This window comes from Streptomyces sp. NPDC047130 (genome assembly GCF_040643475.1).
Lineage (GTDB): Bacteria > Actinomycetota > Actinomycetes > Streptomycetales > Streptomycetaceae > Streptomyces.
The window spans coordinates 54,755-168,934 of the sequence record NZ_JBEYUK010000015.1; the positions used below are offsets into that span (position 1 = coordinate 54,755).

The window sequence follows — 114,180 nt, forward strand, 5'->3', positions numbered from 1 at the left end:
GAGGCGCTGCTCCCGCTGGAGGGCGCGATCCGCGGGTGCGCGGGGCCGGGGACGGTGGCGCTGAACGTGATCACCGGTCCGTACGGGCAGACCTTCGGCGACTGGCTGCGGGACTGCGGCGCGACCGTGCACGACCTGGCGGTCCCCTTCCACACCGCGGTGACGGCCGGGCAGGTCCGGGAGGCGCTGGCCGAGCACCCGGAGATCGACTTCGTCTCCCTGGTGCACGCCGAGGCCGCCACCGGCAACACCAACCCGGTCGCGGAGATCGGCGAGGTGGTCCGCGAGCACGGCGCCCTGCTGTACCTGGACGCGGTGGCCTCCATCGGGGCCGAGCCGGTGCTGACGGACGAGTGGGGCGTCGACCTGTGCGTGATCGGCGCGCAGAAGGCGCTGGGCGGCCCGGCGGGCGTCTCGGCGGTGTCGGTGAGCGAGCGGGCGTGGGCCCGGATGGCCGCCAACCCGAAGGCGCCCCGCCACTCCTACCTGTCGCTCCTGGACTGGAAGGAGCGCTGGATCGACCGCGGCCGCACCGCCCTGCTGCACGCCCCGGCGCAGCTCGAGATGCTGGCGCTGGAGGCCTGCGTGGAGCGGGTCGAGCAGGAGGGGCTGGAGGCCCTGATGGGCCGGCACGCGGCGGCCGCCGCGGCGACCCGGGCCGGGGTACTGGCGCTGGGCGGGGGGCTGACGCCGTATGTCCACGACGCGCGGGACGCGGCGCCGGTGGCGACCACGCTGCGCACCCCGGAGGGCGTGGTGGCCTCCGACCTGGTGGCGCGGGCGCTGGCCGCGGACCCGGCGCTGCCGCTGGCGGCCGGGGGTGGCGCGCTGGCGGCGGAGATGATCCGGGTCAACCACTACGGCCGGGACGCCACGCCGGGTGCGGTCCAGGGCAGTCTCGCGGCGCTGGGGGCGGCGCTGGCGGAGCGCGGCGTGGAGGCCGACCTGGCGGGCGCGCTGCGGGCCGCCGCGGCCTCCTGGAGGTAGTCCGCTCCCGTACGGACCACGGCGCCCGGCCCGCGGCCCCGGCCGGGCGCCGCCGCGCCGATCCGCCCCGCTGCGGGAATGCGGTGGCCGGGTGCGCGTGTTGCCGCACCGAGTATCGTCGCGAGTTTTCAGGAGTGCCCCCGTGCGTGTGGAGATCTGGTCCGACATCGCCTGTCCCTGGTGTTACGTCGGCAAGGCCCGTTTCGAGAAGGCGCTGGCCGGGTTCGCGCACCGGGACGAGGTGGAGGTCGTGCACCGGTCGTTCGAGCTGGACCCCGGGCGGGCCAAGGGCGACGTGGAGCCCGTCCTCGGGCTGCTGGCGAAGAAGTACGGCATGACCGAGGAGCAGGCGCGGGCCGGTGAGGCCAACCTGGCGGCGCAGGCGGCCGGCGAGGGCCTGCCGTACCGGGCCGAGGGCCGCGACCACGGCGGCACCTTCGACCTGCACCGGCTGCTGCAGCTCGCCAAGGAGCGGGGACGCCAGGACGAGCTGCTGGACCTGTTCTACCGGGCCAACTTCGCCGAGGAGCGGTCCGTCTTCGCCGACGCGGACGAGTACCTGGTGGAGCTGGCCGTGCGGGCCGGGCTCGACGAGGACGAGGTGCGCACGGTGCTGGGCGACCCGGCGGCGTTCGCGGACGAGGTGCGGGCGGACGAGCGGGACGCGGCGGCCCTGGGGGCTACCGGGGTGCCGTTCTTCGTGATCGACCGGAAGTACGGGGTCTCCGGGGCGCAGCCGGCGGAGCTCTTCTCCCAGGCGCTGACCCAGGCCTGGGGCGAGCGGACCCCGCTGACGGTCCTCTCCGGCGGCGACGCCTGCGGCCCCGACGGCTGTGAGGTCCCGCGGCACCAGGAGGCGTGAAGCACCCGGCGGACGCCCGGCAGGGACACCCGGCGCGGACGCCCTGCGGGCCCACCCGGCGGGGACACCCGGCGCGGGGACCCGCCGGGCGGACGCCCTGTGGACGCGGGGCGGACGGGACGGGCATCGTGAGGCCATGCCGATCCTCGACAGCGTCGTCCCGTCCGAGTTCCGCCCGGAGAGCGTGTACCTGAACACCGCGGCGGTCGGCCTGCTCCCCGCCCGCAGCGTGCGGGCGGTCCGCGCCGCGCTGGACGACGGCGTGGCCGGTCGGCCCACCGACTCGTTCGGCCAGGTGGAGGAGGCCCGCGCGGCGTACGCCCGGATCATGGGGGTGTCCGCCGACCGGGTGGCGGTCGGCTCGTCGGTGGTCTCCTACAGCGCCCTGGTCGCGGCCTCGCTGCCCGCGGGGGCCGAGGTGCTCACCGCGGAGGGCGACTTCAGCTCGCTGGTCAATCCGTTCCACGTGCGCGGCGACCTCAGGGTGCGTTCCGTGCCGCTGGAGCGGATCCCCGGCGCGGTGGGCGCGGGGACCGCGATGGTCGTGGTCAGCGCCGTCCAGTCCGCCGACGGGCGGCTGGTCGACCTGCCCGGACTGCGCGCCGCGGCGGCCGCGCACGGCGCCCGGATCTGCCTCGACGTCTCCCAGGCCGCCGGCTGGCTCCCGCTGGACGCCGGCGCGTACGACTTCACCGTGACCGTCACGCACAAGTGGCTGTGCGGCATGTTCGGCCTGGCGTTCCTGACCGTGCCGGAGGACTTCGGCGGGCTGCTCCCGCTGTCGGCCGGCTGGGTGGCGGGCCAGGAACCGTGGGCGAGCTGCTACGGGCCGGTCACCGAACTCGCCCGCACCGCGCGGCGGTTCGACGAGCCGCAGAGCGTCGCCTGCGCCGCCGCCCCGCGGTCGCTGGCGCTGGTCGAGGAGCTGGGGGTGGAGGCGATCCACGCCCACGACCTGGCGCTGGCGGAGCGGTTCCGCGACGGGCTGGCGCGGCTGGGGCACGAGCCGGTGCCCTCCCCCGGGTCCGCGATCGTGTCGGTGCCGGGGCTGGGCGGACGGCAGCCCGAGCTGTCCGCGGCCGGGATCGAGGTCTCCGACCGTGCGGGCAGTCTGCGGGCCGCCTTCCACCTGCACAACGGCCCCGCGGACGTCGACCGTCTGCTCGACGTCCTGGCGCGCTGAGCGAAGGGGATGCCCAGCGCGCCGTGACGGTCGTCGGCGCGCCGTGAAACGGTCGTCAGCGCACCGGCGTGAAGTCGCGGGCCCCGAGGAAGTCGGGGCGCCGCACCGGCGCGGCGAACGGCTCGACGGCCGCGTTCTCCACGCTGTTGAACACGACGAAGACGTTGCTGCGCGGGAACGGCGTGATGTTGTCGCCGGACCCGTGCATGCAGTTGCAGTCGAACCAGGTCGCGGAGCCGGCCTTGCCCGTGAAGAGCTTGATGCCGTGCTGCCCGGCGAGGGCGGTGAGCGCCTCGTCGGACGGGGTGCCCGCGTCCTGCATCTGCAGCGACTTCTTGTAGTTGTCCTTCGGGGTGGCTCCGGCGCAGCCGAGGAAGGTCTTGTGCGACCCCGGCATGATCATCAGGCCGCCGTTGGTGTCGAAGTTCTCGGTGAGGGCGATCGACACCGACACGGTCCGCATGTTCGGCAGCCCGTCCTCGGCGTGCCAGGTCTCGAAGTCCGAGTGCCAGTAGAACCCGGAGGCCCCGAAGCCGGGCTTGACGTTGATCCGGGACTGGTGGACGTAGACGTCCGAGCCCAGGATCTGCCGGGCGCGGCCCACCACCCGTTCGTCGGCGACCAGGTTGGCGAAGAGCTCGCTGATCCGGTGGACCTCGAAGACCGACCGGATCTCCTGGGTCCGCGGCTCGACGATGGAGCGCTCGTCGGCCCGGATGTCCGGGTCGGCGACCAGGCGGTCCAGCTCGCGCCGGTAGACCTGGACCTCCTCCGGGGTGATCAGCTGGTCGACGGCCAGGAAGCCGTCCCGCTCGAAGGACGCGAGGTCCTGGGGCACGATCGGGCCGGGCGCGTCGGGGCTGCCCCAGACGACGGGGTCCTGGCGGGGCACCATCACCTCCTGCGCCCCGCGGGTGGGGTACAGGTCGGTGACGCCGTTGCCTGCGGGTGTGGTCGTCGCGGTGGACACGTGTCTCAGACCTCCTCGGTGATCAGGGGGTAGACGCCGTTCTCGTCGTGGTCCTCCCGTCCGGTCACGGGCGGGTTGAAGACGCAGATGCAGCGGAAGTCCGTCCTCGGCCGCATGGTGTGCTTCTCGTGGCCGTCGAGGAGGTACATGGTGCCGGGCGTGATCAGGTACTTCTCGCCGGTGGTCTCGTCGGTGAGCTCGGCCTCGCCCTCGGTGCAGACCACGGCCTCGATGTGGTTGGCGTACCACATGGTGGTCTCGGTGCCCGCGTAGAGGACCGTCTCGTGCACGGAGAAGCCGACGCCCTCCTTGGCGAGGACGATGCGCTTGCTCTCCCAGGTACCGGTGGCGGCCTTCACGTGCCGGTCGGTGCCCTCGATCTCCTTGAAGGATCGGACTATCACGGTGTTGTGCTCGCCTCTCTGGTGATCGTTCGTCGGCCGGGCGGGACGGCGGCGGCAGCAGCGCGCCTGTGCCTCACGCCGTTTCCCGCACGGCCCGGTCGAGGACGCGGAGGCCCTCGTCCAGCTCGTCGGGGGTGATCGTCAGCGCGGGGAGCAGCTTGACGACCTCGCCCTCCGGGCCGGAGGTCTCGATGAGCAGGCCGTGGTCGAAGGCGCGGCGCGCCACCCGGCCGGCCCGCTCCTTGTCGTGGAACTCCAGGCCCCACACCAGGCCGCGGCCGCGGTACTCCTTGACGTGGGGGCGGTTCTCGGCTGTGATCTGCGCCAGCGCCTGGTCGATCTGGAGGCCCCGGGCCAGGGTCTGCTTCTCCAGCGCGTCGCCCTCGGACCAGTAGGTCTCCAGGGCGGCGGTGGCGGTGACGAAGGCCGGGTTGTTGCCGCGGAAGGTGCCGTTGTGCTCGCCCGGCTCCCACACGTCCAGCTCGCCCTTGAACAGGCAGAGCGACATGGGCAGGCCGTAGCCGCTGATGGACTTGGAGACGGTGACGATGTCCGGGGTGATGCCGGCCTCCTCGAAGGAGAAGAAGGCGCCGGTGCGGCCGCAGCCCATCTGGATGTCGTCGACGATCAGCAGCATGTCCTGCCGCTCGCACAGCTCGGCGAGGGCGCGCAGCCACTCCGGGCGGGCGACGTTGATGCCGCCCTCGCCCTGCACGGTCTCCACGATCACCGCGGCCGGCTTGTTGAGGCCGGAGCCCTGGTCCTCGAGGAGCCGCTCGAACCACAGGAAGTCGGGGACCGTGCCGTCGAAGTAGTTGTCGAACGGCATCGGCGTGCCGTGCACCAGCGGGATGCCCGCGCCGGCCCGCTTGAAGGCGTTGCCGGTGACCGCGAGCGAGCCGAGGGACATGCCGTGGAAGGCGTTGGTGAAGGAGACGACGGACTCGCGGCCCTTCACCTTGCGGGCCAGCTTGAGCGCCGACTCCACGGCGTTGGTGCCGGTCGGGCCGGGGAACATGACCTTGTACGGCAGGTGGCGCGGCTGGAGCACCAGGCGGTGGAAGGTCTCCAGGAAGGCGCGTTTGGCCGTCGTCGACATGTCGAGGCCGTGGGTGACGCCGTCCCGCTCCAGGTAGTCGAGCAGGGCGCGCTTGAGGACCGGGTTGTTGTGGCCGTAGTTCAGGGAGCCGGCGCCCGCGAAGAAGTCGAGGTAGGCGCGGCCGTCCTCGTCGTACATGTGACTGCCCTGGGCGCGGTCGAAGACGGTGGGCCAGCCGCGGCAGTAGCTGCGGACCTCGGACTCCAGGGACTCGAAGACGGTCAGGTCGGGCTGGATGACGGTCACGACGTACAACTCCTCGGGAGATGTCGGAAGAAGGGAGGGTTCTCGGGCCGCTGGGGCACGGACGTTCCGGGGCGCGGTGGCTGCCTCCGGCGTCGGCTCACAACGGTGCGATGCGGTGCAGCACCTCGGGGGCGTGGGCCTCGCCCTCGGCGGGGAACTGGTCGCCCGCGAAGAGCACCTCGCGGGTCAGGTCGGCGCCGTGGCGGGCCGCGAAGGAGGCGAAGAGGCGCTCGGACGCCTGGTTGCCGGGCGTGATGGTGGTCTCGACGGTGTCCACGCCGAGCTCGCTCTCACGGTCGATCCGGGCCACCAGTTCGTCGAGCATCCGGCCGGCCAGGCCGTGCCCGCGGTACCGCTCGTCGACGGCCACCTGCCACACGAGGAGGACCCGGGGGTCCTCGGGGCGCAGGAAGCCGGTCACGAAGCCGGCCACCCTGCCGTCCTCGGAGCGGGCCACCGCGGAGGTGGAGGAGAAGTCGCGGCACCACAGCAGATAGCTGTAGGAAGAGTTGAGGTCGAGCGTCCGGGAGTCGCGGGCGATGCGCCAGAGGGAGGCGCCGTCGGCCACGTTCGGGCGGTCGACGCGGAATCCGTCACGGAATCCGCCGGTGAATTCGGAAGAGGTCGTCTGCGTCGTCGTCGGGGCTGCTTGTAGGGCAGTCATGCGAATTGAACTTACCCAGCGAGAATGAGAAATGCATTCCCGCGCGGGGTTACGTGTCCGGGCGCGCTGTGATATCACGCGGGCGCGGAGCCCGCCCCCCAGACCCGACAACTCGCGCGCTTTGTCCGGTAATTACCTCGCAAAACGGACGCCCTGTGAGCCTGATTACATTGGCGTAACACTCGGGAACGCCCGCGATCCACCCCCGTGATCTTCGCGGAATCTTGACGTTTGGCGAGCCGCGCCCTGGGCATGAGAGAAAGCGACGGAGAAAAGGGAACGGGCGGACCTTCAGCTATTCAATTCCCTTCCGCTCGCCTCGGTGTATTCCGCCGGGCGAATGCCTGAATTCCTCACCGGTGCGTGCTTTCCGGCCATCGCGGGTCACGTCCGCTCAGCCCGGCGACCCGGTCGGCCAACGGCGCGTCCTGCGGGACGGGGACCAGCGGACCGAAGACGGCGTCGCGCTCCTCGGCCGGCCCCTCGGCCGTCTCGACGAGGAAGGCGTGCGCGCTGCGGAGCGCGGCCGGGTCGGGGTGGTACTCCTGGCGGGTGGCCCGCGCCAGGTCCCAGCCGTGCACCACCAGTTCGTCGGTCGCGACGGCCTGGGCGACGGCGCCCGGCAGTTCGACTCCCCCGGCCCGGGTGGTCCCCTCCCGGGCGGACGGGTCGCGCCACGCCTCGGCCAGCTCGCCGAGCACGCGCGGCAGGCGGTCCCGCCAGCCGGGCCGCAGCTCGGGCAGGGCGCTGTCCGGCGAGGTGTCCGTGGTGGCGCCGAGGTCCTTGCGCGCGGCGTCCCGGAAGGCCACGGCCAGACCCTCCAGGTGGGCCAGCAGATGGCGGACGGCGTAGTCGGGGCAGGGCGTGGGGAGGTCCAGGGCGGCGTCGTCCACGCCTCCGGCCAGCCGGATCAGTTCGCGCGTCTGGGCGCCGAGGTCGGGCGGTGCGTCGGTCATCGGGAGCCTCCGTGGTGTGGGTGCGCCGCGCGGTGCGGTGTGCCCCGCTTACCGGTGGGGACCCCACGGGGCACGGAAACTCACCGGTCCCCCGGCGATCCCACCCGTCCGGCCCCGGTAAGGGAACGGTAAAAGCGTCCCGCTCGTTCTCCCTCACATGACCGCTATGACCCCTGGCTCGAACATTCCACTCAGCCCCGCCCGTGTGACGGTCGAGGTCGCCGCGCCGGTGCGGCTGGACGTCTCGGGCCTGATGCTCACCGCCGACGGCAAGGTGCGCTCGGACGACGACTTCATCTTCTACAACCAGCCGGCCGGTCCGGGCGTGACCTACCGCTCCGGCGGCGGGACGGCCCCGGACTCCGTCACGGTGGACACCGCCGCCGTTCCCCCGGCCATCGAGAAGATCGTGGTGACGGCCAGCCCCGACGCCCCCGGCCAGACCTTCCAGGGCGTCGAGCCCACCGCCACCCTGCGGGACGCCGCCGACGGCTCCGTCCTCGCCACCTTCACCCCGCCCGGCCTCGGCTCCGAGACCGCGCTGGTGGTGATGGAGGTCTACCGCCGCAACGGCACCTGGAAGGCCCGCGCGGTGGGGCAGGGGTACGCCGACGGACTGGCCGGCATCGCCACCGACTTCGGCGTCTCCGTGGAGGAGCCCGCCCCCGCCCCGGCGGCCCCGCCGCAGGCCGCCCCGGCCGCGCCCCCGGCGCCTCCGGCTCCCGCCGCGCCGCCGGTGGCGCCCGCGCAGCCCACGATCGCGGACCCGCGTGCCTTCGCCTCCACTCCCCCGGCAGCCCCCGCCCCGGCCGCCCCCGCCGCCCCGGCCCCGGGCAGCGGCAAGATCAACCTGGACAAGGGCCGCGTCTCCCTGCAGAAGAACCAGACGGTCTCCCTGGTCAAGGGCGGGCAGCCGGTCCTCTCGCAGGTGCGGATGGGTCTCGGCTGGGAGCCCGCCTACCGGGGCCGGGACATCGACCTGGACGCCTCGGTCATCGCCTACGGCCCGCAGCGCAACGTCGTCGACGCCTGCTACTTCGGCAAGCTGGCCATCCTGGGCGGCGCGATCAAGCACTCCGGCGACAACCTCACCGGTGAGGGCGGCGGGGACGACGAGGTGATCGCGGTCGACCTGGGCCGGCTGCCGCAGGAGGTCACCGGCCTGGTGTTCACGGTGAACTCCTTCACCGGCCAGAAGTTCACCGAGGTCGCCAAGGCCTACTGCCGCCTGCTGGACTCAGCGGGCAACGAGCTGGTCCGCTTCGACCTGACCGGCGCGGAGCCCAGGACGGGCGTGATGATGGCCAAGTTCATCCGCCAGTACTCCGGCGAGTGGGAGATGACGGCCATCGGCGAGTTCGTGAAGGCCCGCACCGTCCGCGACATGCTCAAGCCGGGCGCCCAGGCACTGTGACGCCGCCCGTGGGCTGAGGCCGGTGACCGCGGGACCCTGCCCCGGGCCCCGCGGTCACCGGTCACTCCTCCCAGGGCCAGTCGGCCCGGCCCGCCGCCTCCAGCAGCGGCACCATCCGGAAGGCGGCGTCGGTCAGGCCGCCGAAGGTGTGCCGGGTGGAGTTGCCGGAGTCGCCCTGTCCGGCGCGGTAGCCGGCCAGGTTCCACGTGTAGACGGGCACCCGGGACGGCACCTGCCGCAACGGCGAGCCGTGGCGGCTGGGCGCGTACTGCTCGTCGGTGACGATCAGCACCCGGTCGTGCCCCCGGTAGTGCGTGCGCACCGCCTCGGTGGTGTCGGTCCCGCCCAGGTCGTGGAACCGGTCCAGCACCTTGAGCACCGACTCCCCGGCCGTGAACGGCACCGCGCGGCTGCTGGTGCCGAACTCCACCAGGTCGGCGTCGGCGGCCCGCAGGGCGACCGCCGTGCCGAAGACCGCCGCCGCGTCGGCCCGGGTGAGCTCGGAGCGGTCGGAGACCCGGCCGTGGAACATCGAGCCGGACCGGTCGACCAGCACCAGCGTCCGCCCCGGCAGCGCCGGCACGTTGGCCAGCGAGTGACCGAGCGCCCGCTCCAGCGCGTACGCCCAGCGCAGCGACGGCGCGTTGCGGTACGCGGCCAGGTACCGGAAGGGGAACTGCCGTGAGCGGGCCACCTCGGCCGGGTCGGCGATCCGTCGCGCGACCTCGGCGGCCACCTCGTCGGACACGCCCGCCCGGTCGAAGTTGCGCAGGTTGCGCACCAGCGCCATCGGCCCCATGGACGGGATGACGGCCTCCCAGGCCTCCTTGTCCATCGGCCCCTGCAGCCAGCCCGCCAGCGCCTCCCAGGTGACCCCGGCTTCCGCCAGCCGCTCGGCGCCGCCGGGTCCGGTGACCACGGCCCGGCGTTCCGCCACGGGCAGCGCCATCAGCGCGCGGTGCTTCCGCAGCACGGGCAGCGACGCGGGCGGCTCGGCGCTCTTCGGGTGGTGCCGGCGGTCCAGGGCGTGGCGGAACAGGTCGCCCTGCCACGGCCGCTCCGGGTCCGGGGTGGCGTGCACCAGGTTGAGGACGTCGCCGAACCGGTAGCCCTTGGTTCCGGTGTCGTACTTCAGCAGCGCCGTGCCGGTCCACAGCCGCCGGACGGCGTCGGCGATGCCGCGCTTGACCGGCTTGGGCACGGCGCGCCCGTACACGGACGTCCAGTAGCCGAGCAGTTCGCCGGGCTCGTCCGGCCGGAGCAGCACGGAGGCGATCACCGCACGGTTGGCGGGGCCGTCCGTGGCCCCCGCGTCCAGGCGTGCCTTCACATACTCGGCGGCGGCGACCAGCGAGGCGGTGCGCATCCCGCCCTCGCCGCGCAGCCAGCCCAGCAGACCGGCCGTCCAGGCGGGGTCGGTCACGGCGAGCCGGCGCACCAGCCGGGCGAAGCGCTCGTCGCGGGCGGCGCCGGGCTCGTAGAAGGTCCTCTGGGACACGAAGTTGTCGACGGCGAGCAGGAAGAGCTCGGACCGCTCGTCCCGTTCGGCGCCGCGGCCGCCCTGGTGGGTGGCGAGCGGACGCCCGGTGGTGGCCACGGGCGAGGCGGGACGGGCCGCCGCGGGCGGCCTGGTGTTGAAGCGGGCCATGGTGCATTCCCCCCTAATTCCTGGGCGTTGGTCCGAAGGAGTCGGGGGAGGCGTGGCAAAGGGAGCGTGCCCGAGATCGAGGTCGGCCGCGGGCTGTGGGTCAGCTGCTCTAACCGTCTGAGCTACACCGGTCGTGCGACCGGTGGCGGGACTCGAACCCGCGACCCGCTGAAGTAGCCGCTGCCTGCGCACCGGGCACGCACCGTCCGCCACGCCTCCCGAGATCAGGGTCGGCAGCGGCACGGGATCCAGGAAAGGGAAGTAGCCGCGGCCTGCGCACCGGGAGGTGCGGATGACGCTTGTGTCCAGAGATCACATCGGCGGAACCGTGTTGGTGCTCTGCCAACTGAGCTACACCGACCCGAAGTCGATGACGGGACTCGAACCCGCGACCGCCCCATTATGAGTGGAAGTAGGTCCTGCCTGTCGCACCTGGACGAGCATGACTCTAGGGGGGCGGCCTCGGGTCGCGCGAGCCGATTAACCGGGGCGGGCGGCCCTCGGGTCAGCTCTTCTGCCGCCGGCGCTTCCAGGGGCCGGTGATCGCCAGCAGGATGCCGGGCGACTGGATGCAGGCGTAGAGGGTGCGGCCGTCCGGGGAGAAGGTCACGCCGGTGAACTCGCTGTCGTTGAGCTCGTTCCGGGCGAGGGGGTAGGTGCGGCCGGAGTCGGTGGCGCCGAAGAGGTGGCTGAGGCCCTCGCCGTCCTCGGCGACGACCAGGCCGCCGTACGGGGACACGGTGATGTTGTCGGGGCCGTCGAAGTGGCCCTCGGCCTCCGGGTCGGGGTTCACGCCGATGAGCACCTTCAGGGTGAGGGTGCGCCGCTTCGGGTCGTAGAACCAGACGGCGCCGTCGTGGGCGGCGCCGGGGCTCTCCGAGCGGGCGTAGGAGGAGACCAGGTAGGCGCCGCCGTCGCCCCACCACATGCCCTCCAGCTTGCGGGCGCGCGTCACCTCGCCCTCGCCGAACTGCTTGCGGACCGGCAGCGTGCGGGCGTCGCGGTCGGGGACGTCCACCCAGTCGACGCCGTAGACGGTGCCGATGCGGGTGGCGCGGGAGAGGTCGTCGACGAACCGGCCGGCCGAGTCGAAGCAGCGGGGCGCCTGGAGCCTGCCGGCGTCGTCGGCGAGGGTGCCGAGCCGGCCGCGGCCGTGGCGGAAGCCCTCCGGCGGGGTCCAGCGGTGGAACAGCCCGTTGGGTCTGGCGGCGTCCTCGGTGAGGTAGAGGTGGCCGCGCCCGGGGTCGACCACCACGGCCTCGTGGGCGTAGCGGCCCAGCGCCTTGATCGGCTGCGGGTCCCGGTTGGCGCGCTCGTCGAGGGGGTCGACCTCGAAGACGTAGCCGTGGTCCTTGGTCATGCCGTTCTCGCCGGCCCTGTCCTCGGTCTCCTCGCAGGTCAGCCAGGTGCCCCACGGGGTGCTGCCGCCCGCGCAGTTGGTGGCGGTGCCGGCGATGCCCACCCACTCGGTGACGTGGCCGTCGCGGCGGACCTCGACGACCGTGCAGCCGCCGGCCGCCGCCGGGTCGTAGACCAGGCCCTCGGTGAGCGGCACGGGGTGCTCCCAGCGGGAGCGGGGGCCGCCGAGTTCGTGGTTGTTGACCAGCAGGACGGTGCCGCGCCCGCCGTCGAAGGTGGCCGTGCCGTCGTGGTGGGACGGCGTGAACTCCCCGGACTCCAGGCGGGTTTCGCCGGCACGGGTGAGGACCCGGTAGGAGAACCCGGCGGGCAGCGCCAGCAGTCCCCCGGGGTCGGGCAGCAGGGGGCCGTAGCCGGGGCCGACGGCCTCGCCGTCGGGGGTGGTGATCTCCTCGGCGGCCAGCGCGTTGGGGGCGCTGGCGAACACGCCGACGCTTCCGGCGAGCGCGATCCCGGCACCGCTGAGGGCCGACTGTCCGACGAAGTCCCTGCGGGAGAGTGACATGGGTTCTCCTGGACGGTGAGAACGGAGAGGACGGGGGTGGTGCCGTGCCGTGCCGCCGCCGTGACCGCTGCCACGACGCGGCCACACCGTCGCGCCCATGTCTGAACGCCCGTTGAACACCAGGGGGGCGCGGGGAGTTCCGTTGCGTGAAGCGCGGACTCCCCGCGCGCCCCGGTGTCCGGCCGTGGGTCAGTCGCCCTGCTGGGACCGGGCCTTGAAGGCGGCCTTCCGGGCCTCCTTGGCGATCTTCTTGTCCGGGTGGAGCCGGCCCATGGCCTCCAGCACCTCGGCGGTGGCCGGGTGGTCGACCCGCCAGGCGGTGTCGAAGAAGCCGCTGTGCTGGGCGGCCAGGCCCTCGACCAGCGCCACCAGCTCCGCGCTGTTGCCCTCGGCGGCGAGCTGGGCGGCGAGGGTGTCGACGGTGAGCCAGAAGACCAGGTCCTGGGAGGGCGCCGGGATGTCCGCCGCTCCGTGCTCGGCCAGCCAGACCCGGGCCAGACCGCCGAGCTCCGGGTCGTCCAGGACCTCGCGCAAGGCCGGTTCCGCCTCCGTGCCGACCAGCGACAGCGCCTGCTGGCAGTGCAGGCGGCGCAGCGGGGCGGCCGGGTCGCCGCCCCGCGCGGCGGCGAGCAACTCCCGTGCGGCGTCGAGCGGTTCGCGGCTCGCCAGCCACAGCTCGGTCTCCGAACGGGCGGCGGTGGGGCCGTAGTGGGCGGTGCCGTCGAGCAGCGCGTCGGCGCCCTTGTCGGCGAGTTCGCCCACCGTGGGCGCGGCGTGGCCGGCGTCGAGGAACCGGGCGCGGAGCCCGTAGAGACCGAGCGGGGTGAGGCGGACGACACCGTAGCGCTCCAGGTCCTCGAGCATCTCCTCGTCCCGCGCCTGGGGGGCCGCCTCGCCGTCCTCGACGAGCAGCGCCTCGTCGACCGGCCGGAAGTCGGCCAGGCCGGTCCCCTGGAGGATCCGGAACTGGTCGTCCAGCCGCATCATCGCGGTGGAGACCTCCTCCATCATCGCGTCGGTCGGCTCGGCGACGTCGGGCGGCACGATCACCGAGGCGGCCAGCGCGGGCAGCGGCACGGGCGCGCCCTCGGGGGCCCGCTCGTCGGCGGTGAGCAGGTAGAGGTTGGCGAGGACGCCCTCCAGGAACTCGGCCTCGGCCTCCGGGTCCCAGTCCAGCGTCGAGAAGTCGATCTCGCCGCCCTCGTCCAGCGCGTCGACCAGCTCGTCCAGGTCGGGGACGGTGGCGTCGGCGATCGCGGCGTCCAGCGCGTCCAGCCAGATCCGCAGCACGTCGGCGGGCGCGCCGGCGGTGAGCAGCGCCAGGTTCTCGCCTGCGCGGACGGTGCCCTCCTCCTCGTCCACGACCTCGACCAGGCCGGTGTCGACGGCGGCCCGCCACGCCTCGCTCGCCTCCGCCAGGGCGTCCTCGACGGTCTCCGGGTCGGCGTCGGCGACGGGCAGGCCCAGTGCCTCGGCCGCGGCGGGGAGCTGGTCCTCGGCCAGGCCGCCGCCGGAGTCCACCCGGGTGTCCGTGCCCGCCCAGCGGGCCAGCCGGGCCGCCCGGGACAGCAGAGGGGTGGCGAGCGCGTCCCGCGCCAGCTCCGCCTCGGAGGGCAGCCGTACCGGCGGCAGGGGGGTGCTGTCTGACATCGGGTGGGTTCTCCTCCGGACGGGCCGCGTGAGGCGGGGTCGCAGGGTCTGCGCGGATCTGGTGGCGCCGCGCGGGTCGCGCAGGGCGGACGACCAGCCTAGACGGGTGACCGCGGGGGCCGGGACGGCGTGTCCCTCTTGCAGGGGAACCCCCGCGAAGTGGTTGACGTGGCGTCCGGCCGTCGTCGAGGTGTCGAGGTGAATGGCCGGCCGCCGACCACCTTTCAGTTCTGCTGATGGGTACCGGGCAGAACTTTTAAGTGGACCTTCACCGTGCGGCGGCCGACACTCCAGACATGACGACACATCCCTTCGGCCGTGCCCTCTGCGCGATGGTCACCCCCTTCACCCCCGACGGCGCCCTGGACCTGGACGGCGCGGCCGTCCTCGCCGAGCGGCTGGTCGCGGGCGGGTGCGACGGGCTGGTGCTGGGCGGCACCACGGGCGAGTCCCCGACCACCTCCGACGCGGAGAAGTCCGCGGTGATCCGCGCGGTGCGCGCGGCGGTGGGCGACGGGCCCGCGCTGCTGGCCGGCGTGGGCACCGCGGACACCGCCCACTCCCGTGAGCTGGCCCGGCAGGCCGAGGAGGCGGGCGCGGACGGGCTGCTGGTGGTCTCCCCCTACTACAGCCGCCCGCCGCAGGACGCGCTGGAGGACCACTTCCGCGCGGTGGCCGACGCGTCGGGGCTGCCGGTGATGGTGTACGACATCCCCGGCCGCACCGGGGTGCGGATCGAGACGGCGACGATGCTGCGGCTCGCGGGGCACCCGCGGGTGGTGGCGGTGAAGGACTGCGCCTACGACCTGCTCGGCACGCAGAAGCTGCTGGCGGAGTCCGACCTCGCGGTCTACACCGGCTGCGACGAGTACGTGCTGGCCTCGTACGCGATCGGCTGCGCGGGCTACGTCGGCACGGTGGCGAACGTGGCGCCCGCGCACTTCCGGGCGATCGTGGACGCGTTCGACGCCGGGGACACGAGGCGGGCCGCGCGCCTGCAGCGGGCGGCGGTGCCGCTGATCGAGGCGATGATGTCCGCGGGCCTCCCCGGCACGGTCACCGCCAAGGCCCTCCTCGCCTCCCTCGGCCTTCCCTCCGGCCCGGTCCGCGCCCCGCTCCGCGCCGCCTCCGCGGAGGTCACGGCTGCCCTGCGAAAGCGGCACGAGACGCTGACCACCACCTCACCAGGCACCTGACCCGCCCCTGCGCGGCGCCCCGCCCGACCCCGCGCCTGATCAGAGCCCGCCCGAACCTGACGGACGCTCGCGCCACGCCCGAGAGGCGCCTTACCCGCGCGTCTGATCAGAGCCCGCTCGGAGCCTGACTGGGCCGGGAGCCGAGGCCGGGTCCCGGGGGTCCCAGGGCCCGAGGCCGGAATCCGAGGCCGGGACCCTGAGGCCGGGTCCGGGGCCCGACGCCGGGGCCTCGCGACGGGGGGACAGGCCCGGGCCCGCGGGCCCGGACCCGGTGTCGGGAGCCGGGGGCCGGGGCCGGGCCCGGGGCCCCCTCCGCCGACTGGGGTCAGCGGGGGACGAACAGCGGCTCCCACCGGCCCTTGTCGTCCCCCTTGCCGCTGCGCGGCCCGCTCAGCGGGACCGTCCTGTCGCTGCCGATGGTGACCAGCACCAGCCGGGTGGCGTACTCGGACGTGCTGCCCTTGCTCATGTCCCAGGCCACCAGCTGGTCCTTCCCCGCCCAGGCGACCAGTTGCTGCCCGGGGATCTCGGCGAGCTGCTTGCCGGTGCGGGCGTCCAGGATCCACGACGAGGTCTTCCGGCTCACCCCGGCGAACGGTCCCGCCACCCGCCCGCCGTCCGGCGAGAGACCGGCGTCCACCGACCACTCCCAGTGCGCCTCGCCCGCCGGCGGTTCGACCGGGCGCCCCCGCAGGTCGTGGAACTCCCTCCGCGCCTCGGTGACGAGCCCGCCCTTCACGGCCCGGCCGTCCCGGGTGAACGCGAAGTCCTGCCGGGCGTTGACGGCGGAGATCCCCGGCATCACCGGATCCTCGACCGTCGGCACCTCCACCTCGCTCCAGCTGCCGCGGCCCGACGCGACGTCGACCACCCAGAACCCCGTACGGGCCGACGTCCGCGGCGGCATCAGGTCGACCTTGCCGTTGTCCCCGGTGAACCGCTCCAGGCGATCGGGGTCGTCGCGGTACGTGGTGGCCAGCAGGGAGGCGCCGTCCGCCGAGAGGGCCAGCCCCGCCACGCCCTGCCGCTCGTCCCCGTCGAGCTCGATCCAGCGTTCGACCTCACGGGTCCGCAGGTCGAGCACGCCGATCCGGCGGGTCGGCAGTTCCCTCTCCAGCACCACGGCCCGCCGCGCGCCGGGGAACACCGCGACCTCCGACCACCGTTCGTCCTTCTCGTACGTCTGGGAGTCCGGGTCGAGCAGCCAGTAGGTGCGCCGCCATTCACCCCCCTTCGCCCCGCCGAGGTCCACCTGCTCCGCCTGCTCGTACGCGGCCATGACCACGTTCCCCGCCGCGATGACGTCCCTGGGCGGCGACTGGTCCGGGTGGGCCGAGATCTCGGGCGCGGACGGCCGGATCCCTGCCGAGGGGGCCGGTCCGCCCGGCAGCGGGCCCCAGAAGGCCAGCCCCACCACGGCGGCGACCGCCGCGGCCGCCGCCCCGACCCGTCGTCGCACCCGGCGCCGGTGCGCCGCCAGCACCCGTTCGGCCATCCGTGGGGCTCCGGACCGCTGCGCGGCAGCCTGCTCCCGGAGCGCGTCACGCACCAGTTCCTCGACCCCGTTCACGGGCGCACCTCCACGGTGGAGCAGTCGGCGGCGGGCCGTCGCCTCGGGCCCTCGGCGGCCCCCGGCACGAGACCGCGCAGCTTCGCCAGGGAACGGTGGGTGGTGGAGCGCACGGTGCCCACGGAGCAGCCCAGCAGCCGCGCCACCTCGCCCTCCGGGAGGTCCTCGTAGTAGCGCAGCACCAGCACCGTGCGCTGCCGGTCGGTGAGCGCGGCCAGCGCCTGGCGCATCAGCAGCCGGGTCTCCACCACGCTCTCGGTGTCGCCGCCCCGCGGCCGGCCCTCCGGGGGCTCGGCGACCGGGACCTCGCGCCGGGGCCATTTCAGCCGCCACCGGCTGATCTGCTGCCGGTACAGGACGCGGCGCACGTACGCCTCGGGGTCCTCGATCCGCCGCCACCTGCCCGCGGCCTTGACCAGCGCGTTCTGCAGCAGGTCCTCCCCCGCGTGCCGGTCGCCGCCGCAGAGCAGCACGGCCGTGGTCAGCAACGCGGACGACCGGTGGTCCACGAACTCGCGGAAGCCGCGCGCGTCTTCGGCATCCATCGTCACCTTCCTCCCGGCGGCACCCGATGCCCCGCCCCTCCCCCTGTGGGACGCCTGCGGACCACCGCCGCTATGCCTCCGCGCCGCCCTTTTCTTCCACGGCCTCCTCCAGGGCCTCTTCCAGGACCTCTTCCTGGACCGACACGACCGCCGCCCCGGTCCGGGTCACCACGCGGTGCGTGGCGCCCGGCCGGGGCGGCGGCTGCGGTGCCCTCGAGGGGTCAGTTGTGGCTGTTCTGATGACGATGCAAGTCAGGAGGTCAGCGCTCCCCGTGGGCCGTGTCGGGGCCGTCATCAGTGCTGTCCGGGCCCCGGAAGACCCGATCGACGGCGGCCCGCGTGCGTGCCTCGCTGTTCGGCGTCAGGTGCGTGTACGTGCGCAGGGTGAAGCTCGGGTCGTGGTGGCCCAGGTACTCGCTCAGGGCCTTAATGCTCTCCCCCGCGTCCAGGAGCACCGAGGCGCAGAAGTGCCGAATGGCGTGCATGCCGTTTTCGCGTCCGAGCGGGATGCCGGCGGCCGTAAGTGCCGGCCGCCATACGTACTGGTTGAAGCGTGTTCGGTGAAGAGCCCGAGCCTTGTTCCGGACGTTGACGAACAGCGGCGAAGCCGTCACGGGCGGACCATCCAGGGTCTTCCACGGCAGCATGACCTCTACCGGCTCGTGCCTCGTGATGTGATCGGCCAACGCGAAGGCGACCGTTTCGGGCAAGGGCACATGCCGTTCCTTGCCTCCCTTGGGCGGGCCGAAGACCGCCTGGGTGCCTCGAAGGATCTTGACCTGCCGAACGACGTGGACCGTGCCGCCGAGGAAGTCGACGTCCTCGAGGGCCAGGCCGAAGATCTCGCCTTGCCGAAGGCCACACCCCGCCCCCAGGGACAGCACCTCCTGGTAGGCGTCGGGCAGCACGTCGTGTACCGCTGTCACGCGCTCGAGACCAGGGCTTGACCTTGCGTCCGTCCAGGGACGGCGCCCGGACGGAGCGGGCACGGCAGGGGTTCTCGGCGATGATCCGGTCTTCCACGGCAGCCGTGAAAACGGCGGACACATTGGCGAAGATCGACCGCCGGTAGGACGCCGCGCGTCCCGTGGCTTCAGCTCCCGCATCCAGGTGCGCAGGTGGGAGGGGAGGAAAGAGGCCATCGGTCGGTCACCGAGGTACGGAAGGGCATGGTCCCTGAGACGGACTTCGACGCTCTCCCGGGTCACCGGGTCGATAGTGAGCGCCGCCATCCACTTCTTGGCGTACTCACCGAAGGTCACCGAACCCGCAGCCGGATCGATCGATGTACCGCCCTTGCGACATGTCCGCTTCGATGTTGGCGAGCCACTGGTCCGCTTTGCGCTTCTGCTTGTCTGGAGTGCTTATGGACTTCTCAGAACCGTCCGGCGCGATGTATCGGGCGCGGTAGCGATGGCCGACGCCGTATCGATCGGTCTTGGCCCTGACGGTCCTCCCGTCAGGACCAGAAACGCTCTTGTACCACCGGTCTTGCACGTGTCCGGCCATCAGGCGGCCTCCCCGATCTGGGAGTCGACCCAGGCCCCCACGTCGGTCGGGTCGAAGCGGAGGTGCCGGCCGACGCGGAAGCCGCGGGGACCGGTGCGCTTGCGGCGGCCTTTCATGCCCGCACGTCAGCGACTACATCTTCTGGGACTTCATCCCGAGCTGACAGCCGAGAAGGTCGTGGATCGAGCGCTGGCGTACAGGCCGATCGCACCCTGAGAGCCATGCGGTAAGACTTTCTCTACTTCATCAAGGCCCGCGCACGGCGCGGGCGCGCGCCTCCTCAGCGATGCGGCCTGCCTCCTGTCTTTGCCCCGGCTGGCCGCGCCCGGCGGCTGCGGGCATGAAGGTGGGAGACACCCTCTGTGGCTGGGGCGGTCGGCAACCGGAGGCAATCACAGCAGCGCTAGGACAACGACAACAAGGAACCTCTATGATCGACTTCTTCGACAGTACTCCAAATCATGCGAGGTGAAAGGAAGGCATGGCCGGGAATAGCCGGGACGACTTCCTCGCCGCCACAAAGAGGGCCGTGGCCAACCGGGCAGGGAACCGGTGCAGTAATCCCACCTGTCGATTGCTCACCAACAGACCCGACCCCATCCACGTGGATCAATTTCTCAATCTGGGCGTGGCAGCCCACATTCGAGCCGCTAGCCCCGGCGGGCCGAGGTACGACGCCACAATGTCACGGGAGCAGCGACGGTCGGCAGAGAACGCAATCTGGTTGTGCAATACCTGCTCGAAGGTAATCGACGACTCCCCCGACGCCTTCACCGTGGACGGACTGCACGCCTGGAAGATCAATGCAGAAATGGCGGCATCTAGAGACTCGAAGGTTACTGCTGACCATGTCGGCTCTGCGATTGTCGAACTGGAGGCGCTACGCCTTGAGATTCTTAGATTCTCCTCCTATTGGCAGAGTTTCGATCCAGCACATGAGCCGCCATTAAAATTGTCATTCGAGGAGCATAGTCGAAACATAAGCAGGCATAGCCAGTTACGAGTTGCCGCATATGAGGAGCAAATCTCGCCACGCATCTCGGATACACTCAGCCTTGCAACGATAATTCTGGGGCCAGATGGCGCTGAGGTGCGAAACCTTGCATCAGTATCTGAATACGCCCGAACCAATTACCTCTCCATGATGGAATGCGCTCGCGCTTTGCAAAAAGTGAAGGATGTTCTGGCCATGCGCTAGCCGCCCTAGTAATAGTGCGAGGAGCGGCATTGCCTAGACGCGAGAGCGCCCTTCCCGGGCCGTCCTTGAGCCGTGGAAGGGCGCTCAACGATGACCAACGTCGACAGCTACCGACAGCTCAGCAGCAGGTCAGGACGTTGATCGATAAGGCGGCCGCAGGTCACGGCCGCCGTTGATCAGTTGTGGCTGTGCAGGACGTCGTTGAGGCCGCCCCAGACCGCGTTGTTGGGCCGGGCCTCGACCGTGCCGGTGACCGAGTTGCGGCGGAAGAGGATGTTGGAGGCGCCGTTCAGCTCGCGGGCCTTGACGACCTCGCCGTCGGGCATGGTGACCCGGGTGCCCGCGGTGATGTAGAGGCCGGCCTCGACGACGCACTCGTCGCCCAGCGCGATGCCCACGCCCGCCTCCGCGCCGACCAGGCAGCGCTCGCCGATGGAGATGATGACGTTGCCGCCGCCGGAGAGGGTGCCCATGGTGGAGGCGCCGCCGCCGATGTCGGAACCGTCGCCGACGACCACGCCGGCGGAGATGCGGCCCTCGACCATCGAGGTGCCCAGCGTGCCGGCGTTGAAGTTGACGAAGCCCTCGTGCATCACGGTGGTGCCCGCGGACAGGTGGGCGCCGAGGCGGACCCGGTCGGCGTCGGCGATGCGCACGCCCTTGGGCACGACGTAGTCCGTCATGCGCGGGAACTTGTCGATCGAGGTGACCTGGAGGTGCAGGCCCTCGGCGCGGGCGTTGAGCCGGACCTTCTCGATGTCGTCGACGGCGACCGGGCCCAGCGAGGTCCAGGCGACGTTGGCGAGCTGGCCGAAGATGCCGTCCAGGTTCTGGCCGTGCGGCTTGACCAAGCGGTGCGAGAGCAGGTGCAGGCGCAGGTAGGCGTCGTGCGCGTCGACCGGCTTGTCGTCGAGCGAGCCGATGACCGTGCGGACCGCGACCACCTCGACGCCGCGGCGGGCGTCCGGGCCGACGGCCTTCGCGGAGCCCTCGCCGAGGAGTTCGACGGCGCGCTCGGCGGAGAGCCGCTCGGTGCCGGTCGGCCCGGGGGCGTCGGCGAGCTCGGGGGCGGGGAACCAGGTGTCGAGGACGGTGCCGTCGGCGGCGATGGTCGCGAGACCCGCGGCGACGGCGCCGGTGGTGCGGGTGGCAGTCGTGTCGGTCATGGGGAAACGCTATCCGGAGCCTCGGCCGGGAGGCGAACCGGTGTCCACGGTTCGGCGTCCTCCCCTCCGGTGGCGTCCGGCGGCCGGTTCCGGCAGCCCACGACGCCGTTCCTTGCCGGGACCCGGAATGCCCGCGCACCGGGAGGCGAACTAACGTTCGCCATGTTCACGCAGATCGACGTTCACTCAGATCGACGTTCACTCAGATCGACGTTCGCGAAGGAAACGCGCCGCGGCGGCAGCCGCCCCGCGGCGCCCAGGGGTGGGAGCAGAACCCTCATGTCGTACAACCAGCCGCCGCCCTACGGCCCGCCTCCGTACGGCGGGCCGCCGCCGTACGGTCCGCCGCATCAGCCGCCCTACCCGTACCCCTACGGGGCGCGGCCCTGGGCCCCGCAGCCAGGTGTCGTCCCGTTGCGGCCGCTCGGGGTGGGCGACGTCCTCAAGGGCTCCTTCCTGGCGCTCGGCAGGTCCTGGCCGCAACTCGTCGGGCTCTACCTGCTCGCCACGGTGGCGCTCGCCGCGGTGTTCCTGCTGCCGGTGCTGCTGGTCGCGGCCGGTGACGGGGAGTCCGCCGAGTTCGGGCTGGTCGCCGTCGGCCCCCTCTGGGTCATGGCCGCCTTCCTCCTGGTCCCCGCCGTGGCGCTGGCCGCTCCGCTGACCGCGCTGCGCGAGGCGGTGGTGGGCCGCAAGGTCACCTGGTCGGTGCTGTGGGAGCGGCTCGGCTCGCGCTCGCTCCGGGTGCTCGCCACGGTGCTGCTCACCGCGTGCGTGGCGCTGCCGTTCGTCGCGGTGATCGGCCTGGGGGTGGCCGGCATCGCGGGAGGCGTCCACCTGGGGGGCGGTGGCGGCGTGGCGCTGGCGCTCCTCGGCCTCCTGCTGCTCTGCGCGGGCTTCGTGGGCGCCGTCTGGACGACCTACCGGCTGATCTTCGCCCCGGCGATCACCGTCCTGGAGGGCCTGGGCCCGGTGGCCGCCCTGCGCCGCTCGGCGGCGCTGGTGCAGGGCGACTGGTGGCGGATCTTCGGCATCTCGTACCTGATGGGCATGATCGGCGGCGGCATCGGCTACCTGGCGATGATGCTCCTGGCGTTGGTGGGCGGACTGGTCCTCTTCCCCCTCCTCGCCTCCGCCGGCTTCGGCGACGCCGACCAGGGGGCGTCCCTGGGGATCGCCGCGATCGTGGTCGTGGTCGTCCTGGGCCTGGTGATGAGCGCCGTCCAGGCCCTGACGTTCACCCTCGGCATCTACGGCATCGGCCTGCTCTACGTGGACCAGCGCATCCGCCGGGAGAACTTCGCCGAGGCGCTGCTGGCCTCGGCGGCCCCGCCGGCCGGCCCGGCCGGCCCTCCGGCCCCCGGCGCCACGCTGCCCCTCTGACCCCGCCTGACCCCGCCGGGGGCCTCCCCGCGTGCGGGGCGTCACCCGGGCGGGGGCGGCGCCCGAACGCGAGGCCGGCTGTCGGAGCCCTGCCGTACCGTGGACGGGACCGACGACGAGGGAGACCACCCGTGGCCGCCGACCGCATCCGACGCATGCCCTTCGCCTCCGTCCACCCGCACTACGTGACCAAGGTGGAGCGCAAGGGCCGCACGGTGGAGGAGCTCCACCAGGTCATCACCTGGCTCACCGGGTACGACGACGCCGGGCTGCGCAAGGCCGTCGCCGACGAGGTCGACCTGGAGACCTTCTTCGCCGAGGCCCCCGCGATGAACCCGAACGCCGAGCTGATCACCGGCGTGATCTGCGGCCACCGCGTCGAGGAGATCGAGGACCCGCTGATGCGGCGGATCCGCTGGATGGACAAGCTGGTCGACGAACTGGCCCGCGGCAGGAAGATGACCTCGATCCTCCGCGGCGGCGCGGCCTGAGCGGTCCTCGGTCCTGCGCGGCGCCGCCGCCTGGGAGCGGTCCTCGGTGCTCCCCGGCGGCGGCGCCTGAGCCGTCCTCCGGGGGCGCCCCGGTCACGACGACGGCCCCCCTCGGCCGCCGGATCCCGCGTGGGGACCGACGGTGGAGGGGGGCCGTGAGGCGTCCGGCGCCCGAGGACGTCAGACGTTGAAGCCCAGCGCCCGCAGTTGCTCGCGGCCGTCGTCGGTGATCTTGTCCGGACCCCACGGCGGCATCCAGACCCAGTTGATCCGGAGCTCGCTGACCAGCCCGTCGGTGGCGGACTTGGCCTGGTCCTCGATGACGTCGGTCAGCGGGCAGGCCGCCGAGGTCAGCGTCATGTCGATCGTCGCGATGTTCGCGTCGTCGATGTGGATGCCGTAGATCAGGCCCAGGTTGACGACGTCGATGCCCAGCTCGGGGTCGACGACGTCCATCAGGGCCTCGCGGACCTCTTCCTCGGAGGCCGGCTTCATCTGCACGGTCTCGCTCATGCCGTGGTCTCCTTCTCGGTGCCGCCCAGCGCCTGGGCGGTCGCGTCCTTCCACGCCATCCAGCTCAGCAGGGCGCACTTCACGCGGGCCGGGTACTTGGAGACGCCGGCGAACGCGACCGCGTCCTCCAGCACCTCCTCCATGGCGTCGTCGGGCTCGATCTTCCCCTTGGACTGCATCAGCTCCAGGAAGGTCTCCTGGATCTTCCGCGCCTCGTCCAGCTCCTTGCCGACCAGCAGCTCGTTGAGCACGGACGCGGAGGCCTGGCTGATGGAGCAGCCCTGCCCCTCGTACGACACGTCGGTGACCTTGCCGCCGTCGTACTTCACCCGCAGGGTGATCTCGTCGCCGCAGGTCGGGTTGACGTGGTGCACCTCGGCGTCGCCATCGCGCAGACCACGCCCGTGCGGGTTCTTGTAGTGGTCCAGGATGACGTCCTGGTACATCGAATCCAGCTTCACGGCTCTGCCGCGTCCTCTCAGCCGAAGAAGTTCCGTACGTGCTCCAGGCCCTCGACCAAGGCGTCGACCTCGGCCGGCGTGGAGTACAGATAGAACGACGCTCGCGTGGTCGCGGGAATTCCGTACCGCAGGCAGACCGGCCGGGCGCAGTGGTGCCCGACCCGGACGGCGATGCCCTGCTCGTCGAGGACCTGGCCCACGTCGTGCGGGTGGATGTCGCCGAGCGTGAAGGAGATCGCCGCGCCGCGGTCCTCGGCCGTGGCCGGGCCGATGATCCGCAGGTCGGGGACCTCGATCAGGCGCTTGACCGCGTACTCGGTGATCGCCTTCTCGTGCGCGTGGATCTTCTCCATGCCGATGGCCGACAGGTAGTCGATCGCCGCGCCGAGGCCGACCGCCTGGGCGATCGGCGGGGTGCCCGCCTCGAACTTGTGCGGGGCCGGCGCGTAGGTCGAGGAGTGCATGGACACCGTCTCGATCATTTCGCCGCCGCCGAGGAACGGGGGCAGGTCCTCCAGGAGCTCCTGGCGGCCCCAGAGCACGCCGATGCCGGTCGGGGCGCACATCTTGTGGCCGGTGAAGGCCACGAAGTCGGCGCCCAGCGCCTGCACGTCCAGCGGCATGTGCGGGGCGGCCTGCGAGGCGTCGACGCAGACCAGCGCGCCGACCTCCTGCGCCCGCCGCACGATCTCCTCGACCGGGTTGTGGGTGCCGAGGATGTTGGAGACCAGCACGAAGGAGACGATCTTCGTCTTCTCGGTGATGACCTCGTCGATGTTCGACAGGTCGAGACGGCCGTCGTCGGTGAGGCCGAACCACTTCAGCTTCGCGCCCGTGCGCTGCGCCAGCAGCTGCCACGGCACGATGTTGGAGTGGTGCTCCATCTCCGTGATGACGATCTCGGTGTCGCTGTCCACCCGGTAGGGCTCGTCGGCCCAGCCGAGCATGTTGGCGACCAGGTTGAGGGACTCCGAGGCGTTCTTGGTGAAGATCACCTCGTCGCGGCTGGGGGCGTTGACGAACGCCGCCACCTTGTCCCGCGCGCCTTCGTACAGCGCCGTGGCCTCCTCGGCGAGCACGTGCACCCCGCGGTGGACATTGGCGTTGTGTCGCTCGTAGTAGGCACTGAGGGCGTCGAGCACCTGGCGCGGCTTCTGCGAGGTCGCCGCGTTGTCCAGGTACACGATCTTCTTGCCGTCGTGGACCTCGCGGTCCAGGAGGGGGAAGTCCTTGCGGATCGCCTCAAGGTCGTCGAGGAGGCCCGGCAGCTGTGTCACTCGGAAGCGCCACCCTTCGTGTAGGCCTCGTAGCCCTCGTTCTCCAGCTTGTCGGCGAGCTCCGGACCACCGGACTCGACGATGCGGCCGTTGGCGAAGACGTGGACGAAGTCGGGCTTGATGTAGCGCAGGATGCGCGTGTAGTGCGTGATCAGCAGGGTGCCGACCTCGCCGGTCTCCCGCACGCGGTTGACGCCCTCGGAGACGACGCGCAGGGCGTCGACGTCCAGACCGGAGTCGGTCTCGTCGAGGATCGCCATCTTCGGCTTGAGCAGCTCCAGCTGCAGGATCTCGTGGCGCTTCTTCTCACCGCCGGAGAAGCCCTCGTTGACGTTGCGCTCGGCGAAGGCGGGGTCCATGTTGAGGCGCTCCATGGCCTCCTTGACCTCCTTCACCCAGGTGCGCAGCTTGGGGGCCTCGCCGCGGATGGCGGTGGCGGAGGTCCGCAGGAAGTTCGACACCGAGACGCCGGGGACCTCGACCGGGTACTGCATGGCGAGGAACAGGCCGGCGCGGGCGCGCTCGTCGACGGACATCTCGATGACGTCCTCGCCGTCGAGGGTGACGGTGCCGCCGGTGATCGTGTACTTCGGGTGACCCGCCAGGGAGTAGGCGAGAGTCGACTTGCCGGAGCCGTTGGGGCCCATGATGGCGTGCGTCTCGCCCTGCTTCACGGTCAGGTCGACGCCCTTGAGGATCTCCTTCGTGGCGTTGTCGGCCTCGACGGTGACGTGCAGGTCTCGGATTTCAAGCGTTGCCATGGTGGCCTCAGGACTCCTGGGTGAGGGAGACGAGCACAGTTGCTGCTGCGCCGTCTCCTTCGATCTTTACGGGGTAAACGGGGACGGGGCGCGTCGCGGGAAGGCCGGACGGCTTGCCGGTGCGGAGGTCGAAGGCGGATCCGTGCAGCCAGCACTCGATCCGGCAGTCCTCCACCTCGCCCTCGGAGAGGGAGACGTTCGCGTGCGAGCAGATGTCGTTGATCGCGAACACCTCGCCCTCGGTGCGCACGACGGCGACCGGCGTGCCGTCGAGTTCCACCCGCTTCGGGGTGTCCTCCTCCAGCTCGCTCAGCGCGCAGGCACGTACGAAGGCCGTCATGCGACCGCGGCCTCCAGCTCCTCGTCGATCTTGGCGAGAAGGCGCTCCTCGATGTCGGCGACGCCGATCTGCTGGACCAGCTCGGCGAAGAAGCCGCGGACCACCAGACGGCGGGCCTCGTACTCCGGGATGCCGCGGGCCATCAGGTAGAAGAGCTGCTCGTCGTCGAAGCGGCCGGTGGCGCTGGCGTGGCCGGCGCCGACGATCTCGCCGGTCTCGATCTCGAGGTTCGGCACGGAGTCGACGCGGGCACCGTCGGTCAGAACCAGGTTGCGGTTCATCTCGTAGGTGTCGGTGCCCTCGGCGGCCGCCTCGATCAGCACGTCGCCGATCCACACCGCGTGGGCCTGCTCGCCCTGGAGGGCGCCCTTGTAGACCACGTTGGACTTGCAGTGCGGGATGTTGTGGTCGACGAAGAGGCGGTGCTCCTGGTGCTGCCCCTGGTCGGTGAAGTACAGGCCGAACAGCTCGGCCTCGCCGCCGGGGGCGGCGTACTCGACGCGCGGGTGCAGGCGGACCACGTCGCCGCCGAAGGTGACGACGACGGACTTGAAGGTGGCGTCCCGGCCGACCAGCGCGTTGTGCTGGCCGGCGTGGACGGCCTCGTCGTCCCAGTCCTGCACGGAGACGACGGTCAGCTTGGCGCCGTCGCCGAGGACGAACTCGACGTTGCCGGCGTACACGGCGTCGCCGCTGTGGTCCATCACGACGACGGCCTCGGCGAAGGCGCCGAGCTCCACCACGGTGTGGGCGTAGCAGGTGCCGCCCTGGCCGGCGACGGAGATGCGGACCGGCTCGCCCAGCACGGTCTCCTTGGGCACGGTCACCACCGTGGCCTGCTCGAACGCCGAGTAGGCCTGGGCCGCGACCCGGTCGACCGGCTTGCCGGCGCGGCCGAGGCGGGCGTCGTCACGGCCCGCGGACTCCACCGTGACGCCCTCGGGGGCGTCCACGGTGACCTTCACGCCGTCGCCGGAGGCGGTCGCCGTGCCGTCGTGCAGACCGCGCAGGCGCTCCAGCGGGGTGAACCGCCACTCCTCCTCGCGGCCGTGCGGGACCGGGAAGTCCGCCACGTCGAAGGAGGGCGGCGCGCTCATGCGCGTGGCGACGGTCGACTCGGCGGCCACCGCGATCGATCCGGCGGTGGTGGAGCCCACCGGGGCATTCTGAGCGTCAGCCATGGCTGTCGTCATGCTCGCTTTCGTTGCTTCAGGGACTTGACGGGAGGGACGGCGGGCCGGGCGTCAGCCGACCGCGCCCTCCATCTGGAGCTCGATCAGCCGGTTGAGCTCGAGGGCGTACTCCATGGGGAGCTCCTTGGCGATCGGCTCGACGAAGCCGCGCACGATCATCGCCATCGCCTCGAACTCGGAGAGACCGCGGCTCATCAGGTAGAAGAGCTGGTCCTCGGAGACCTTGGAGACGGTCGCCTCGTGGCCCATGGAGACGTCGTCCTCGCGCACGTCCACGTAGGGGTACGTGTCGGAACGGGAGATGGTGTCCACCAGCAGCGCGTCGCAGAGCACGTTCGACTTGGAGCCGGGGGCGCCCTCGCCGATCTCGATCAGGCCGCGGTAGGAGGTCCGGCCGCCGCCGCGCGCCACCGACTTCGACACGATGTTCGACGACGTGTTGGGCGCCATGTGGACCATCTTCGCGCCGGCGTCCTGGTGCTGGCCCTCGCCCGCGAAGGCGATGGACAGGGTCTCGCCCTTGGCGTGCTCGCCCATCAGGTAGACGGCCGGGTACTTCATCGTCACCTTGGAGCCGATGTTGCCGTCGATCCACTCCATGGTCGCGCCCTCGTACGCCACGGCGCGCTTGGTGACCAGGTTGTAGACGTTGTTCGACCAGTTCTGGATGGTCGTGTAGCGGCAGCGGGCGTTCTTCTTGACGATGATCTCGACGACCGCGGAGTGCAGGGAGTCCGACTGGTAGATCGGAGCCGTGCAGCCCTCGACGTAGTGCACGTAGGCGCCCTCGTCGACGATGATCAGGGTCCGCTCGAACTGGCCCATGTTCTCCGTGTTGATACGGAAGTAGGCCTGGAGCGGGATCTCCACGTGCACGCCCTTCGGCACGTAGATGAAGGAGCCGCCGGACCACACGGCCGTGTTCAGCGCGGCGAACTTGTTGTCGCCGGCCGGGATCACGGTGCCGAAGTACTCCTTGAAGAGCTCCGGGTGCTCCTTCAGGGCCGTGTCGGTGTCCAGGAAGATGACGCCCTGCTCCTCCAGGTCCTCGCGGATCTGGTGGTAGACGACCTCGGACTCGTACTGGGCGGCGACACCGGCGACCAGGCGCTGCTTCTCGGCCTCCGGGATGCCCAGGCGGTCGTAGGTGTTCTTGATGTCCTCGGGCAGTTCCTCCCAGGAGGTCGCCTGCTTCTCCGTGGACCGCACGAAGTACTTGATGTTGTCGAAGTCGATCCCCGACAGGTCCGAGCCCCAGTTCGGCATGGGCTTCTTCTCGAAGAGGTTCAGACCCTTGAGGCGCAGCTTGGTCATCCACTCCGGCTCGGACTTCTTCGCCGAGATGTCCCGGACGACGTCCTCGCTCAGGCCGCGCTTGGCGGAGGCGCCGGCCGCGTCGGGGTCCGCCCAGCCGTACTCGTACTTACCCAGACCCTCGAGTTCGGGGTGGGCAGTCTCCGTGGGGAGAGTCATGCGGGGTTCCTCCCGGCCGTGCTCGCAGATGATGAGTGATCGTTGTCGATCGTGGAAATCTTGGGGATGTACGTCGTGCAGACGCCGTCACCGTGCGCGATCGTCGCCAGCCGCTGGACGTGCGTGCCGAGCAGCTCGGAGAAGATCTCCGTCTCCGCCTCGCACAGCTGGGGGAACTCCTCAGCGACATGGGCGACCGGGCAGTGATGCTGGCAGAGCTGCTCGCCGAGTTGCGGGGAGGGAGCGCTGCGCGCACTGGCAGCGTACCCGTCCTCGGACAGCGCCCGGGCCAGCGCCTCCGCCCGGCGCTCCGGCGGTACGGCCTCGAGGGCCTTGCGGTACGCACCGGCCTGCGCGGCCAGCCGGGCCTTGGCGAACGCAGCCACCGCCCGCTCACCGCCCTCCTGCTCCGCGATCCAGCGCAGCGCGTCCTTGGCCAACTGGTCGTACGACTGATCGAAGGCGTCGCGACCGCCGTCGGTCAGCACGAACACCTTCGCAGGCCGCCCGCGTGTGCGGGCGCCGTACACCCGGCGCTCCCGTGCCTCGACCACGTCGTCGGCGACCAGCGCGTCCAGATGCCGGCGGACGGCGGCCTGGGTGAGCCGCAGCCGCCCGGCGAGTTCCGCGACGGTCGACGGGCCGTGGTCCAGGATCGAGCGCGCGACCCGGTTACGTGTGGAACGCTCCCCGGTCGCGGTTTCTTCCTGGCCGACGTTTTTCACAACGCCATTGTTGCGTAATTACCGGGGAGCGGACAAGCCGCGCCCATCGGGGCCGACGGTGCCTTTCATCACTTAGGTACACCTAACCTGACCTGCGGAAAGGCCCCGGACGGCGCCGGGGGGTTCCGGCGGCAAAAGCGCTTGCGGACCGCGTCAGGGCCGCGCGACCCTGCCTCCCATGCCCTCCGCGCCGCCCGCCGGCCCCCTCGTGACCCGCCCTTCGCTCGCCGCCGACCTCCGCTCGCTGGGCGTCCGGACGGGCGACGTCCTCCTGGTCCACAGTTCCCTCAGCTCACTCGGCCGGGTGAACGGCGGCGCGGTGGCCGTCGTGCGGGCGCTGCGGGACGCGCTCGGCCCCGCGGGGACCCTGGTGGTCCCCACGCAGACCAGCGGGCTCTCCGACCCCGCGCACTGGGAGAACCCGCCGGTGCCCCGGGAGTGGTGGGGGACCGTACGCGCCACGATGCCCGCCTTCGACCCGGCGACCACGCCCTCCGCGTACATGGGAGTGATCGCGGAGACGGTCCGCACCTGGCCCGGCGCGCGGCGCAGCGCCCACCCGCAGACCTCCTTCGCCGCCCTCGGCCCGCGCGCCGGGGAGATCACGGAGGGGCACGCCCCGGACTGCGCGCTCGGCGACCGCAGCCCGCCGGCCCGGCTGGAGGGGCTCGGCGCGCGCGTCCTGCTGCTGGGCGCCGACTACGGCTCCTGCACCGCCTTCCACCTGGCCGAGTACCGGGTGCCCTCCCCGGTCGTCCGGACGCGGGGGCGGCCCGGGCCCGACGGATGGGAGGAGGTGACCGACGTCCTGCTCGACCCGGACGACTTCGACCGGCTCGGCGCGGCGTTCGAGACCGAGCGGGCCGCCCTCGTCGCCCGGGGCTCCGCGGGGGCGGCCGGGCTGCGGCTGTTCCCGCTCGCGGAGGCGGTCGCCTTCACGGAGGGCTGGCTGCGGGAGCACCGCCCGCTTCCCGCCGGCTGAGGGCCACCCGGCGGCGGGACGGGCGCCGCGCGAACCTAGACTCGGGTCCCATGCACAGCAAACCCGCGGTCCCGGTCGTCCACGTCCAGGGCCTGGTGAAGCGGTACGGGGCGAAGACCGCGGTGAACGGCCTCGATCTGGTGGCCCGGGCGGGCATCACCGCCGTCCTGGGCCCCAACGGCGCCGGCAAGACCACCACCGTCGAGACCTGCGAGGGCTACCGCCGCCCCGACGCCGGCACGGTCCGCGTCCTGGGCCTCGACCCGGTCCGCGACGCCGCCGCGCTGCGCCCGCGGATCGGCGTGATGCTCCAGTCCGGCGGCGTCTACTCCGGCGCCCGCGCCGAGGAGATGCTCCGCCACGTGGCGAAGCTCCACGCCCATCCGCTGGACGTCGACGCGCTGATCGAGCGGCTCGGCCTCGGCTCCTGCGGCCGCACCCCGTACCGGCGCCTCTCCGGCGGCCAGCAGCAGCGGCTCGCCCTGGCCATGGCGGTCGTCGGCCGCCCCGAGCTGGTCTTCCTGGACGAGCCGACGGCCGGCCTCGACCCGCAGGCCCGCCGCGCCACCTGGGAACTGGTCCGCGACCTGCGCGACGACGGCGTGTCGGTCATCCTCACCACCCACCACATGGACGAGGCGGAGCAGCTCGCCGACGACGTCGCCATCGTCGACGCCGGCACGGTGATCGCCCAGGGCTCCCCCGAGCAGCTGTGCCGCGGCGGGGCCGAGAACACCCTGCGCTTCTCCGGCCGCCCCGGCCTGGACGTGGGCTCGCTCCTCAAGGCGCTGCCCTCCGACGCCACCGCGGCGGAGATCGTGCCCGGCTCCTACCGGGTCACCGGCGACGTCGGCCCGCAGCTGCTGGCCACGGTCACCTCCTGGTGCGCGCAGCACGGCGTGATGCCGGAACGCATCGCCGTCGAGCGGCACACGCTCGAGGACGTCTTCCTGGAACTCACCGGCAAGGAGCTGCGCTCATGACCGCCACCGGGACCTACTCCCCCGCGCCGGGCGCGGCCCCGCTGGGGCGGATGATCGCCGCGCAGGCCGCCCTGGAGACCCGGATGCTGCTGCGCAACGGCGAGCAGCTGCTGCTCACCGTGGTCATCCCGACGCTGCTGCTGGTGCTGTTCAGCTCCGTCGACATCGTCGACACCGGGGAGGGCCGGGCCGTCGACTTCCTCGCGCCGGGCGTGCTGGCGCTCGCGGTGATGTCGACGGCGTTCACCGGGCAGGCCATCGCCACCGGCTTCGAGCGCCGCTACGGCGTCCTCAAGCGGCTGGCCGCCTCGCCGCTGCCCCGCTGGGGGCTGATGACCGCCAAGACCCTCTCCGTGCTGGTGACCGAGGTCCTGCAGATCGTGCTGCTCACCGTGATCGCGTTCGCGCTGGGCTGGTCGCCCCGGGGCAACCCGCTGACCGTGCTGCTCCTGCTGGTCCTCGGCACGGCCGCCTTCTCCGGGCTGGGCCTGCTGATGGCCGGCACGCTGAAGGCCGAGGCCACGCTGGCCGCGGCGAACCTGGTCTTCCTGCTGCTGCTGGTCGGCGGCGGCGTGGTGGTGCCGCTGGACAAGTTCCCCGAGGCGGCGCAGGCGGTGCTGGGGCTGCTGCCCATCTCGGCGCTCTCCGGAGGGCTGCGGGACGTGCTGCAGGACGGGGCGGGCGTGCCGTGGGCCGACCTCGGCGTCCTGGCCGCCTGGGCGGCCGCGGGGCTCGCCGCGGCGGGGCGCTTCTTCCGCTGGGAGTAACGTCACAGGGCGCACGGCACCCCCTCGTGAAACCGTGCACAAGCCCGGCCCTACGATGGTTCCCGTGCCGAACGAGATGCCTCGCGGGGCCGCCGCAGCGGTCCGCAACCCCCTTGCCTTCATCGCCGCCCGCTGGACCCCGGACCCCCGGACGGTCCGCCGTGCGGCGCTCACCGCGCTCGTCATGTCGGTGGTCATCGTGGTCACCGGCGGCGCCGTCCGCCTGACCGGCTCCGGCCTGGGCTGCCCCACGTGGCCCAAGTGCACGGCGGACTCGATCGCCGCGACGCGCGAGATGGGACTGCACGGCGCCATCGAGTTCGGCAACCGGCTGCTGACGTACGTGCTGTGCGCGGCGGTGGGCTGGGCGATCGTCGCGGCCCGGTCCACCAAGCCGTTCCGGCGCGAGCTCACCCGGCTGGGGTGGCTGCAGTTCTGGATCGTGGTGGCCAACGCGCTGCTCGGCGGTGTCGTGGTGCTGGTCGGCCTCAACCCGTACACGGTGGCCGCGCACTTCATGCTGTCGACCGCGCTGATCGCCGCCGCCACGGTGATGTGGCACCGGGCCGGCGAGGGCGACGCCGCGCCGCGGCCACTGGTGGCGCCCTCGCTGCGGCGGCTGACCCTGGCGCTGGTCGTGGTGACCGTGCTGCTGATCGCCGTCGGCACGGTGGTCACGGGTGCGGGCCCGCACGCGGGCGACTCCAGCGACGTGCCGCGGATGCCGTTGGACTGGGAGGCGGTCACGCGGGTGCACGCGGTGCTGGCGTGGCTGACGGTGCTGCTGGCCGTGGCCCTGTGGGTCGGGCTGAAGGTCTTCGACTCGCCGCGGTCGGCGCTGACGCGGACGCGGGACCTGTTCCTGGTCCTGCTGGCGCAGGGGCTGGTCGGGTACGTCCAGTACTTCACGGACCTTCCCGAGGTGCTCGTGGGGCTCCACATGTTCGGCTCCGCGGTGGTGTGGATCTACACCCTCCGGGTCCTCCTGGCCACCCGCGAACGCCCCCTCCCCACCGCTCCCCCGGTTTCCACCACCCCGGAACCCGTCCCCGCCTGACCCACCCCCGGTCCCAGCCTGACCCACCCCCTCTCTCCACCGCCCCCGCCGCACCCCCGCGCCGGGGGCGGCCCCGTTCCCCCGCGCGGATGCCCGGCCCCGCGGAGCGCGCCGCGCCGGGAGGGCGGGCGGGCTCGGGCCGGCACTCCGCGGCGTGCGTACGCGCCGACCTGCGCCCACCCGTGCCGCCCCAGCGGCACGGTGGCCCGCAGGGGAGGGGCCGGTGCCGTGTGCGGGGCGGCGGCCCTCAGGGTGGGGATGCGGCGGAGCCGCCTCGGCCCGGGAGGGGGCGGGAGGCGGCTCCGGTGGTGAGGGGGAGGCGGCGGATCAGGGGTTCTTGGGGCCGCCGAGCTGGATGCCGGCCATGCGGGACCACTCGTACGGCCCCGTCTTCACCTTGGCGGCGAACTCCCCGTCGAACTCCTCGTGCACGGTGACGCCCGCCTTCGCGACGGCCGCCACGGCCACCTCGTACGTGGGCGCGACCAGGTCGCCCCAGTTGCCGTCCTCGCCCACCAGGACGATGCGCGCGCCCTTGCGGCCGAGGTGGGCCACCTGACCCTCCGCGCCCCCGTGCGCCGCGGCGAAGGAACCGATCTGCTTGGCGAGCTTCGCGGCACGCCGCTCACCCCGCGCGTCCGCCGGGGCGGTCGCCTCGTCAACCTGCTGCGTGTCTGCCATGGTCAGGATGCTACCGACGGGTAGCGGACGCGGCGACGCGAGGGGCGGGTGGCGTTGGCCACCCGCCCCTCGCGTCAGGACGGAACCGCGTCCCGGCTCACCTCAGGAAGGGATCCACGGCGACGGCGACGAAGAGGACGGAGACATAGGTGATCGACCAGTGGAACAGCCGCATCTCCTTGAGCTTCGCCCCGGTGACCTCGGCCTTCGCGCGGTTCTGGAGCGCGTGCGCCTCCCACAGCCACCAGCCGCCCGCCGCCAGCGCGACCGCGGTGTAGAACCAGCCGGTGTAGCCGAGCGGCGTCAGCAGCAGCGAGACCGCGACCATCACCCAGCTGTAGAGCACGATCTGCCGGGCGACCACCTTGTTGCTCGCCAGCACCGGCAGCATCGGCACGCCCGCGCGGGCGTAGTCCTCCTTGACCTTCATCGACAGCGGCCAGTAGTGCGGCGGCGTCCAGAAGAAGATGACGAGGAAGAGGATGACCGGTGCCCAGGAGAGCGAGTTGGTCACCGCGGACCAGCCGATCAGCACCGGCATGCAGCCGGCGATGCCGCCCCAGACGATGTTCTGCGCCGTGCGGCGCTTGAGGATCATCGTGTAGACGACGACGTAGAAGAGGAGCGCGCCCAGCGCGAGCCAGGCGGACAGCCAGTTGACCGTGAGCCCGAAGAGCAGGGTGGACCCGACGGCGAGGGCGATGCCGAAGGCGAGGCACTCGCGCGGGGACACCATGCCGGTGACCAGCGGCCGCTGCGAGGTGCGGTCCATCAGCGCGTCGATGTCGCGGTCGTACCACATGTTCAACGCGTTGGCCCCGCCGGCGGAGAGGTATCCGCCGAGGCAGGTCAGCAGGACGAGCGAGAGATCGGGAACGCCCTGCTCCGCCAGGAACATCACCGGCACGGTGGTGATGAGCAGCAGTTCGATGATCCGCGGCTTGGTCAGCGCCACGAACGCCATGGCCCGGGCCCGGAACGGCCGGCGGTGCGGCCTCGGGCTGCTCGTCCCGAATACCGCCGCTGGACGGGATTCAACGGCCGTCACGCACACCCCTGACAGAGACATCCCAGCGAGCCCCCGCCGAATCGGACCTGTCGGAAAGGTCCGGCGAAGGCTCGCGCGTACCACGCCACTCTAGACGTTGCCCAGACCCCGCGATTCGCGGGGGTGCACTCGTGTTGGCCGCACCCTCCGGGGAACCCGTCGCCGGAGGGCGCCGCCCGGGGCGGCCCGGTTCGCGGACGTCCCGGAACGGGCCCCACCGGGCGGACGCGGCCTCGACGGAAACGCCCATGTGAGCGGGCGCGAACGCAGAAGAAGTGGGCTGTGGCCACACTCTGGTCACAAGGGGGAACGCCGTGTTTGCACGGGATAGGCTCGACCCGCCGGCGGCGCGGAACCCGCCGGTGGTACCGGTGAGCGCACACCTCACCGGCTTTCGACATGTGGAGAGGAGCCCTGACCCAGGGTGAGCAACAAGCCGACCACCACAGCCCTCGAGTGGACAGAGCTGGACCGGCGCGCGGTGGACACCGCGCGCATCCTGGCCGCTGACGCCGTACAGAAGGTCGGCAACGGCCATCCCGGTACGGCCATGAGCCTCGCGCCCGCGGCGTACACGCTGTTCCAGAAGGTGATGCGCCACGACCCGTCCGACGCCGACTGGGTGGGGCGCGACCGCTTCGTCCTGTCGGCGGGGCACTCGTCCCTGACCCTCTACACCCAGCTCTACCTGGCCGGCTTCGGCCTGGAGCTGGACGACCTGAAGGCCTTCCGCACCTGGGGCTCCAAGACCCCGGGCCACCCGGAGTACGGCCACACCACGGGCGTGGAGACCACCACCGGCCCGCTGGGCCAGGGCGTCGCCAACGCCGTCGGCATGGCGATGGCCGCCCGCTACGAGCGCGGCCTGTTCGACCCCGAGGCGGCGCCGGGCGAGTCGCCCTTCGACCACTTCGTGTTCGCCATCGCCGGCGACGGCTGCCTCCAGGAGGGCATCGCCGCCGAGGCGTCCTCCATGGCGGGCCACCAGAAGCTCGGCAACCTGGTCCTGCTGTGGGACGACAACCACATCTCGATCGAGGGCGACACCGAGACCGCGGTCTCCGAGGACGTCTGCAAGCGGTACGAGGCGTACGGCTGGCACGTCCAGCGCGTGGAGCCCAAGGAGGACGGAGACCTCGACCCGGCGGCGATCTACGAGGCCGTCCAGGCCGCGAAGGCGGTCACCGACCGGCCGTCGTTCATCGCGATGCGCTCCATCATCGCCTGGCCGGCCCCGAACGCGCAGAACACCGAGGCCGCGCACGGCTCGGCGCTCGGCGACGACGAGGTGGCCGCCACCAAGCGCGTGCTGGGCTTCGACCCGGAGCAGACCTTCGAGGTCTCCGACGAGGTCATCGGCCACACCCGCAAGGCCCTGGACCGCGGCCGCGACGCCCGGGCGGAGTGGGAGAAGCAGTTCCAGGCGTGGCGTCAGGCCAACCCGGAGCGGGCCGCCGAGTTCGACCGGATCGCCGCGGGCGAGCTGCCGGCCGGCTGGGAGGAGAAGCTCCCGGTCTTCGAGGCGGGCACCTCGATCGCGACCCGCGCCGCGTCCGGCAAGGTGCTGCAGGCGCTGGGCTCGGTCGTCCCCGAGCTGTGGGGCGGCTCCGCCGACCTGGCGGGCTCGAACAACACCACCATCGACAAGACCAGCTCGTTCCTCCCCGAGGGCAACCCGCTGCCGGAGGCCGACCCGTACGGCCGGACCATCCACTTCGGCATCCGCGAGCACTCCATGGGCGCCGAGATGAACGGCATCGCCCTGCACGGCAACACGCGCGTCTACGGCGGCACCTTCCTGGTGTTCTCCGACTACATGCGCAACGCCGTCCGCCTGTCCGCGCTGATGCACCTGCCGGTGACCTACGTGTGGACGCACGACTCGATCGGTCTCGGCGAGGACGGCCCGACCCACCAGCCGGTGGAGCACCTGGCCTCGCTGCGCGCCATCCCGGGCCTGAACATCGTGCGCCCGGCCGACGCCAACGAGACCGCGATCGCCTGGCGCGAGATCATGCGCCGCTGGACCAAGGAGTTCGGCAAGGGCGCCCCGCACGGTCTGGCGCTCACCCGCCAGGGCGTGCCGGTCTACGAGGCGAACGAGGACGCCGCGCGCGGCGGCTACGTCCTGCGCGAGGCGGACGGTGGCGAGCCGCAGGTGATCCTGATCGCGACCGGCTCCGAGGTGCACCTCGCCGTCGAGGCGCGGGAGGCCCTGCAGGCCGAGGGCGTCCCCACCCGGGTGGTGTCCATGCCGTCGGTGGAGTGGTTCGACGAGCAGGACCAGGCCTACCGCGACAGCGTCCTCCCGCCGTCGGTGAAGGCGCGCGTCGCCGTGGAGGCCGGCGTCGGCCTCACCTGGCACCGCTTCGTGGGCGACGCCGGCCGGATCGTCTCGCTGGAGCACTTCGGCGCGTCGGCCGACGCGAAGGTCCTGTTCCGCGAGTACGGCTTCACGGCCGAGAACGTGGCCGCCCAGGCCCGGGAATCCCTCGCCGCCACGCAGCGCTGACGCTGCTACACGACCAGTAGGAGATGCAAGACACATGACAGACGCACTCAAGCGCCTCTCCGACGAGGGTGTGGCGATCTGGCTGGACGACCTGTCCCGCACGCTGATCTCCTCCGGCGCCCTCCAGGAGCTGATCGACGACCAGCACGTGGTGGGCGTCACCACCAACCCCTCGATCTTCCAGAAGGCGATCTCCGAGGGGCACGGCTACGACACCCAGCTCACCGACCTCGCCGCCCGCAAGGTGACGGTCGAGGAGGCGATCCGGATGATCACGACGGCGGACGTCCGCGACGCCGCCGACGTGCTGCGCCCGGTCTTCGACGCCACCGACGGCCGCGACGGCCGGGTCTCCATCGAGGTCGACCCCCGCCTGGCCCACGACGAGCGGGCCACGGTCGCCGAGGCCAAGCAGCTCGCCTGGCTGGTGGACCGACCGAACACCCTGATCAAGATCCCGGCGACGCTGGCGGGCCTGCCCGCGATCACCGAGGTCATCGGCCTGGGCATCAGCGTCAACGTCACGCTGATCTTCTCGCTGGAGCGCTACCGCCAGGTGATGGACGCCTACCTGGCCGGCCTGGAGAAGGCCAAGGAGCGCGGCCTGGACCTGTCGAAGATCCACTCCGTCGCCTCCTTCTTCGTCTCCCGCGTGGACACCGAGATCGACAAGCGGATCGACGCCCTGGGCACCGACGAGGCCAAGGCGCTGCGCGGCAAGGCCGCCCTCGCCAACGCCCGTCTCGCCTACCAGGCGTACGAGGAGGTCTTCTCCTCGGACCGCTGGAACGCCCTGGAGCGCGCCGGCGCCAACCGCCAGCGCCCGCTGTGGGCGTCCACCGGCGTCAAGGACAAGGCGTACAAGGACACCCTGTACGTCGACGACCTGGTCGCGCCGAACACGGTGAACACCATGCCGGGCGGCACGCTGGAGGCCGTGGGCGACCACGGCGAGATCACCGGCGACACGGTCACCGGCACGTACGAGCAGGCCCGCGCCGACCTCGACGCCGTCGAGGCCCTGGGCATCTCGTACGACGAGGTGGTGGAGCTGCTGGAGAAGGAGGGCGTCGACAAGTTCGAGGCCGCCTGGAACGACCTGCTGAACTCGACCAAGGCCGAGCTCGAGCGGCTCGCCCCTGCGGAGGGCTAGGCCTTGTCACCCTCCCCTGTCACCGGAGCCAACCCGCTCCGTGACGCCCTGGACCGACGGCTCCCGCGCATCGCGGGGCCGTCGGGCCTTGTGATCTTCGGCGTCACGGGCGACCTGTCCCGCAAGAAGCTGATGCCGGCGGTGTACGACCTCGCGAACCGCGGTCTGCTCCCGCCGGGTTTCTCCCTGGTGGGCTTCGCCCGCCGTGAGTGGGCGGACGAGGACTTCGCCCAGGTGGTCCACGACGCGGTCAAGGAGCACGCCCGCACGCCGTTCCGCGAGGAGGTCTGGCAGCAGCTCGCCCAGGGCATGCGCTTCGTCCAGGGCTCCTTCGACGACGACGCGTCCTTCGAGTCGCTGCGCTCCACCATCGAGGAGCTGAACCGCGCCCAGGGCACGGGCGGCAACTTCGCCTTCTACCTGTCCGTCCCGCCCGGCTCGTTCCCGGTGGTCATCCAGCAGCTCAAGAAGCACGGGCTGGCCGACCAGAAGGACGGCTCCTGGCGCCGCGCGGTGATCGAGAAGCCGTTCGGCCACGACCTGAAGTCGGCCGAGGAGCTGAACTCCCTGGTCCACGAGGTGTTCCAGCCGGAGCAGGTCTTCCGCATCGACCACTACCTCGGCAAGGAGACCGTCCAGAACATCCTGGCGCTCCGCTTCGCCAACCAGATGTTCGAGCCGCTGTGGAACCGGTCGTACGTCGACCACGTCCAGATCACCATGGCCGAGGACATCGGCATCGGCGGCCGGGCCGGCTACTACGACGGCATCGGCGCGGCCCGGGACGTCATCCAGAACCACCTGCTGCAGCTCCTCGCCCTCACGGCGATGGAGGAGCCCGCCTCCTTCGACGCGGACGCGCTCGCCGCGGAGAAGACCAAGGTGCTGGGCGCGGTGCGGCTCCCGTCCGACCTGGGGGCCTCCACGGTGCGCGCCCAGTACACGGCGGGCTGGCAGGGCGGCGCGAAGGCCGTCGGCTACCTGGAGGAGGAGGGCATCGACCCGTCCTCCCGGACCGACACCTACGCCGCGATCAAGCTGGAGATAGACAACCGCCGCTGGGCGGGCGTCCCCTTCTACCTGCGCACCGGCAAGCGGCTGGGACGCCGGGTCACCGAGATCGCGGTGGTGTTCCAGCGCGCCCCGCACTCCCCCTTCGGCCATACGGCCACCGAGGAGCTGGGGCAGAACGCCATGGTGATCCGGGTGCAGCCGGACGAGGGCATGACGGTCCGGTTCGGCTCGAAGGTGCCGGGCACCTCCATGGAGATCCGGGACGTCTCGATGGACTTCGCCTACGGCGAGTCGTTCACCGAGTCCAGCCCGGAGGCCTACGAGCGGCTGATCCTCGACGTGCTGCTCGGCGACGCCAACCTCTTCCCGCGCACGGAGGAGGTGGAGCTCTCCTGGAAGATCCTCGACCCGATCGAGCAGTTCTGGGACGCCCACGGCGCGCCCGCCCAATATCCGGCCGGAACCTGGGGACCCGCAGAAGCGGACGAGATGCTCGCACGAGACGGACGGAGCTGGCGCCGGCCATGAAGATCGACCTCACCGACACCACGGCCAGCAAGATCAACAAGGCACTGGTCCAGGGGCGCCGCGCGCTCGGCGCCCCCGCCGTCGGCATGGTGCTCACCCTGGTCGTCGTCACCGACGAGGAGAACGCCTACGACGCCATGAAGGCGGCGGCGGAGGCGTCGCACGAGCACCCCTCACGGCTGCTGGTCGTCATCAAGCGCCACGCCCGCTCCCCCCGCGACCGCACCCAGTCCCGCCTCGACGCCGAGGTGCGGGTGGGCGCGGACGCCGGGGCCGGCGAGACGGTGGTGCTGCGGCTCTACGGCGAGGTGGTCAACCACGCCCAGTCGGTGGTCCTGCCGCTGCTGCTGCCGGACGCCCCGGTGGTGGTCTGGTGGCCGGTCAACGCTCCGCTGGACCCGGCGAAGGACCCGCTGGGCGCGCTCGCCCAGCGCCGGGTGACGGACACCTACGCGGCCGAGGACCCGGTCGGCGAGCTGCGCGCGCTGGCCGACGCCTACACGCCCGGCGACACCGACCTGTCGTGGACCCGGATCACCCCGTGGCGGTCGATGCTGGCCGCCGCGCTCGACCAGGTGGTCTGCGAGGTCAAGGCCGTCGAGGTCGAGGGCGAGGAGTTCAACCCGAGCTGCGAACTGCTGGCCATGTGGCTCGCCGACCGGCTCGACGTGCCGGTGCGCCGCACGCGGTCCGCGGGGCCCGGTCTGACCGGGGTGCGGATGGACACCACCTGCGGCCGGATCACCCTCGACCGGGCCGACGGCACCCTGGCCACCCTCGCCATCGAGGGCCAGCCGGACCGCCAGGTCGCCCTCAAGCGGCGCGAGACCTCGGAGCTGATCGCCGAGGAACTGCGCCGGCTGGACCCGGACGAGACGTACGCGTCCACCCTCCAGTACGGGGTGGACCGGCTGTACGCGGGGGCGGACGCCGCCGAGACCTTCGCGGACGCGTCCGCGGACGCGTCCGGCGCCGAGGATGCCTCCGGGGCCGAGGCCTCCGCCGGTCCGGAGGAGGCGTCGGAGCCCGTCGCCGAGGCCGTGCCGGTGCCGGAGGAGGACGTCGCGAAGGGGCCCGCCAAGCGGGCCGCGAAGCGGGGTCCCGCCGTGAAGCGGGCGGCGGCCAAGTGAGCGGGGGCGAGGCGCGGCTGCTGGTCCACCGCGACAAGGATCTGATGGCCCGGGCCACGGCCGCGCGGCTGATCACCGCGGTGGTCGACGCGCAGGCCGAGCGGGGCCACGCCTCCGTGGTCCTCACCGGCGGCCGCAACGGCAACGGGCTGCTGGCCGCGCTGGCCGGGTCGCCGGCGCGGGACGCCGTCGACTGGGCCCGCCTGGACCTGTGGTGGGGCGACGAGCGGTACCTGCCGGCCGGGCATCCGGACCGCAACGTCACGCAGGCCCGCGAGGCCCTGCTGGACGCCGTGCCGGTGGACCCCGCCCGGGTGCACGCGATGCCGGCCTCCGACGGGCCGCACGGTGACGACGTCGAGGCGGCCGCGGTCGCCTACGCGCGGGAGCTGGCGCTGGCCGCCGGGGACGGCGCGGCGGTGCCGGAGTTCGACGTGCTGATGCTGGGCGTCGGGCCGGACACCCATGTCGCCTCCCTCTTCCCCGGCCTTCCGGGGGTGCGGGAGACGGAGCGGACGGTGGTCGCGGTGCGCGAGGCGCCGAAGCCGCCGCCGGTGCGGGTGTCGCTGACGCTGCCGGCGATCCGGGCGGCGCGTCAGGTGTGGCTCCTCGCGGCGGGCGAGGACAAGGCCGACGCGGTCGCCACGGTGCTGCGGGGGGCTCCCGAGCCCGCCCGGGCGCCCGCGGCCGGGGTCCACGGGCGTGAGGCCACGCTCTGGCTCCTCGACGCGGCGGCGGCGTCCACGCTGTGACCCCGGCCGAAGCCCCCGGCGCCGATCACGGTGCCGGGGGCTTCGCCGTTCCTGCCCCGCCGTGTGCCCGGCCGACCCGCCGGGCACCACGGCCTTCCGGCGGCGGGGCGGGGGTCAGCGCCCCCGCAGCTCCCGGTACCGCGCGACCAGCGCCCGGGTGGACCCGTCCAGCCCCGGCACGTCCGCACCCTCCGTGAGCGCCGGCTCCACCCGCTTGGCGAGGACCTTGCCCAGCTCGACGCCCCACTGGTCGAAGGAGTCGATGTCCCACACCGCGCCCTGCACGAACACCTTGTGCTCGTAGAGCGCCACCAGCTGCCCCAGCACGGACGGCGTCAGCGACTCCGCGAGGATCGTGGTGGTCGGGTGGTTCCCCAGGAACGTCCGGTGCGGCACCAGTTCCTCGGCGACGCCCTCCGCGCGGACCTCGTCCGGCGTCTTGCCGAAGGCCAGGGCCTGCGTCTGCGCGAAGAAGTTGGCCATCAACAGGTCGTGCTGCGCCTCGAGTTCGCGGCTGAGCCCCTCGACCGGCCGGGCGAAGCCGATGAAGTCGGCGGGGATCAGCTTGGTGCCCTGGTGGATCAGCTGGTAGTAGGCGTGCTGCCCGTTGGTGCCGGGCGTGCCCCAGACCACCGGCCCGGTCTGCCACTCCACCGGCCGCCCGTCCCGGGCCACGTACTTGCCGTTGGACTCCATGTCGAGCTGCTGCAGGTACGCCGTGAACTTGGACAGGTAGTGGCTGTACGGCAGGACCGCGTGCGACTGGGCGTCGTGGAAGTTGTTGTACCAGATGCCCAGCAGGCCCAGCAGGAGCGGGGCGTTGGCCTCCGGCGGGGCGGTGCGGAAGTGCTCGTCGACCAGCCGGAAGCCGTCCAGCATCTCGCGGAAGCGGTCCGGGCCGATCGCGATCATCAGCGACAGGCCGATCGCCGAGTCGTAGGAGTAGCGGCCGCCGACCCAGTCCCAGAACGCGAACATGTTCTCGGTGTCGATGCCGAACTCGGCGACCTTGCCGGCGTTGGTGGACAGCGCCACGAAGTGCTTGGCCACCGCCTCCTGGCCGGCGCCCAGCCGCTCCAGCAGCCAGCTGCGCGCCGACGTCGCGTTGGTGACCGTCTCGATCGTGGTGAAGGTCTTGGAGGCGACGATGAACAGCGTCTCCTCCGCGTCCAGCCCCTGCAGCGCCTCGTGGAGGTCGGCGCCGTCGACGTTGGAGACGAACCGGAAGCTCAGCGAGCGGTCCGTGTAGGAGCGCAGCACCTCGTAGGCCATGGCGGGACCGAGGTCGGAGCCGCCGATGCCGATGTTGACGACGTTCCGGATGCGCCGGCCGGTGTGCCCGGTCCAGCCGCCCGAGCGGACCCGCTCGGCGAAGCCGGCCATCTTCTCCAGGACGGTGTGCACCGCGGGCACCACGTTGGCGCCGTCGACCTCGATCGAGGCGTCGCGCGGGGCGCGCAGCGCGGTGTGCAGGACGGCCCGGTCCTCGGTGATGTTGATCTTCTCGCCGCGGAACATGGCGTCGCGCAGGCCGAAGACGTCACGGGCCGCCGCGAGGTCCCGCAGCAGCCGCAGGGTCTCGTCGGTGACCAGGTGCTTGGAGTAGTCGATGTGGAGGTCGCCCACGCGCAGGGTGAAGGCGGTGCCGCGCTCGGGCTCCGCGTCGAACAGTGCGCGCAGCCGCACCTCGCCGAGCGCCTCGCGGTGCTTGGCCAGAGCGTTCCACTCCGGCAGCCGGTTGAGCCTCGGACGGCTCTCTGCGTTCATCGACTCTGCCCTCTTTCGTCCTGCCGGGTCTGCGGGCCGCGTACCCGTGGTGCGGCCTCTGCCAACCTAGTTGATCAGTCCCCACATGGCGCGTTTGTCCACAGGCCGAAATCGCGTCCGGCGGCCCGTCGGACACGGCGGCCGGGAGCGTGCCCGGGCACGCCGAACGGCCGGACGCCCGTTCGGGGTCCGGCCGTTGACGGCGTCTCAGATCTCGCCGCGCAGCTTGGCCAGCGCCTCGGCGAGGATCGCCTCGCCGTCGGCGTCGCTGCGCCGCTCGCGCACGTACGCGAGGTGGGTCTTGTAGGGCTCGGTGCGCGGCGGGTCCGGCGGGTTGTCCCGGTCCTGCCCGGCCGGGAAGCCGCAGCGCGGACAGTCCCAGGTGTCGGGGACCTGCGCGTCACTCGCGAAACTCGGCTGGGTCTCGTGCCCGTTGGAGCACCAGAAGGAGATGCGCAGCCGGGGCGCGGACTCACCGCGCTCGGCCTCGCCCATCGGCCCCGCCCCGACCCGACTTCCTCGGATCGCGTTGCCACTTGCCACGGTCGTAACTCCCTGCGTGATGGTCCGCGAAGCTGGTCGGCGCAGCGCTTCGCCGCGAGCGCCCTCAGTAGGCCCGGTCAGTCTACGTAAGGCCCAACGCGCGTCCAGTGACGGGAGTTGCGGACCCCCGAACGGACGCAGGCCCCATGATAGGCCGCCTCCCAGGAGGCGCACCCGTCATGGGGCCTTGCGCGCGGGGTGGATCCGGATCGTGGCCGTCGTGCCTGTGTCTTTCGGCCGTCGACGGTCGATCAGCGTCGATTTCCGGTCAGTTGCCGACCTTCGTCAGGATGCCGAGCACCACGATGCAGGCGAACCACAGGACACCGACGACCACGGTGATGCGGTCCAGGTTGCGCTCGGCGACCGAGGAGCCGCCGACGGAGGACTGCATACCGCCGCCGAACATGTCGGAGAGGCCGCCGCCCTTGCCCTTGTGCATCAGCACCAGCAGCATCAGCAGCAGGCTGAAGACGATCAGGGCGATCTGGAACCCCATAACCACGGCTGGACCAACTTCCTCGGATTCGGATGGGACGACGGGGCACCGGCGCCCCTGGCGACCCGCGCGCCGCACGCGACACGCTGGTCAGGACACCGGACCCCGCAAGGGTACGACGGATCGCCTCCGCCGCCTACTCGCTCCCGGCAGGCATCACCCACCGGGCACGGCCGGTCACTGGTCGCGGAACCGGACGATCTTCACGAACTCGTCGACGTCCAGCGAGGCGCCGCCGACCAGGGCGCCGTCGATGTCCTGCTTCGCCATGATCTCGGCGACGTTGCCGGACTTCACGGAGCCGCCGTACTGGATGCGGATCTTGTCGGCGACGTCCTGCGAGTACAGCTCGGCCAGCTTGCCGCGGATCGCCCCGCAGACCTCCTGGGCGTCGTCGGCGCCGCAGACCTGGCCGGTGCCGATGGCCCAGACCGGCTCGTAGGCGACGACGACGGTCTCGGCCTGCTCGGCCGGGACGTCCTTGAGGCCGCCCTCGACCTGCGCGAGGGTGTGCTCGACGTGCCGGCCGGCCTGGCGGACCTCGAGCTCCTCGCCGACGCACAGGATCGGCGTCAGCTCGTGCTTGAAGGCGGCCTTGACCTTGGCGTTGACGATCTCGTCGGTCTCGTTGTGGTACTGGCGGCGCTCGGAGTGGCCGACGGCCACGAAAAAGCACTTCAGCTTGGCGAGCATGGCGCCGGAGATCTCGCCGGTGTAGGCGCCGGAGTCGTGCGCGGAGATGTCCTGGGCGCCGTACTTGACCTTGAGCTTGTCGCCGTCGACCAGCGTCTGCACGGAGCGCAGGTCGGTGAAGGGCGGCAGCACGGCGACCTCGACGGCCTCGTAGTCCTTCTCCGCCAGGGCGAAGGCGAGCTTCTGGACGTGGGCGATGGCCTCGAGGTGGTTGAGGTTCATCTTCCAGTTGCCGGCCATCAGCGGCGTGCGGGTGGTCATCGGGTCAGTCCTCCAGTGCGGCGAGGCCGGGGAGCGTCTTGCCCTCGAGGTATTCGAGGGAGGCGCCGCCACCGGTCGAGATGTGGCCGAAAGCGTTCTCGTCGAAGCCAAGCGTACGGACCGCCGCGGCGGAGTCTCCGCCGCCCACCACGGTGAAGCCCTTGGACTCGGTCAGCGCCCGGGCGACGGCCCGGGTGCCCTGGGCGAAGTCGGGGTGCTCGAAGACGCCCATGGGGCCGTTCCAGAACACGGTGGCGGCGTCGGCCAGCTTCTCGGCGTAGAGCTCGCCGCTGCGCGGGCCGATGTCCATGCCCGCCTGGTCGGCCGGCATGGCGTCGGCGGCGACGGTGTCCGGGTTCGCGGGCGCCTTCGTCCTCAGGTCCGGGAACTGAGGGGTGACGAGCGCGTCGACCGGCAGCACGATCTCGACGCCGCTCTTCTCGGCCCGCTCCATGTACTCGGTGACCGTGGCGATCTGGTCCTCCTGCAGGAGGGAGGTGCCGACCTCGTAGCCCTTGGCCTTGAGGAAGGTGAAGGCCATGCCGCCGCCGATCAGGATGCGGTCGGCCTTCCCCAGCAGCCGGTCGATCACGGCCAGCTTGTCGGAGACCTTGGCGCCGCCGAGGACCACCGCGTAGGGGCGGGCCACCTCGTCGGTGAGCTTCTTGAGGACCTCGACCTCGGCGGCGATCAGGTAGCCGGCGTAGTGCGGCAGGCGGGCCGGCAGGTCGAACACCGACGCGTGCTTGCGGTGGACCGCGCCGAAGCCGTCACCGACATAGACGTCCGCGAGGGCGGCCAGGCTGTCGGCGAAGGCGCCGCGCTCGGCGTCGTCCTTCGAGGTCTCGCCGGCGTTGAACCGCAGGTTCTCGATCACGGCGACCTGGCCGTCCCCCAGCCCTTCCACGGCCGCCTGTGCCGACGGGCCGACGGTGTCCTCGGCGAAGGCCACCGGCGCACCCAGCAGCTCGCCCAGCCGCTCGGCGGCGGGCCGCAGTGTGAAGGCGGGGTCCGGGGCGCCCTTGGGACGGCCCAGGTGCGAGGCGACGACCACCTTGGCGCCGGCCTCGGCGAGCGCCTTCACGGTCGGCAGCACGGCCCGGATGCGGCCGTCGTCGGTGATGCGGCCCTCCGCCAGCGGCACGTTGAGGTCGGCACGGACGAACACGCGCCTGCCGTTCACTCCCTCGGCGAGCAGTTCGTCGATCGTCTTCATACAGGGACTCCTCGGTGACTGAGCTGAATCGCACGTGGAGCAGGGCCCGGACGGCGCCGCACTGCGCCGTCCAAGCCCTGCTCGCACATCGGTGGATCTATACGTTACGGCTCGAACTCAGAGCTGGTTGCCCACGAAGACCGTCAGGTCGACCAGGCGGTGGGAGTAGCCCCACTCGTTGTCGTACCAGCCGATGACCTTCACGGACTTGCCCTCCTGGACCATGGTCAGCGAGGAGTCGAAGGTGCAGGAGGCCGGCTGGGAGACGATGTCGGAGGAGACGATCGGGTCCTCGGTGTAGACGACGATGCCCTTGAGGGGACCCTCGGCGGCCTTCTGGAAGACCGCGTTGACCTCTTCCTTCGTGGTCTCGCGGGAGAGCTCCACGACCAGGTCGGTGACCGAGCCGGTGGGGACCGGGACGCGCATCGCGATGCCGTCCAGCTTGCCCTTGAGCTGCGGGAGGACCAGGGCGGTGGCCTTGGCGGCGCCCGTGGTCGTCGGGATGATGTTGACGGCCGCGGCGCGCGCCCGGCGCAGGTCCGAGTGCGGGAAGTCCAGGATCCGCTGGTCGTTGGTGTAGGCGTGGACCGTCGTCATCAGGCCCTTGACGATGCCGAAGTTCTCGTCGAGCACCTTCGCCATCGGCGCCACGCAGTTGGTGGTGCAGGAGGCGTTGGAGATGACGTGGTGGTTCGCCGGGTCGTACTGGTTCTCGTTGACGCCCATCACCACGGTGAGGTCCTCGCCCTTGGCGGGCGCGGAGATCAGCACCTTCTTCGCGCCGCCCTCGAGGTGCTGGGCGGCGGCCTCGCGCTTGGTGAAGATGCCGGTCGACTCGATGACGATGTCGACGCCGAGCTCGCCCCAGGGGATGTCGGCCGGGTTCCGCTCGGAGAGCACCTTGACGGTCCTGCCGCCGACGGTGATCGAGTCCTCGGTGTGGGTGACCTCCTCGGCCAGGCGGCCCAGGACGGTGTCGTACTTGAGCAGGTGTGCGGTGGTCGCGGTGTCACCAAGGTCGTTGACAGCCACGACTTCGACGTCCGCACCCTGGTCGAGCAGAGCCCGGAAGTAGTTGCGACCGATGCGGCCGAAGCCGTTGATGCCTACGCGGATCGTCACGAACCCATCTCCTTGTTGGTGCGCCGGTACGGCAAAGACACCGTCCGGCGAGCTGTATGAGTTGTCCCCGACCGCCTCCGACCCTACCGCTCGCAGGGCGCGGAAGTGACATTGAGATGGCCCATACCCGGCAGCGACCTCCTTACCCACCGGTAGCCGGACGGAACACGCTCTTCCGTGCAGGCGGGCGCACACATGACGACGGGGACGCGGTCGGAATCCGCGTCCCCGTTCAGCCTTTGATCACGCGTCAGCCTGCGAGGTTGTCCGCCAGTTCCTCGGACAGACCGGCCTCCGTACCAGGGATTCCGAGGTCGGAAGCGCGCTTGTCCGCCATCGCCAGCAGGCGTCGGATCCGGCCGGCCACCGCGTCCTTGGTGAGCGGCGGATCGGCGAGCGCGCCGAGCTCCTCCAGGGAGGCCTGCTTGTGCTCCATGCGCAGCCGTCCGGCCGCCGCGAGGTGCTCGGGCACCTCCTCGCCGAGGATCTCCAGGGCGCGCTGCACCCGGGCCCCGGCGGCCACCGCGGCGCGGGCCGAGCGGCGCAGGTTGGCGTCGTCGAAGTTGGCCAGCCGGTTGGCGGTGGCGCGGACCTCGCGGCGCATCCGCCGCTCCTCCCACGCGAGCACCGACTCGTGCGCCCCCAGCCGCGTCAACAGCGCGCCGATGGCATCACCGTCACGGACGACGACCCGGTCGACGCCGCGGACCTCGCGGGCCTTGGCCGCGATCGACAGCCGCCGGGCCGCGCCCACCAGGGCGAGGGCCGCCTCGGGACCGGGGCAGGTGACCTCCAGCGAGGAGGAGCGGCCGGGCTCGGTCAGCGACCCGTGCGCCAGGAAGGCGCCGCGCCAGGCCGCCTCGGCGTCGCAGGTGGCGCCGGAGACGACCTGCGGGGGAAGTCCGCGGATCGGGCGGCCGCGGCCGTCGACCAGTCCCGTCTGCCGGGCGAGCTGGTCACCGCCCGCGACCACCCGCACCACGAACCGCGAGCCGCGGCGCAGGCCGCCGGGAGCCATCACGATCAGTTCGGAACTGTGGCCGAAGATCTCCAGGATGTCGCGCTTGAGGCGCCGGGCCGCCATGGCGGTGTCCAGCTCGGCCTCGATCACGATGCGCCCGCTCACCAGGTGAAGGCCGCCGGCGAACCGCAGCAGGGCGGAGACCTCCGCCTTTCTGCAGCACGTCCGGGTGACGGGGAGCCGTGAGATCTCGTCCTTCACAGCCGGCGTCATCGCCATGGGCCGATCCTTCCATGCATCCGAAAAATACGGTCGTACGCGGCTGCCAACAGCTCCGGATCGTGCCGGGGGGTTCCGTCGGTCCGGGCCACGGGGGCCAGCTCGACCGCCGCGCCGACCCGCTTGGCGGCCGCGGCGAGCGCTTCGCTGTCGGGCACGGCGGCCTCGTCGGCCAGCACCACGTCCAGGGCGAGTTTAGGGGCGTGTCGTGCCAAAACCTCCACATGACGCTGCGGGGAGAAGCCTTCGGTTTCTCCCGGCTGGGGCGCGAGGTTCAGCGAGAGCACCCGGCGCGCGCGGGTCTGCGTCAGGGCCTCGAGGAGTTCCGGGACCAGAAGGTGCGGGATCACGGACGAGAACCAGGAGCCCGGTCCGAGGACCACCCAGTCGGCGTCCAGCACGGCCTCCACGGCCTCCGGGACGGCCGGCGGGTCGTGCGGGACCAGGTGCACGGACTGCACCTCGCCGGGGGTCAGCGCCACCGTGGCCTGCCCCCGGACGGTGTCCACGTCGTCCGGGCGCGCCGGGTCGTGGCCCCTCACCAGGGCCTGGAGCTCCAGCGGCACCGCGGACATCGGCAGCACCCGGCCGTTCGCGCCGAGCAGCCGGCCCACCAGGTCGAGCGCCTGCACGTGGTCGCCGAGCTGCTCCCAGAGGGCCACGATCAGCAGGTTGCCGACGGCGTGGCCGTGCAGGTCGCCCTCGGTCTGGAAGCGGTGCTGGATGACCCGGGCCCAGGTCTGGCCCCAGTCGTCGTCCCCGCACAGCGCGGCCAGCGCCTTGCGCAGGTCGCCGGGCGGCAGCACGCCCAGTTCCTGGCGCAGCCGGCCGCTGGAACCGCCGTCGTCGGCCACGGTGACCACGGCGGTCAGGTCGCCGGTGATCCGGCGGAGCGCGGCCAGCGAGGCGGACAGGCCCATGCCCCCGCCCAGGGCGACCACCTTGGGCTGGGCGCCGCGCCGGCGGGGGCGGGCTCCCCTGACCTCGGCGGGTGCGCGCACGGCGGTCCCGGCCTCCCGGCGGAAGGCGGGGGCGGCCGTGCGGCGCAGGCCCCGGAGGCGCGGGGTGTGGTGTCTCATTCGCGTCCCATGTCCCGGTGGACGACCACCGTCTCGACCCCGTCCGCGGCCAGGCGCTTGGCGAGCTTCTCGGACATGGCGACCGAGCGGTGCTTGCCGCCGGTGCAGCCGACGGCCACGGTGACGTACCGCTTGCCCTCGCGGCGGTAGCCGGCCGCGATCATGTGCAGCAGCTCGGTGTACCGGTCGAGGAACTCCTTGGCGCCGGGCTGCGAGAAGACGTAGGAGGACACCTCCTCGTTGAGGCCGGTGTACGGGCGCAGCTCCGGCACCCAGTGCGGGTTGGGCAGGAAGCGCATGTCCACGACGAGGTCGGCGTCGACGGGCAGGCCGTACTTGAAGCCGAACGACATCACGGTGGCCCGCAGCTCGGGCTCCTCGTCGCCGGCGAACTGGGCGTCCATCTTGGCGCGGAGCTGGTGCACGTTGAGGCCGGAGGTGTCGATCACCAGGTCGGCGTCGCCGCGCAGCTCGCGCAGGAGTTCGCGCTCGGCGGCGATGCCGTCGACGATGCGGCCGTCGCCCTGCAGCGGGTGCGGGCGGCGCACCGACTCGAAGCGGCGCACCAGGGCGTCGTCGGAGGACTCGAGGAACACGAAGCGCCGCTTGACCTGGCGGGCGTCCAGCTCGGCGAGGGACTCGCGGAGGTTGTCGAAGAAGCGGCGCCCGCGGACGTCGACGACCACGGCGATCCGCGCGACGTTGCCCTGGCTGCGGGCGCCCAGCTCCACCATGGTGGGGATCAGGGCGGGCGGCAGGTTGTCGACGACGAACCAGCCGAGGTCCTCCAGGCACTTCGCCGCGGTGGACCGGCCCGCGCCGGACATCCCGGAGATGATCACCAGCTCCGGGGTGGCCGGCTCGGCCGGCACCTGGGGCGTCTCCTCCGCCGTCGTCACCTCGGCCGCTCCGTCGTCCGTCCGGGCGGTCTGCCCTGGCTGTTGCTGCGTCATGCGTGTTGCCCCCGTCTCTCGTCCTTGCTGTCCGGGGCCCCTTCCGGGTCCCCGCCGCGCGCCTTCCCGCCCGCGTCCTCCGCCAAGCCTTCACCTCGGCCGCCCGGGTGATCCCGCGCCTCGCCGGCCGGGTCCGCGGGCGGCGCCGCTTCTGCGGGCCGCGCCGGTGCGTGCGGCGTGTCGTCGAGGATCTCCCCGGTCGCCATGTTGACGGCGGGACCGCCCGGCTCGGCGGCGGCGAGCACCGCGGCGACCGTCTCCGCCGTCTTGCGGCCTATCCCGGGGACCTCCTGGATCTGGTCGATCGTGGCCGCCCGCAGCCGCTTCACGGACCCGAAGTGCTTGAGCAGCGCCTGCTTGCGGGTCTCCCCGAGGCCGGGGACGCTGTCCAGCGGTCCGGACCGCAGCCGCTTGGCCCGCTTGCCCCGCTGGTAGGTGATCGCGAACCGGTGCGCCTCGTCGCGCACCCGCTGCAGCAGGTACAGCCCCTCGCTGGTGCGCGGCAGCACCAGTGGGTCCTCCTCGTCGGGGACCCAGACCTCCTCCAGCCGCTTGGCCAGCCCGCACACGGCGACGTCGTCGATGCCCAGCTCGTCCAGCGCCCGGCGCGCAGCGGCGACCTGCGGGCGCCCGCCGTCGACGACCACCAGCTGCGGCGGGTAGGCGAAGCGCCGAGGCCGCCCGTCCTCCTCCAGGGCGGAGGCCGTCACCTCGCCGCCGACGGCACCGTCGGCCCACTCGCCGGTGCGCTCCTTCTCGACCAGGTAGCGCCGGAACCGCCGGAAGATCACCTCGTGCATGGAGCGGACGTCGTCCTGCCCCTGGAAGCCCTTGATCTCGAAGCGCCGGTACTCGCTCTTGCGCTGGAGTCCGTCCTCGAAGACGACCATCGACGCGACCACGTCCTCACCCTGGAGGTGGGAGATGTCGTAGCACTCGATGCGCAGCGGAGCGCTGTCCAGGCCGAGCGCCTCGGCGATCTCCTCCAGGGCGCGGGAGCGGGTGGTCAGGTCGGAGGCGCGCTTGGTCTTGTGCAGCGCGAGCGCCTGCCCGGCGTTCCGCGTCACCGTCTCCATCAGCGCCTTCTTGTCGCCGCGCTGCGGCACCCGCAGCGAGACGTGCGCGCCGCGCCGGCCGGTGAGCCAGTCCTGCACCGGCTCCAGCGGCTCGGGCAGCGCGGTGACCAGGACCTCCCGGGGAACCGCGTCGCCGGCCTCCTCGCCGTAGAGCTGCTGCAGGGCGTGCTCGACCAGGTCGCCGGTGGTCACGGCCTCGACCTTGTCGGTGACCCATCCGCGCTGGCCGCGGATCCGGCCGCCGCGGACGTGGAAGATCTGGACGGCCGCCTCCAGCTCGTCCTCCGCGACGGCCACCAGGTCGGCGTCGGTGGCGTCGGCGAGCACCACCGCGTTCTTCTCCATGGCCTTGCGGAGCGCGCCGATGTCGTCGCGCAGCCGGGCGGCGCGCTCGTACTCCATGTCCTCGGCGGCGTCCGCCATCTGCTGCTCGAGGCGGCGCAGGTAGGTGCCGGTGCGGCCGCCCACGAACTCGCAGAACTCCTCGGCGAGGTCGCGGTGGTCCTCGGGCGAGATCCGGCCGACGCACGGCGCGGAGCACTTGTCGATGTAGCCGAGCAGGCAGGGCCGTCCGGTGCGCGCGGCGTTCTTGAAGACGCCGGCCGAGCAGGTGCGCACCGGGAAGACCCGCAGCATCAGGTCGACGGTGTCGCGGATCGCCCAGGCGTGCCCGTACGGCCCGAAGTACCGCACGCCCTTCTTCTTCTGCCCGCGCATCACCTGGACGCGCGGGAACTCCTCGTTCATCGTCACCGCGAGGTAGGGGTAGCTCTTGTCGTCGCGGTACTTGACGTTGAACCGGGGGTCGAACTCCTTGATCCAGGTGTACTCGAGCTGCAGGGCCTCCACCTCGGTGGAGACCACGGTCCACTCCACGGACGCGGCCGTGGTGACCATGCTCCGGGTCCGGGGGTGCAGGTTCGCGAGGTCCTGGAAGTAGCTGGCCAGCCGCTGGCGCAGGCTCTTCGCCTTGCCGACGTAGATCACCCGGCGGTGCTCGTCGCGGAAGCGGTACACCCCGGGGGTGTCCGGAATCTCCCCCGGACGGGGGCGGTAGCTGGAGGGGTCGGCCATGCCCCCAACCCTACTGGGGGCCTCTGTCAGGACGCCTTGCCCGTGACGATCTTGCCGTTCCGCACCTCGACGGGCACTTCGGTGAGCGGAACCGTCGCCGGCGGGTTGAGCACCTGACCGCTTTCGGCGTCGAAGCGGCTGCCGTGGCAGGCGCAGGTGAGGGTGGTCTTCTCCAGCCTGGTCATCGCGCAGCCGGCGTGGGTGCACACCGTGCTCCACGCCTTGAGCGCCCCGTCGTCGGTCCGGGTGACGACGACCTTCTGCTTCGCGTAGAGCTTGACCGAGCCGGCGGGCACGTCGCCCTCGGGCCCGAGTTCCGTGCCGGTCCCGGGGGTCGCGGCCGAGGTGTCGCGGCTCTCCTCGGCCCCGGCGCAGCCCGCGAGGGCGAGGCCCGCGACGGGGGTCAGCGCGGCGCCCCGCAGAACGGTGCGGCGGCGGAGGTCGTCACTGCCGGACATGCGAAGCTCCCGTGGTCGGCGTGGAGTCTGCCGCGCCCGACGATACCGGGGGCCCTCGGGTGTGCGAGCGTGGGCCCGTCCCTGCCGTGTCCCTCCGCCGAAGGAGCCGCCCGTGATCGTCGTCGCCGGTGAGGCCCTGATCGACCTGGTGCCCCACGAGTCGGGCCCGCTGTCCCCGCTGCGGCCGGTGCCGGGCGGGGGGCCGTTCAACACGGCGGTGGCGCTCGGCCGGCTGGGCGCCGGGGTGGCGTTCTGCTCGCGGATCTCCACGGACGGGTACGGGGAGGCGCTGCTGGAGGCGCTGCGGGCCTCGGGGGTGGACACGGGGCCGGTGCAGCGGGGGCCGGAACCGACCACGCTGGCGCTGGCCCGGCTGGACGAGGACGGGTCGGCCTCGTACGCGTTCTACGTGGAGGGCACCGCGGACCGCCTGTTCGAGGCGCCCCGGGCGCTGCCGGCGGGGACGCGGGCGGTGTCCTTCGGCACCTGCTCCCTGGTCCTGGAGCCGGGGGCGAGCTCCTACGAGGAGCTGCTGCGGGCCTCGGCGGCGCGGGGGCTGTTCACCGTGCTGGACCCCAATGTCCGGCCCGGGTTGATCCCCTCCCCCGGTGCCTACCGGGAGCGGTTCCGGTCCTGGCTCGGCTCGGTGTCGCTGCTCAAGCTGTCCGAAGAGGACGCGCGGTGGCTGGGCGGCACGCCGCGGGAGTGGGCGGCGGCCGGGCCGGGGGCGGTGGTGCTCACCCGGGGCGCGGCCGGGCTCACGGTGGTGACGCGGGAGGGGCTGGAGCTGTCCGCGCCGGCGCCGCGGGTGCCGGTGGCCGACACCATCGGGGCGGGCGACACGGTCACGGCGGCGCTGCTGCACGGGCTGACCCGGCGGGGGGCGCTCACGCCCGCGCATCTCGCCGCGCTGGACACCGAGGACTGGCGTGACCTCCTCGGCCTCGCCACCCGCGCCGCCGCCGTCACTTGCACCCGCCCCGGCGCCCAGCCCCCCACCGCCGCGGAGCTGGGCCTCTGACCCTCCCCTCCCCCGGGCGCGGCGTCCCTCGTGACCGCCGTCCTGGCGGCGAGGCAGGACGCCGGGGCAGGGCGGCCAGGCAGGGCGGCCAGGCAGGCGAACGGCCCCCGCTCCGCAGGGAACGGGGGCCGTGGGGTGGTGCCGGGGCCGTGCAGTGGCGCCTCAGGACTTGCGGGACGCGGCACGGGAGGCGGCGCGCTTGCGCGGCTTGGCCGCCGGGGACGCGTCGCTGACCCGGTCCCCGAGGATCTCCCGGAGGAACTTGCCGGTGTGGCTGGCCGGCACCCCGGCCACCTCCTCCGGCGTGCCCTCGGCGACCACGGTGCCGCCGCCGGAACCGCCCTCGGGCCCCATGTCGACGACCCAGTCGGCGGTCTTGATCACATCGAGGTTGTGCTCGATGACGATCACCGTGTTGCCCTTCTCGACCAGGCCGTTGAGCACCTTCAGCAGCTTGCTGATGTCCTCGAAGTGCAGACCGGTGGTCGGCTCGTCGAGCACGTACACCGTCCGCCCGTTGGAACGCCGCTGCAGCTCCGTGGCCAGCTTGACGCGCTGCGCCTCGCCGCCGGAGAGCGTGGTGGCGGACTGGCCGAGCCGGACGTAGCCGAGGCCGACCTCGTTGAGCGTGCGCAGGTGACGGGAGATCCCGGGGATCGCCTCGAAGAAGTCCAGCGCCTCGTCGATCGGCATGTTGAGGACCTCGGCGATGTTCTTCCCCTTGTAGTGCACCTCGAGCGTCTCCCGGTTGTACCGGGCGCCGTGGCACACCTCGCACGGGACGTACACGTCCGGGAGGAAGTTCATCTCGATCTTGATCGTGCCGTCGCCGGAGCAGTTCTCGCAGCGGCCGCCCTTGACGTTGAAGGAGAAGCGGCCGGGCAGGTAGCCCCGGACCTTCGCCTCGGTGGTCTCGGCGAACAGCTTGCGGATGTGGTCGAAGACGCCGGTGTAGGTCGCCGGGTTGGACCGCGGGGTGCGGCCGATGGGCGACTGGTCGACGTGCACGACCTTGTCGACCAGGTCGTCGCCCTCCACCCGGGTGTGGCGGCCCGGCACCCGGCGGGCGCCGTTGAGCTCGCGCGCCAGGTGGGTGTAGAGGATGTCGTTGACCAGCGTCGACTTGCCGGAGCCGGAGACGCCCGTGACGGCGGTGAAGACGCCCAGCGGGAAGGCGACGTCGACGTCCTTCAGGTTGTTCTCGCGGGCCCCGCGCACGGTCAGCTGCCGCGCGGGGTCGAGCGGACGGCGCACGTCCGGCACCGGGATGGCCTTGCGGCCGGAGAGGTACTGGCCGGTCTCGGACTTGGCGTTGGCCAGCAGTTCCTCGAGGGAGCCGCTGTGCACCACCGTGCCGCCGTGCTCGCCGGCGCCGGGGCCGACGTCGACGATCCAGTCGGCCGCCTTCATGGTGTCCTCGTCGTGCTCCACCACGATCAGGGTGTTGCCCATGTCGCGGAGCCGGACCAGGGTCTCGATCAGGCGGTGGTTGTCCCGCTGGTGGAGGCCGATGGACGGCTCGTCGAGCACGTAGAGCACGCCGACCAGGCCGGAGCCGATCTGCGTGGCGAGGCGGATGCGCTGGGCCTCGCCGCCGGAGAGCGTGCCGGCGGCGCGGTTGAGGGAGAGGTAGTCCAGGCCGACGTCGACCAGGAAGCGCAGGCGCTCGTTGACCTCCTTGAGGACCCGCTCGGCGATCTTCTTCTCCCGCCCGGTCAGCTTGAGGGCGGCCAGGAACTCGGCGCACTCGCTGATCGAGAGGGAGGAGATCTCGGCGATGGACTTCCCGCTGACCGTGACCGCGAGGACGATCGGCTTCAGGCGGGCGCCCTCGCAGGTGGGGCAGGGCACCTCGCGCATGTAGCCCTCGAAGCGCTCGCGGCTGTTGTCCGTCTCCGCGTCCTCGTGCCGGCGCTTGACGAACGGGACGGCGCCCTCGAACGGCGTGGTGTAGCGGCGCTCGCGCCCGTACCGGTTGCGGTAGCGGACGTCGATCTGGGTCTTGTGGCCGTGCAGCAGGGCCTTCTTCGCGCGGGCGGGCAGCCCGGCGAAGGGGATGTCGGTGCGGAAGCCCAGGGCGTCGGCGAGCGCGTCGACCAGGCGGCCGAAGTACTCCTTGGCGTGCCCCGCGGACCACGGGTGGATGGCGCCCTCCTCGAGCGTCTTCTCCGGGTCCGGGACGATCAGCTCGGGGTCGACCTCCATGCGCGTGCCGATGCCGGAGCAGTCGGGGCAGGCGCCGAAGGGCGAGTTGAAGGAGAAGGAGCGCGGCTCCAGCTCCTCGAAGGAGAGGTCGTCGTACGGGCAGTACAGGTGCTCCGAGAACATCCGCTCGCGCTCGGGGTCGTCGGCCGGGAGGTCGACGAAGTCGAGGACGACCATGCCGCCGGAGAGGCCGAGGGCCGTCTCCACCGAGTCGGTCAGGCGGCGCTTGGCGGAGCTCTTCACCGTGAGGCGGTCGACGACCACCTCGATGGTGTGCTTCTCCTGCTTCTTCAGCTTCGGCGGGTCGGAGAGCTGGACCGTCTCGCCGTCCACCCGAGCGCGGCTGTAGCCCTTGGTCTGGAGGTCGGCGAAGAGGTCGACGAACTCGCCCTTGCGCTCGCGCACCAGCGGGGACAGCACCTGGAACCGGCTGCCCTCGGGGAGCTCGAGGACCCTGTCCACGATGGCCTGGGGCGACTGGCGGGAGATGGGGCGGCCGCACTCGGGACAGTGCGGCTTGCCGATCCGCGCGAACAGCAGCCGGAGGTAGTCGTAGACCTCGGTGATGGTGCCGACCGTGGAACGCGGGTTGCGCGAGGTCGACTTCTGGTCGATGGAGACCGCCGGGGAGAGGCCTTCGATGAAGTCCACGTCCGGCTTGTCCATCTGGCCCAGGAACTGCCGGGCGTAGGAGGAGAGCGACTCCACGTAGCGCCGCTGGCCCTCGGCGAAGATCGTGTCGAAGGCCAGGGAGGACTTGCCGGAACCCGACAGACCCGAGAAGACGATGAGCGAGTCGCGCGGCAGGTCGAGCGAGACGTTCTTCAGGTTGTGCTCGCGCGCGCCACGGACGATGAGACGGTCGGCCACGCCGTTCCGCACCTTTCTTGGGGGGAGAGGACAGGGGCGGGACCCCCGTCCTTTTCAGCGTAGGGGGAGCCTCTGACAACACCGGGGGCTTCACCGGTTTCCGCCCTCTACAACAAATCGGACGCTTCCGGCGTTCCCGGTGTGGGCTACCGAGCTTATAGCACGCGCATTCGATTCCGAGGGGATCCCTTCCCGCTTCACCCGAACGTGTCGGAGCGGGCCGCTATAGGCTGCGAACATGACGTACACCGGAGCGGTGAAGGTCGGCGGCCCGGCCGATGTGCACGAGCTGCAGGACCTGATGATCACCAAGATCGCGGTCGGCCCCATGGACAACAACGCGTACCTGCTGCGCTGCCGGGCCACGGACGAGCAGCTGCTGATCGACGCGGCCGCCGACGCCCGGACCCTGCTCGGCAGCATCGGCGACGACTCGATCGCCTCGGTCGTCACCACCCACCGCCACCCCGACCACTGGCAGGCGCTCGCCGAGGTGGTGGCCGCCACCGGCGCGCGCACCTACGCCGGCCGGGAGGACGCCGAGGGCATCCCGGTCCCGACCGACGTGCCGGTCGACGACGGCGACGTGATCCGGGTGGGGCGGGTCGAGCTCGTCGTCCGGCACCTGGTGGGGCACACGCCCGGCTCCGTCGCGCTGGTCTACGACGACCCGCACGGCCACCCGCACGTCTTCACCGGCGACTGCCTGTTCCCGGGCGGCGTGGGCAACACGCGCAAGGACCCGGAGGCGTTCGCCAGCCTGATCCACGACGTCGAGACCAAGCTGTTCGACGTCCTGCCCGACGAGACCTGGGTGTACCCGGGCCACGGCGACGACACCACCCTCGGCGCCGAGCGCCCGCACCTGCCGGAGTGGCGCGCCCGCGGCTGGTGACCTCAGGCCTCCGCGACGCCCTTCCCGACCAGCGCGGCGACGCGCTCGACGGCGAAGACGTAGCCCTGCAGTCCGCAGCCGGCGATCACCCCGTCCGCCCGCCGCGAGACGTAGGAGTGGTGCCGGAACTCCTCGCGGCGGTGGATGTTGGAGATGTGGACCTCCACCACCGGCAGGCCGTCACAGGCGTTGAGGGCGTCGAGGATGCCGACCGAGGTGTGCGAGTAGGCGGCGGGGTTGATCACGATGCCGCAGTGGTTCTGCCGGGCCTCGTGGATCCAGTCGATGAGTTCGCCCTCGTGGTTGGACTGGCGCAGGTCGACGGTGCCGCCGTGGGCGGCCGCCGCCTCGGCGCACATCGCCTCCACGTCGGCGAGGGTGCCGGTGCCGTACACGTCCACCTGGCGCCGGCCGAGCAGGTTCAGGTTCGGCCCGTTGAGGATCATGACGGGGGCGTCGGCGAGCGTGCGGGGCATGGGCGGACCTCCGGTGCGTCGGACTGGTGCGATCGGCTCCGAAGGGTCTATCACGGCCCGCTCAGGGGATGACGGACAGTTCCAGATACGCGGCGAGAATCGCCAGGTGCAGGCCCGCCTGGAGCGGCGTGGCCCGTCCGGGGGCGATGGTCAGGGTGCCGACCAGGACGGTCAGCGCGAGCAGCACCATGTGGGTGGCGCCCAGCCCCAGGAGCAGCGGCCCGCTGAGCCAGATCGACGCCACGGCGACGGCCGGGATGGTCAGGCCGATGCTGGCCATGGCGGAGCCGAGGGCGAGATTGAGGCTGGTCTGCACCCGGTCCCGGCGGGCGGCGTGCACCGCGGCGATGGTCTCGGGCGCGAGCACCAGCAGGGCGATGACCACACCGACCACCGCGTGCGGCATCCCGACGGCCTCCACCCCGCTCTCGATGGTGGGCGAGACGCCCTTGGCGAGTCCGACCACGCCGATCAGGGCCATCAGCAGCAGGCCCACGCTGATCAGCGCCGTGCGCGCGGAGGGCCGGTCGGCGTGGTCGTCCTCGGTGAGGACGCCGCCCTCGCGGGCCACCGGCAGGAAGTAGTCGCGGTGCCGCCGCGTCTGGGTGGCGACGTAGAGGCCGTAGAGCACGAGCGCCGCGACGGCGGCGAACACCAGCTGGGCGCCGCTGAACTCCGGGCCGGGCGCGCTGGAGGTGAAGTTGGGCAGGACCAGGCTGAGGGTGGCCAGGGTGGCCACCGTGGCGAGAGCGGCACCGGTGCCCTCGGAGTTGAAGATGGCGGTGCGGTGCCGCAGCGAGGCGACCAGCAGGCTGATGCCGACGATGCCGTTGAGGGTGATCATCACGGCCGCGAAGACCGTGTCGCGGGCGAGGGTGGCGCTCTGCTCACCGCCTCCCGCCATCAGCATGACGATCAGGCCGACCTCGATGACCGTGACGGCGATCGCGAGGATCAGCGAGCCGAACGGCTCGCCCACCCGGTGGGCTATCACCTCGGCGTGGTGGACCGCGGCGAGCACCGCGCCGGCCAGCGCCAGGGTCATCAGCGCGACCATCACCCCCGGGACCGAGCGCCCCCAGGTGAGGATGAGCAGAACGACGGAGAGGACCGGCGCGGCTGTCGCCCAGGTGGACCCGGAGGGTCGCTTGCGGGCAGACAGGAATTTCATGCGCCGATCCTCTCAATCGTTGGTCAGGTCCGCACCGTGAGCCACGGCCCGGCCGGCGGGGCATCCGCCGGCCGGGACCCGCGCTCAGGCGCCGGTGGTGTCGGCCGAAACCTCCGCCTTCGCCTTCTTCCGGTTGGCCATCAGGCTGGTGATCGTGGTGATCACCAGGACGGAGCAGATGACGCCCAGGGAGACCGGGATGGAGATCTCCGGGACGTGCACCCCGGACTCGTGCAGCGCGTGCAGCACCAGCTTCACGCCGATGAAGCCGAGGATCACGGACAGGCCGTACGACAGGTGGACCAGCTTCTCGAGCAGTCCGCCGATCAGGAAGTACAGCTGACGCAGACCCATCAGGGCGAAGGCGTTGGCGGTGAAGACGATGTACGGGTCCTGGGTCAGGCCGAAGATCGCGGGGATCGAGTCCAGCGCGAACAGCACGTCGGTGGTGCCGATGGCCAGGATGACGACCATCATCGGCGTCATGACCCGCTTGCCGTTCTCACGGATCCACAGCTTGGTGCCGTGGTAGCGGTCGGCCACGCCGAAGCGGCGCTCCGCGGCCTTGAGGAGACGGTTCTCCTCGAACTCCTCCTCCTCGTCCTTGGCCCGCGCCTCCTGGATGAGCTTCCAGGCGGTGTAGATCAGGAACGCGCCGAAGATGTAGAACACCCAGGAGAAGCTGCTGATGATCGCGGCACCGGCCGCGATGAACACGGCCCGCAGCACCAGGGCGATCAGCACACCGATCAGCAGCACCCGCTGCTGGTACTGCGACGGAACCGCGAACTTCGCCATGATCAGGACGAAGACGAACAGGTTGTCGACGCTGAGCGACTTCTCGGTCACGAAGCCCGCGAAGAACTCACCGGCGGGCGCACCGCCGGCGAAGACGAGCAGACCGAGGCCGAACAGGATCGCGAGGCCGATCCAGACGGCGGTCCATATGCCCGCCTCCTTGATCGACACGTCATGCGGCTTGCGGCCGATGAAGAAGTCGGCGCCGATGAAGATGGCCAGTACGGCCACCGTGGCAACCCACAGAGACATGGAAACTTCCACAGACACCTCCGGTCACAGAGAGAAACCGGAGGTCTCTTCCACCCGCGGCCTGGACCACGGGCCGACGCCCCGGGCTCGGGACTTCTGGCCCGAGCCGTATTGACGGGAACGCCGCAGCAGACAGGGAGTACTCCCCTCCGTCCGTCCGAAGGTACACCAACGGCCAAGGAAAGGTAAAGGGCGTCTTTACCTTTCCTTGGTACCGCTTTGCCTACGGGGAGTCACCGCCGACGGGCGGCGGCCACACTGTCCAGCACCCGCTCCAGGGTGGCGCCGTCCCGGGGCGGCAGGGACGGCTCGTAGGTCCAGGCGTGACAGACCCACGGGTCGGCGAGGTGGTCCTCGGGCACCGGGGTGAGGCGCAGCAGCGACCTCCACAGCGGATCGAGGAGGGCGCCGAACCCGGCCGCGTCCTCCCGGTCGGCCACCACCAGCAGGTGGACGCCGGCCCGCGGTCCCTCGTCGGCGAGGTAGCGCAGGGCGGTGACGGCCCGGTCGTCGAAGGCGTGCGGGAAGTCGTGGACGATCAGCAGCCGTTGCGACAGGTCCGTGCCGGGCGGCAGCGACTCGGCGGCTCCGGCCCGCACGGCCATCTGCACCAGGTCGACGTGTCCGGCGAGGCGGGTGAGCAGCCCGGAGACGCCGCCGGGGCCGACGGCGGGGGGTTCGGCGAGCACGCCGCTGCGGGAGAGCGGGGAGAGCGACCGGGCGCCCGCGCCGGCGGCGTCGATGACGTGGACCGTGAAGTCGCCGGGCGGGTGCGCGGCCAGCAGCCGGGCGGCCAGTGCGACGGCCATGTCCAGCGCGAGGCGGTGCCGCTCCTCGGGGGTGACGAGGAGGCTCTCGGCGCCTCGGCCCTGGCCGCTGTCGATCCACAGGCCGCGCTCCAGCGGCAGCCTGAGCAGCAGGGGTATGCGCAGGTCACCGCTCTCCGGGAGGCTGAGGTCGCCCAGGCGCAGCGCCAGCGGCTGCTCCTCGGGAGCGCGGTAGGCGGCCCACACCGGGCTCTCCCAGCGCGCGTACGCCGGGGGAAGCGCCGGTTCGACCACCTCGGACTCGGCCCTGAGCTGGCCGAGCTGCTGGTCGAGGACCTGCTGGGCGCGCTGCACGAGCTCCTCGCGGCGGGCGCGGGCCTCCCGGCGGACCCGGTCGACCGAACCGTCGGCCCGGACGCGGTAGTCGCCCAGCACCCCGTCGAGCTCCTGGTCGAGCCGTTCGTCGGCGAACTCCACGGCGCCGCGGTGGGCGGCCACGGCCCGGGCGAGGTCCTCGAACATGCCCCAGACCTGGTTGTAGAGCCGTTCCTCCATGGACCATCCGGCGGCGTCGCCCGCCACCGGGACGTCCTGCGCCGTGGGGCCGCCGGGCGGGTCGTCCTGGCGGCGCGGATGCCGGTAGTCGACCCGCTGCCCGCCGCCGGGGGTGGCGGGCGGCTGCGCGTCCGGGGCTCCGGGCACGGTTCCGGCGGGCGCCGCGGTCGAGGCGGGCGCCGCGGGCCCGGTGGGCGGCAGGGGCGGGGTGGGCCCGGCGGGCGTCGCGTGGGGCGTGGCGGCGGGGTCCGGAAGCGGGTGCACGCCCGCGGCGGCCGCCGTACCGGCGCCGTCCGTGCCGCCCCGGCCGGGGTGCTGGTAGTCCACCCCGCGGTCACCGGCGCCCGCGGGGGACTCCGCGGGCGCCGGACCGGGGTCCGGGGAGGGCACGGTCCGCGCCCCCGCACCGTCGCCGAGGTGCGCCGCACCGGCCGGGACACCGGTGCCGGTGCCGCCCGCCGGGTACGGCGGCGGTGTGGCGTTGCCGGTGGCCGCCGGGCCGGCGGCGGGCACGCCGCCGGACGCGGCCACGGTCCCGTCCGGCGCCGGGGCGGCCTCTCCCGGGCCGCCCGCGGCGACGACGGAGGGGGCGCCCGGGGACGGCAGGAGCCAGTCGCCGTCCGTGACGGCCGGTGCGGCGAGGCGCCGGGCGTCGGCGGCGGTCAGACCGTGGTCGGCCAGCAGGGCCTCCAGCCCCGCGGCGTACCCCTGGCCCACCGCGCGGACCTTCCAGCCGCCCTGCCTCCGGTACAGCTCCAGCGCGACGACCGCGCACTCGCTGTCCAGCCCGGTGATCGTGTAGCTGACCAGCGGCGACCCCGAGGCGCCGCCGGCCACCACGGTGACCGGAGCCGGCCCGCCCCCGAAGCGCTGCCCGGCGGGCAGCGCCAGCAGGATCCCGACCCGGTGGACCGTCTCCGGCAGCGCGGCGAGGTCCACGGCCACCCGGTGTCCACCGTCGTCGCCCGGATGCGGCAGGCCCACCCCGGGCGGCCCGGCGGGTCCTCCGGGCAGGACGACGCCCTCGACCCCGGAGAGGCGGCCCTGTTCGTCGGTCAGGACCGCGCCCACGGTGACCGGGCGGCCGGCCGACACGCGGACCTCCGGTCGGGGCTCGGTGAGCGGATGGTTCTGGCCCCGCACCAGCTCGGCCGTCATCGCGGTGTTTCCCTTTCGTGTGCCCGCCCCGGACGCCCGCCGGGGCCGCCGCCTGGGTCAGAGCTGCCGTGCGATGTCCGGCAGCAGGTCCTGGAAGGTGCGGCCGTTGGACGGCGCGCCGATCGCGGTCATGTTCCAGCCCTGGCCGCTGCGGTGGACCTTGGCCATGATCTGCGCGGTGTACGCGCCGCCGCCGGCGAGCGTGTAGCGGGCGAGCTCGCGGCCGTTGGTCTCGTCGACCAGGCGGCAGAAGGCGTTGGCGACCTCCTCGAAGGTCTGCCCGGTGAAGGAGTTCACCGTGAACACGATCTGGTCCACGTGCACCGGGACGCGCTGGAGGTCGACCAGGATGGCCTCGTCGTCCCCTCCGGTGCCCGCGCCGCCGACCAGGTTGTCACCGGTGTGCCGCACCGAGCCGTCGTCGCTGACGAGGTGGCGGAAGAACACCACGTCCCGCAGCTGCCCCCCGGCGAACAGCAGGGCGGAGGCGTCCAGGTCGATCTCCCGGACGCGGCGGCCGAACAGACCGCGGCGCGGGGCGGACTGCCAGCCCAGCCCCATGCGGACCGCGGTGAGACTGCCGCCGTCGTCCTTCTGCAGACTGATCGCCTGGCCCTTGGTCATGTTGACGGTCACGCGCGGTCCCCTCTCGGGACATGAGTCCCCGTTGATCCCCTCACCCGCGGCCCCCCGCAGGCGCTACGACCCTATGGGCGGGCGCCACCACGGCGCCCGCCCTTGCGGGTTTTGTGTCGGTCCTGCAACACAGCGGTCCGGCCCGTCCGCCCTCAGGCCACCCCGGCCTCCTTCATCTGCCGGAGCTCCTTCTTCATCTCGGACACCTCGTCGCGCAGCCGGGCGGCGACCTCGAACTGGAGGTCGGCCGCGGCGGCCCGCATCCGCTGGGTCATCTCCTCGATCTGCTGCGCCAGCTCGGCCGCCGGGCGGTCCGTGACCGCGCCGTCCGCTCCGGCCTTGGCGCCCTTGCCCTTCTTCGCCGCCCTCGCGGGCTTGCCCGGGACCGGGGCCGTGCCGGCGGCCTTGCCGCCGGACTGCCGGTAACCGGTGCCGAGGAGCTGCTCGGTGTCGATCTCCTCGCGGGCGATCTGCGACACGATGTCGTTGATCTTCTTGCGCAGCGGCTGCGGGTCGACGCCGTTCGCCTTGTTGTAGGCGATCTGCTTCTCCCGGCGCCGGTTGGTCTCGTCGATGGCCTTGGCCATCGCCGGGGTGATCTTGTCGGCGTACATGTGCACCTGGCCGGAGACGTTGCGCGCCGCGCGGCCGATGGTCTGGATCAGCGAGGTGCCGGAGCGCAGGAAGCCCTCCTTGTCGGCGTCCAGGATGGCCACCAGGGACACCTCGGGCAGGTCGAGGCCCTCACGGAGCAGGTTGATGCCGACCAGCACGTCGTACTCGCCCGCGCGCAGCTCGCGCAGCAGCTCGATGCGGCGCAGGGTGTCCACGTCGCTGTGCAGGTAGCGGACCTGGATGCCGAGTTCCAGAAAGTAGTCGGTGAGGTCCTCGGCCATCTTCTTGGTGAGGGTGGTGACCAGCACCCGCTCGTCGCGTTCGACGCGCTCGCGGATCTCGTGGACCAGGTCGTCGATCTGGCCCTCGGTGGGCTTGACCACGACCTCCGGGTCGACCAGGCCGGTCGGGCGGATGATCTGCTCGACCTGCCCGTCCGACCGGGAGAGCTCGTAGGCGCCCGGCGTGGCCGACAGGTAGACCGTCTGCCCGGTCCGCTCCTGGAACTCCTCCCACTTCAGCGGCCGGTTGTCCAGCGCGGACGGCAGCCGGAAGCCGTGGTCGACCAGCGTGCGCTTGCGGGAGGCGTCGCCCTCGAACATGGCGCCGATCTGCGGGACCGTGACGTGGGACTCGTCGATGACCAGGAGGAAGTCCTCCGGGAAGTAGTCCAGCAGCGTGTTCGGCGGCGTGCCCGGGCTGCGGCCGTCGAAGTGCATCGAGTAGTTCTCCACGCCGGAGCAGGTGCCGATCTGGCGGAGCATCTCGAGGTCGTAGGTGGTGCGCATCCGCAGCCGCTGGGCCTCCAGGAGCTTGCCCTGCTTCTCCAGCTCGGCGAGGCGCTGCTCCAGCTCCGCCTCGATGTCGCGCACCGACCGCTCCAGCCGCTCGGGACCGGCGACGTAGTGCGAGGCGGGGAAGACGTAGAGCTGCCGCTCGTCGCTGATGATCTCGCCGGTGAGCGGGTGGAGGGTGGTCAGCGTCTCGATCTCGTCGCCGAACATCTCGATGCGGACGGCGAGCTCCTCGTACACCGGGAAGATCTCGATGGTGTCGCCGCGCACCCGGAAGGTGCCGCGGGTGAACGCCACGTCGTTGCGGGTGTACTGGATGTCCACGAAGCGGCGCAGCAGCTCGTCCCGGTCGATCTCCTCGCCGACCTTCAGGGGCACCATCCGGTCCACGTACTCCTGGGGCGTGCCCAGGCCGTAGATGCAGGAGACGGAGGCGACCACGACCACGTCGCGGCGGGTCAGCAGGGAGTTGGTCGCCGAGTGGCGCAGCCGCTCGACCTCCTCGTTGATCGAGGAGTCCTTCTCGATGTAGGTGTCCGACTGCGGGACGTACGCCTCGGGCTGGTAGTAGTCGTAGTACGAGACGAAGTACTCGACGGCGTTGTTCGGCAGCAGCTCGCGGAACTCGTTCGCCAGCTGGGCGGCGAGGGTCTTGTTGGGCGCCATCACCAGCGTCGGCCGCTGGAGCTGCTCGATCATCCAGGCGGTGGTGGCGGACTTGCCGGTGCCGGTCGCGCCGAGCAGCACGACGTCCTTCTCACCGGCCTTGATGCGCCGGGACAGCTCGGCGATCGCGGCGGGCTGGTCACCGCTCGGCTGGTAGGGACTGACGACCTCGAAGGGCGCCACCGTGCGTTCGATGTGGGAAACGGGCCGCATGCCTCCACGGTACGACCCGCCACCGACAACGGGCGCGGGCAGCGGCCGCGGGCACGGGCACGGGCCGCAGGCGCGGGGAGCGGACGCCGGCCGCAGGCGCGCGGTCAGCCGTGCCGGGCGGCGCTGCGTTCCTCGTGCCGGGTTCCGGCGGGGGCGCCCCGTCGGGCGCCGCGGGCCGCCGGGTGCCGGCCGGGGCGGGCGGCGGGCGCGCTCCGGGGCATCGGGGCGTACGGGTCCTCGGGGTCCAGCTTCGGGGCGGGGTGGCTCATCACCATCTGCGGGTCGAACATCACCACGACACCGGCCAGCAGCAGGAAGGCCAGCGGACCGGCCAGCATGGGGCCGAGCAGCGTCTCCGCCGCGTCGCCCGGCGGGACCGCCGCGACGTCGCCGTGCAGGTGGACGCTGGCGGCGGCCATCCCGGTGTAGTGCATGCCGGTGACCGCGAGGCCCATCACCAGGCTGGCGCCCACGCTCCAGAGCAGGCCGCGCACCTGACTCGCCGCCCACAGGGCGGTGGTGGCGGCGACGACCCCGATGAGGACCGACAGGGCCACCGTGACGGTGTCGTAGCGCAGCTCGCCGTTGAACCTCATTCCGGCCATGCCCAGGTAGTGCATGGAGGCGATGCCCAGCCCGGTCAGGGTGCCCCCGGTGAACAGGGCCGCGCCGGTGGCGTTCCAGTAGCCCACCAGGAAGGTGCCGATGCCGACCATCACCACCGCCACCGCCAGGCTGGCGAAGGTGGTCGGCAGGTCGTAGTTGACCGGGGTCTCGGCGACGGAGAACCCGGACATGGCGATGAAGTGCATCGTCCAGATCCCGGAGCCTATGGCCGCGGAGCCCAGCGCCAGCCAGGCGGCACGGCGGCGGCCGACCAGCAGTGCCCGGGTGGTGCAGCGCAGTCCGAGCGCGCCACCGAGGCAGGCCATCACAAAAGCCGCCACCGGAGTGATCAGCCCGTGGCTGAATCCGTCGACCGTGCCCTGCATGCGCGGCTTCCCTTCCGCCCCATGTCGTCCGTGTCGGTGCGTCGCGTCCGTCGTGCCCGGTACCCGCCGAAGCGGCCCGGTACCGGTGGGGAGAGTATGACTCTCACCTGATGGGACCAACGATTCTGCGTCAAAGAATCACATCGTCGACCCACTTGTGGGGCAGCGACGAGCGGACTTGGGCACTCCACGTCAATCCACGCGCATTCCGGCATCCCTCCGCCGTGCACGCACTGCTGTCACTCTGGAACCGTCCGTGACAGCCGACGCGAGGAGAACGCATGCACGCCCGCGCAGTCGCCGCGACCGCCTCGGCGCTCCTGGGCCTCGCCGCCCTGTTGCTTCCCGTCTCCGGCGCCCGCGCCGACCAGGAGACCGGCAGGCCCTCGGTCGTCGCCCATCGGGGCGCCTCGGCCCTGGCGCCCGAGAATACGCTGCTCGCCGTCGACCGGGCCCACCGCCTGGGCTTCACCTGGGTGGAGAACGACGTCCAGCGCACGAAGGACGGCGTCCTGGTGGTCCTGCACGACGCCGGGCTGGCGCGCACCACCGACGTGGAGCGGGTCTTCCCCGGCCGCGCGCCGTGGCGGGTGCGCGACTTCACGGCGGCGGAGATCGCGCGGCTGGACGCGGGGGGCTGGTTCGGCAGCAGGTTCCGGGGGGCACGGGTGCCGACGCTGCGGCAGTACCTGGCCCGGGTGGACCGCAACCGGCAGAGCCTGCTGCTGGAGATCAAGAACCCCCGGCTCTACCCGGGCATCGCCCGGCAGGTGCTGAACGAGCTGGGCCGCTCCGGGTGGCTGGACCGGCGACACCTGGAGCGGCTGGTCGTCCAGAGCTTCGACGCGCCGACCGTGCGGACGGTGCACCGGCTGCGGCCGGCCGTCCGCACGGCGGTGCTGGGTTCGCCCTCCGTGGCGCAGCTGCGGGAGTACGCGCGGTTCGCCGACCAGATCAACCCGCAGCACCTGAAGCTCACGGTGGGTTACGTCGCGGCCGTGCAGAGCCTCCGCGGGCCGCACGGGCGGCCCCTGGAGGTGTGCGCGTGGACGGTGGACCGCCCGGTCGACACGCTGCTCGCGGCGGGCTACGGGGTCGACTGCCTGATCACCAACCGGCCGGACGTGGTGCGGCGGGCACTGTCGGTCTTCTGACCGGTCCGCGGGGGCGGGCCGGTCCCGGGCGCCTTTGGTGGACGCCGGCCCTCGTTGTCGGTGGCGGGTCGTACGGTGGGCGCATGGACAGCTGGGAGCTCGTCGACGGGCCGATCGGGCCGCTGCTTCTCCTCGCCACGCCCCGAGGGCTCGCGGGGGTGGTGTTCCACGCCCGGCCGGAGGTGTGCGCCAGGTTCCTCGACCGGGCCGCGGGCCGGCTGGGCGCGCGGCCGGAGCGGGACGCCGGGTCGCCGGTGCTGGCGGAGGCGATATCCCAGCTCACCGGGTATCTCGCCGGCGAGCTGCGGTCGTTCTCGCTGCCGCTGGACTGGTCCCTGCTGCCGGGGGGCTCGGAGGGGTTCAACGGGCGGGTGCTGCGGGAGCTGGCGGCGTCGGTGCCGTACGGCTCGGTGGTGGGGTACGGGGAGCTGGCCCGGCGGGTCGGACGGCCCGGCGGGGCGCAGGCGGTGGGGACGGCGATGGGGGCGAATCCGCTGCCGGTGGTCGTCCCGTGCCATCGGGTGGTCGAGAGCGACGGCGGGGTGGGCGGGTTCTCGGGGGGCCTGGAGACCAAGCGCCGCCTCCTCGCCCTCGAGGGCGTCCTCCCCGAACCCCTCTTCTGACCCGCCACCGCCGCACGCCGCCCGCACGGCCCCTCCGCCGGCTCCCGGGACCGAGGGGCGCCATGGCGGGGCGAGCCGCAGCGGGCGTGCGTGAGTGCCTACGCCCACCCTCCCCCAGCCCAGCGGCCCAGCGGCCCAGCGGCACGATCGCCCCAGCGCCCCAGCGGCGCGATCGCCCGCGGGGTGGGGGCAGGGTGGCCGCGCGGCCGGCCCGCGGAGAGCGGGACCGGGCGCGGCGGGAAGGTCAGGGGCGGCGGGCGCGGGTGGAGACGAGGGGGGTGGCGGCGAGGTCCATGGTGCCGGTGGCGACATGGGCCAGGTGGCGGTCGATCTCCTCCGCCGTCGCGACCCCCGCCGCCACCAACGCCTCCCGGTGCTGCCCGACCGTGGCCACCTCCAGTTCCCCGCACGCCTCGGAGGCGAGCGGGAAGTACACGTCGGCCTCGACCCGCCGCAGCCCCGCCTCCCGCAGCAGCCCGGGCAGGCGGCGCCCGTAGGCGAGGTCCACGCCGTGCTCGGCGAGGAGCCTGCGCAGCCCGAGCCGCAGCCGGTTGGCGAGCTGCTGTTCGGGGCCGGACTCCTCGGGGCACAGCAGCGGCTGGAGCTCCAGGTCGGCGTCCTCCACCAGCAGCCGCCCGCCCGGCCGCAGCGCGCGGATCATGGTCCGCAGCGCGCGTTCCCGGTCCGGCGCGCCGACCAGGGCCAGCCGGGCGTGCACCAGGTCGAAGCCCTCGCCCGGCGGCTCGTCGCGGCCCAGCCGGTGGACCCGGGTCTCCACCGGCCTGGTGGCGGCCTCCGCCCAGGAGACGTCGGTGTCGGTGAGGACGACCTTCCCCGTCGGGCCGGCCTTCTTGGCCAGCCAGGCGGCCACGGTGGCGCCTCCCGCGCCGATCTCCCAGCAGCGCCAGCCGGGCCCGACGCCCAGTTCCTCCAGGTGCCGGCAGGTGACGGGGTCGAAGAGGGCGGCCACCGCGCGGCGGCGGGCGCCGAGCGCCTCCCGCCGCGGGCCGCCCTGGGGCTGTGGGGCCTGACCGGGGTCGGTCCGGTCGTCCATCCGGTCGTCGATCTGGTAGCCGTCGAGTGTCGTCATGCCGGAATCATCCCAGTTTGCCCGGTGGGGACATGCCGTTCCACGCCGGGTGGCGTGGGTCGTCGGCGCGCACCAGGACGTCCGCGGTGACGGCGGGCTCCGCCTCCCGGTCGTAGCGTTCGAAGGCGGGCAGGGTCCACCGCTCCTCCTCGGCCGTGCGGCGGCGGAGGGCGCCGGCGGAGAGCGAGAGGTGGACGGTGAGGTCGAAGGGGAACCCTTGCCTCAGCAGGAACGGCCCGTGCAGCAGGAGCGGGGAGCCGGGCGGCAGGGCGACGGCGGGGGTGCGGGTGGCCCGGTCGGTGGCCGGGTTCCACAGGTCGGGCAGGACGCGCCCGTCCTCGCCGGGGTACAGCGGGCCGAAGACCTCGCGCCAGAGGGCGCCGGTGTCGAACCAGCCGTCGTAGTAGGTGTCCACGTCCTGGCGGCCGTACTCGTAGCGCAGCGAGGCGGGGCGCAGGAAGCCGTCCGTGCCGACCACCAGGGCGGCACGGCCGCGGGGGCGCAGGGCCTCGGCGACCAGGGCGGCGAGGTCGCCGGGCCGGGCGGCGGGGGCGCCGTCTAGGGCGACCCGCGGCCAGGGCGATCCGTCGGCGGGTTCCAGGTCGAGGAGTCGGTCCGCGAGGCGGTCGGCGAGGCGTTCCCAGGTGATCGCTTCGAGTCGCACTCCCCCACCGTAGCGGGGGCCCGGCGGGCCCCCGCCCGGAGCGGTCAGGCCTTGCGGGCCACGGCGACGTAGCCGCCGCTGACGATGTCGTCCTGCCCCGGCACCGGCTCACCGAGCTCGGGGTGCCACGCCTCGGCGGCCACGATGCCGGGCTCGACGATCTCCAGGCCCTGGAAGAAGCGGGCGAACTGGTCGCGGGTCCGCGGGGCCAGGTTCAGGGCGTTGTTCCGGTACATCTCGTCGACCTTGGCGGCGGCGTCCGGGTGGAAGTCGGCCGTGAGGTGCGAGATCACCAGGTAGCTGCCCGGGGCGAGCGCGTCCATCAGCCGGTCCACCAGTTCGTACGCGCCGTCCTCGTCCTTGACGAAGTGCAGCACGGAGATCAGCGAGACCACGGTCGGGCGGCCGAGGTCCAAAACCTTCCCGGCGCGCTCCAGGATGAGGTCGGTCTCGCGCGCGTCGGCCTGCACGTAGTCGATGGCGCCCTCGGGGGTGCCGCGCAGCAGGGCCTCGGCGTGGGCGAGGACGATCGGGTCGTTGTCGCAGTAGACGACGCGGGACTCCGGTGCGATGCCCTGGGCGATCTGGTGCAGGTTGGGCTCGGTCGGGATGCCGGTGCCGATGTCCAGGTACTGGCGGACGCCCTGCTGGGCGAGCCAGCGGGCGGAGCGCTGCATGAACGCACGGTTGATCTTCGCCATCACCGGGATGGTGGGTTCGACGGCCAGCATCTGCCGCCCCATGGCCTCGTCCACGGGGTAGTTGTCCTTGCCGCCGAGGAACCAGTCGTACATCCGCGCGGGGTGCGGCCTGGTGGTGTCGATCCGTACGGCCTCGCCGCCGGGTCCCTGTCCGGACATCGTCAACTCCATCATCGGTTGGGCAAGCGTCAACAACAGCAGAATCAAATCAGCAGCAGAATAAGCAAGTTGTGCGCACAGCGTGGACCTCGCGCGTCAACGGCCGCCCGGCAGCGGCGTCGTGACGGCTCATGGGCCCTCAGGACAGGAGGAAGTCGGCCTCACCCGCCTTAGCGCCCTCGATGAAGGCGGTCATCTCGGCGGAGGTGTAGATCAGCGCCGGCCCGTCCGGGTCGGTGGACTGGCGGACCGCGACCCGGCCGTCGGCCAGCTTCATCGCCTCCAGGCAGTTGCCTCCGTTGGGACCGCTCCACGGCTTGCGCCAGCCCTCGCTGCCCAGCAGGCCGGCCGGCATCCCGTTGTAGATGCGTGTCATGCGTACTCCTCGCGGAGATCCCGGAGGATCTCCTTCGTGCGTTGCGCGGTGGCGGCGGCAGCCGCCATGCGGTCCATGACCTCCAGGTGGGCCGCCACCTCGGCGCGCGCGTCCAGGTAGACGGCCCCGGTCAGGTACTCGCTGTAGACCATGTCCGGAAGCTCCGGCACGGCGAACCGGAACAGCACGAAGGGGCCGTACGTCCCGGCGTGCGGGCCGGCCGAGAACTCGGCGACCTGCAACGTCACATGGGGGAGATCGGCGGCCTCCAGCAGCCGGTCGATCTGGGCGCGCATCACCTCGGGCCCGCCGACCGGGCGGCGCAGCGCCGTCTCGTCCATCACCACCCAGAACCGGGGGGCGTCGGACTTGGTGAGCAGCTCCTGGCGGCGCATCCGCAGGGCCACCAGCCGCTCGGTCTGCTCGGGGTCCTCGCGGCCGGTGGCGCCGGCCATCAGCACGCCCCGCGCGTAGTCCGCGGTCTGCAGCAGGCCGGGCACGAAGTGCGGCTCGTAGCCGCGGATCAGGGAGGCGGCGCCCTCCAGGCTCACGTAGAGGGAGAACCAACCGGGCAGGATGTCGTGGTAACGCTGCCACCAGCCGGGCTTGTTGGCGTCCTCGGCCAGCCGGACGAAGGCCTCCGCCTCGTCGTCGTCGACCCCGTACGCCTTGAGCAGCATCTGCACGTAGGGGATCTTCAGCGCGACCTCGGCGGTCTCCATCCGACGCACCGTGGCGGGGGCGACGTGGAGGACGCGGGCCGCCTCCTCCCGCTTCATCCCGGCGCGCTCGCGCAGGTCGAGCAGGCGCCGACCGAGCACCACCTGCCCGACGGTGGGCGCGGACCTCGGCTCACTCATCCCGCTCCTCCTGAGGGGGCGGTGCCACCGGTCCGGCCGGCACATGATCCCCTGCTTTCCCGCGGCTCTGTCCCACGGGGTCGGACCAACACATTCTCGAGAACCCGCTGTTGGGAACGTTGGGCACTCCCCCCGCGGCATCGAACAGCAGTGTGCCATGGCCGCCCCAGAGAGTCTCCAGGCACTCTGCAATTTTCAGAGTGACCCTTGCCAAGTGTTCTTGTCACCGCGATAGTGGCATGCGTGATTCCGCCCGCGCCCTTAAGTGCCGCCCCCGCCGAGGGAACGCCGTCCCCGGTGGCCGGCTCCACCGCCGGGCGGAGGTTGCGTTTCCACCTTCCCGCCCACCCCTCCGCCCCGTCCCGGGCGCGCCGACTCGTGCGTGCCGGGCTGACCGGCTGGCGGGTCGCGGACGACACCTACGACAGCACGCTGCTGGTGATCTCGGAACTGGTCACCAACGCGGTGATCCACACGGGAGGCCGGAGCGTGGTCTGCGAGGTACGGGCGGTTCCCGGGGCGCTGCGCGTCACGGTGTGCGACGAGGGGTGCGCGGCCGAGGAGATCCAGGTGCGCGCCCCCGACCTGGAGCGCGAGCACGGGCGGGGACTGCTGCTGGTGGACGCGTTGTGCCGGGCGTGGGGCGCGTGGCGGCAGGACGCCGGGCTGCTGGTGTGGGCCGAGGTGCCCCATCTCGACCTCGGCTGGGGGGCGCCGCCCGGGCCGGAGGAGGACGCCGACGGCGACGGCGAGAGCGACAGCCGTGTCCCCCGCCCCCGGGCGGGCGGCACGGGGACGGGGGCCGAATGGGTGTGAGCACGGGATTCGCCGGAGGCCGGAGCATGACCATGGACACACTGGTACGCATGACCCGCCGAACCGGCGAACCGGCTCAGGCCCGGCGTCTCGCCGTGCCCGAACGCATGAGCCTGCCGCTGGGCTGCGACGCCGTCGTGGTCCCGGCCGAGTCGGCCTCCCTGGTCCTCCCCCACCTCCCCCGAGTGGGCTGTGTGTACGCCGACGACACACAGTGGTGGTGGATCGTGCCGGCCGACTCCGACTACGCCATGGAGTGGCCGGAGCCGGCCCGGTACGTGCCCGGGGCGGTGCTTCCCGAGGTGCCCCGCAGCGTGCCGGAGCTGATCCACACCCCCGAGGACACCGTGCCGTACACCCCGCCCATCCCGCTGTACCTGGCGCTGTGCCAGGTGACGGGCGCGGCGCCGAGCTGGTCGGTCGCGGTCAGCGCCTGAGAGCGCGGGGCCCGTCACCTCGTCTCCCGCGCAGCCTCGGGTCCGGCCTCGGACCTGACCGCGGGGCCGGTGCCGCGGCCGGGGCCGGTGCCGGTGCCGGTGTCGGGCAGGCGCCGGAGGGCGTCCCTCACCAGTCGTACTCGTCGTGGAACCGCAGCGCCGGCCGGGGCGCCGCGCCCAGCGCGTCGGCGCGCCCGCGCGGCTCCTCCCACTCCTCCTGCCGCCCCAGGGCCGTCAGGTCGAGCAGGCTGGTCAGCGAGCCCACGCCGTCCATGCCGTCCTCGAACGTCGAGTAGGTGTGGAAAACGCGCTCACGCTCCCGCAGGAAGCAGCTGAGCCCCGGCCGGTCGACCACGCGGCCGTCCCGCACCAGGGTGACGCCGAGGTCCGCGTCGAACGCGCAGCCGGCCGACGAGTACCAGGGCACCGCCCAGCCCATCCGTGCCTTGAACGGCAGGATCCGCCGGAACGGCGCGCGGGACACCGCGGCGAAGGTGGTGTTCCGTGCCCACAGGTGGGTGAGGGGTCCTATCTGGTCGAGGAAGGCCGCGCTCTCCGGACATCCCGCCTCCCACTCGGGCGGGAACACGAAGTGATGCACGATCAGCTGGTGCCGCCCCTCGAAGAGGTCCAGCAGGGTGACCTTGCCGTCGCCGCCGTCGAAGACGTGGTCGCCGGGTACCTCCACCATCGGCAGGTTCCGCCGCCGCGCGTTCAGCGCGTGCCGTGCCCTGCGCAGCGCGTCCTCCTCGGCCTGCAGCGCCTCGCGCGCGGCACGCCATTCCTCCCGCGGGACGATCGGCGGAAGACTCAAGGCCCCTCCCGGAACTGGTGCGAACGGTGTCCGGAGGTGCTGACCGGGGGCCGTCGGAAAACTCATCGCCGCCCGGCGGGGTTTTTTCCGCCACTCTTCCGCAGCTCTTCCGCCACTCCCGCGGCGGGCCGTGGCGGGTCGTTCAGGGAGAGCCGAGGAGGGCCGGACGGGGTGTCGGCCGGTGCCTGGCGTTCAGCTCCTCCAGGAGCCGGGTGAGCCGGCGGGTGTGACGGGTGGTGAGCCGGCCGGTGTCGTCGAGTTCCACCGCGCAGGCGGTGACGGTGTCGACCAGTTCCTCCAGCAGCACCGCCGTGCGGTCCGCGCCGGCGGTGCCGCGGGTGTGTCCCGGCAACGGCAGTTCCGCCGCGGCGAGGGAGGCCGCGGCGCGGGCCTGCGCCAGCATGCGGTAGGCCTCCCGGCGCAGGGTCCAGCCCTCCGCCCGGTGGCCCGCGGTCCGGGGCGCCTCGGGCGTGTCCAGGACGTGGGCGAGGTAGGCCTCCGCGGCGCGGGCGGCCTCGGCGAGGTGGGCCCGCACGCGTCCGCCGGCCCCTCCCGGAAGCGGCAGGTGGCCCACCAGCAGGACGATGCCGCAGGCCAGCAGCGTCTCGCCGATCCGCGCCGCGGCGGCCGGGGGTTCCCCGCCGGCCACCATCAGGGCGAGGACCAGCACCGTCACCACCGCGGTCTGCGCCGCGAAGTGCCGGGTGGCCAGCGGGATCAGCGCGGCCGCGGCCGTCACCAGCGCCACCTCGCCGCCGGGTGACGGCAGCCAGGCCGACGCGGCGGCGAACACCGCCGCGCCCAGCACGGTGCCCGCCGCGCGGCACAGCACCCGCGAGACCAGCGGCCCGAGGTCGGGCTTGACCAGGAACACCGCGGTGGCCGGCAGCCAGTACCAGTGCTCGTGGTGCAGTTGCTGCGCGACGGCCGCACCGGCGCCGAAGCAGAGGGCGACCCGCAGGCCGTACTCCCGTCCGCCCGCGCCCAGCGCCGTGCGGAGGACGGCGGCCGGGCCGCGTCGCCGGGTGTGCAGCCGGGACCGGTCGACGCCCCGGTCGAAGGTGAGCGCGGCCTGGAGCAGGGCCTCGTCGAGGCGGCGCAGCGCCGGGGTGGCGCGTTCGGGCGCGGGCAGTGCTCCGGGGTGACCGCCGTCCCGCACGGCGGCGGCGAGGCGGCGCAGCGAGCCGGCCGCCCGGGCCGGGACGGGGTCGCCCGCCCAGGCCAGGGCGGTGGCGGCCTCGGCGAGCGGCAGGGCGGCGTCGTAGCCGGCGTGCAGGCGCCGCTCGGCGGCGGAGCTGGCCCTGCTCCGCAGGCGGGGACCGCCGAGGGCGTCCTGCGCCTGGTCCAGCGCGGCGGTCAGCGCGGTCCGGCGGGCGGTGGCCCGCTCGGTCCCGGCAGCCTCCAGCAGGGTGGCGATCGCCTCGTACACCGCGGCGACGGCGGCGCGCTCGGCCGCCGCGGCCCGCCGGTCGCGGGTGGCGGCGCGCAGCCCGGACGGACGGAACACCGACCGCAGCGCCAGCAGCCAGCCCGCGCCGATCAGGAAGCACAGGGCCCGTTCGCCGGCGGGTGCGGGCAGCGGGGCGCCGGCACCGACCGCGCACAGCACCAGGAACTGGGTCCCGGCCGCGGAGGCCACCGGTCCGGCCGCGCTGACCGCGCCGGCCACCAGTCCGAGCAGCGCCAGGAGCAGGGGCAGCACGACCGGTCCCGCGCCGTCCCCCGCGAGGGTGCCGGCCGCCAGCCCGGCCGCTCCGGCCACCGCGGGCGTGCCCAGCCGGTGCACGGACGCCCGGCGGCCTCCGGGCCGGTCGTTGATCGTCGCGAACATGGCTCCCAGCGCCGCCGCGATCCCGGCGGGCGGCCGGTCGGCGAGCAGCGCGGCGGCGAGCAGCGGGCCCGCCGCGCAGGCTCCCCGGGCCACGGCGCCCCACGGCACGGGTTCCCTCCGGGCCGACAGCGCGTGCGCGAGCCACGGAGGAAGGGAGGGGCGGCGGGGGCGTGCGGACACGGAGACTCCCGTCAGGTGCGGTGGGGTCTTCGGGCAGCGGCGGCCGAACGGGACGGAACTCACCGTACCGAGGCCACGCGAACCCGTGAGGACAGCGGTGTTGCGGGCAGGTGACGTGCCCCTCCGCGGGCGAGCGGTGCGGCGGAAACCGGATGCGGCCGGGTCCGGCGGCCCCCCATGATCGGTCGTGCTCCGCGCCTGTACGCCGGAGCGGACCTGAGACCTCTGGAGACCGCATGATCGAACGCGTCGTGACCGCCCCGGGGCTCTGCCCCCCGCCCTCCTACTCCCACGTGTCCGTGGTGGAGGCCGGGACCCGGCTCGCCTTCCTCGCGGGGACGGTGCCGCTGGACGCCGCGGGGAGGCTCGTCGGGGAGGCGGACCCGGTGCGGCAGGCGGAGCAGACCGTCGCCAACCTGCGGCGGCAGCTGGCCGCGGTGGGCAGCGGGCCCGCGCACGTGGTGCGGACGGAGGTGTACGTGGTGAGCGACGACCCGGCCGTGCTGGGGCGGGTCTGGGAGGTCGTGACCGCCTCCGGGCTGGCGGCCGGACCGCACTCGTCGACCCTGCTCGGGGTCGCCTGCCTCGGGTACGCGGGGCAGCTGGTGGAGATCACCGCGACGGCGGTGGTGCCGGAGGTGGTGCTCCGGCGGGCCGTCGCCGCCGACGCCGGGCCCGCCGCCGAGGTGTACCTGCGCTCCTACGACGCGGCGCTGCCGACCGTGAGCCGGGCGCACGGCGACGACGAGGTCCGGGAGTGGTTCCGGGAGGTGGTGGTGCCGTCGCGGGAGACCTGGGTCGCGGAGTCCGGCGGGGAGACGGTCGGCCTGATGGTCCTCGGGGACGAGGAGCTGTCCCAGCTCTACCTCCACCCCGACTGGCGGGGCCGAGGCCTGGGCGACCGGTTCGTGGCGCTGGCGAAGGAGCGGCGGCCCGGCGGGCTGTTCCTGTGGGCCTTCCAGGTCAACGGGCCCGCCGCGCGGTTCTACGAACGGCACGGGTTCGTGGCGCGGGAGCGGACGGACGGCTCCGGCAACGAGGAACGCGAGCCGGACGTGCGGTACGCCTGGAGTCCCGGGCACCGGCCGGGGACACCGGGTCCGTCCGCTCCCTCGGCCGCCGTGGTGGGGTGACACGGCCTCGGCGAACGGCGCGGCGGACCGCCGGGCCGGGCCGCCCCGTGGCGGCGGCGCCCACAGCTACAGCCCCGCGGCCTCGGCGGCCTCGGTGAGGACCTCGCGGAGCATCGCGGGCGTCAGCTTTCCGGTGAAGACGTTGCGCTGGCTGACGTGGAAGCAGCCGAGGAGGGTCAGCGGGGTCCGTCCGGGCTCGGCGGGCTCCAGGCGGACCCGCGTCCCGTGGGCGAACGCGGGGCGGGGGCGCGGGACCGTCCAGCCCGCCTCCGCCAGGGCCGGCAGCGCGGCCTGCCAGCCGAAGGCGCCGAGGACCACCACCGCCCGCAGGGTGGGGCGCAGCAGCGAGAGTTCCCGCACCAGCCAGGTCCGGCAGGTGTCGCGTTCCAGCGGGGTGGGCCGGTTCTCCGGCGGCGCGCAGTGCACGGGCGCGGTCACCCGCACGCCGTACAGTTCCAGGCCGTCGCCCAGGTGCGTGGAGACCGGCTGGGAGGCGAGCCCCACCTCGTGCAGCGCGGCGTAGAGCACGTCGCCGGAGCGGTCGCCGGTGAACATCCGGCCGGTACGGTTGCCGCCGTGCGCGGCGGGGGCCAGGCCGATCACCGCGAGCCGCGCGTCCGGCGGCCCGAAACCGGGGACCGGCCGCCCCCAGTACTCCTGGTCGGCGAAGGCCGCACGCTTGACGCGGGCGACCTCCTCCCGCCAGGCGACCAGCCGCGGGCAGGCCCGGCACTCGCTGATCCGCCGGTCCAGCAGGTCGAGGTCGTGATCCATACGGTCCCAGCCTAGGGCCTGTCCGGCCGGAACTGTCCGGCCGGGACTGTCAGGCCGCGCCCCTCACGCGGAGCCCGTCAGGTGATCGCCGCGCCCAGCGCCAGGAACAGGCAGACGAGGATGAACAGCAGGCCCAGCAGCGGCAGCACGAACCGGATGTAGCGGTTGTAGCCCACCTTGGCCAAGGCGCAGCCGCCCATGACGACCGCGCTGGTCGGCACCCAGAGGTTCATGATCCCGCTGGACGCCTGCCACGCGGTGACGGCCACCGCCCGGGAGACGCCCGCGAAGTCGGCCAGCGGGGCGATGATCGGCATCGCCAGCGTCGCGTGCCCCGAGGTGGACGGGATCAGGAAGGCCAGCGGCAGGTTCACCACGAACACCAGGATGGCGAAGATCCCCGACGAGGTGCCCTGCACCACCCCCTCGACGCCGTGCAGCACGGTGTCGGTGATCCGCGCGTTGTTCATGATCACGGTGACCCCGCGGGCCAGCACCACCACCAGCGCGGGGGCGATGAAGTCCGCCGCGCCCCGCACCACGGTGTCGCTGACCTTCCGCTCGCCCATCCGGGCGATCACCCCCACCAGCACCGCCGCCACCAGGAACATCGCGGCGAGCTGCGGGAAGTACCAGCCCAGCTCGAAGCCGTAGGGCTCGGCGTCGGCGTCGCCGGTGAGCGCGGCGGACCAGGGAACCACCGCGAAGATCATGAACGCGAAGACCAGCACCATGGTGGCCAGCACCGCCCGCTCCGTGCCCCCCAGCGGCGGCACCTCCCGCCGGGCCTCGGCGGCCGGTTCCCGGTCCCCGGGCAGGAACCCGGAGAGCGACCGCTCCGGGTTCCTCCGCACCCGGCGGGCGTAGAGCAGGACGTGCCCGACGGTCACGGCGGTGAGCGTCAGCCACATCACGAAGCGCAGCACGATCCCGTCGCCGAGGGAGATCCCGGCGGCCGAGGACGCCACCCCGGTGGCGAACGGGTTCACCGTGGACGTCAGCACGCCGACGCCCGCGCCGAGGACGGTCACCCCGAGCGCGGTCATCCGGTCGTAGCCCAGCGCCAGCATCAGCGGCACGACCAGCCCGTAGAACCCGAGGGTCTCCTCGGCGAACCCGGACACCGTGCCGAGCACCGCGAAGACCAGCATGATCGCCACGACCAGCAGCGCACTGCGGTTCCGCAGCCGGTGGGCCAGCCGCTCGATGCCGCGGTCGAGGGCGCCGGTCGCGAACACCATGGTGATGAACGCGCCGATGGCCAGGACGTACAGGAAGACGCCGGCCGCGCCGTACAGCTCGCCCGCCAGGTCCGGGCCGACCGTCCCGTTCTCGTCCCGGACGCCGTACAGGCCGTTCACCGGGGCCAGGAACAGGTCGTTCAGCCGCTCGAGGAAGCTCAGCCCGGAGTCGACCCGGTGGTAGGTGCCCTGCACCGGCGCGCCGTCCTCGTCGCGGTCGTAGACGCCGGCCGGGACGACGAAGGCCAGCAGCCAGACCGCCACGGTGACGAGCGCCAGCACGGTGAGCGCGCTGGGGAACACGAACCTGCGCCGGGGCCGCTGCTCGGCGTCCGCCCGCGACGGCGGTACGGCACTGCTCATGGGCCGGCTGCTCCCCTCTGGCGTCGCTCGCGCCCACCCAGCCTGGAACCGGGCGGCGCCGGACGCACTCCGGGATGGTCCGTTCAGCGGCGGGGCTTCCGGCCGCCCCGTGGGCCGGGCCCGCGCAGTAGAGTCGACCGCATGAGTGAGAGCGTTCGGGTGGACGTCTGGATCTGGTCCGTGCGGCTGGTCAAGACCCGCTCGCTGGCGGCCGCGGCCTGCCGGGGCGGTCATGTCCGGGTGAACGGGGAGCGGGTCAAGCCCGCCCACGCGCTGAGGACCGGCGACGAGGTCCGGGTGCGGCACGAGGGCCGGGAACGGGTCGTCGTGGCCAAGCAGCTGATCCGCAAGCGGGTCGGCGCGCCCGCCGCCGTCGAGTGCTACGTGGACAACAGCCCGCCGCCCCCGCCGCGCGAGGCGGTCGCGCCGGCCGGGATCCGCGACCGCGGGGCGGGCCGGCCCACCAAGCGGGACCGACGTGAGATGGACCGGCTGCGCGGCCTGGAGGCCTCCCGCCGGGCCGCCGCGGCCGCCGAGCCGCGGGCCTGACGTCCGTCGCGACAGCCCGTCCGGGAGGGTGGTGCGGAGGATGCGCCGTTCGGGAGACGAGCCGGTGCACGCCCGCAGCGCGCTGCGGCTGCGGTTGTGGCTCAGCCTGTGGGGCCTGGTCGCCTCGGTGGCCGGCGTGGTGCTCTTCGCGCTCGGCGGGCACCCCGGCTGGGCGCTGATCTGCGGGGCGGCTCTCGTGGTGGTCCTGGCCGACCTGGCGATGGTGATCCGACACCTCCGCCAGGGCCCCCACTACCAGCCGGGCCCGGACGTCCCGCCGTACCACTATCCCGACTAGGGCCTGTCCGGCGGGTCAGTCGGCCGGGCCGTCGCCCGGCCCGTCGGCCGGCGGGTCGAAGCGGGCGGCGCTCACGAAGTCCGGACGCGGGTCCAGCGCGGCCGCCAGCCGGAAGTGCCGCCGCGCCTGGTCGTGGCGTCCCTGCCGCTCGTAGGTCCGCCCCAGCGCGAAGTGCGCGTAGGCGTTGTCCGGTTCGCGCTCCAGCACGACGGTGAACTCCAGCTCGGCCGGCCTGAGCTGCGCCGCGGCGAAGAACGCCCGGGCCCGCAGCAGCCGCGCGGCCGTGTTCTCCGGGTGGGCGGCGATCACCGCGTCGAGCAGTTTCACCGCGCCCCTCGGGTCCCGCGCCGCGAGCAACTGCTCGGCGGCTCGGAAGTCGATGACGTGCGTCTCCGGGGTCCTCCCGGACGCGCCACTGGTGTCGGGCACGTCTGCCCTCCTTCTCTCGGTGAGCAGCCTTCCCTCGGCGGACCGCTTCAACGCGCCGGCGCGTGGCGCTATTCCGCCGGGCGGGCGCGGCGGGCGAGTTCCTCCCACACCTCGGCCACGCGCCGCCTGAGCTGCTCCAGCGGCACGTCGTTGTCGATGACGACGTCCGCGATCTTCAGCCGCTCCTCGCGGGTGGCCTGCGCGGCCATCCGGGCCCGGGCGTCCTCCTCGCTCATACCGCGCAGCCGCGTGAGCCGGTCCAGCTGGGTTCCGGGGCTCGCGTCGACCACCACCACCAGGTCGTAGAGGGGCGCCAGCCCGTTCTCGGTGAGCAGCGGCACGTCGTGGACCACCACGGCGTCGGCCGGGGCGGCGGCCTCCAGGGCGCGGCTGCGCTCCCCCACCAGCGGGTGCACGATCGCGTTGAGCACCGCCCGCTTCTCCGGGTCGGCGAAGACGATCGCGCCCAGCTTCGGCCGGTCCAGGCTGCCGTCCTCGGCCAGCACCTCGGGCCCGAACGCCTCCACCACGGCGGCGAGCCCCGGCGTGCCGGGGTCCACGACCTCCCGTGCGATGCGGTCCGCGTCGATCAGCACCGCCCCGTGCTCCACGAGCAGCCGGGACACCTCGCTCTTGCCGGCGCCGATTCCGCCGGTCAGCCCCACAGTCAGCATGGCCGCAGCCTAGTGCGCGGCCCCGGCCGCCCCGACGGGGGCCACCCCGCCCGGCGCCGCGTCCGCCGCCGCGGGCCCGGCGGCCCGAGGGAGGGGGGTGCGGCGGCGGCCCGGGCGGGAACAGCGGGGGTCAGCCCTCGCCGCCCTCCCGTTCGGCCAGGAAGCGCTCGAACTCCCGCCCGAGTTCCTCGGCGGACGGCAGGTCGGCCGGGTCGGCGAGCAGGTTGCCGCGGGTCTCCGCGCCGGCCGCCGCGTCGTACTGGTGCTCCAGGCCCTGGACCAGGGCGACCAGTTCCTCGTCCCCCTCCCGGATCTGCCGTTCGATCTCGCTCTGGGTGCGCTGGGCGTCGGTGCGCAGCGAGTGCGTGACGGCCGGCAGCACCAGGCCGGTGGCGGAGGTGACCGCCTCCAGGACGGTGAGCGCGGCGTCGGGGTAGCGGGAGCGGGCCAGGTAGTGCGGGACGTGCGCGGCGACGCCGAGGGTGTCGTGCCCGGCCTGGGTCAGCCGGTACTCGACCAGGGCGGCGGCGCTGCCGGGCACCTGCGCCTCCTCGAACGGGCTGCGCGGCGCGGGCACCAGGTCGGCGCGGCTGCCGTGCGGGGTGAGGCCGACCGGGCGGGTGTGCGGGACGCCCATGGGGATGCCGTGGAAGTTGACGCTGAGCCGCACCCGGAGGCGCTCCACGATCTCCCGCACGGCGGCCGCGAAGCGCTCCCACTCGACGTCCGGCTCGGGACCGGACAGCAGCAGGAACGGGGCGCCGGTGGAGTCCTGGAGGAGCCGGAGCTCCAGTTTGGGCTCGTCGTAGGCCGACCAGTGGTCCCGCTGGAAGGTCAGCAGGGGACGACGTGCCCGGTAGTCCACGAGGCGGTCGTGGTCGAACCGGGCGACGACCTGGTGGGGCAGTGTGTCGAGCAGGCGGTCGACGACCTGGTCGCCGGTGTCGCCCGCGTCGATGTATCCGTCGAAGTGGTAGAGCATGACCAGGCCGGCCGACTCCTGCGCCAGCGCCGTCTCGGCGACGGCCAGACCGTTCGGCTCCCATGCGTACAAACCCTGCGGATCAAGCACTGTGGCGGTCCTCCTGTCTTTCCTGATGACAGAACGTGTCCGGGGGCGCGCTCATTCCCGCGCCCCCGGACCGAGGACCCGTCAGGGGGCGCGGCCCGCGGCGGACTCCGCCGTCAGCCGGCCAGCACCCGCCGGTGCAGTTCGGTGACGACCTTGCGGGCCGAGGAGATGGCGCCGTGCTGCCAGGCGTCGAGGTGGCTGAGGTGGTCGCCGGCGAAGTAGACGTTGCCCTGCGCCTGGTTCAGCGGCGCGAAGGCGGGGGCGTCGGGGCCGCCGGACATCGAGTGCCAGGCGCCCTCGAGGTGGGGGACCAGCTTCCACTGGTGGGAGAAGGCGGCCGCGAGCTCGGTGCGGTACTTGTCGCCATGGATCTTCACGCCCTGGGCGACGGCCCGCTCGGTGCGCTGGGCCGGGGTGAGCGCCGAGTAGGCGTCGGCGTTGGCGCCGGTGTTGTAGTAGCCGATGATCAGGCCGCGCCGGCCGAGGTGTCCGTGGGACGGGTACCAGATGTGGCTGAGGTCGAGATCGGTCTCGGTGATGCCGCCGAAGATCTTGAAGTCCTTCTCCCACCATCGGCTGCGGTACTCCAGTCCGATCTTGCCGGCGGAGGACGCCCGCACCGCCTGGAGCGCGGTCTGGACGGACTGCCCCAGGTTGTGGGGGGTGCGGGCGAGGATCCAGGGAGCGAGGGTGGCGATGCAGTAGTCGGCCTTCAGGACGTGCGGCCGGCCGTTCCTCGTGTAGGTGACCTCGACGCCCTCCGAGGTGTTCCGCATGCCGGTGACGGGGGCGCCGGTGCGGATCCTGTCGTGGCCGACGGCCCGGGCGAACGCCCTGGGTATCGCGTCCATGCCGCCGACCGGCTGGAACATCAGCATGGCCTGGTCGTAGCCGAGCTCGAAGGAGAAGTACCGGCCGACGTTGGAGGAGAACACCTCGGAGAGCGAGGGCACGCCGCCGAGGACCTCGCCGGGGGTGCCGGAGGCCCCGGGGTCGATGCTCATGCCGCGGCGCTCGGTGCCCGTGTAGGTGAGGTCGGCGCCGAGCGACCCGTAGCCGCGCAGGAAGGTCAGCAGCCGTTCCTTGTCGTCGGCGGTGAGCTCCGCGTCCAGGGCGCCGGCGTTGGTGGCCTTGGCGAGGAGCTCGGAGACGTACCCGTAGACGTCGGCCTTGGCGGTGCGGTACTGGACGGGGGCCTTCATCCCGGAGCGCTCGTTGTAGATCAGGGCACCGGCGTTGCTGTTGGCGAAGACCTCGATCTCCACGCCGAGTTCGCGGCAGTAGTCGAGGGTGTTCATCCACTGCGCCAGGCGGCCGGGGCCGGCGTTCATGTACTGGCCCTCGCTGAACCGGGCGGTCTGGCGGACGCCGTTGACGTCGGTGAGGGTGTCCCCGCCGCGGACCGTCAGGTTGCGGCCGCCGACCTCGTCGCGGGCCTCCAGGACCACGCAGTCGTATCCGGCCTTGCCGAGCTCGTAGGCGGCGGTCAGGCCGGCGATGCCGGCCCCGATGATCACGATTCTGGCGGGCTTCCCGGAACGGCCCTGCAGGGTGAAGTCGCCCTTGGACGGCGGCCGGAACGGGGCCTCCTTCTCGGCGGCGTAGGCCGCGGTGGGAGCCAGCCCGAGGGCGCCCATGGTGGCGAGCATCGCGCCGGCCCCTCCGCTGATCCCCACGGCCTGGAGGAAGCTGCGGCGGCTGGTGCCCGAGCCCGGCTGCGTCTGTGTCACGGGGGATCCCCTCTCGTCGACGATCTTGATCGACTCGGATCCTCACAGCGGCACGTTACGCCTCGTCAGTCATGGACATGTCTCGCCGGTTTCCCGCGGTTACGTTTCCCGCACGGCCGTGCGGGGTGGGGCCGGGGGCGCGCTCGCCTGCGCTTTTTCGCCGGACGCTGCCCGCTCGCGGCCCGCTCGCGGCGGGGCCGGTGCGCGCGGTGTGCGTGCGGCCCACGCGGCCGCACGTGACCCGCACGCGGAAAGGCCCCGCCCACCCCGGGAGGGGGTGGACGGGGCCTTCCTCAGGCTCGCGTCAGTTCACGCGGAACGCGTTCAGCTCTGGCCGCCGGCCAGCTTCTCGCGCAGCGCGGCCAGCGCCTCGTCCGAAGCCAGCGCACCGGAGGTGTCGCCGCCCTCGGAGGAGTACGAACCGCCACCGGTCGGGGCCGGAGCGGCCTCGCCACCCTCGGCCGCGGCCTTCTCGTCCGCCTCGCGGGACTTGATGACCTGGGCCTGGTGCTGCTCGAAGCGGGTCTGCGCCTCGGCGTACTGGCGCTCCCACTCCTCGCGCTGCTTCTCGTAGCCCTCGAGCCAGTCGTTGGTCTCGGGGTCGAAGCCCTCGGGGTAGATGTAGTTGCCCTGGTCGTCGTAGGACGCGGCCATGCCGTACAGGGTCGGGTCGAACTCGACCGCCGACGGGTCGGCACCGAAGGCCTCGTTGGCCTGCTTCAGCGAGAGGCTGATGCGGCGACGCTCGAGGTCGATGTCGATGACCTTGACGAAGATCTCGTCGTTGACCTGGACGACCTGCTCCGGGATCTCCACGTGGCGCTCGGCCAGCTCGGAGATGTGGACCAGGCCCTCGATGCCCTCGTCCACGCGGACGAACGCACCGAACGGAACCAGCTTGGTGACCTTACCCGGGACGACCTGACCGATCTGGTGGGTCCGGGCGAACTGCTGCCACGGGTCCTCCTGCGTCGCCTTCAGCGACAGGGAGACACGCTCGCGGTCCATGTCGACGTCGAGGACCTCGACGGTGACTTCCTGGCCGACCTCGACAACCTCGGACGGGTGGTCGATGTGCTTCCAGGAGAGCTCGGAGACGTGGACCAGACCGTCGACGCCACCCAGGTCCACAAAGGCACCGAAGTTGACGATCGAGGAGACCACGCCGGAGCGGACCTGACCCTTCTGGAGGGTCGTGAGGAAGGTCTGGCGGACCTCGGACTGGGTCTGCTCGAGCCAGGCACGGCGGGACAGGACCACGTTGTTGCGGTTCTTGTCCAGCTCGATGATCTTGGCCTCGAGCTCCTTGCCCACGTAGGGCTGGAGGTCGCGGACGCGGCGCATCTCGACCAGGGAGGCCGGGAGGAAGCCACGGAGACCGATGTCGAGGATGAGACCACCCTTGACGACCTCGATGACGGTACCGGTGACGATCCCGTCCTCTTCCTTGATCTTCTCGATGGTGCCCCAGGCACGCTCGTACTGGGCGCGCTTCTTCGAGAGGATCAGGCGGCCTTCCTTGTCCTCCTTCTGGAGGACCAGGGCCTCGATCTCGTCGCCGACGGCCACGACCTCGTTGGGGTCGACGTCGTGCTTGATCGAGAGCTCGCGGCTCGGGATGACACCTTCGGTCTTGTAACCGATGTCGAGCAGGACCTCGTCCCGGTCGACCTTCACGATGACGCCGTCGACGATGTCGCCGTCGTTGAAGTACTTGATCGTCTCGTCGATCGCGGCGAGGAAGGCTTCCTCGTTACCGATGTCGTTGACCGCTACCTGCGGCGTGGTGGCGGTGGTCTCGGTGCTGCTCGTCATGTGGGAAAGGGCTCCGGTACGGACATTGAAGTCGTAGGTACTGCTTACGCCGGGAGCCCGTTTCGCTCTGATGAAGCCGGACAGCCAAGGAAGCGCCACTTTTCCAAGGGGCGCCTCGACAACCGAGGGGACATACAACAGATGCGAGCGCGACCTGCTACGTCTGAGGTGCGCAGGCCCGCAGCGCAACTTGTAGCATACGGGGGCTGCCGGGCAGGGTCAATGCGCGAAGCGCGCAGCACGGGCGAAATGCCACAATCCCGGCAGAAATTCCGTCGTGCGAGGTCGTCGCCGTGAACACGCGGCACTCGTCGGCAGGCGTCTGTGAAGGACTCCTGGAGCCGGTGCGGACGACACGCGGACGGTCCGAAGATTAGCGGTGAGGAGCCGGTCATCCAAGAGTCCAACGGTTTTCACGCGGCCACGGATCCGGCCCTGACGCTCGCGGCGGACGGGGGCCGGGGGCCCGCCGGGACGGCCGGGGCCGCCGGGGTCGACGCGGCGGACGGGGCGGACGACGCGGAGGCCACCCGCCGCGAGGCCTCCGACGCGGAGAGCTCCCGGGCGAACCGCGGCTGGTGGGACCGCAACGCCGACGAGTACCAGACCGAGCACGGCGACTTCCTCGGTGACGACCGCTTCGTCTGGGGCCCCGAGGGCCTGGACGAGGAGGACGCGCGCCTCCTCGGCCCGGCCGGCGCGCTCGAGGGCCGTGACGTGCTGGAGATCGGCGCCGGCGCCGCGCAGTGCTCCCGGTGGCTGGCGGCGCAGGGAGCCCGGCCGGTCGCCCTCGACCTCTCGCACCGCCAGCTCCAGCACGCCCTGCGGATCGGGGCCCCTTTCCCCCTGGTCGAGGCGGACGCCTCCGTCCTCCCCTTCGCCGACGGCTCCTTCGACCTGGCCTGCTCCGCCTACGGCGCGCTCCCCTTCGTCGCCGACCCGGGCCGGGTCCTGCACGAGGTGCGCCGGGTGCTGCGGCCCGGCGGGCGGTTCGTCTTCTCGGTGACCCACCCCATCCGGTGGGCGTTCCCCGACGAGCCCGGCCCGGAGGGGCTGAGCGTGGCCTCCTCCTACTTCGACCGGACGCCCTACGTCGAACAGGACGAGCGGGGCCACGCCGTCTACGTGGAGCACCACCGGACCGTCGGCGACCGCGTGCGCGACGTGGTGGGCGCCGGGTTCCGGCTCACCGACCTGGTCGAGCCGGAGTGGCCGGTGTGGAACGACGCCGAGTGGGGCGGCTGGTCGCCGCTGCGGGGCGGTCTGATCCCGGGCACGGCGATCTTCGTCTGCGACCGGGACTGACCCGCGGGACCGACCTGCGGCACCGGCACGGCACCGGCCCACGGATCACGCGCCACAGGTCACGGATCACGGGTCACGGCACCGGCCCGTGGCCCGTCCGGGCCCGCTGGGAGACTGGGCGGGTGATGCGTGATGCGTGATGCCGCCCGGGATCTGCCCGTCCGTTCCGCCCTGCCCCGGCTGGAGGAGGCGCTCGCCGGCCACGGCGCGGCCGTCCTGTCCGCGCCGCCCGGCACGGGCAAGACCACCCTGGTCCCCCTCGCCCTCGCCGGCCTGACCGACGACGGCTCGGCGGGCGGCCGGGTGGTGGTCGCCGAGCCGCGCCGGATCGCGGCCCGCGCCGCGGCCCGGCGGATGGCCTGGCTGCTCGGCGAGGAGGTGGGCGGCACGGTGGGCTACACGGTCCGCGGCGACCGCGCCGTCTCCGCCCGCACCCGTGTCGAGGTGGTCACCACCGGCGTGCTCCTCCAGCGCCTGCAGCGGGACCAGGAGCTGACCGGCGTGGACACCGTCGTCCTGGACGAGTGCCACGAGCGCCACCTGGACGCCGACACCTCGGCGGCCTTCCTGCTGGACGTGCGGGAGACCCTCCGCCCCGAACTGCGGCTGGTCGCCGCCTCGGCCACCACCGACACGGAGGGCTGGGCGAGGCTGCTCGGCGACGCGCCCGTGGTGGGGGCGCACGGCACGGCGCACCCCGTGGAGACGGTGTGGGCTCCCCCGCCGCGTCCGGTGCGCCCGCCGCACGGCACCCGCGTCGATCCGGCGCTGCTCTCCCACGTCGCCTCCGTGGTGCGCCGCGCGCTGGCGGAGCGGGAGGGCGACGTCCTGTGCTTCCTGCCCGGCGTCGGGGAGATCGCCCGCGTCGCGGGGGCCCTCGGCGACCTGCCCGCCGGCGGGGTGGACGTCCTCCAGGTGCACGGCCGCGCTCCCGCCGCCGTCCAGGACGCCGTGCTGACTCCGGCCGGCCGCCGCCGGGTGGTGCTGGCCACCTCGGTGGCCGAGTCCTCCCTCACCGTTCCGGGCGTCCGCGTGGTGGTGGACTCCGGGCTGGCCCGCGAGCCCCGCGTCGACCATGCCCGCGGGCTCGGTTCGCTGACCACCGTGCGCGCCTCGCGGGCCGCCGGGCGGCAGCGCGCGGGCCGGGCGGGGCGTGAGGCCCCGGGCGCCGTCTACCGCTGCTGGAGCGAGGCGGAGGACGTCCGGCTGCCGGCCTTCCCGGCTCCGGAGATCCAGGTCGCCGACCTCACCGCGTTCGCCCTGCAGACCGCCTGCTGGGGCGACCCGGACGCCTCGGGCCTGGCCCTGCTGGACGCGCCGCCCGCCGGGGCGATGGCCGCCGCCCGGTCGGTGCTGACCGCGGTCGGCGCGGTCGGCGAGGACGGCAGGGCCACCGGCCGCGGCGTGCGTCTGGCCCGGCTGGGGCTGCATCCGCGGCTGGGCCGTGCGCTGCTCGACGCGGCGCCGCTGGTCGGCGCGGGTACGGCCGCCGAGGTGGTCGCGCTCCTCGGTGAGGAGGTGCCGCGCTCCTACGGCGACGATCTCGCCGCCGCCTGGCGGACGGCTCGCGCGGGCGGTGACGCCTATGCCTCGCGGTGGCGCGCCGAGGCCCGTCGGCTGCGGTCCCTGGCCGGGGACGCCAAGGGCTCCGGGGACGCCGGGAACGCCAGGAACGCCAGGAACGCGGAGGGTTTCGAGGGCTTCGGGGGCTCCGGGCAGGCTGGGGTCGCCGGGGCGGCGAACGGGGCGGGGAACGGGTCGCCGGTCCGCGCCGACGGCGCCTTCGGCGACCGGGCGGCCGGCGTGGTGGCCGCGTTGGCCTTCCCGGAACGGGTGGGGCGGGTGGAGGGCGGTTCCTGCCTGATGGCCGGCGGCACGCGGGCCCAGGTGCCGGAGGGTTCGCCGCTGCGGGCCGGGGCCTGGCTGGCCGTGGCGGTGGCCGACCGGCCGGCGGGGCAGGGGCACGCCCGGATCCGGCTGGCCGCGGTGGTCGACGAGGAGACCGCCCGGCAGGCGGCCGCCCCGCTGCACGCGGAGGGCGAGGAGGTCCGCTGGGCGGGCGGCGACGTGGTGGCTCGCCGGGTGGAACGGCTGGGCGCGGTCGAGCTGACGGTCCGGCCGCTGCGGGACGCCGCCCCGGCGAGGATCCGCGCGGCGCTGCTCGACGGCCTGCGCGCGGAGGGCCTCGGGCTGCTCCGCTGGACCGAGGACGCCCGGGTGCTGCGGCAGCGGCTGGCGTTCCTGCGCGGTCACCTGGGCGGCCCTTGGCCCGACGTGTCCGACGAGGCGCTGCTGGAGCGGGCGGACGAGTGGCTGGAGCCCGAGCTGGGGCGGGCCCGGCGCCGGGCCGACCTGGGACGGATCGACGCGGGGCAGGCGCTCTCCCGGCTGCTGCCGTGGGCGACGGGCGAGGCCGCGCGGCTGGACGAACTGGCGCCGGAGCGGCTGGAGGTGCCGTCCGGGTCGCGGATCCGGGTCGACTACGGCGATCCGCGGCAGCCGGTGCTGGCGGTCAAGCTCCAGGAGATGTTCGGGTCGGCCGTGTCCCCCACCGTGGCGGGCGTGCCGGTGCTCGTCCACCTGCTGTCCCCGGCCGGGCGGCCCGCCGCCGTCACCGCCGACCTCGCCTCGTTCTGGCGGGACGGCTACCGCGGGGTGCGGGCGGAACTGCGCGGACGCTACCCCAAGCACCCGTGGCCGGAGGATCCCTCCACCGCGCCGCCCACCCGGCACACCAACGCCCGGCTGCGGCGCGAGGGCGGCCGCGACGGCGGCTGAGGCTGCCGCCGAACCGCGAGGGCCGGGGCCCCTTGGAGGGGCCCCGGCCCTGGCGCCGGTTCTTCGCTCGTCGCCTGATCAGGCGGTGCCGGCGACCTCGCCGGTGGAACCGCTCGCAGCGGCCTCCACGGTCAGCTCCACGATCTCCTTGCCGCCGCCCGGTGTCGTCACCAGCAGCAGGTAGGTCCCGGCGGTGTCGCCGGCGAACAGCGGCGGCAGTTCCAGCACGCCGTCGTCGCCGGCGGTCACCTGGATCTTCCGGAGCGGCTCGCCCTCGGGGTCCTTGAAGTAGGGCCCCTTGTCGTTCGGGTCGAGGTCGGCCTCCGCCTTGATCAGGGTGACGGTGGCGCCGACCTTGGCGGCGGGTCCTCCGTCGCGGGTGGCGGTGAGCGTGATCGCCTCGTCGAACTGCTCGCCGACGGCGCACACCAGCGGCTCGCTCCCCACCAGACGGACCTCGTCCGCGGTGCGCACGGTCACCATGGCGTTCCACACGACGGCCGTCAGGTCGCGGCCGGCGAGGGTGGCCCGGACCGAGAACGTCCCGGCCTTCTCCCCCGCCACGAGCGCGGGCGCGGTGGCGACGCCGCGGCTGTCGGTCTGCACGGTGGCGACGCTCTCGCCGCCCGCGAAGACCGTGTCGGTGTCGCCGACGATGGTGAAGCGGATCCGCACCTTGCCCACGCCGACGCCCGCGGCGGTCTCCGCCCGGGCCGCGATCTCCTCGTCGAACGTCGTTCCGGCCGTCGTGCTGAGCGAGGCGGCCGTGGCGTGCCTCAGGTGGCGCACGGAGTCGGTGGGCGTCGCCTCGCCCGGCGGAGTGGGCTCCGGGGACGGCTCCTGGGTCGACGGAGGCGTGGTGGAACCCCCGCCGCCTCCACCGCCGCCGGGTGCCGTGGAGCCGCCGCCCCCCGCGTTGCCGCCGCCGGCCGGCGGCGTGAAGGGCGGCGCCGACGGCGAGTTGGGGGTGATGAGACCGGGCTTGTTGCGGTTGACCGGCAGGGTGCCCGTGCCGTCGGGGATCTCGTGGGTGCCCTTGCGGTAGAAGTCCAGCCAGCGCAGCACCGTGTTCAGGTACTCGCGGGAGTTGTTGTAGCTGAGGACGGCCCGCTCGAGGTCCTGCGCGTCGGAGAGGTCCCAGTTGTAGCGGCACAGGTAGTGCCCGGCGGCCAGGGTGGCGTCGTAGATGTTGTTGGGGTCCTTGTCCCCGTCCCCGTTGCCGTCCTGGCCGGCCCAGGCCCAGGTCGACGGGATGAACTGCATGGGGCCGACGGCGCGGTCGTAGGTCGTGTCGCCGTCGAAGGCGCCGTTGTCTGTGTCGCTGATGTGCGCGAAGCCCTTGCCGTTGAGCTCCGGGCCGCGGATGGTCTTGGTGGTGACGCCCTCGCTGTTCACCTGGCCGCCCCAGGCATGACCCGACTCCACCTTGCCGATGGCGGCGAGGAGTTGCCACGGCAGGTTGCAGCCGGGCTTGGCCTCGCGGAGGGTCGCCTCCGCCTTCTTGTAGGCGTCGAGGACGGTCGCGGGAATGCCCGCCTCGGCGGAACCGCCCTTGCCCGCGGGGGCGGGCGACTTCAGCTCCGGCAGGTCCGTGTAGTACGAGTCGTCGCCCGGGGGCTGCACCGCGTCGGGCATCGGCTGCGAGTCGCCCGTCTCCGACCGCGGTCTCTCGGCCACTCCCGGCGCCTGCGACGCGGTCAGTGCCGCGACCGCGACCGCGGCCACCGCGGTGGTCGCCGCTCCCCTGCGCAGGTGCCTGCCGATATGCGCCGCCATCGAGCCTTCCCCTCCCTGGACGACCGACTGCTGGTCCCTCGTTCCGCTTCGCGGACAGAGTTTCGATACCGCGATACCGCGATCAGGTGACCCTACGACAACTTGCGTCGCGCGCCTACCCGTTCGTGCCCGATTTCAGGTGGTTGGCGATGAGATCGGACCGGCTTCCCGCACGGAATTCGGACGGGAGCGGGGTGGGGAACCGGTTCGGCCAACCGGTACGGCGAACCCGATACGGCGGACCCGGTACGGCGAACCCGGTACGGCGGGGAACCGGCGGGCGGTCGCGGGCGTCCCTCCTCACCACGGGGCGGGGTGTGCCGCACGTACGGCCGCGGGGCTCCGCCCGGTCGCGCGGTGCCGTGCCCTTCGGGGCCGTTCGGATCGTTCGGTTCGTTCGGGATCGTTCGGGATCGGGAGCCGTCTTGCCGTTCACCATCAGCCACGCCGTCGCCGTCCTGCCCGCGATCCGCGGCGACGGCACCGGCCGTGCCGCCGTGCTGGTGCCCGCGGTGCTGGTCGCCGGGTCGCTCGCGCCGGACATGACGTACTACGCGGCGAGCGCGCTGCCCGAGGCGATGGTCTTCGGCGACGTCACCCACTCGTTCGCCGGGGTGCTCACGGTCGACGTGGCGATCGCCTGGCTCCTGGTCGGCGCGTGGCTGCTGCTGCGCGAGCCGCTGGTGGCGCTGCTGCCACGGCGGATCCGCGGACGGGCGGCGACGCTGACCCGCTGCGGCGCGCGCCGGGCTCGGCCGCGGCCGGCCCTGGCCGGGGCCTGGTACCTGTCGGCGGTCCTGGGGGCGCTCACCCACGTGGTGTGGGACGCCTTCACGCACCTGGACCAGTGGGGCATGCGGGTGTTCCCGGCGCTGGGCGAGGAGATCGCCGGGTCGCCGCTGTACTGGTACATGCAGTACGGCGGGTCGGCGGTCGCCGCGGTGGTCATCGTCTGGTTCCTGGCACGCGCGCTGCGGCGGGCCGACGGCGGCGACGGCTCGGGCGCCGGGCACGGCCTGCCGGCGCTGACGCGGCCGGACCGGTGGGCGGCCTGGTCGCTGCTGGCGGTGTGCGCGGCGGTCGCGGCGACGGCGCGGGTGATGCGGTGGTGGGCCCACTGGGGGGCCGTGGCACGGCCCTGGGAGATCATCCCCACGCTCTGCTTCGGAGCGGGCGCGGGTCTCGCCGTGGGACTGCTGCTGTACGGGGCCGGCGTCAGGGTGCTGCGGCGCCCGTCCCGGGACCGGCGTGCGGCGGCCGGGGCGCCGGCGGTGCCGGAGGCGAGGGAAAGCCGGACAGGGGCACGACGGTGACCGCGATCCGTCGGGAGGCGCCCGGGCGGACCAGACGGACCACCAGACCCCAGGTGCGGCGGGCGGCCGTCTGGGCGGGACCCACCGCCAGGGACAGGACGACCACGGGCTGACGTCCGGCCACCGCCTCCCAGAGGTCGCGGGCCTGCCGGCACATCCCCGCCGTCCAGCCGGGACGACGACGGACCGTGCTCGCGGCGGGGGCGACGGGACGCACCGGCGGGCGCAGCGCGGATATGACCGCTTCCGCTCCCACCGGAGGCCGGCCGAGCATGCGTATATCCATGCCCCGCATCCTCGCCCCGGCCCTGCTCCGCGTCGCCCCCACCAGGTCCGCCCGAGTGACACGCACGAGGCAGTACGCCTGCGGGGGGGGGACGCCTGCGGGGGGGTATGCCTGCGGGACGCGCCCACGAGGAGACGCCGGCGGGCTCTCGGCCCCTGCGGGGGCCGACCGCGACCTGCGTACGCGCCGGCTGCGCCCGCCCGTACCGCCCAGCGGCACGCTCGCCCGCAGGAGGTCGGCACACCCAGAAGGCCGACGGCTCCGCCTGCGAGGCCCGGCGGAGCCCACGGGGCGGCCCGCCCGCGGGACCCTGGAGTCCCGGCCCCGGCACGCCGGGGCGGGTGTACTGCAAGCCCGGCGGCCGGGGGAACCTCCACACGCGCTCGCGCGCAACCGCCGAGGCGCAAGAGACGCCGGACACCCTGGAGGCGGCAGGTCGGCAGGTCCCCGGACACCCCAGAAGCCCCAGAAGCCCTGGAGGCCGCGCCCCGGCGGAACGCTCGGGCCTCGCACGGCCCCAAGGGCCTCGCAAGCCCCCGGGCCGCGTGAGCCCCGTGAGCCCCCGCAGGGGGAACCGTTCCGCCCCGGTCGCCCGGGAGGTGGGCCGGTGGCCCCCCGGCGGTGGTGCCGCGGGGGCTCAGTGCGCCGCGGACTCCCAGTCGGGGCCGACGCCGACGGAGACGTCCAGGGGGGCCCGCAGCGTGACCGCCCCCGCCATCTCCCGCCGCACCACTTCCTCCACCGCGTCCCGCTCACCGGGCGCGATCTCCAGCACGATTTCGTCGTGGACCTGGAGCAGTATCCGCGACCCGAGCTCCGCCTCCCGCAGCGCCGCGTCCACCTTCAGCATCGCGATCTTCACGATGTCCGCGGCCGTGCCCTGGATCGGCGCGTTGAGCGCCATCCGCTCGGCCGCCTCCCGTCGCTGCCGGTTGTCGCTGTTCAGGTCCGGCAGGTAGCGCCGGCGTCCGAGGATCGTCTCCGTGTACCCGGTCGCCCGGGCCTCGTCGACCACCCGCCGCAGGTAGTCCCGCACCCCGCCGAACCGCTCGAAGTACGTGTCCATCAGCGCCCGCGCCTCGCCGGCCTCGATGTTCAGCTGCTGCGACAGCCCGAACGCGGACAGACCGTAGGCCAGGCCGTACGACATCGCCTTGATCTTGCGCCGCATCTCGGGGTCGACCTGCGACCGCTCCACCGAGAACACCTGGGAGGCCACCGTGGTGTGCAGGTCCTCGCCGGAGGTGAACGCCTCGATGAGGCCCTCGTCCTCCGACAGGTGGGCCATCACCCGCAGCTCGATCTGGCTGTAGTCCGCCGTCATCAGCGACTCGTAGCCCTCGCCGACCACGAAGCCGCGCCGGATGGCCCGGCCCTCGTCCGTGCGGACCGGGATGTTCTGCAGGTTCGGGTCCGTGGACGACAGGCGGCCGGTGGCCGCGACCGTCTGGTTGAAGGTGGTGTGGATCCGGCCGTCCGTGGAGATCGTCTTGATCAGGCCCTCCACGGTCGTCCGCAGCTTCGCCTGCTCGCGGTGGCGCAGCATGATGACCGGGAGTTCGTTCTCGGTCTGCGCGGCCAGCCAGGCCAGCGCGTCCGCGTCGGTCGTGTAGCCCGTCTTGGTCTTCTTGGTCCTGGGCAGGCCCAGCTCGCCGAAGAGGACCTCCTGGAGCTGCTTGGGGGACCCGAGGTTGAACTCGTGGCCCGCCGCCGCGTGCGCCTCCTGCACGGCCTGCTGGACGGCGCCCGCGAACATCTGCTCCATGTTCCGCAGGTGTTCCCGGTCGGCGGCGATGCCGTGCCGCTCCATCCGCGCCAGCAGCGCGGACGTCGGCAGCTCCATGTCGCGCAGCAGCTCGGCGGCGCCGACCTCGACCAGACGGCCCTCGAAGGCCTCGGCCAGGTCGAGCACGGCGAGGGCCTGGACCATCAGCGCCTCCGCCTCCGCGTCGTCGTCCGCGCCGAACGCGAGCTGCCCGCCGGCCGCCGCGGCCGGGGCCAGCTCACGGCCGAGGTACTCCAGGGACAGCGCGTCCAGGTCGAAGGACCGGCGGCCCGGCTTGACCAGGTAGGCGGCCAGCGCCGTGTCCATGGTGACGCCCGCGACCGTCCAGCCGTGCTCGCCGAAGAGCCGCATCGCGGTCTTCACGTTGTGGAACACCTTGGACCGCGAGTCGTCGGACAGCCAAGCCGCCCACGCCGTCTCGTCCGCCTCGTCGAGCTGCGACGGGTCGAACCAGGCGGCCTTGCCGCCGGCCGCGGCCAGCGCCACCTCGGCCACCGAACCGGCGCCCAGCGCCCACGCGCCGACCGTGGTCACGGCCAGCGGGCCGTCCTGCCCGTGCTCGGCCAGCCAGGGGCCCAGCTCGCCGGTGGACAGCACCGAGCCGTCCAGCTCGACGCCGCTCTGGGCGGCGGGCGAGGGGCCCTCGTCCACCTCGGCGCCCGGGTCCACGCCGAACAGCCGCTCCCGCAGCGAGGGGTTCCGGATCTCCAGCGTGTCCAGGATCATCGCGACCGCCTTGCGGTCGTAGGGGGCCCGCTCCAGCGCGGGCACGCCCGCCGGCAGCTCGACGTCCTTGACCATCTCGGTCAGCCGGCGGTTCAGCTTCACCGACTCCAGGTGGTCGCGGAAGTTCTGCCCGGCCTTGCCCTTGACCTCGTCGGCGCGCTCCACCAGCTCGGCGAACGAACCGAACTGGTTGATCCACTTCGCGGCCGTCTTCTCGCCCACGCCCGGGATGCCCGGCAGGTTGTCCGACGGGTCGCCGCGCAGCGCGGCGAAGTCCGGGTACTGCGCCGGGGTCAGCCCGTACTTCTCGAACACCTTCTCCGGGGTGAACCGGGTCAGCTCCGAGACGCCCTTGGTCGGGTAGAGCACGGTCGTGTGCTCGGACACCAGCTGGAAGGAGTCGCGGTCCCCGGTGACGATCAGGACCTCGAAGCCCTCCGCCTCGGCCTGGGTCGCCAGGGTGGCGATGATGTCGTCGGCCTCGAAGCCGTCCACCGCGAACCGGGGCACGCTCATCGCGTCCAGCAGCTCGCCGATCAGCTCCACCTGGCCCCGGAACTCGTCCGGCGTCTTCGCCCGGTTCGCCTTGTACTCGGTGAACTCCTGGGCACGCCACGTGTTGCGGGAGACGTCGAACGCGACCGCGAAGTGCGTTGGCGCCTCGTCACGCAGCGTGTTCGCCAGCATCGATGCGAAGCCGTAGATCGCGTTGGTCGGCTGTCCCTGCGCCGTCGTGAAGTTCTCCGCGGGCAGCGCGAAGAACGCGCGGTACGCGAGCGAGTGCCCGTCCATGAGCATCAGCCGCGGACGCTCGCCGGGGTTCGTGTCGGTCTTCTTCGATGCTGTATCCACCACGCCCTCGATCCTGCCACGCCCCACGGACAGCCCGCGCCCACCCACAGGCGGCCTTCGCTCCGCACCCTCCCCCGTCACTCCTGGCGGTGATGCCCGGAGCGGGTTCGCGGAAGTTGTCCACAGGTCCCGAGCAGGCTTCTCCACAGCCCTCCCGCACCCCGGCGCCCCCGTGCAAGGATCTTGGACGAACGACGAACGATCACCCCCCACGATCACCGACGCACGCCGTGCGGCATCCCGCACGACGGCCGAACCGACAGCCGAACCGACAGCCGCACCCCCGGTGCAGAAGAAGGTGAGCGCCATGGCGAGCAAGCCCCCCGCCGCCGACCCCGCGCAGGACTCCCCCCGCGTCACCGAGCCACGGCACGCGGCGGCCGGCCTGCCGGCGCTCGGCCACACCCTGCGCGTCGCCCAGCAGCAGATGGGAGTCCGCAGGACCGCCCTCACGCTGCTCCGCGTCAACCAGAAGGACGGCTTCGACTGCCCCGGCTGCGCCTGGCCCGAGGGCGACAAGCGGCACACCGCGGAGTTCTGCGAGAACGGCGCCAAGGCCGTGGCGGAGGAGGCCACCCTCCGCCGGGTCACGGCCGAGTTCTTCGCCGCGCACCCGGTGGCCGACCTGGCCGGCCGCAGCGGCTACTGGCTCGGCCAGCAGGGCCGCCTCACACAGCCGATGTACCTCGCCGAGGGGGCCACCCACTACGAGCCCGTCGGCTGGGACGAGGCCTTCGACATCGTCGCGGAGGAGATCCACGCCCTCGACTCCCCCGACCAGGCCGTCTTCTACACCTCGGGCCGCACCAGCAACGAGGCCGCCTTCCTCTACCAGCTCCTCGCCCGCGAACTCGGCACCAACAACCTGCCCGACTGCTCCAACATGTGCCACGAGTCGTCGGGGTCCGCCCTGACGGAGACCATCGGCATCGGCAAGGGCAGCGTCCTCCTCGACGACCTGTACCAGGCCGACCTGATCATCGTGGCCGGCCAGAACCCGGGCACCAACCACCCCCGGATGCTCACCGCCCTGGAGAAGGCCAAGGCAGCCGGCGCCCGCGTCATCAGCGTCAACCCGCTGCCCGAGGCGGGGCTCGAACGGTTCAAGAACCCGCAGACCCCCAAGGGCCTCACCACGGGCACGGCCCTCACCGACCTCTTCCTCCAGATCCGCATCGGCGGCGACCAGGCCCTCTTCCGCCTCCTCAACAAGCTGATCCTGGAGACCGAGGGCGCCGTCGACGAGGAGTTCGTCCGCGAACACACCCACGGCTACGAGGAGTTCGCCCGGGCCGCGCGGGACGCCGACTGGGAGGAGACCCTCGCCGCCACCGGTCTCACCCGCGAGGAGATCCGGAAGACGCTCGACATGGTGCTGGCCTCCCGGCGCACCATCGTCTGCTGGGCCATGGGCCTCACCCAGCACAAGCACTCCGTCCCCACCATCCGCGAGGTGGTCAACTTCCTGCTGCTGCGCGGGAACATCGGCCGCCCCGGAGCCGGCGTCTGCCCCGTCCGCGGTCACTCCAACGTCCAGGGCGACCGCACGATGGGCATCTTCGAGCGCCCCGCCCCCGCCTTCCTCGACGCCCTGGAACGCGAGTTCGGCTTCGCCCCGCCCCGCCACCACGGCCTCGACGTGGTCAACGCCATCCGCGCCCTGCGCGACGGCACGGCCAAGGTGTTCTTCGCCATGGGCGGCAACTTCGTCGCCGCCTCCCCCGACACCGACGTCACCGAGGACGCCATGAGGCGCGCCCGCCTCACCGTCCACGTCTCCACCAAGCTGAACCGCTCGCACGCCGTCACCGGCGCCCGGGCCCTGATCCTCCCCACCCTCGGCCGGACCGAGCGCGACCTGCAGGCGAGCGGCGAACAGTTCGTCACCGTCGAGGACTCCATGGGCATGGTGCACGCCTCCCGCGGCCGCCTGGCACCCGCGAGCCCCCATCTGCTCTCCGAGCCGGCCATCGTCTGCCGCCTCGCCCGACGCGTCCTCGGCGAGGCGAGCACCACCCCCTGGGAGGAGTTCGAGAAGGACTACGCCGCCGTCCGCGACCGCATCGCCCGCGTCGTGCCCGGCTTCGAGGACTTCAACGCCCGCGTGGCGCGGCCCGGCGGCTTCACCCTGCCGCACGCGCCCCGCGACGAACGCCGCTTCCCCACCGCCACCGGCAAGGCCAACTTCACCGCGGCGCCGGTCGAGTACCCGACGATCCCCGAGGGCCGCCTGCTGCTGCAGACCCTCCGCTCCCACGACCAGTACAACACCACCGTCTACGGCCTCGACGACCGTTACCGCGGCATCCACGGCGGACGCCGCGTCGTCCTGGTCCATCCCGAGGACGCCGCCGGGCTCGGCGTCGCCGACGGCTCCTACGTCGACCTGGTCTCCGAGTGGACGGACGGCACCGAACGCCGCGCCCCCGGCTTCCGCGTCGTCCACTACCCCACGGCCCGGCGCTGCGCCGCCGCCTACTATCCCGAGACCAATGTCCTGGTTCCGCTGGATTCGACCGCGGACGTCAGCAACACCCCGGCCAGCAAGTCGGTGGTGATCCGTCTGGAACAATCCGCGACCGACTGAGCGTTTGCTCAGTCGACAGACAGAGGCATCGTGGTCAGCGCAGCCGTCACGGACGGCAGCACCGCACCAGGTCTCCCCGAACGCATTGGAGCCGACCCCATGGGCGAGCAGAACACCGTGAAGTTCCCGCAGGAAGTCGTCGAGGAGTACGCCAGTCTCGGCGTTGACCTGCCCGCGCTCTTCTCCGCCGGCCACCTCGGCACCCGGATGGGCATCGAGATCAAGGAGGCTTCCGCGGAGCGGGTCGTCGGCACGATGCCGGTCGAGGGCAACACCCAGCCGTACGGCCTGCTGCACGGCGGCGCGTCGGCCGTGCTCGCCGAGACGCTCGGATCGGTCGGCTCCATGCTGCACGGCGGCCCGGGCAAGATCGCCGTCGGCGTCGACCTCAACTGCACGCACCACCGCGGCCTGAGCTCCGGCATCGTCACCGGCGTCGCCACCCCGGTCCACCGCGGCCGCTCCACGGCCACCTACGAGGTCGTGATCAGCGACGAGCAGGACCGCCGGGTCTGCAGCGCCCGCCTGACCTGCCTCCTGCGCTACGCCTGACCGCCAGCGCGCACCACGCCCGGGCGCCAGGCCGCGCGCCTCGCCCAGGCACCACACCCGCGCACCACGCCCAGGCAGCACACCCGCGCGCCACACCCTCGCGCCGGACGCGCACGCACGCGCACGCACGCGCCGGACGCAACGGGCACACGCCACCGCACACAAGGGGCGCCCCGGTCGTACACCACGACCGGGGCGCTCCTTTGTTCCGGAAGAGTAACGCTGTGTAACACGCGGAAAATAAATGCATGCCCCATTCACTTTTCCCGCGACCGCCTCATGACAACGCTGTCAGGTAATGAGTCAAAACCTAAAGACACCTGACCGCCGAACCGCTCCACCCTGCGGTTTCTCACCATGCGAAACGGTTGAACCTGCCGGAATTAACCTCTTCCACCCACTCCTTACCGCTCTGCATTACCTCGTGTCATAACAAGAGCGTCACATCCTTGGTCAGGCACTCCTCCCTATAAGCACCTCGCGCCTAGAGTCACCGCCAGTCACCGCGCCCCGGGAATCGCAAATCCGCCCAGCGCCTCGACTCGGCCGCGCTCCGGACCGGAACGGCCGTGCCAGGGAAAGGACACAACGTGCGTCAACGTCTCCTCGCATTGACCGCCGCGCTGGCGGCGGGAGCGCTCACCCTCACCGCCTGCGGCTCTCGCGACGAGGGCAACAACGGCGACGGCGGGTCGGCCACCACCGTCACCATCGGCCTCGACGCCCCCCTCACGGGCGATCTCGCCGCCCTCGGCCTGGGCATGAAGAACTCCGTCGACCTGGCCGTCAAGACGGCCAACAAGGAGAAGTACGTCGAAGGCGTCACCTTCAAGATCGAGGCCAGCGACGACCAGGCCCAGCCGGCCTCCGGCCAGCAGAACGCCACCGCGTTCGTCGGCAAGGAAGACGTTCTCGGTGTCGTCGGCCCGCTGAACTCCAGCGTCGGCGAGGCCATGCAGAAGGTGTTCAACGACGCCAACATGGCGCTGATCTCCCCGGCCAACACCAACCCGGCGCTCACCCAGGGCCTGGACTGGCAGAAGGAGCAGAAGCGCCCCTTCGCCTCCTACTTCCGCACGGCCACCACGGACGCCATCCAGGGCCCCTTCGCCGCCCAGTACATCTACAACGAGGCCAAGCTCAGCAAGGCCTTCATCATCGACGACAAGAAGACCTACGGCGCCGGTCTCGCGGCCACCTTCAAGGCCGAGTACGAGAAGCTCGGCGGCAAGGTCGTCGGCACCGACCACGTCGACCCCGAGTCCAAGGACTTCGCGGCCGTCGCCACCAAGGTCAAGTCCTCCGGCGCCGACGTCGTCTACTACGGCGGCGAGTACCCGGCCGGCGGTCCCCTGAGCAAGCAGATCAAGGACGCCGGCGCCAAGGTCGCCTTCGCCGGCGGCGACGCCCTCTACTCCCCCGAGTACGTCAAGCTCGCCGGCAAGGGCAGCGCGGGTGACTTCGCCACCTCCGTCGGCGCGCCGCTCGAGGAGCTCGAGTCCGCCAAGAAGTTCATCTCGAACTACGAGGCCGAGGGCTACAAGGAGGCCTACGAGGCCTACGGCGGCTACTCCTACGACGCCGCCTGGGCGATCATCGAGGCCGTCAAGTCCGTCGTCGAGAAGAACGACGGCAAGCTCCCCGAGGACGCCCGCAAGCAGGTCGTCGAGGCCCTCCAGGGCATCAGCTTCGACGGCGTGACCGGCCAGGTCTCCTTCGACGAGTTCGGTGACACCACCAACAAGCAGCTGACCGTCTACCAGGTCAAGGACGGCGCCTACGCGCCCGTGAAGTCCGGCACGCTGACGACCGGCTGACCCCGCCAACCCACCCGCCAAACCCAGGGCCGCGCGGCGCGCTGCACCCAGCGCCCCGCGCGGCCCTGTCCGTCCCAAGTCTCGGAGGCAATGCGGTGAACGAACTGCCGCAGCAGCTGGTCAACGGCCTGCTCCTAGGAGCCATGTACGGCCTTGTCGCCATCGGCTACACCATGGTCTACGGCATCGTCCAGCTCATCAACTTCGCCCACGGCGAGATCTTCATGATCGGAGGGTTCGGAGCCCTCACCGTCTACCTGTACATCCTGCCCGACGGCACCGGCCTCGCCGTGGCGCTCCCCCTCATGCTCATCGGCGCCGTGATCGCCTCCGTGCTCGTGGCCATAGGCGCCGAACGGCTCGCCTACCGGCCCTTGCGAGGAGCACCCCGCCTCGCCCCCCTGATCACCGCCATCGGCCTCTCCATCGCCCTGCAGCAGGCCGTCCAGGTGCTCTACCCGGAAGCCACCAAGTCGATCACCTTCCCCCAGATCGAGGGCGGCCCCTTCCACATCGGCAGCGTCACCCTGCAGACCGGCGACGTCTTCCTCCTCGCCGCGGCGCCCCTGTGCATGCTCGTCCTCGGCTGGTTCGTCATGCGCACCCGCACCGGACGCGGCATGCAGGCCACCGCCCAGGACCCGGACACCGCCAAGCTGATGGGCGTCAACACCGACCGCATCATCATGGTCGCCTTCGCCATCGGCGCCGTCTTCGCCGCCGTCGGAGCCGTCGCCTACGGCCTCAAGTACGGCGAGGTCCGCGCCAAGATGGGCTTCCTCCTCGGCCTCAAGGCCTTCACCGCCGCCGTCCTCGGCGGTATCGGCAACATCTACGGAGCCATGATCGGCGGCCTCGCCCTCGGCCTCGTCGAGGCGCTCTCCACCGCCTACATCGCGGAGATCCCCGGCATGGAGCAGCTCGGCGGCCAGTCCTGGGCCAACGTCTGGGCCTTCGTACTCCTCATCCTCGTGCTCCTCTTCAGGCCGCAGGGCCTGCTCGGCGAGCGCGTGGCGGACAGGGCGTGACACCAATGACGACACAGACCACCAGCACCCCGAACACCTCCGGCGACGAGACCGCGCGCCCCACCGGACGCCTGGTCCCGCTGCCCGCATCCGCAGCCCGCGCCCTGGCCACCGCCGGCGGCGTGCTCACGGTCATCGGCTGCTTCCTGGCCTGGACCTGGACCGCCGCCTTCCCCGGCAACCTCACCGTCTACGGCTACCCGGGCGGCCTCCAGTGGCTCGTCCTCGCCGGAGGCGCCCTCACCGCCCTCCTCGGCCTGGCCTCCTACGGCGTCAAGGGCCTGCGGTGGCTCGCCCCCGCGGGCGCCGACCCGGCCATCCGCCTCGCGGCCCTCGGCACCTTCCTGACCGCCTGGTACGCCGTCCTCGCCATCAGCGCGGCCCTCGGCGGCCTGGTCAACCTGGAGCCCGGCGGCTTCGCCGTCGCCGCCACCAGCCTCCTCGCGCTCCTCGGCGCCCTCGCCCTCCCCTTCGCACGGCCCGAGGGCGAACCGGCCGACCCCGAGGACACCGGCTGGGACCAGTTCAAGCACCGCGCCGGCCAGCGCTGGGCCGTGGTCAAGGCCGCCTTCGCCTCCGGCGACCTCACCCCCGCCCGGAAGCTGCCCGGCTACGTCGAGATCCTCCTCATCACCGCCGCCCTCGCCGTCGGCCTCGGCATCTTCACCTACGGCATCGGCACGGACCACGACGAACTCTTCGTCGGCTTCCTGATCACGGCGATCCTCGGCGCCGCGGCCCTCGCCAAGTCCGGTCTCCTCCAGCGCCTCAGCGCCCTGACCGCACGGCACCAGAACGTCTCCATCGCCGGAGCCTTCGCCGCCGCGGCCGCCTTCCCGTTCACCCAGACCAACGACCAGTACGCCAACCTCGGCGTCAACATCCTGATCTTCGCCACGGTCGCCCTGGGCCTGAACATCGTCGTCGGCCTCGCCGGCCTCCTCGACCTCGGCTACGTCGCCTTCCTCGGCGTCGGCGCCTACGCCGCGGCCCTGGTTTCCGGCTCCCCCTCCAGCCCCACCGGCCTCCACCTGCCGTTCTGGCAGGCGATCATCGTGGGCGCCATCGCCTCCATGGTCTTCGGCGTCCTCATCGGCGCGCCCACCCTGCGGCTGCGCGGCGACTACCTGGCCATCGTGACCCTCGGCTTCGGTGAGATCTTCCGCATCGCCGTCAACAACATGGACGGCACCAGCGGCCCGGACATCACCAACGGCGCCAACGGCATCACCAGCATCCCCGACCTGAAGATCTTCGGCTTCGACCTGGGCGTCCCCCACGAGGTCTTCGGCATCACGCTCGGCCGCTTCTCGAACTACTTCTTCCTGATGCTGCTGATCACCGCGGTGGTCGTGCTGGTCTTCCGCCGCAGCGGCGACTCGCGCATCGGCCGCGCCTGGGTGGCCATCCGCGAGGACGAGACCGCCGCCCTCGCCATGGGCATCAACGGCTTCCGCGTCAAGCTGGTCGCCTTCGCCCTCGGCGCCACCCTCGCCGGCCTCGCCGGCGCGGTCCAGGCCCACGTGACCTTCGTCGTCACGCCCGAGCAGTACCAGTTCGCCCACGACGTGCCGCCGAACTCCGCGTTCCTGCTGGCCGCCGTCGTCATGGGCGGCATGGGCACCATCGCCGGCCCCCTCATCGGCGGCGCGCTGCTCTACCTCATCCCCAACAAGCTGGCCTTCATGGACAGGTTCCAGCTCCTCGCCTTCGGCGTGGCACTCATCCTCATCATGCGCTTCCGCCCCGAAGGCATCGTCGCCGACCGGCGGCGCAAGCTCGAATTCCATGAGGACGCCGAAGCTCCCACAGTCCTCGGCAAGACAGGGGCCTGACCACCATGACCACCGAGACCATCACGCAGCAGCGCGAGACCGTGCTCGACGCACGCGGCGTCACCATGCGCTTCGGCGGCCTCACCGCCGTCCGCGGCGTCGACCTCCAGGTCAACAGCGGCGAGATCGTCGGCCTGATCGGCCCCAACGGCGCCGGAAAGACCACCTTCTTCAACTGCCTCACCGGCCTCTACGTCCCCACCGAGGGCGAAGTCCGCTACAAGGGCACCGTCCTGCCGCCCAAGCCGTTCAAGGTCACCGCGGCGGGAATCGCCCGCACCTTCCAGAACATCCGCCTCTTCAGCAACATGACGGTCCTCGAGAACGTTCTCGTCGGCCGCCACACCCGCACCAAGGAAGGGCTCTGGTCCGCCCTTCTGCGCGGCCCCGGATTCAAGAAGGCGGAAAGGGAATCCGAGGCGCGAGCCATGGAACTCCTTGAATTCGTCGGTCTCGCCCACAAGCGGGACCACCTTTCCAGGAATCTCCCCTACGGCGAGCAGCGAAAGCTGGAAATCGCCCGCGCCCTCGCCAGCGAACCCGGACTCCTCCTCCTGGACGAGCCCACCGCCGGCATGAACCCCCAGGAAACGCGCGCCACCGAGGAACTCGTCTTCGCCATCCGCGACCGCGGAATCGCCGTCCTCGTCATCGAGCACGACATGCGGTTCATCTTCAACCTCTGCGACCGCGTCGCCGTCCTCGTCCAGGGAGAGAAGCTGGTCGAGGGCGACAGCGCCACCGTCCAGAGCGACGAACGCGTCGTCGCCGCCTACCTCGGCGAACCCTACGAGGACGCCCCCGGCGCCGAAGAAGCAGCAGAAGTCGCAGCCGCCGAAGCCGCCGCCGGAAACACCGGCCGGGAAGGCGAAGGCGACAGCGCGCCCGGCAAGGAGACCGACCGATGACCGCACTCCTCGAGGTCGAGGACCTCCGCGTCGCCTACGGCAAGATCGAAGCCGTGAAGGGCATCTCCTTCAAGGTGGACGCCGGCCAGGTCGTCACCCTCATCGGCACCAACGGCGCCGGGAAGACCACCACCCTGCGGACCCTGTCCGGGCTCCTCAAGCCGTCCGGCGGCACCATCCGCTTCAACGGCCGGAACATCCGCAAGGTCCCGGCCCACAAGGTGGTCAGCCTCGGCCTCGCCCACTCGCCGGAAGGGCGCCACATCTTCCCCCGCATGTCCATCGAGGACAACCTGCGGCTCGGCGCCTACCTCCGCGACGACAAGTCGGGCATCGCCAAGGACATCCAGCGCGCCTACGACCTCTTCCCCATCCTCGGGGAACGCCGCCGCCAGGCCGCCGGAACCCTCTCCGGCGGCGAGCAGCAGATGCTCGCCATGGGCCGCGCGCTGATGTCCCAGCCCAAGCTGCTGATGCTCGACGAGCCCTCCATGGGCCTCTCGCCGATCATGATGCAGAAGATCATGGCGACCATCACCGAGCTGAGGTCCCAGGGCACCACCATCCTGCTCGTCGAGCAGAACGCGCAGGCCGCGCTCTCCCTCGCCGACCAGGGCTACGTGATGGAGGTCGGCAGGATCACCCTCACCGGCACGGGCCAGGAACTCCTGCACGACGAGTCCGTCCGCAAGGCCTACCTCGGCGAGGACTGACCCCGCGCCCGCCGGCACCCGGCACACGACGAGGCCCGTCCCCCTGGACTCCAGGGGGACGGGCCTCGTCCGTCGCTCGCGCCGCCGGCTCTCAGGCGCGGCCGGCCTTCTTCTCCTCGGAGTCGGCGATGACCGCCTCCGCGACCTGCTGCATCGACATCCGGCGGTCCATCGACGTCTTCTGGATCCACCGGAACGCGGCCGGTTCGGTCAGCCCGTACTCGGTCTGCAGGATCGACTTCGCGCGGTCCACCAGCTTGCGGGTCTCCAGCCGCTGGGAGAGATCGGCGATCTCCTTCTCCAGCTCCTTCATCTCCGTGAACCGCGACACCGCCATCTCGATGGCCGGGACGACGTCGCTCTTGGAGAACGGCTTCACCAGGTACGCCATGGCGCCGGCGTCCCGCGCACGCTCCACCAGCTCGCGCTGCGAGAAGGCGGTCAGCATCAGGACCGGGGCGATGGACTCCTCGGCGATCTTCTCCGCGGCGGAGATGCCGTCCAGCTTGGGCATCTTCACGTCCAGGATCACCAGGTCCGGGCGGTGCTCCCGCGCCAGCTCCACGGCCCGCTCGCCGTCCCCGGCCTCGCCGACGACCGTGTACCCCTCCTCCTCCAGCATCTCCTTGAGATCCAGCCGGATCAGAGCCTCGTCCTCGGCGATGACCACGCGGGTGGTCTGCGGGGGGACGTGCGACTTGTCGTCGTCGTCAACGGGCTGCGGGGACTCGGGGGCGGTCACACTGGCTCCTCGGCGCTCAGGCAGGGTACTGCTGCTCCGCAGCCTACCTAGCTGCGGGCTCGCCATGTCAGCCGGTACACTCCTAGCGGTCGACCTGCCGGGTTGGCGGAACGGCAGACGCTGATGTCTCAAACACATCTGTCCGAAAGGACGTGCGGGTTCGAATCCCGCACCCGGCACCTCGCATCGAGCGGATGTTCACTTCCGAGTGAACATCCGCTTTTTGCTGTGCCGGCTCCCGCCGGGTCACGCACCGTGAACACATGACCCACTACAGCACCGAAGTGCGACAGAAGGCCCTGACGCTGCTCCGGGGCGGCAGCCGCAACGCGGAGGTGGCCCGTGCGCTGAAGGTCCCCACGGGCACCGTCGGTTACTGGAAGCACAGGGATCGCGCCGCACGCGGCGAGTGCCCCGGGCGCGGTGCCTCCACCTGCCCGCGCTGCGACGGCCGGGACCTCGACCACGCCGCCTACGGCTACCTGCTGGGCCTCTACCTCGGCGACGGTCACATCAGCCACTACTCGCAGCACCGGGTGCCGAACCTGATGATCACGTGCACCGCGTCATGGCCGGGCCTCATGGACGAGTGCGAGGCCGCGATGCGCGCGGTCTTCCCCGGCAACGGGGTCTGCCGGGTCCGGCGAACCGGCTGCAGCAACGTGAAGGTGTACTCGCGGCATCTGTACTGCCTGTTCCCCCAGCACGGCCCCGGCAAGAAGCACGAGCGCCGTATCGCGCTGGAGCCGTGGCAGCGAGCGATCGTGGCCGCGCACCCGTGGGAGTTCGTCCGGGGCCTGACCCACTCCGACGGGTGCCGCGTCACCAACTGGACGACACGTGTCGTGGGCGGGGAGCCCAAGCGCTACGAGTACCCGCGCTACTTCTTCGCCAACAAGTCGGACGACATCCGGCAGTTGTACTGCGAGGCCCTCGACCTCGTCGGCGTCGAGTGGAGGATCTGCGCCCGCGGCGGAAACCCCTTCAACGTCTCCGTCGCCCGCAAGGCCTCCGTCGCACTGATGGACGCCCACGTCGGGCCCAAGTACTGAGGCTCAGTCCTCGCCGATGTGGTGGACCCGGACCAGGTTGGTCGTCCCGGACACCCCCGGCGGCGACCCCGCCGTGATGACCACGATGTCCCCCTTGCGGCAGCGCCCGTACTTCAGCAGCAGTTCGTCGACCTGTTCGACCATCGCGTCCGTGGAGTCGACGTGCGGGCCGAGGAACGTCTCCACGCCCCAGGTCATGCTGAGCTGGGAGCGCGTCGCCGGCTCGGGGGTGAAGGCGAGGACCGGGATCGGCGAGCGGTACCTGGAGAGCCGCCGCACCGTGTCGCCGGACTGTGTGAAGGCGACCAGGAACTTCGCGCCGAGGAAGTCGCCCATCTCCGCCGCCGCGCGGGCCACCGCCCCGCCCTGGGTGCGGGGCTTGTTCCGCTCGGTCAGCGGCGGGAGCCCCTTGGCGAGGATGTCCTCCTCCGCCGCCTCGACGATGCGCGCCATGGTCAGCACCGTCTCCACGGGGTACTTGCCGACGCTGGTCTCGCCGCTGAGCATCACCGCGTCGGTGCCGTCGATGACCGCGTTGGCGACGTCGGAGGCCTCGGCGCGCGTGGGGCGCGAGTTGTCGATCATCGAGTCCAGCATCTGGGTGGCGACGATCACCGGCTTGGCGTTCCGCTTGGCGAGCTTGATCGCCCGCTTCTGCACGATCGGCACCTGTTCCAGCGGCAGTTCGACGCCGAGGTCGCCGCGGGCGACCATGATGCCGTCGAACGCGGCGACGATCTCCTCGATGTTCTCGACCGCGTGCGGCTTCTCGATCTTGGCGATGACGGGGAGCCGGCGCCCCTCCTCGTCCATGATGCGGTGGACGTCCTTGATGTCGAGCGCGCTGCGCACGAAGGAGAGGGCGATGACGTCGAAGCCCGTGCGCAGCGCCCAGCGCAGGTCGGCCTCGTCCTTGTCGGAGAGGGCGGGGACGGAGACGGCGACGCCGGGGAGGTTGAGGCCCTTGTGGTCGGAGACCATGCCGCCTTCGACGACGGTGGTGTGGATCAGCGGGCCTTCGATGCCGCGGACCTCCAGGGTGACCTTGCCGTCGTCGACGAGGATGCGCTCGCCGGTGGCGACGTCGTTGGCGAGGCCCTGGTAGGTGGTGCCGCAGAGATGGCGGTCGCCGTGGGCGTCGGGTTCGACGCTGATGGTGAAGGCGTCGCCGCGTTCGAGGAGGACGGGGCCCTCGCGGAAGCTGCCGAGGCGGATCTTGGGTCCCTGGAGGTCTGCGAGGGTGCCGACGCTGCGGCCGGTTTCGTCGGCGGCCTGGCGTACGCGGCGGTAGCGCTCCTCGTGTTCGGCGTGGTCGCCGTGGCTGAGGTTGAAGCGGGCCAGGTCCATGCCGGCGTCGACGAGTGCCTTGACGCGGTCGTAGGCGTGGGTGGCAGGCCCGAGGGTGCAGACGATTTTTGCTCGGCGCATGGTCCGACCCTAGGGCCTACCGGCGGGTAGGCCATTCTCGTCGGGGTTCTGTTCAACAACCTGTACGGGACGTGCTGTTGGGGTGAATGAGGGTTCGATAAATGGGGCCTGGCCGACCGCCCGCCGGGCGCCTCCTCACAGCGTGGGCGGGGCCATGGTGAACCGCGCGTTGACCTGGGCGTGGACGTGCTGCCGGCGCGGTTCGAGGTCCAGGGCGGGCGGGGCGGCCGCTCCGGCGGCGCCGGCCGGGGGCGGAGGGGCGCCGAAGAGGGGCGGTGCGGCGCCGCGGACGGTGGCGCCGGCGCCGGTGTTGTCGGCGCCGACGTCGGCGACGTCGACGACGCCGGTGAGGGTGGTGCCGAGCGCCTCGGCGTACTCGCGGGCGCGGGCGACGGCCTGGCGGACGGCTTCCTGGCGGGCGCGGCGGCGGGCGGGCGAGTTGGTCGTCAGTTGCCAGTAGGGGCCGTTGACGCTGGTGTGGTCGAGGTCGGCGAGGCGGGTGGTGAGTTCGCCGAGGACGGTGAAGTCGGTGATCTCGGCGGTGAGGACGACGCGGCCGTGGTAGGCGCGGATGCGTTCGCCGCGGCCGCGCTGGCTGAGTTCGGGGGTGATGGAGAAGGCCCCGGTCTCGACGTGGGTGACGGCGTCGCCGTAGCTCTTGACGAGTTCGAGGGCGGTGTTGTTGCGCCGGGTGAGGTTGGTGACGGCGTCGCGCCGGTCGGTGCCGCGGGCGGTGACGGTGAGGACGAGGCGGGCGACCTCGGGGTCGACCTCGAGGTGGGCCTCGCCGCGGACGGCTATGCGGGGGTGCTCGATGACGGGTTCGGCGGTCATGGGGTCACCATGCCAGGGCCCTCGGACAGTCGTCCGTCGCTTACCGGATCGCAACCTGGTGGACCTGTCGGCGGCGGGGTCGGGTGGTGAAGAATCTACGCGCGTTGGCAGGAGCGTGGGCCAGGGCGCGTCGGCAGTGTTGTGGGGAAGGTGCGGGAGCATGGCGTTGGAAGCGTTGGATCGCCGGAAGTTTCTGAAGAAGTCCGCGGTGACGGGTGCGGGTGTGGCGCTGGCGGGAGGTGCGATGGGGGTTCCGGCCGCTCAGGCTGCTCCGGTGGACGGCCCGTCGGCGGCCGGTGGCCGTCCGGGGAAGCGTTTCTCCTTGACGGTGATGGGGTCGACGGACCTGCACGGCAACGTCTTCAACTGGGACTACTACAAGGACGCCCAGTTCGAGGACGCGGCGGGCAACGCGCTGGGTCTGGCGCGGATCTCCTCCCTGGTGAAGGAGGTGCGGGCGGAGAAGGGCGCCGGCCGGACGATGCTGATCGACGCGGGTGACACGATCCAGGGCACCCCGCTGACGTACTACTACGCGAAGGTCGACCCGATCACCGCCGAGGGCGGGCCGGTGCATCCGATGGCGCGGGCGATGAACAGCATCGGCTACGACGCGGTGGCGCTGGGCAACCACGAGTTCAACTACGGCATCGAGCTGCTGCGGAAGTTCGAGTCGCAGTGCGACTTCCCGCTGCTGGGCGCGAACGCGGTGGACGCGACGACGCTGAAGCCGGCGTTCCCCCCGTACTTCCTCAAGTCCTTCCACGTCCCCGGTTCCGCCCGCCCGGTGAAGGTGGCGGTCCTGGGGCTGACCAACCCGGGCATCGCGATCTGGGACAAGGCGTACGTGCAGGGCAGGCTGAAGTTCCCGGGCCTGGAGGAGCAGGCCGCGCTGTGGGTGCCGAAGCTGCGGGCGATGGGCGCGGACGTGGTGATCGTCTCCGCGCACTCGGGCACCTCGGGCACGTCCTCGTGGAGCGACCAGCTGCCGTACGTGGAGAACTCGGCGGCGAACGTGGCGCGTCTGGTGCCGGGCATCGACGCGATCCTGGTGGGTCACGCCCACAAGGAGATCGCCGAGCTGCGGGTGGTGAACGAGAGGTCGGGCAGGGAGGTCGTGCTGTCCGAGCCGCTGATGTGGGGTGAGCGGCTGTCGCTGTTCGACATCGAGCTGGTCTTCGCGAAGGGCCGCTGGTCGGTGGAGTCGGTGAGGGCGTCGCTGCGCGACTCCAGGGACGCGGCCGAGGATCCGGCCATCGTGGCGCTGCTCCAGGAGCAGCACGACGCGGTCGTCGAGTACGTCAACCAGGTGGTGGGCACGGCCACGGTGACGTTGACGACGGCGGAGGCCCGCTACAAGGACGAGCCGATCATCGACCTGATCGCCAAGGTGCAGGAGGACGTGGTGCGGGCCGCGCTGGCCGGCACGGAGTACGCCTCGCTGCCGGTGGTGGCGCAGGCGTCGCCGTTCTCGCGGACGTCCCAGATCCCGGCGGGCGAGGTGACGATCCGGGACCTGTCGAGCCTGTACGTGTACGACAACACGCTGGTGGCGAAGGTCCTGACGGGGGCGCAGCTGAAGGACTACCTGGAGTTCTC

Annotated in this window: 96 protein-coding genes, 2 tRNA genes and 3 pseudogenes (2 of these 101 only partly in view); 39 read left to right on the forward strand and 62 right to left on the reverse strand. The window is 72.4% G+C overall.

Translation table 11 applies throughout. From position 1 onward, the window contains the following. From ABZ836_RS19160 to ABZ836_RS19170, 3 genes are all read left to right on the forward strand, one after another. Window positions 1–987, forward strand: the 3' portion of a protein-coding gene (locus tag ABZ836_RS19160) for an aminotransferase class V-fold PLP-dependent enzyme (RefSeq protein ID WP_361143662.1). 114 nt of this gene lie to the left of the window's left edge; the window shows 987 of its 1,101 coding nt (coding positions 115–1,101); the start codon falls outside the window, past its left edge; it ends in the stop codon at window positions 985–987. Between the two features lie 142 nt (window positions 988–1,129). Further along, window positions 1,130–1,849 carry a DsbA family oxidoreductase gene (locus tag ABZ836_RS19165; protein ID WP_356131102.1) on the forward strand — a complete coding sequence of 240 codons (720 nt, stop codon included), beginning with the start codon at window positions 1,130–1,132 and terminating at the stop codon, window positions 1,847–1,849. A 136-nt stretch (window positions 1,850–1,985) separates the two neighbouring features. Next, entirely contained in the window at window positions 1,986–3,032 is a 1,047-nt protein-coding gene (locus tag ABZ836_RS19170) for an aminotransferase class V-fold PLP-dependent enzyme (protein WP_361143665.1), read from the forward strand. 55 nt (window positions 3,033–3,087) lie between these two features. Here ABZ836_RS19170 and thpD read toward each other — a convergent pair whose 3' ends face one another. From thpD to ABZ836_RS19195, 5 genes are all read right to left on the reverse strand, one after another. Beyond that, a complete protein-coding gene (gene thpD / locus ABZ836_RS19175; RefSeq protein WP_356131132.1) occupies window positions 3,088–3,927 on the reverse strand; it encodes an ectoine hydroxylase in 840 nt (279 codons plus the stop codon). An 80-nt stretch (window positions 3,928–4,007) separates the two neighbouring features. Further along, window positions 4,008–4,406 carry an ectoine synthase gene (locus ABZ836_RS19180; RefSeq protein ID WP_356131098.1) on the reverse strand — a complete coding sequence of 133 codons (399 nt, stop codon included), beginning with the start codon at window positions 4,404–4,406 and terminating at the stop codon, window positions 4,008–4,010. Between the two features lie 73 nt (window positions 4,407–4,479). Beyond that, the gene (gene ectB, locus ABZ836_RS19185; RefSeq protein WP_356131096.1) at window positions 4,480–5,751 is read right to left on the reverse strand and encodes a diaminobutyrate--2-oxoglutarate transaminase; all 1,272 of its coding nucleotides are present in this window, start codon (window positions 5,749–5,751) and stop codon (window positions 4,480–4,482) included. Between the two features lie 97 nt (window positions 5,752–5,848). Continuing rightward, a complete protein-coding gene (ectA, locus tag ABZ836_RS19190) occupies window positions 5,849–6,415 on the reverse strand; it encodes a diaminobutyrate acetyltransferase (protein WP_356131095.1) in 567 nt (188 codons plus the stop codon). Between the two features lie 353 nt (window positions 6,416–6,768). Beyond that, window positions 6,769–7,371 carry a TIGR03086 family metal-binding protein gene (locus tag ABZ836_RS19195; protein WP_356131094.1) on the reverse strand — a complete coding sequence of 201 codons (603 nt, stop codon included), beginning with the start codon at window positions 7,369–7,371 and terminating at the stop codon, window positions 6,769–6,771. A gap of 166 nt (window positions 7,372–7,537) precedes the next feature. Here ABZ836_RS19195 and ABZ836_RS19200 point away from each other — a divergent pair, with 166 nt between their 5' ends. After that, window positions 7,538–8,785: a TerD family protein gene (locus ABZ836_RS19200; protein WP_356131092.1), complete on the forward strand. Its 1,248-nt coding sequence runs from the start codon at window positions 7,538–7,540 to the stop codon at window positions 8,783–8,785. Window positions 8,786–8,846: 61 nt separating this feature from the next. Here ABZ836_RS19200 and ABZ836_RS19205 read toward each other — a convergent pair whose 3' ends face one another. The 4 genes from ABZ836_RS19205 to ABZ836_RS19220 all read right to left on the reverse strand — a co-directional run bounded on the left by ABZ836_RS19205 (window position 8,847) and on the right by ABZ836_RS19220 (window position 14,007). Beyond that, window positions 8,847–10,433 carry a TROVE domain-containing protein gene (locus tag ABZ836_RS19205; protein WP_361143671.1) on the reverse strand — a complete coding sequence of 529 codons (1,587 nt, stop codon included), beginning with the start codon at window positions 10,431–10,433 and terminating at the stop codon, window positions 8,847–8,849. A 364-nt stretch (window positions 10,434–10,797) separates the two neighbouring features. Continuing rightward, window positions 10,798–10,881, reverse strand: a tRNA-Met gene (locus ABZ836_RS19210). A 57-nt stretch (window positions 10,882–10,938) separates the two neighbouring features. Continuing rightward, window positions 10,939–12,357, reverse strand: a complete 1,419-nt coding sequence (locus ABZ836_RS19215; RefSeq protein ID WP_361143674.1) for an alkaline phosphatase PhoX — start codon at window positions 12,355–12,357, stop codon at window positions 10,939–10,941. Window positions 12,358–12,546: 189 nt separating this feature from the next. Continuing rightward, window positions 12,547–14,007, reverse strand: a complete 1,461-nt coding sequence (locus tag ABZ836_RS19220) for a hypothetical protein (RefSeq protein WP_361143677.1) — start codon at window positions 14,005–14,007, stop codon at window positions 12,547–12,549. Window positions 14,008–14,303: 296 nt separating this feature from the next. Here ABZ836_RS19220 and dapA point away from each other — a divergent pair, with 296 nt between their 5' ends. After that, window positions 14,304–15,203, forward strand: a complete 900-nt coding sequence (gene dapA, locus ABZ836_RS19225) for a 4-hydroxy-tetrahydrodipicolinate synthase (protein ID WP_361143680.1) — start codon at window positions 14,304–14,306, stop codon at window positions 15,201–15,203. A 325-nt stretch (window positions 15,204–15,528) separates the two neighbouring features. Here the strand turns inward: dapA and ABZ836_RS19230 are convergent, their stop codons facing one another. From ABZ836_RS19230 to ABZ836_RS19245, 4 genes and pseudogenes are all read right to left on the reverse strand, one after another. After that, a complete protein-coding gene (locus ABZ836_RS19230; RefSeq protein WP_361143683.1) occupies window positions 15,529–16,773 on the reverse strand; it encodes a WD40 repeat domain-containing protein in 1,245 nt (414 codons plus the stop codon). Beyond that, window positions 16,770–17,318 (reverse strand): SigE family RNA polymerase sigma factor, encoded by a 549-nt coding sequence (locus ABZ836_RS19235; RefSeq protein ID WP_356131081.1) that lies wholly within the window; start codon window positions 17,316–17,318, stop codon window positions 16,770–16,772. The genes ABZ836_RS19230 and ABZ836_RS19235 overlap by 4 nt, the downstream gene beginning before the upstream one ends. Before the next feature lie 260 nt (window positions 17,319–17,578). Next, window positions 17,579–18,827 (reverse strand): annotated as a pseudogene (locus tag ABZ836_RS19240) (site-specific integrase). After that, a pseudogene (locus tag ABZ836_RS19245) lies at window positions 18,827–18,940 on the reverse strand (DNA-binding protein); the annotation flags it as partial. The pseudogenes ABZ836_RS19245 and ABZ836_RS19240, both read right to left, overlap by 1 nt. A 662-nt stretch (window positions 18,941–19,602) precedes the next feature. On the opposite strand from ABZ836_RS19245, the gene ABZ836_RS19250 reads away from it, so the two are divergent. Beyond that, a complete protein-coding gene (locus ABZ836_RS19250; protein WP_361143686.1) occupies window positions 19,603–20,025 on the forward strand; it encodes a hypothetical protein in 423 nt (140 codons plus the stop codon). A 176-nt stretch (window positions 20,026–20,201) separates the two neighbouring features. Here ABZ836_RS19250 and dapD read toward each other — a convergent pair whose 3' ends face one another. Then, complete coding sequence (gene dapD, locus ABZ836_RS19255) at window positions 20,202–21,191, reverse strand: 2,3,4,5-tetrahydropyridine-2,6-dicarboxylate N-succinyltransferase (protein WP_356131079.1); 990 nt, start codon at window positions 21,189–21,191, stop codon at window positions 20,202–20,204. A gap of 279 nt (window positions 21,192–21,470) precedes the next feature. Here dapD and ABZ836_RS19260 point away from each other — a divergent pair, with 279 nt between their 5' ends. After that, window positions 21,471–22,571: a hypothetical protein gene (locus tag ABZ836_RS19260; RefSeq protein ID WP_361143689.1), complete on the forward strand. Its 1,101-nt coding sequence runs from the start codon at window positions 21,471–21,473 to the stop codon at window positions 22,569–22,571. Between the two features lie 131 nt (window positions 22,572–22,702). Beyond that, window positions 22,703–23,062, forward strand: coding sequence for a DUF2200 domain-containing protein (locus ABZ836_RS19265; RefSeq protein ID WP_356131076.1), 360 nt, complete (start codon window positions 22,703–22,705; stop codon window positions 23,060–23,062). A gap of 180 nt (window positions 23,063–23,242) precedes the next feature. Here the strand turns inward: ABZ836_RS19265 and ABZ836_RS19270 are convergent, their stop codons facing one another. The 8 genes from ABZ836_RS19270 to ABZ836_RS19305 all read right to left on the reverse strand — a co-directional run bounded on the left by ABZ836_RS19270 (window position 23,243) and on the right by ABZ836_RS19305 (window position 29,805). Beyond that, entirely contained in the window at window positions 23,243–23,575 is a 333-nt protein-coding gene (locus ABZ836_RS19270) for a metal-sulfur cluster assembly factor (protein WP_356131074.1), read from the reverse strand. Beyond that, window positions 23,572–24,036 (reverse strand): Fe-S cluster assembly sulfur transfer protein SufU, encoded by a 465-nt coding sequence (sufU, locus tag ABZ836_RS19275; RefSeq protein WP_356131072.1) that lies wholly within the window; start codon window positions 24,034–24,036, stop codon window positions 23,572–23,574. Before sufU ends, ABZ836_RS19270 begins: the two co-directional genes overlap by 4 nt. Window positions 24,037–24,053: 17 nt before the next feature. After that, a complete protein-coding gene (locus tag ABZ836_RS19280) occupies window positions 24,054–25,313 on the reverse strand; it encodes a cysteine desulfurase (protein WP_356131070.1) in 1,260 nt (419 codons plus the stop codon). Beyond that, window positions 25,310–26,074, reverse strand: coding sequence for a Fe-S cluster assembly ATPase SufC (sufC, locus tag ABZ836_RS19285; protein WP_356131068.1), 765 nt, complete (start codon window positions 26,072–26,074; stop codon window positions 25,310–25,312). The genes ABZ836_RS19280 and sufC overlap by 4 nt, the downstream gene beginning before the upstream one ends. 7 nt (window positions 26,075–26,081) lie before the next feature. Beyond that, complete coding sequence (locus ABZ836_RS19290; RefSeq protein ID WP_361143695.1) at window positions 26,082–26,414, reverse strand: non-heme iron oxygenase ferredoxin subunit; 333 nt, start codon at window positions 26,412–26,414, stop codon at window positions 26,082–26,084. Next, a complete protein-coding gene (gene sufD, locus ABZ836_RS19295; RefSeq protein ID WP_361143697.1) occupies window positions 26,411–27,595 on the reverse strand; it encodes a Fe-S cluster assembly protein SufD in 1,185 nt (394 codons plus the stop codon). The genes ABZ836_RS19290 and sufD overlap by 4 nt, the downstream gene beginning before the upstream one ends. Window positions 27,596–27,658: 63 nt before the next feature. Continuing rightward, on the reverse strand, window positions 27,659–29,080 hold the full coding sequence (gene sufB, locus ABZ836_RS19300) for a Fe-S cluster assembly protein SufB (RefSeq protein WP_356131063.1): 1,422 nt from the start codon (window positions 29,078–29,080) through the stop codon (window positions 27,659–27,661). After that, window positions 29,077–29,805: an ArsR family transcriptional regulator gene (locus tag ABZ836_RS19305; protein ID WP_356131061.1), complete on the reverse strand. Its 729-nt coding sequence runs from the start codon at window positions 29,803–29,805 to the stop codon at window positions 29,077–29,079. The genes sufB and ABZ836_RS19305 overlap by 4 nt, the downstream gene beginning before the upstream one ends. Before the next feature lie 178 nt (window positions 29,806–29,983). Here ABZ836_RS19305 and ABZ836_RS19310 point away from each other — a divergent pair, with 178 nt between their 5' ends. Genes ABZ836_RS19310 through ABZ836_RS19325 form a run of 4 tightly spaced genes read left to right on the forward strand, consistent with a single transcriptional unit; the run spans window position 29,984 to window position 33,594 of the window. Beyond that, the gene (locus ABZ836_RS19310) at window positions 29,984–30,787 is read left to right on the forward strand and encodes an AAC(3) family N-acetyltransferase (RefSeq protein WP_361143701.1); all 804 of its coding nucleotides are present in this window, start codon (window positions 29,984–29,986) and stop codon (window positions 30,785–30,787) included. Between the two features lie 50 nt (window positions 30,788–30,837). Continuing rightward, entirely contained in the window at window positions 30,838–31,770 is a 933-nt protein-coding gene (locus ABZ836_RS19315; RefSeq protein ID WP_356131057.1) for an ABC transporter ATP-binding protein, read from the forward strand. Beyond that, entirely contained in the window at window positions 31,767–32,537 is a 771-nt protein-coding gene (locus ABZ836_RS19320) for an ABC transporter permease (protein WP_361143704.1), read from the forward strand. The genes ABZ836_RS19315 and ABZ836_RS19320 overlap by 4 nt, the downstream gene beginning before the upstream one ends. Window positions 32,538–32,592: 55 nt before the next feature. Then, window positions 32,593–33,594 (forward strand): COX15/CtaA family protein, encoded by a 1,002-nt coding sequence (locus ABZ836_RS19325; protein ID WP_361143707.1) that lies wholly within the window; start codon window positions 32,593–32,595, stop codon window positions 33,592–33,594. 327 nt (window positions 33,595–33,921) lie between these two features. Here ABZ836_RS19325 and ABZ836_RS19330 read toward each other — a convergent pair whose 3' ends face one another. Both ABZ836_RS19330 and ABZ836_RS19335 read right to left on the reverse strand, forming a co-directional pair. After that, window positions 33,922–34,275, reverse strand: a complete 354-nt coding sequence (locus tag ABZ836_RS19330; RefSeq protein WP_356131051.1) for a hypothetical protein — start codon at window positions 34,273–34,275, stop codon at window positions 33,922–33,924. Between the two features lie 97 nt (window positions 34,276–34,372). Further along, the gene (locus tag ABZ836_RS19335) at window positions 34,373–35,329 is read right to left on the reverse strand and encodes a heme o synthase (RefSeq protein ID WP_356131130.1); all 957 of its coding nucleotides are present in this window, start codon (window positions 35,327–35,329) and stop codon (window positions 34,373–34,375) included. 418 nt (window positions 35,330–35,747) lie between these two features. On the opposite strand from ABZ836_RS19335, the gene tkt reads away from it, so the two are divergent. The 5 genes from tkt to pgl are packed head-to-tail and all read left to right on the forward strand — an operon-like array spanning window position 35,748 to window position 42,412. Further along, window positions 35,748–37,835 (forward strand): transketolase, encoded by a 2,088-nt coding sequence (gene tkt, locus ABZ836_RS19340; RefSeq protein ID WP_361143710.1) that lies wholly within the window; start codon window positions 35,748–35,750, stop codon window positions 37,833–37,835. A gap of 34 nt (window positions 37,836–37,869) precedes the next feature. Beyond that, a complete protein-coding gene (gene tal, locus ABZ836_RS19345; protein ID WP_361143713.1) occupies window positions 37,870–38,988 on the forward strand; it encodes a transaldolase in 1,119 nt (372 codons plus the stop codon). 3 nt (window positions 38,989–38,991) lie between these two features. Beyond that, a complete protein-coding gene (zwf, locus tag ABZ836_RS19350; RefSeq protein WP_356131046.1) occupies window positions 38,992–40,530 on the forward strand; it encodes a glucose-6-phosphate dehydrogenase in 1,539 nt (512 codons plus the stop codon). After that, entirely contained in the window at window positions 40,527–41,660 is a 1,134-nt protein-coding gene (gene opcA, locus ABZ836_RS19355; RefSeq protein ID WP_356131044.1) for a glucose-6-phosphate dehydrogenase assembly protein OpcA, read from the forward strand. The genes zwf and opcA overlap by 4 nt, the downstream gene beginning before the upstream one ends. Continuing rightward, entirely contained in the window at window positions 41,657–42,412 is a 756-nt protein-coding gene (gene pgl / locus ABZ836_RS19360) for a 6-phosphogluconolactonase (protein ID WP_356131042.1), read from the forward strand. The genes opcA and pgl overlap by 4 nt, the downstream gene beginning before the upstream one ends. Window positions 42,413–42,526: 114 nt before the next feature. Here pgl and pgi read toward each other — a convergent pair whose 3' ends face one another. The 11 genes from pgi to ABZ836_RS19415 all read right to left on the reverse strand — a co-directional run bounded on the left by pgi (window position 42,527) and on the right by ABZ836_RS19415 (window position 54,396). Further along, the gene (gene pgi / locus ABZ836_RS19365) at window positions 42,527–44,179 is read right to left on the reverse strand and encodes a glucose-6-phosphate isomerase (RefSeq protein WP_356131041.1); all 1,653 of its coding nucleotides are present in this window, start codon (window positions 44,177–44,179) and stop codon (window positions 42,527–42,529) included. A 207-nt stretch (window positions 44,180–44,386) separates the two neighbouring features. Next, window positions 44,387–44,722: an RNA polymerase-binding protein RbpA gene (locus ABZ836_RS19370; protein ID WP_003957010.1), complete on the reverse strand. Its 336-nt coding sequence runs from the start codon at window positions 44,720–44,722 to the stop codon at window positions 44,387–44,389. A 268-nt stretch (window positions 44,723–44,990) separates the two neighbouring features. Next, window positions 44,991–45,221 carry a preprotein translocase subunit SecG gene (gene secG, locus ABZ836_RS19375; RefSeq protein ID WP_356131039.1) on the reverse strand — a complete coding sequence of 77 codons (231 nt, stop codon included), beginning with the start codon at window positions 45,219–45,221 and terminating at the stop codon, window positions 44,991–44,993. 177 nt (window positions 45,222–45,398) lie between these two features. Then, entirely contained in the window at window positions 45,399–46,175 is a 777-nt protein-coding gene (tpiA, locus tag ABZ836_RS19380; RefSeq protein WP_361143718.1) for a triose-phosphate isomerase, read from the reverse strand. Window positions 46,176–46,179: 4 nt separating this feature from the next. Continuing rightward, window positions 46,180–47,391: a phosphoglycerate kinase gene (locus ABZ836_RS19385; protein ID WP_356131035.1), complete on the reverse strand. Its 1,212-nt coding sequence runs from the start codon at window positions 47,389–47,391 to the stop codon at window positions 46,180–46,182. Between the two features lie 117 nt (window positions 47,392–47,508). Continuing rightward, window positions 47,509–48,516: a type I glyceraldehyde-3-phosphate dehydrogenase gene (gap, locus tag ABZ836_RS19390; protein ID WP_356131034.1), complete on the reverse strand. Its 1,008-nt coding sequence runs from the start codon at window positions 48,514–48,516 to the stop codon at window positions 47,509–47,511. 250 nt (window positions 48,517–48,766) lie between these two features. Next, the gene (gene whiA / locus ABZ836_RS19395; protein ID WP_356131032.1) at window positions 48,767–49,756 is read right to left on the reverse strand and encodes a DNA-binding protein WhiA; all 990 of its coding nucleotides are present in this window, start codon (window positions 49,754–49,756) and stop codon (window positions 48,767–48,769) included. After that, on the reverse strand, window positions 49,747–50,835 hold the full coding sequence (yvcK, locus tag ABZ836_RS19400; protein WP_356131030.1) for a uridine diphosphate-N-acetylglucosamine-binding protein YvcK: 1,089 nt from the start codon (window positions 50,833–50,835) through the stop codon (window positions 49,747–49,749). Before yvcK ends, whiA begins: the two co-directional genes overlap by 10 nt. Next, window positions 50,832–51,788 (reverse strand): RNase adapter RapZ, encoded by a 957-nt coding sequence (gene rapZ, locus ABZ836_RS19405; RefSeq protein WP_356131028.1) that lies wholly within the window; start codon window positions 51,786–51,788, stop codon window positions 50,832–50,834. Before rapZ ends, yvcK begins: the two co-directional genes overlap by 4 nt. Next, window positions 51,785–53,938, reverse strand: a complete 2,154-nt coding sequence (gene uvrC, locus ABZ836_RS19410) for an excinuclease ABC subunit UvrC (protein ID WP_361143723.1) — start codon at window positions 53,936–53,938, stop codon at window positions 51,785–51,787. The genes rapZ and uvrC overlap by 4 nt, the downstream gene beginning before the upstream one ends. A gap of 26 nt (window positions 53,939–53,964) precedes the next feature. Beyond that, window positions 53,965–54,396: a Rieske (2Fe-2S) protein gene (locus ABZ836_RS19415; RefSeq protein ID WP_356131024.1), complete on the reverse strand. Its 432-nt coding sequence runs from the start codon at window positions 54,394–54,396 to the stop codon at window positions 53,965–53,967. Between the two features lie 112 nt (window positions 54,397–54,508). On the opposite strand from ABZ836_RS19415, the gene ABZ836_RS19420 reads away from it, so the two are divergent. Then, the gene (locus tag ABZ836_RS19420) at window positions 54,509–55,417 is read left to right on the forward strand and encodes a carbohydrate kinase (protein WP_361143726.1); all 909 of its coding nucleotides are present in this window, start codon (window positions 54,509–54,511) and stop codon (window positions 55,415–55,417) included. A gap of 162 nt (window positions 55,418–55,579) precedes the next feature. Here the strand turns inward: ABZ836_RS19420 and uvrA are convergent, their stop codons facing one another. Further along, window positions 55,580–58,492, reverse strand: coding sequence for an excinuclease ABC subunit UvrA (gene uvrA, locus ABZ836_RS19425; protein WP_356131021.1), 2,913 nt, complete (start codon window positions 58,490–58,492; stop codon window positions 55,580–55,582). A 238-nt stretch (window positions 58,493–58,730) separates the two neighbouring features. On the opposite strand from uvrA, the gene ABZ836_RS19430 reads away from it, so the two are divergent. After that, window positions 58,731–59,387, forward strand: a complete 657-nt coding sequence (locus tag ABZ836_RS19430) for an MBL fold metallo-hydrolase (protein WP_356131019.1) — start codon at window positions 58,731–58,733, stop codon at window positions 59,385–59,387. 2 nt (window positions 59,388–59,389) lie between these two features. Here ABZ836_RS19430 and aroQ read toward each other — a convergent pair whose 3' ends face one another. From aroQ to ABZ836_RS19465, 7 genes are all read right to left on the reverse strand, one after another. Continuing rightward, on the reverse strand, window positions 59,390–59,863 hold the full coding sequence (gene aroQ / locus ABZ836_RS19435) for a type II 3-dehydroquinate dehydratase (RefSeq protein WP_361143730.1): 474 nt from the start codon (window positions 59,861–59,863) through the stop codon (window positions 59,390–59,392). Between the two features lie 61 nt (window positions 59,864–59,924). After that, the gene (locus tag ABZ836_RS19440; RefSeq protein ID WP_356131015.1) at window positions 59,925–61,034 is read right to left on the reverse strand and encodes an ionic transporter y4hA; all 1,110 of its coding nucleotides are present in this window, start codon (window positions 61,032–61,034) and stop codon (window positions 59,925–59,927) included. A gap of 84 nt (window positions 61,035–61,118) precedes the next feature. Beyond that, window positions 61,119–62,096: a TerC family protein gene (locus ABZ836_RS19445; RefSeq protein WP_356131014.1), complete on the reverse strand. Its 978-nt coding sequence runs from the start codon at window positions 62,094–62,096 to the stop codon at window positions 61,119–61,121. A gap of 221 nt (window positions 62,097–62,317) precedes the next feature. Next, complete coding sequence (locus ABZ836_RS19450) at window positions 62,318–64,564, reverse strand: TerD family protein (RefSeq protein ID WP_361143735.1); 2,247 nt, start codon at window positions 64,562–64,564, stop codon at window positions 62,318–62,320. Window positions 64,565–64,621: 57 nt separating this feature from the next. Then, complete coding sequence (locus ABZ836_RS19455; RefSeq protein ID WP_361143738.1) at window positions 64,622–65,200, reverse strand: TerD family protein; 579 nt, start codon at window positions 65,198–65,200, stop codon at window positions 64,622–64,624. A 152-nt stretch (window positions 65,201–65,352) separates the two neighbouring features. Continuing rightward, window positions 65,353–67,488 (reverse strand): excinuclease ABC subunit UvrB, encoded by a 2,136-nt coding sequence (uvrB, locus tag ABZ836_RS19460; RefSeq protein WP_356131008.1) that lies wholly within the window; start codon window positions 67,486–67,488, stop codon window positions 65,353–65,355. A 104-nt stretch (window positions 67,489–67,592) separates the two neighbouring features. Beyond that, window positions 67,593–68,480, reverse strand: a complete 888-nt coding sequence (locus ABZ836_RS19465; protein WP_361143741.1) for an MHYT domain-containing protein — start codon at window positions 68,478–68,480, stop codon at window positions 67,593–67,595. A gap of 281 nt (window positions 68,481–68,761) precedes the next feature. Here ABZ836_RS19465 and ABZ836_RS19470 point away from each other — a divergent pair, with 281 nt between their 5' ends. Next, entirely contained in the window at window positions 68,762–69,634 is an 873-nt protein-coding gene (locus tag ABZ836_RS19470; RefSeq protein ID WP_361143743.1) for a glycerophosphodiester phosphodiesterase family protein, read from the forward strand. Window positions 69,635–69,717: 83 nt separating this feature from the next. Then, window positions 69,718–70,257 carry a methylated-DNA--[protein]-cysteine S-methyltransferase gene (locus ABZ836_RS19475; RefSeq protein ID WP_361143746.1) on the forward strand — a complete coding sequence of 180 codons (540 nt, stop codon included), beginning with the start codon at window positions 69,718–69,720 and terminating at the stop codon, window positions 70,255–70,257. Between the two features lie 244 nt (window positions 70,258–70,501). Here ABZ836_RS19475 and ABZ836_RS19480 read toward each other — a convergent pair whose 3' ends face one another. The 5 genes from ABZ836_RS19480 to ABZ836_RS19500 form a co-directional block, all read right to left on the reverse strand. Then, window positions 70,502–71,347 carry a methyltransferase gene (locus tag ABZ836_RS19480; protein ID WP_361143749.1) on the reverse strand — a complete coding sequence of 282 codons (846 nt, stop codon included), beginning with the start codon at window positions 71,345–71,347 and terminating at the stop codon, window positions 70,502–70,504. A gap of 7 nt (window positions 71,348–71,354) precedes the next feature. Then, entirely contained in the window at window positions 71,355–72,011 is a 657-nt protein-coding gene (locus tag ABZ836_RS19485; protein WP_361143752.1) for a uridine kinase, read from the reverse strand. 44 nt (window positions 72,012–72,055) lie between these two features. Next, the gene (locus ABZ836_RS19490; protein ID WP_356130997.1) at window positions 72,056–72,871 is read right to left on the reverse strand and encodes an SAM-dependent methyltransferase; all 816 of its coding nucleotides are present in this window, start codon (window positions 72,869–72,871) and stop codon (window positions 72,056–72,058) included. A gap of 139 nt (window positions 72,872–73,010) precedes the next feature. Beyond that, the gene (locus ABZ836_RS19495; protein ID WP_361143755.1) at window positions 73,011–73,247 is read right to left on the reverse strand and encodes a DUF397 domain-containing protein; all 237 of its coding nucleotides are present in this window, start codon (window positions 73,245–73,247) and stop codon (window positions 73,011–73,013) included. Then, entirely contained in the window at window positions 73,244–74,107 is an 864-nt protein-coding gene (locus tag ABZ836_RS19500) for a helix-turn-helix transcriptional regulator (RefSeq protein WP_361143758.1), read from the reverse strand. Before ABZ836_RS19500 ends, ABZ836_RS19495 begins: the two co-directional genes overlap by 4 nt. Window positions 74,108–74,404: 297 nt before the next feature. Between ABZ836_RS19500 and ABZ836_RS19505 the strand changes: the two genes are divergently transcribed. Both ABZ836_RS19505 and ABZ836_RS19510 read left to right on the forward strand, forming a co-directional pair. Continuing rightward, window positions 74,405–74,923, forward strand: coding sequence for an ATP-binding protein (locus tag ABZ836_RS19505; RefSeq protein WP_361143760.1), 519 nt, complete (start codon window positions 74,405–74,407; stop codon window positions 74,921–74,923). After that, a complete protein-coding gene (locus ABZ836_RS19510) occupies window positions 74,914–75,360 on the forward strand; it encodes a hypothetical protein (RefSeq protein ID WP_356130990.1) in 447 nt (148 codons plus the stop codon). The genes ABZ836_RS19505 and ABZ836_RS19510 overlap by 10 nt, the downstream gene beginning before the upstream one ends. 127 nt (window positions 75,361–75,487) lie before the next feature. Here ABZ836_RS19510 and ABZ836_RS19515 read toward each other — a convergent pair whose 3' ends face one another. Then, window positions 75,488–76,174 (reverse strand): DUF899 domain-containing protein, encoded by a 687-nt coding sequence (locus ABZ836_RS19515; protein WP_356130988.1) that lies wholly within the window; start codon window positions 76,172–76,174, stop codon window positions 75,488–75,490. A 142-nt stretch (window positions 76,175–76,316) separates the two neighbouring features. Then, window positions 76,317–78,185 carry an FUSC family protein gene (locus ABZ836_RS19520; RefSeq protein WP_361143765.1) on the reverse strand — a complete coding sequence of 623 codons (1,869 nt, stop codon included), beginning with the start codon at window positions 78,183–78,185 and terminating at the stop codon, window positions 76,317–76,319. 236 nt (window positions 78,186–78,421) lie between these two features. Between ABZ836_RS19520 and ABZ836_RS19525 the strand changes: the two genes are divergently transcribed. Further along, the gene (locus ABZ836_RS19525) at window positions 78,422–79,318 is read left to right on the forward strand and encodes a GNAT family N-acetyltransferase (protein WP_361143767.1); all 897 of its coding nucleotides are present in this window, start codon (window positions 78,422–78,424) and stop codon (window positions 79,316–79,318) included. Between the two features lie 66 nt (window positions 79,319–79,384). Here ABZ836_RS19525 and ABZ836_RS19530 read toward each other — a convergent pair whose 3' ends face one another. Further along, the gene (locus tag ABZ836_RS19530; RefSeq protein WP_361143770.1) at window positions 79,385–80,092 is read right to left on the reverse strand and encodes a uracil-DNA glycosylase; all 708 of its coding nucleotides are present in this window, start codon (window positions 80,090–80,092) and stop codon (window positions 79,385–79,387) included. A 77-nt stretch (window positions 80,093–80,169) separates the two neighbouring features. Beyond that, complete coding sequence (locus tag ABZ836_RS19535) at window positions 80,170–81,696, reverse strand: YfcC family protein (protein ID WP_361143773.1); 1,527 nt, start codon at window positions 81,694–81,696, stop codon at window positions 80,170–80,172. Window positions 81,697–81,843: 147 nt separating this feature from the next. Between ABZ836_RS19535 and ABZ836_RS19540 the strand changes: the two are divergent. Both ABZ836_RS19540 and ABZ836_RS19545 read left to right on the forward strand, forming a co-directional pair. Then, window positions 81,844–82,245, forward strand: a pseudogene (locus tag ABZ836_RS19540) (RNA-binding S4 domain-containing protein); the annotation flags it as partial. A gap of 40 nt (window positions 82,246–82,285) precedes the next feature. Further along, window positions 82,286–82,543: a DUF6343 family protein gene (locus tag ABZ836_RS19545; protein ID WP_356130979.1), complete on the forward strand. Its 258-nt coding sequence runs from the start codon at window positions 82,286–82,288 to the stop codon at window positions 82,541–82,543. Between the two features lie 15 nt (window positions 82,544–82,558). Here ABZ836_RS19545 and ABZ836_RS19550 read toward each other — a convergent pair whose 3' ends face one another. From ABZ836_RS19550 to rpsA, 5 genes are all read right to left on the reverse strand, one after another. Beyond that, complete coding sequence (locus ABZ836_RS19550; protein WP_356130977.1) at window positions 82,559–82,972, reverse strand: tetratricopeptide repeat protein; 414 nt, start codon at window positions 82,970–82,972, stop codon at window positions 82,559–82,561. A gap of 68 nt (window positions 82,973–83,040) precedes the next feature. Next, window positions 83,041–83,646 (reverse strand): dephospho-CoA kinase, encoded by a 606-nt coding sequence (gene coaE / locus ABZ836_RS19555; RefSeq protein WP_356130975.1) that lies wholly within the window; start codon window positions 83,644–83,646, stop codon window positions 83,041–83,043. Between the two features lie 130 nt (window positions 83,647–83,776). Then, complete coding sequence (locus ABZ836_RS19560; protein WP_361143776.1) at window positions 83,777–84,718, reverse strand: PAC2 family protein; 942 nt, start codon at window positions 84,716–84,718, stop codon at window positions 83,777–83,779. A gap of 113 nt (window positions 84,719–84,831) precedes the next feature. Then, complete coding sequence (locus ABZ836_RS19565; RefSeq protein WP_356130972.1) at window positions 84,832–86,448, reverse strand: FAD-dependent oxidoreductase; 1,617 nt, start codon at window positions 86,446–86,448, stop codon at window positions 84,832–84,834. A gap of 324 nt (window positions 86,449–86,772) precedes the next feature. After that, window positions 86,773–88,263, reverse strand: a complete 1,491-nt coding sequence (gene rpsA / locus ABZ836_RS19570) for a 30S ribosomal protein S1 (protein ID WP_356130970.1) — start codon at window positions 88,261–88,263, stop codon at window positions 86,773–86,775. A gap of 324 nt (window positions 88,264–88,587) precedes the next feature. Here rpsA and ABZ836_RS19575 point away from each other — a divergent pair, with 324 nt between their 5' ends. Both ABZ836_RS19575 and ABZ836_RS19580 read left to right on the forward strand, forming a co-directional pair. Further along, entirely contained in the window at window positions 88,588–89,568 is a 981-nt protein-coding gene (locus ABZ836_RS19575) for a class I SAM-dependent methyltransferase (protein WP_361143779.1), read from the forward strand. A gap of 132 nt (window positions 89,569–89,700) precedes the next feature. Continuing rightward, complete coding sequence (locus ABZ836_RS19580) at window positions 89,701–92,346, forward strand: ATP-dependent helicase C-terminal domain-containing protein (protein ID WP_361143782.1); 2,646 nt, start codon at window positions 89,701–89,703, stop codon at window positions 92,344–92,346. Between the two features lie 78 nt (window positions 92,347–92,424). Here the strand turns inward: ABZ836_RS19580 and ABZ836_RS19585 are convergent, their stop codons facing one another. Beyond that, on the reverse strand, window positions 92,425–94,122 hold the full coding sequence (locus tag ABZ836_RS19585; RefSeq protein WP_361143785.1) for a lytic transglycosylase domain-containing protein: 1,698 nt from the start codon (window positions 94,120–94,122) through the stop codon (window positions 92,425–92,427). Between the two features lie 425 nt (window positions 94,123–94,547). Between ABZ836_RS19585 and ABZ836_RS19590 the strand changes: the two genes are divergently transcribed. Beyond that, the gene (locus tag ABZ836_RS19590) at window positions 94,548–95,435 is read left to right on the forward strand and encodes a DUF4184 family protein (protein ID WP_361143788.1); all 888 of its coding nucleotides are present in this window, start codon (window positions 94,548–94,550) and stop codon (window positions 95,433–95,435) included. A gap of 923 nt (window positions 95,436–96,358) precedes the next feature. Here ABZ836_RS19590 and polA read toward each other — a convergent pair. Continuing rightward, a complete protein-coding gene (gene polA / locus ABZ836_RS19595; RefSeq protein WP_361143791.1) occupies window positions 96,359–99,088 on the reverse strand; it encodes a DNA polymerase I in 2,730 nt (909 codons plus the stop codon). 304 nt (window positions 99,089–99,392) lie between these two features. Between polA and ABZ836_RS19600 the strand changes: the two genes are divergently transcribed. The 7 genes from ABZ836_RS19600 (at window position 99,393) to ABZ836_RS19630 (ending at window position 108,525) form a co-directional block, all read left to right on the forward strand. Continuing rightward, window positions 99,393–101,672 (forward strand): FdhF/YdeP family oxidoreductase, encoded by a 2,280-nt coding sequence (locus ABZ836_RS19600; protein ID WP_356130960.1) that lies wholly within the window; start codon window positions 99,393–99,395, stop codon window positions 101,670–101,672. Between the two features lie 99 nt (window positions 101,673–101,771). Beyond that, window positions 101,772–102,224, forward strand: a complete 453-nt coding sequence (locus tag ABZ836_RS19605; RefSeq protein WP_361143795.1) for a hotdog fold thioesterase — start codon at window positions 101,772–101,774, stop codon at window positions 102,222–102,224. A gap of 590 nt (window positions 102,225–102,814) precedes the next feature. Then, the gene (locus tag ABZ836_RS19610) at window positions 102,815–104,041 is read left to right on the forward strand and encodes a branched-chain amino acid ABC transporter substrate-binding protein (protein ID WP_361143798.1); all 1,227 of its coding nucleotides are present in this window, start codon (window positions 102,815–102,817) and stop codon (window positions 104,039–104,041) included. Window positions 104,042–104,136: 95 nt separating this feature from the next. Then, the gene (locus tag ABZ836_RS19615) at window positions 104,137–105,069 is read left to right on the forward strand and encodes a branched-chain amino acid ABC transporter permease (RefSeq protein WP_356130954.1); all 933 of its coding nucleotides are present in this window, start codon (window positions 104,137–104,139) and stop codon (window positions 105,067–105,069) included. 5 nt (window positions 105,070–105,074) lie between these two features. After that, complete coding sequence (locus tag ABZ836_RS19620) at window positions 105,075–106,904, forward strand: branched-chain amino acid ABC transporter permease (protein WP_361143801.1); 1,830 nt, start codon at window positions 105,075–105,077, stop codon at window positions 106,902–106,904. Between the two features lie 5 nt (window positions 106,905–106,909). Beyond that, window positions 106,910–107,812: an ABC transporter ATP-binding protein gene (locus ABZ836_RS19625; RefSeq protein ID WP_361143804.1), complete on the forward strand. Its 903-nt coding sequence runs from the start codon at window positions 106,910–106,912 to the stop codon at window positions 107,810–107,812. After that, the gene (locus ABZ836_RS19630) at window positions 107,809–108,525 is read left to right on the forward strand and encodes an ABC transporter ATP-binding protein (protein WP_356130949.1); all 717 of its coding nucleotides are present in this window, start codon (window positions 107,809–107,811) and stop codon (window positions 108,523–108,525) included. The genes ABZ836_RS19625 and ABZ836_RS19630 overlap by 4 nt, the downstream gene beginning before the upstream one ends. Before the next feature lie 91 nt (window positions 108,526–108,616). Here the strand turns inward: ABZ836_RS19630 and ABZ836_RS19635 are convergent, their stop codons facing one another. Then, the gene (locus ABZ836_RS19635) at window positions 108,617–109,267 is read right to left on the reverse strand and encodes a response regulator (protein WP_361143807.1); all 651 of its coding nucleotides are present in this window, start codon (window positions 109,265–109,267) and stop codon (window positions 108,617–108,619) included. Between the two features lie 96 nt (window positions 109,268–109,363). Between ABZ836_RS19635 and ABZ836_RS19640 the strand changes: the two genes are divergently transcribed. Both ABZ836_RS19640 and ABZ836_RS19645 read left to right on the forward strand, forming a co-directional pair. Then, window positions 109,364–109,446, forward strand: a tRNA-Leu gene (locus ABZ836_RS19640). Between the two features lie 84 nt (window positions 109,447–109,530). Then, a complete protein-coding gene (locus ABZ836_RS19645) occupies window positions 109,531–110,319 on the forward strand; it encodes a helix-turn-helix domain-containing protein (RefSeq protein ID WP_361143810.1) in 789 nt (262 codons plus the stop codon). Window positions 110,320–110,322: 3 nt separating this feature from the next. On the opposite strand, the gene pyk is transcribed toward ABZ836_RS19645, so the two are convergent. Next, window positions 110,323–111,747, reverse strand: a complete 1,425-nt coding sequence (gene pyk / locus ABZ836_RS19650) for a pyruvate kinase (RefSeq protein ID WP_356130944.1) — start codon at window positions 111,745–111,747, stop codon at window positions 110,323–110,325. Window positions 111,748–111,882: 135 nt separating this feature from the next. Further along, window positions 111,883–112,581 (reverse strand): SIMPL domain-containing protein, encoded by a 699-nt coding sequence (locus ABZ836_RS19655; protein WP_361143813.1) that lies wholly within the window; start codon window positions 112,579–112,581, stop codon window positions 111,883–111,885. 160 nt (window positions 112,582–112,741) lie between these two features. Between ABZ836_RS19655 and ABZ836_RS19660 the strand changes: the two genes are divergently transcribed. Next, window positions 112,742–114,180 carry the 5' portion of a 5'-nucleotidase C-terminal domain-containing protein gene (locus ABZ836_RS19660; RefSeq protein WP_361143816.1) on the forward strand. The gene runs 394 nt beyond the window's last position, so 1,439 of the gene's 1,833 nt are visible here — the first part of the coding sequence; the start codon lies at window positions 112,742–112,744; the stop codon falls past the right edge of the window.

Coding starts and splice junctions, on each gene's coding strand:
- ABZ836_RS19440 (WP_356131015.1), bottom strand. CDS start 61,034: ATGAAATTCCTGTCTGCCCGCAAGCGACCCTCCGGGTCCACCTGGGCG.
- ABZ836_RS19215 (WP_361143674.1), bottom strand. CDS start 12,357: ATGTCACTCTCCCGCAGGGACTTCGTCGGACAGTCGGCCCTCAGCGGT.
- sufC (WP_356131068.1), bottom strand. CDS start 26,074: ATGGCAACGCTTGAAATCCGAGACCTGCACGTCACCGTCGAGGCCGAC.
- coaE (WP_356130975.1), bottom strand. CDS start 83,646: ATGCTGACTGTGGGGCTGACCGGCGGAATCGGCGCCGGCAAGAGCGAG.
- ABZ836_RS19450 (WP_361143735.1), bottom strand. CDS start 64,564: ATGACGGCCGAGCTGGTGCGGGGCCAGAACCATCCGCTCACCGAGCCC.
- dapA (WP_361143680.1), top strand. CDS start 14,304: ATGACGACACATCCCTTCGGCCGTGCCCTCTGCGCGATGGTCACCCCC.
- ABZ836_RS19475 (WP_361143746.1), top strand. CDS start 69,718: ATGGACAGCTGGGAGCTCGTCGACGGGCCGATCGGGCCGCTGCTTCTC.
- ABZ836_RS19585 (WP_361143785.1), bottom strand. CDS start 94,122: ATGGCGGCGCATATCGGCAGGCACCTGCGCAGGGGAGCGGCGACCACC.
- ABZ836_RS19490 (WP_356130997.1), bottom strand. CDS start 72,871: ATGTCCGGACAGGGACCCGGCGGCGAGGCCGTACGGATCGACACCACC.
- ABZ836_RS19500 (WP_361143758.1), bottom strand. CDS start 74,107: ATGAGTGAGCCGAGGTCCGCGCCCACCGTCGGGCAGGTGGTGCTCGGT.
- pgi (WP_356131041.1), bottom strand. CDS start 44,179: ATGAACGCAGAGAGCCGTCCGAGGCTCAACCGGCTGCCGGAGTGGAAC.
- ABZ836_RS19220 (WP_361143677.1), bottom strand. CDS start 14,007: ATGTCAGACAGCACCCCCCTGCCGCCGGTACGGCTGCCCTCCGAGGCG.
- ABZ836_RS19600 (WP_356130960.1), top strand. CDS start 99,393: ATGGCGAGCAAGCCCCCCGCCGCCGACCCCGCGCAGGACTCCCCCCGC.
- ABZ836_RS19200 (WP_356131092.1), top strand. CDS start 7,538: ATGACCCCTGGCTCGAACATTCCACTCAGCCCCGCCCGTGTGACGGTC.
- pyk (WP_356130944.1), bottom strand. CDS start 111,747: ATGCGCCGAGCAAAAATCGTCTGCACCCTCGGGCCTGCCACCCACGCC.
- ABZ836_RS19530 (WP_361143770.1), bottom strand. CDS start 80,092: ATGGATCACGACCTCGACCTGCTGGACCGGCGGATCAGCGAGTGCCGG.
- aroQ (WP_361143730.1), bottom strand. CDS start 59,863: ATGCCCCGCACGCTCGCCGACGCCCCCGTCATGATCCTCAACGGGCCG.
- tpiA (WP_361143718.1), bottom strand. CDS start 46,175: ATGACCACCCGCACGCCGCTGATGGCCGGCAACTGGAAGATGAACCTC.
- tal (WP_361143713.1), top strand. CDS start 37,870: ATGACAGACGCACTCAAGCGCCTCTCCGACGAGGGTGTGGCGATCTGG.
- ABZ836_RS19655 (WP_361143813.1), bottom strand. CDS start 112,581: ATGACCGCCGAACCCGTCATCGAGCACCCCCGCATAGCCGTCCGCGGC.
- uvrC (WP_361143723.1), bottom strand. CDS start 53,938: ATGGCCGACCCCTCCAGCTACCGCCCCCGTCCGGGGGAGATTCCGGAC.
- ABZ836_RS19430 (WP_356131019.1), top strand. CDS start 58,731: ATGACGTACACCGGAGCGGTGAAGGTCGGCGGCCCGGCCGATGTGCAC.
- ABZ836_RS19495 (WP_361143755.1), bottom strand. CDS start 73,247: ATGACACGCATCTACAACGGGATGCCGGCCGGCCTGCTGGGCAGCGAG.
- sufB (WP_356131063.1), bottom strand. CDS start 29,080: ATGACTCTCCCCACGGAGACTGCCCACCCCGAACTCGAGGGTCTGGGT.
- ABZ836_RS19325 (WP_361143707.1), top strand. CDS start 32,593: ATGGTTCCCGTGCCGAACGAGATGCCTCGCGGGGCCGCCGCAGCGGTC.
- ABZ836_RS19270 (WP_356131074.1), bottom strand. CDS start 23,575: ATGAGCGAGACCGTGCAGATGAAGCCGGCCTCCGAGGAAGAGGTCCGC.
- ABZ836_RS19510 (WP_356130990.1), top strand. CDS start 74,914: ATGGGTGTGAGCACGGGATTCGCCGGAGGCCGGAGCATGACCATGGAC.
- ABZ836_RS19605 (WP_361143795.1), top strand. CDS start 101,772: ATGGGCGAGCAGAACACCGTGAAGTTCCCGCAGGAAGTCGTCGAGGAG.
- ABZ836_RS19645 (WP_361143810.1), top strand. CDS start 109,531: ATGACCCACTACAGCACCGAAGTGCGACAGAAGGCCCTGACGCTGCTC.
- opcA (WP_356131044.1), top strand. CDS start 40,527: ATGAAGATCGACCTCACCGACACCACGGCCAGCAAGATCAACAAGGCA.
- ABZ836_RS19310 (WP_361143701.1), top strand. CDS start 29,984: ATGCCCTCCGCGCCGCCCGCCGGCCCCCTCGTGACCCGCCCTTCGCTC.
- ABZ836_RS19170 (WP_361143665.1), top strand. CDS start 1,986: ATGCCGATCCTCGACAGCGTCGTCCCGTCCGAGTTCCGCCCGGAGAGC.
- secG (WP_356131039.1), bottom strand. CDS start 45,221: ATGGGGTTCCAGATCGCCCTGATCGTCTTCAGCCTGCTGCTGATGCTG.
- ABZ836_RS19205 (WP_361143671.1), bottom strand. CDS start 10,433: ATGGCCCGCTTCAACACCAGGCCGCCCGCGGCGGCCCGTCCCGCCTCG.
- yvcK (WP_356131030.1), bottom strand. CDS start 50,835: ATGAGACACCACACCCCGCGCCTCCGGGGCCTGCGCCGCACGGCCGCC.
- ABZ836_RS19260 (WP_361143689.1), top strand. CDS start 21,471: ATGTCGTACAACCAGCCGCCGCCCTACGGCCCGCCTCCGTACGGCGGG.
- whiA (WP_356131032.1), bottom strand. CDS start 49,756: ATGGCGATGACGCCGGCTGTGAAGGACGAGATCTCACGGCTCCCCGTC.
- ABZ836_RS19630 (WP_356130949.1), top strand. CDS start 107,809: ATGACCGCACTCCTCGAGGTCGAGGACCTCCGCGTCGCCTACGGCAAG.
- ABZ836_RS19525 (WP_361143767.1), top strand. CDS start 78,422: ATGATCGAACGCGTCGTGACCGCCCCGGGGCTCTGCCCCCCGCCCTCC.
- ABZ836_RS19330 (WP_356131051.1), bottom strand. CDS start 34,275: ATGGCAGACACGCAGCAGGTTGACGAGGCGACCGCCCCGGCGGACGCG.
- ABZ836_RS19315 (WP_356131057.1), top strand. CDS start 30,838: ATGCACAGCAAACCCGCGGTCCCGGTCGTCCACGTCCAGGGCCTGGTG.
- ABZ836_RS19580 (WP_361143782.1), top strand. CDS start 89,701: ATGCGTGATGCCGCCCGGGATCTGCCCGTCCGTTCCGCCCTGCCCCGG.
- ABZ836_RS19195 (WP_356131094.1), bottom strand. CDS start 7,371: ATGACCGACGCACCGCCCGACCTCGGCGCCCAGACGCGCGAACTGATC.
- rapZ (WP_356131028.1), bottom strand. CDS start 51,788: ATGACGCAGCAACAGCCAGGGCAGACCGCCCGGACGGACGACGGAGCG.
- uvrB (WP_356131008.1), bottom strand. CDS start 67,488: ATGCGGCCCGTTTCCCACATCGAACGCACGGTGGCGCCCTTCGAGGTC.
- ABZ836_RS19465 (WP_361143741.1), bottom strand. CDS start 68,480: ATGCAGGGCACGGTCGACGGATTCAGCCACGGGCTGATCACTCCGGTG.
- ABZ836_RS19545 (WP_356130979.1), top strand. CDS start 82,286: ATGCGCCGTTCGGGAGACGAGCCGGTGCACGCCCGCAGCGCGCTGCGG.
- ABZ836_RS19290 (WP_361143695.1), bottom strand. CDS start 26,414: ATGACGGCCTTCGTACGTGCCTGCGCGCTGAGCGAGCTGGAGGAGGAC.
- dapD (WP_356131079.1), bottom strand. CDS start 21,191: ATGACCGACACGACTGCCACCCGCACCACCGGCGCCGTCGCCGCGGGT.
- ABZ836_RS19385 (WP_356131035.1), bottom strand. CDS start 47,391: ATGAAGACGATCGACGAACTGCTCGCCGAGGGAGTGAACGGCAGGCGC.
- ABZ836_RS19535 (WP_361143773.1), bottom strand. CDS start 81,696: ATGAGCAGTGCCGTACCGCCGTCGCGGGCGGACGCCGAGCAGCGGCCC.
- ABZ836_RS19415 (WP_356131024.1), bottom strand. CDS start 54,396: ATGTCCGGCAGTGACGACCTCCGCCGCCGCACCGTTCTGCGGGGCGCC.
- ABZ836_RS19470 (WP_361143743.1), top strand. CDS start 68,762: ATGCACGCCCGCGCAGTCGCCGCGACCGCCTCGGCGCTCCTGGGCCTC.
- rpsA (WP_356130970.1), bottom strand. CDS start 88,263: ATGACGAGCAGCACCGAGACCACCGCCACCACGCCGCAGGTAGCGGTC.
- thpD (WP_356131132.1), bottom strand. CDS start 3,927: ATGGTGCCCCGCCAGGACCCCGTCGTCTGGGGCAGCCCCGACGCGCCC.
- ectA (WP_356131095.1), bottom strand. CDS start 6,415: ATGACTGCCCTACAAGCAGCCCCGACGACGACGCAGACGACCTCTTCC.
- ABZ836_RS19625 (WP_361143804.1), top strand. CDS start 106,910: ATGACCACCGAGACCATCACGCAGCAGCGCGAGACCGTGCTCGACGCA.
- ABZ836_RS19235 (WP_356131081.1), bottom strand. CDS start 17,318: ATGGATGCCGAAGACGCGCGCGGCTTCCGCGAGTTCGTGGACCACCGG.
- ABZ836_RS19620 (WP_361143801.1), top strand. CDS start 105,075: ATGACGACACAGACCACCAGCACCCCGAACACCTCCGGCGACGAGACC.
- ABZ836_RS19480 (WP_361143749.1), bottom strand. CDS start 71,347: ATGACGACACTCGACGGCTACCAGATCGACGACCGGATGGACGACCGG.
- ABZ836_RS19320 (WP_361143704.1), top strand. CDS start 31,767: ATGACCGCCACCGGGACCTACTCCCCCGCGCCGGGCGCGGCCCCGCTG.
- sufD (WP_361143697.1), bottom strand. CDS start 27,595: ATGGCTGACGCTCAGAATGCCCCGGTGGGCTCCACCACCGCCGGATCG.